At 64.6% G+C, this 114,640-nt stretch carries 107 protein-coding genes, 1 tRNA gene and 6 pseudogenes (2 of these 114 cut by a window edge); 52 read left to right on the top strand and 62 right to left on the bottom strand.

Translation table 11 applies throughout. From position 1 onward, the window contains the following. From MKK62_RS06790 to MKK62_RS06760, 7 genes are all read right to left on the bottom strand, one after another. Window positions 1–833, bottom strand: the 5' portion of a protein-coding gene (locus MKK62_RS06790) for an AMP-binding protein (protein WP_240261786.1). The gene continues 769 nt to the left of window position 1, outside the view; 833 of the gene's 1,602 nt are visible here — the first part of the coding sequence; its start codon is at window positions 831–833; the stop codon falls past the left edge of the window. 32 nt (window positions 834–865) lie between these two features. Beyond that, window positions 866–1,291, bottom strand: coding sequence for a Zn-ribbon domain-containing OB-fold protein (locus tag MKK62_RS06785; RefSeq protein ID WP_240261787.1), 426 nt, complete (start codon window positions 1,289–1,291; stop codon window positions 866–868). Continuing rightward, window positions 1,288–2,454, bottom strand: a complete 1,167-nt coding sequence (locus MKK62_RS06780) for a thiolase family protein (RefSeq protein ID WP_240261788.1) — start codon at window positions 2,452–2,454, stop codon at window positions 1,288–1,290. Before MKK62_RS06780 ends, MKK62_RS06785 begins: the two co-directional genes overlap by 4 nt. 560 nt (window positions 2,455–3,014) lie before the next feature. Continuing rightward, a complete protein-coding gene (locus MKK62_RS06775; protein ID WP_240261789.1) occupies window positions 3,015–3,452 on the bottom strand; it encodes a MaoC/PaaZ C-terminal domain-containing protein in 438 nt (145 codons plus the stop codon). Continuing rightward, complete coding sequence (locus tag MKK62_RS06770) at window positions 3,449–3,955, bottom strand: FAS1-like dehydratase domain-containing protein (RefSeq protein ID WP_240263788.1); 507 nt, start codon at window positions 3,953–3,955, stop codon at window positions 3,449–3,451. Before MKK62_RS06770 ends, MKK62_RS06775 begins: the two co-directional genes overlap by 4 nt. A gap of 452 nt (window positions 3,956–4,407) precedes the next feature. Further along, complete coding sequence (locus tag MKK62_RS06765; protein WP_240261790.1) at window positions 4,408–5,571, bottom strand: thiolase family protein; 1,164 nt, start codon at window positions 5,569–5,571, stop codon at window positions 4,408–4,410. Continuing rightward, window positions 5,562–6,359 (bottom strand): FadR/GntR family transcriptional regulator, encoded by a 798-nt coding sequence (locus tag MKK62_RS06760; RefSeq protein ID WP_240261791.1) that lies wholly within the window; start codon window positions 6,357–6,359, stop codon window positions 5,562–5,564. The genes MKK62_RS06765 and MKK62_RS06760 overlap by 10 nt, the downstream gene beginning before the upstream one ends. Before the next feature lie 19 nt (window positions 6,360–6,378). Here MKK62_RS06760 and MKK62_RS06755 point away from each other — a divergent pair, with 19 nt between their 5' ends. Further along, window positions 6,379–7,545, top strand: coding sequence for an acyl-CoA dehydrogenase family protein (locus MKK62_RS06755; RefSeq protein ID WP_240261792.1), 1,167 nt, complete (start codon window positions 6,379–6,381; stop codon window positions 7,543–7,545). A gap of 68 nt (window positions 7,546–7,613) precedes the next feature. Here MKK62_RS06755 and MKK62_RS06750 read toward each other — a convergent pair whose 3' ends face one another. From MKK62_RS06750 to MKK62_RS06735, 4 genes are all read right to left on the bottom strand, one after another. Then, a complete protein-coding gene (locus MKK62_RS06750; RefSeq protein ID WP_240261793.1) occupies window positions 7,614–9,170 on the bottom strand; it encodes an acyl-CoA synthetase in 1,557 nt (518 codons plus the stop codon). Window positions 9,171–9,305: 135 nt separating this feature from the next. Next, complete coding sequence (locus MKK62_RS06745; RefSeq protein WP_240261794.1) at window positions 9,306–10,460, bottom strand: acyl-CoA dehydrogenase family protein; 1,155 nt, start codon at window positions 10,458–10,460, stop codon at window positions 9,306–9,308. A 58-nt stretch (window positions 10,461–10,518) separates the two neighbouring features. Further along, a complete protein-coding gene (locus MKK62_RS06740) occupies window positions 10,519–12,537 on the bottom strand; it encodes an acetyl/propionyl/methylcrotonyl-CoA carboxylase subunit alpha (protein WP_240261795.1) in 2,019 nt (672 codons plus the stop codon). A gap of 5 nt (window positions 12,538–12,542) precedes the next feature. After that, window positions 12,543–14,144: an acyl-CoA carboxylase subunit beta gene (locus MKK62_RS06735; RefSeq protein ID WP_240263789.1), complete on the bottom strand. Its 1,602-nt coding sequence runs from the start codon at window positions 14,142–14,144 to the stop codon at window positions 12,543–12,545. Between the two features lie 134 nt (window positions 14,145–14,278). Here MKK62_RS06735 and MKK62_RS06730 point away from each other — a divergent pair, with 134 nt between their 5' ends. Next, complete coding sequence (locus MKK62_RS06730; protein ID WP_434085031.1) at window positions 14,279–15,463, top strand: acyl-CoA dehydrogenase family protein; 1,185 nt, start codon at window positions 14,279–14,281, stop codon at window positions 15,461–15,463. A gap of 229 nt (window positions 15,464–15,692) precedes the next feature. Here MKK62_RS06730 and MKK62_RS06725 read toward each other — a convergent pair whose 3' ends face one another. The 4 genes from MKK62_RS06725 to MKK62_RS06710 all read right to left on the bottom strand — a co-directional run bounded on the left by MKK62_RS06725 (window position 15,693) and on the right by MKK62_RS06710 (window position 18,639). Then, window positions 15,693–16,472, bottom strand: a complete 780-nt coding sequence (locus MKK62_RS06725; RefSeq protein WP_240261796.1) for an enoyl-CoA hydratase/isomerase family protein — start codon at window positions 16,470–16,472, stop codon at window positions 15,693–15,695. Between the two features lie 618 nt (window positions 16,473–17,090). Next, window positions 17,091–17,594 carry a MaoC family dehydratase gene (locus MKK62_RS06720; protein ID WP_240261797.1) on the bottom strand — a complete coding sequence of 168 codons (504 nt, stop codon included), beginning with the start codon at window positions 17,592–17,594 and terminating at the stop codon, window positions 17,091–17,093. A gap of 163 nt (window positions 17,595–17,757) precedes the next feature. Further along, complete coding sequence (locus tag MKK62_RS06715; protein WP_240261798.1) at window positions 17,758–18,159, bottom strand: MaoC/PaaZ C-terminal domain-containing protein; 402 nt, start codon at window positions 18,157–18,159, stop codon at window positions 17,758–17,760. Between the two features lie 21 nt (window positions 18,160–18,180). Then, window positions 18,181–18,639: a MaoC family dehydratase N-terminal domain-containing protein gene (locus tag MKK62_RS06710; protein WP_240261799.1), complete on the bottom strand. Its 459-nt coding sequence runs from the start codon at window positions 18,637–18,639 to the stop codon at window positions 18,181–18,183. Window positions 18,640–19,022: 383 nt separating this feature from the next. Here MKK62_RS06710 and MKK62_RS06705 point away from each other — a divergent pair, with 383 nt between their 5' ends. From MKK62_RS06705 to MKK62_RS06685, 5 genes are all read left to right on the top strand, one after another. Further along, window positions 19,023–20,516, top strand: coding sequence for an acetyl-CoA acetyltransferase (locus MKK62_RS06705; protein ID WP_240261800.1), 1,494 nt, complete (start codon window positions 19,023–19,025; stop codon window positions 20,514–20,516). Then, window positions 20,513–21,610, top strand: a complete 1,098-nt coding sequence (locus MKK62_RS06700) for a zinc-dependent alcohol dehydrogenase (protein ID WP_240261801.1) — start codon at window positions 20,513–20,515, stop codon at window positions 21,608–21,610. Before MKK62_RS06705 ends, MKK62_RS06700 begins: the two co-directional genes overlap by 4 nt. Before the next feature lie 25 nt (window positions 21,611–21,635). After that, a complete protein-coding gene (locus MKK62_RS06695) occupies window positions 21,636–22,211 on the top strand; it encodes a carboxymuconolactone decarboxylase family protein (RefSeq protein WP_434085030.1) in 576 nt (191 codons plus the stop codon). Window positions 22,212–22,768: 557 nt separating this feature from the next. Continuing rightward, window positions 22,769–23,668 (top strand): alpha/beta hydrolase, encoded by a 900-nt coding sequence (locus MKK62_RS06690; RefSeq protein ID WP_240261802.1) that lies wholly within the window; start codon window positions 22,769–22,771, stop codon window positions 23,666–23,668. Between the two features lie 64 nt (window positions 23,669–23,732). Continuing rightward, window positions 23,733–25,322, top strand: a complete 1,590-nt coding sequence (locus MKK62_RS06685; protein WP_240261803.1) for a flavin-containing monooxygenase — start codon at window positions 23,733–23,735, stop codon at window positions 25,320–25,322. Between the two features lie 66 nt (window positions 25,323–25,388). Here MKK62_RS06685 and MKK62_RS06680 read toward each other — a convergent pair whose 3' ends face one another. The 5 genes from MKK62_RS06680 to MKK62_RS06660 all read right to left on the bottom strand — a co-directional run bounded on the left by MKK62_RS06680 (window position 25,389) and on the right by MKK62_RS06660 (window position 30,864). Then, window positions 25,389–26,219: an SDR family NAD(P)-dependent oxidoreductase gene (locus MKK62_RS06680; protein ID WP_240261804.1), complete on the bottom strand. Its 831-nt coding sequence runs from the start codon at window positions 26,217–26,219 to the stop codon at window positions 25,389–25,391. Between the two features lie 56 nt (window positions 26,220–26,275). Then, the gene (locus MKK62_RS06675; protein ID WP_434085075.1) at window positions 26,276–27,943 is read right to left on the bottom strand and encodes an acyclic terpene utilization AtuA family protein; all 1,668 of its coding nucleotides are present in this window, start codon (window positions 27,941–27,943) and stop codon (window positions 26,276–26,278) included. A gap of 65 nt (window positions 27,944–28,008) precedes the next feature. After that, the gene (locus MKK62_RS06670) at window positions 28,009–28,821 is read right to left on the bottom strand and encodes a TIGR03084 family metal-binding protein (protein ID WP_240261806.1); all 813 of its coding nucleotides are present in this window, start codon (window positions 28,819–28,821) and stop codon (window positions 28,009–28,011) included. Between the two features lie 2 nt (window positions 28,822–28,823). Beyond that, complete coding sequence (locus MKK62_RS06665; RefSeq protein ID WP_240261807.1) at window positions 28,824–29,591, bottom strand: enoyl-CoA hydratase/isomerase family protein; 768 nt, start codon at window positions 29,589–29,591, stop codon at window positions 28,824–28,826. A 565-nt stretch (window positions 29,592–30,156) separates the two neighbouring features. Continuing rightward, window positions 30,157–30,864, bottom strand: coding sequence for a TetR/AcrR family transcriptional regulator (locus tag MKK62_RS06660; RefSeq protein ID WP_240261808.1), 708 nt, complete (start codon window positions 30,862–30,864; stop codon window positions 30,157–30,159). Between the two features lie 146 nt (window positions 30,865–31,010). Here MKK62_RS06660 and MKK62_RS06655 point away from each other — a divergent pair, with 146 nt between their 5' ends. After that, window positions 31,011–32,156 carry an acyl-CoA dehydrogenase family protein gene (locus MKK62_RS06655; RefSeq protein ID WP_240261809.1) on the top strand — a complete coding sequence of 382 codons (1,146 nt, stop codon included), beginning with the start codon at window positions 31,011–31,013 and terminating at the stop codon, window positions 32,154–32,156. 123 nt (window positions 32,157–32,279) lie between these two features. Here the strand turns inward: MKK62_RS06655 and MKK62_RS06650 are convergent, their stop codons facing one another. Together MKK62_RS06650 and MKK62_RS06645 are read right to left on the bottom strand one after the other, a co-directional pair. Next, complete coding sequence (locus MKK62_RS06650) at window positions 32,280–32,405, bottom strand: hypothetical protein (RefSeq protein WP_260060472.1); 126 nt, start codon at window positions 32,403–32,405, stop codon at window positions 32,280–32,282. A gap of 288 nt (window positions 32,406–32,693) precedes the next feature. Then, entirely contained in the window at window positions 32,694–33,356 is a 663-nt protein-coding gene (locus MKK62_RS06645) for a TetR/AcrR family transcriptional regulator (RefSeq protein WP_240261810.1), read from the bottom strand. Between the two features lie 235 nt (window positions 33,357–33,591). Here MKK62_RS06645 and MKK62_RS06640 point away from each other — a divergent pair, with 235 nt between their 5' ends. After that, a complete protein-coding gene (locus tag MKK62_RS06640) occupies window positions 33,592–34,389 on the top strand; it encodes an enoyl-CoA hydratase-related protein (RefSeq protein WP_240261811.1) in 798 nt (265 codons plus the stop codon). Window positions 34,390–34,400: 11 nt separating this feature from the next. After that, entirely contained in the window at window positions 34,401–35,135 is a 735-nt protein-coding gene (locus MKK62_RS06635; RefSeq protein WP_240261812.1) for an SDR family NAD(P)-dependent oxidoreductase, read from the top strand. Between the two features lie 334 nt (window positions 35,136–35,469). On the opposite strand, the gene MKK62_RS06630 is transcribed toward MKK62_RS06635, so the two are convergent. The 7 genes and pseudogenes from MKK62_RS06630 to MKK62_RS06600 all read right to left on the bottom strand — a co-directional run bounded on the left by MKK62_RS06630 (window position 35,470) and on the right by MKK62_RS06600 (window position 43,043). Further along, the gene (locus tag MKK62_RS06630) at window positions 35,470–36,978 is read right to left on the bottom strand and encodes a carboxylesterase/lipase family protein (RefSeq protein ID WP_240261813.1); all 1,509 of its coding nucleotides are present in this window, start codon (window positions 36,976–36,978) and stop codon (window positions 35,470–35,472) included. Between the two features lie 526 nt (window positions 36,979–37,504). Next, window positions 37,505–38,911: pseudogene (locus MKK62_RS06625) on the bottom strand (aldehyde dehydrogenase family protein). A 158-nt stretch (window positions 38,912–39,069) separates the two neighbouring features. Then, window positions 39,070–40,257 (bottom strand): pre-mycofactocin synthase MftD, encoded by a 1,188-nt coding sequence (mftD, locus tag MKK62_RS06620; protein WP_240261814.1) that lies wholly within the window; start codon window positions 40,255–40,257, stop codon window positions 39,070–39,072. A gap of 2 nt (window positions 40,258–40,259) precedes the next feature. After that, window positions 40,260–41,474, bottom strand: a complete 1,215-nt coding sequence (mftC, locus tag MKK62_RS06615) for a mycofactocin radical SAM maturase (protein WP_240261815.1) — start codon at window positions 41,472–41,474, stop codon at window positions 40,260–40,262. Then, on the bottom strand, window positions 41,471–41,773 hold the full coding sequence (gene mftB, locus MKK62_RS06610) for a mycofactocin biosynthesis chaperone MftB (RefSeq protein WP_240261816.1): 303 nt from the start codon (window positions 41,771–41,773) through the stop codon (window positions 41,471–41,473). The genes mftC and mftB overlap by 4 nt, the downstream gene beginning before the upstream one ends. Beyond that, window positions 41,758–41,847, bottom strand: a complete 90-nt coding sequence (mftA, locus tag MKK62_RS06605; RefSeq protein WP_240261817.1) for a mycofactocin precursor MftA — start codon at window positions 41,845–41,847, stop codon at window positions 41,758–41,760. Before mftA ends, mftB begins: the two co-directional genes overlap by 16 nt. 182 nt (window positions 41,848–42,029) lie before the next feature. Next, window positions 42,030–43,043 carry a helix-turn-helix domain-containing protein gene (locus tag MKK62_RS06600; protein ID WP_240263792.1) on the bottom strand — a complete coding sequence of 338 codons (1,014 nt, stop codon included), beginning with the start codon at window positions 43,041–43,043 and terminating at the stop codon, window positions 42,030–42,032. Window positions 43,044–43,170: 127 nt separating this feature from the next. Between MKK62_RS06600 and MKK62_RS06595 the strand changes: the two genes are divergently transcribed. From MKK62_RS06595 to MKK62_RS06570, 6 genes are all read left to right on the top strand, one after another. Beyond that, window positions 43,171–43,491, top strand: coding sequence for a 2Fe-2S iron-sulfur cluster-binding protein (locus tag MKK62_RS06595; protein WP_240261818.1), 321 nt, complete (start codon window positions 43,171–43,173; stop codon window positions 43,489–43,491). A 21-nt stretch (window positions 43,492–43,512) separates the two neighbouring features. Then, window positions 43,513–44,904: a cytochrome P450 gene (locus MKK62_RS06590; RefSeq protein ID WP_240261819.1), complete on the top strand. Its 1,392-nt coding sequence runs from the start codon at window positions 43,513–43,515 to the stop codon at window positions 44,902–44,904. Next, the gene (locus MKK62_RS06585) at window positions 44,901–46,109 is read left to right on the top strand and encodes an NAD(P)/FAD-dependent oxidoreductase (protein ID WP_240261820.1); all 1,209 of its coding nucleotides are present in this window, start codon (window positions 44,901–44,903) and stop codon (window positions 46,107–46,109) included. The genes MKK62_RS06590 and MKK62_RS06585 overlap by 4 nt, the downstream gene beginning before the upstream one ends. A 695-nt stretch (window positions 46,110–46,804) precedes the next feature. Further along, on the top strand, window positions 46,805–47,215 hold the full coding sequence (locus MKK62_RS06580) for an SCP2 sterol-binding domain-containing protein (RefSeq protein WP_240263793.1): 411 nt from the start codon (window positions 46,805–46,807) through the stop codon (window positions 47,213–47,215). A 36-nt stretch (window positions 47,216–47,251) separates the two neighbouring features. Beyond that, a complete protein-coding gene (locus MKK62_RS06575; RefSeq protein WP_240261821.1) occupies window positions 47,252–48,880 on the top strand; it encodes a long-chain fatty acid--CoA ligase in 1,629 nt (542 codons plus the stop codon). A gap of 43 nt (window positions 48,881–48,923) precedes the next feature. Beyond that, on the top strand, window positions 48,924–50,030 hold the full coding sequence (locus tag MKK62_RS06570) for an NDMA-dependent alcohol dehydrogenase (protein ID WP_240261822.1): 1,107 nt from the start codon (window positions 48,924–48,926) through the stop codon (window positions 50,028–50,030). A 538-nt stretch (window positions 50,031–50,568) separates the two neighbouring features. On the opposite strand, the gene MKK62_RS06565 is transcribed toward MKK62_RS06570, so the two are convergent. The 3 genes and pseudogenes from MKK62_RS06565 to sigI all read right to left on the bottom strand — a co-directional run bounded on the left by MKK62_RS06565 (window position 50,569) and on the right by sigI (window position 52,657). After that, window positions 50,569–51,240: an NAD(P)-dependent oxidoreductase gene (locus MKK62_RS06565; protein WP_240261823.1), complete on the bottom strand. Its 672-nt coding sequence runs from the start codon at window positions 51,238–51,240 to the stop codon at window positions 50,569–50,571. 60 nt (window positions 51,241–51,300) lie between these two features. Continuing rightward, on the bottom strand, window positions 51,301–51,420 hold the full coding sequence (locus MKK62_RS26510; RefSeq protein ID WP_350355748.1) for a YdeI/OmpD-associated family protein: 120 nt from the start codon (window positions 51,418–51,420) through the stop codon (window positions 51,301–51,303). A 335-nt stretch (window positions 51,421–51,755) separates the two neighbouring features. Next, window positions 51,756–52,657 (bottom strand): annotated as a pseudogene (gene sigI, locus MKK62_RS06560) (RNA polymerase sigma factor SigI). A gap of 83 nt (window positions 52,658–52,740) precedes the next feature. Between sigI and MKK62_RS06555 the strand changes: the two are divergent. Together MKK62_RS06555 and MKK62_RS06550 are read left to right on the top strand one after the other, a co-directional pair. After that, window positions 52,741–53,605: pseudogene (locus MKK62_RS06555) on the top strand (NmrA family NAD(P)-binding protein). After that, window positions 53,605–53,772, top strand: coding sequence for a hypothetical protein (locus tag MKK62_RS06550; RefSeq protein ID WP_240261824.1), 168 nt, complete (start codon window positions 53,605–53,607; stop codon window positions 53,770–53,772). The pseudogene MKK62_RS06555 and the gene MKK62_RS06550 overlap by 1 nt, the downstream one beginning before the upstream one ends. Window positions 53,773–53,817: 45 nt before the next feature. Here the strand turns inward: MKK62_RS06550 and MKK62_RS06545 are convergent. The 3 genes and pseudogenes from MKK62_RS06545 to MKK62_RS06535 form a co-directional block, all read right to left on the bottom strand. After that, window positions 53,818–54,979, bottom strand: a pseudogene (locus MKK62_RS06545) (IS3 family transposase). Between the two features lie 136 nt (window positions 54,980–55,115). Further along, window positions 55,116–56,384, bottom strand: coding sequence for a PucR family transcriptional regulator (locus MKK62_RS06540; RefSeq protein WP_240261825.1), 1,269 nt, complete (start codon window positions 56,382–56,384; stop codon window positions 55,116–55,118). 189 nt (window positions 56,385–56,573) lie between these two features. Then, entirely contained in the window at window positions 56,574–57,602 is a 1,029-nt protein-coding gene (locus tag MKK62_RS06535) for a TIGR03617 family F420-dependent LLM class oxidoreductase (RefSeq protein WP_240263794.1), read from the bottom strand. Window positions 57,603–58,215: 613 nt separating this feature from the next. Here MKK62_RS06535 and MKK62_RS06530 point away from each other — a divergent pair. Continuing rightward, the gene (locus tag MKK62_RS06530) at window positions 58,216–58,596 is read left to right on the top strand and encodes a hypothetical protein (protein WP_240261826.1); all 381 of its coding nucleotides are present in this window, start codon (window positions 58,216–58,218) and stop codon (window positions 58,594–58,596) included. Between the two features lie 31 nt (window positions 58,597–58,627). On the opposite strand, the gene MKK62_RS06525 is transcribed toward MKK62_RS06530, so the two are convergent. From MKK62_RS06525 to MKK62_RS06510, 4 genes are all read right to left on the bottom strand, one after another. Next, on the bottom strand, window positions 58,628–59,131 hold the full coding sequence (locus MKK62_RS06525) for a hypothetical protein (RefSeq protein WP_240261827.1): 504 nt from the start codon (window positions 59,129–59,131) through the stop codon (window positions 58,628–58,630). Beyond that, window positions 59,122–59,448, bottom strand: coding sequence for a hypothetical protein (locus tag MKK62_RS06520; RefSeq protein ID WP_240261828.1), 327 nt, complete (start codon window positions 59,446–59,448; stop codon window positions 59,122–59,124). The genes MKK62_RS06525 and MKK62_RS06520 overlap by 10 nt, the downstream gene beginning before the upstream one ends. Window positions 59,449–59,477: 29 nt before the next feature. Beyond that, window positions 59,478–60,302 carry an EspK C-terminal domain-containing protein gene (locus MKK62_RS06515; RefSeq protein WP_240261829.1) on the bottom strand — a complete coding sequence of 275 codons (825 nt, stop codon included), beginning with the start codon at window positions 60,300–60,302 and terminating at the stop codon, window positions 59,478–59,480. 2,705 nt (window positions 60,303–63,007) lie between these two features. Continuing rightward, window positions 63,008–63,223, bottom strand: coding sequence for a LuxR family transcriptional regulator (locus tag MKK62_RS06510; RefSeq protein ID WP_240261830.1), 216 nt, complete (start codon window positions 63,221–63,223; stop codon window positions 63,008–63,010). Between the two features lie 169 nt (window positions 63,224–63,392). Between MKK62_RS06510 and MKK62_RS06505 the strand changes: the two genes are divergently transcribed. Then, on the top strand, window positions 63,393–63,866 hold the full coding sequence (locus MKK62_RS06505; RefSeq protein ID WP_240261831.1) for a hypothetical protein: 474 nt from the start codon (window positions 63,393–63,395) through the stop codon (window positions 63,864–63,866). A gap of 417 nt (window positions 63,867–64,283) precedes the next feature. Here the strand turns inward: MKK62_RS06505 and MKK62_RS06500 are convergent, their stop codons facing one another. Beyond that, window positions 64,284–65,852: an AICE element replication initiation protein gene (locus MKK62_RS06500; protein ID WP_240261832.1), complete on the bottom strand. Its 1,569-nt coding sequence runs from the start codon at window positions 65,850–65,852 to the stop codon at window positions 64,284–64,286. Between the two features lie 159 nt (window positions 65,853–66,011). After that, on the bottom strand, window positions 66,012–66,233 hold the full coding sequence (locus tag MKK62_RS06495; protein ID WP_240261833.1) for a helix-turn-helix transcriptional regulator: 222 nt from the start codon (window positions 66,231–66,233) through the stop codon (window positions 66,012–66,014). Between the two features lie 90 nt (window positions 66,234–66,323). On the opposite strand from MKK62_RS06495, the gene MKK62_RS06490 reads away from it, so the two are divergent. Both MKK62_RS06490 and MKK62_RS06485 read left to right on the top strand, forming a co-directional pair. Then, window positions 66,324–66,968 (top strand): helix-turn-helix domain-containing protein, encoded by a 645-nt coding sequence (locus MKK62_RS06490; protein WP_240261834.1) that lies wholly within the window; start codon window positions 66,324–66,326, stop codon window positions 66,966–66,968. Beyond that, window positions 66,955–68,136 (top strand): tyrosine-type recombinase/integrase, encoded by a 1,182-nt coding sequence (locus MKK62_RS06485; protein WP_240261835.1) that lies wholly within the window; start codon window positions 66,955–66,957, stop codon window positions 68,134–68,136. The genes MKK62_RS06490 and MKK62_RS06485 overlap by 14 nt, the downstream gene beginning before the upstream one ends. 41 nt (window positions 68,137–68,177) lie before the next feature. Here MKK62_RS06485 and MKK62_RS06480 read toward each other — a convergent pair. Further along, window positions 68,178–68,251 (bottom strand) — tRNA-Pro (locus MKK62_RS06480). A 166-nt stretch (window positions 68,252–68,417) separates the two neighbouring features. On the opposite strand from MKK62_RS06480, the gene MKK62_RS06475 reads away from it, so the two are divergent. Continuing rightward, on the top strand, window positions 68,418–68,585 hold the full coding sequence (locus MKK62_RS06475; protein WP_240261836.1) for a hypothetical protein: 168 nt from the start codon (window positions 68,418–68,420) through the stop codon (window positions 68,583–68,585). Window positions 68,586–68,589: 4 nt separating this feature from the next. Here the strand turns inward: MKK62_RS06475 and MKK62_RS06470 are convergent, their stop codons facing one another. Further along, window positions 68,590–69,546: a metallophosphoesterase gene (locus MKK62_RS06470; RefSeq protein WP_240261837.1), complete on the bottom strand. Its 957-nt coding sequence runs from the start codon at window positions 69,544–69,546 to the stop codon at window positions 68,590–68,592. A gap of 57 nt (window positions 69,547–69,603) precedes the next feature. Beyond that, window positions 69,604–72,015, bottom strand: coding sequence for a transglycosylase/D,D-transpeptidase PonA2 (gene ponA2 / locus MKK62_RS06465; RefSeq protein WP_240261838.1), 2,412 nt, complete (start codon window positions 72,013–72,015; stop codon window positions 69,604–69,606). A gap of 313 nt (window positions 72,016–72,328) precedes the next feature. Between ponA2 and MKK62_RS06460 the strand changes: the two genes are divergently transcribed. Beyond that, complete coding sequence (locus tag MKK62_RS06460) at window positions 72,329–72,685, top strand: WhiB family transcriptional regulator (RefSeq protein ID WP_434085029.1); 357 nt, start codon at window positions 72,329–72,331, stop codon at window positions 72,683–72,685. On the opposite strand, the gene bagB is transcribed toward MKK62_RS06460, so the two are convergent. Both bagB and bagA read right to left on the bottom strand, forming a co-directional pair. Further along, window positions 72,682–73,812: an ATPase BagB gene (bagB, locus tag MKK62_RS06455; RefSeq protein ID WP_240261839.1), complete on the bottom strand. Its 1,131-nt coding sequence runs from the start codon at window positions 73,810–73,812 to the stop codon at window positions 72,682–72,684. The two genes, MKK62_RS06460 and bagB, sit on opposite strands and share 4 nt — an antisense overlap. Further along, on the bottom strand, window positions 73,809–74,828 hold the full coding sequence (bagA, locus tag MKK62_RS06450; protein WP_240261840.1) for an ATPase BagA: 1,020 nt from the start codon (window positions 74,826–74,828) through the stop codon (window positions 73,809–73,811). Before bagA ends, bagB begins: the two co-directional genes overlap by 4 nt. A 164-nt stretch (window positions 74,829–74,992) precedes the next feature. Here bagA and sp36 point away from each other — a divergent pair, with 164 nt between their 5' ends. Genes sp36 through MKK62_RS06435 form a run of 3 tightly spaced genes read left to right on the top strand, consistent with a single transcriptional unit; the run spans window position 74,993 to window position 76,394 of the window. Further along, complete coding sequence (gene sp36, locus MKK62_RS06445) at window positions 74,993–75,154, top strand: Sp36 family protein (protein WP_156751501.1); 162 nt, start codon at window positions 74,993–74,995, stop codon at window positions 75,152–75,154. Beyond that, window positions 75,151–75,606, top strand: a complete 456-nt coding sequence (locus tag MKK62_RS06440; RefSeq protein WP_240261841.1) for a RidA family protein — start codon at window positions 75,151–75,153, stop codon at window positions 75,604–75,606. Before sp36 ends, MKK62_RS06440 begins: the two co-directional genes overlap by 4 nt. 5 nt (window positions 75,607–75,611) lie before the next feature. Then, the gene (locus MKK62_RS06435; RefSeq protein ID WP_240261842.1) at window positions 75,612–76,394 is read left to right on the top strand and encodes an MBL fold metallo-hydrolase; all 783 of its coding nucleotides are present in this window, start codon (window positions 75,612–75,614) and stop codon (window positions 76,392–76,394) included. An 85-nt stretch (window positions 76,395–76,479) separates the two neighbouring features. Here MKK62_RS06435 and crp read toward each other — a convergent pair whose 3' ends face one another. Then, a complete protein-coding gene (crp, locus tag MKK62_RS06430) occupies window positions 76,480–77,154 on the bottom strand; it encodes a cAMP-activated global transcriptional regulator CRP (protein WP_023368605.1) in 675 nt (224 codons plus the stop codon). A gap of 92 nt (window positions 77,155–77,246) precedes the next feature. Next, a complete protein-coding gene (locus MKK62_RS06425) occupies window positions 77,247–77,588 on the bottom strand; it encodes a hypothetical protein (protein WP_240261843.1) in 342 nt (113 codons plus the stop codon). Between the two features lie 225 nt (window positions 77,589–77,813). Here MKK62_RS06425 and nth point away from each other — a divergent pair, with 225 nt between their 5' ends. From nth to marP, 4 genes are read left to right on the top strand one after another with little or no spacing between them, the layout of a single operon-like run. Further along, entirely contained in the window at window positions 77,814–78,494 is a 681-nt protein-coding gene (nth, locus tag MKK62_RS06420) for an endonuclease III (protein ID WP_240263796.1), read from the top strand. A gap of 38 nt (window positions 78,495–78,532) precedes the next feature. Further along, the gene (locus MKK62_RS06415) at window positions 78,533–79,162 is read left to right on the top strand and encodes a TlpA family protein disulfide reductase (protein ID WP_240263797.1); all 630 of its coding nucleotides are present in this window, start codon (window positions 78,533–78,535) and stop codon (window positions 79,160–79,162) included. Beyond that, window positions 79,159–79,998: an NUDIX hydrolase gene (locus MKK62_RS06410; RefSeq protein ID WP_240261844.1), complete on the top strand. Its 840-nt coding sequence runs from the start codon at window positions 79,159–79,161 to the stop codon at window positions 79,996–79,998. Before MKK62_RS06415 ends, MKK62_RS06410 begins: the two co-directional genes overlap by 4 nt. 28 nt (window positions 79,999–80,026) lie before the next feature. Further along, entirely contained in the window at window positions 80,027–81,217 is a 1,191-nt protein-coding gene (gene marP / locus MKK62_RS06405; protein WP_240261845.1) for an acid resistance serine protease MarP, read from the top strand. Here marP and MKK62_RS06400 read toward each other — a convergent pair. Continuing rightward, a complete protein-coding gene (locus tag MKK62_RS06400; RefSeq protein WP_240261846.1) occupies window positions 81,210–82,169 on the bottom strand; it encodes an alpha/beta fold hydrolase in 960 nt (319 codons plus the stop codon). The two genes, marP and MKK62_RS06400, sit on opposite strands and share 8 nt — an antisense overlap. Next, a complete protein-coding gene (locus MKK62_RS06395; protein ID WP_240261847.1) occupies window positions 82,170–82,697 on the bottom strand; it encodes a phage holin family protein in 528 nt (175 codons plus the stop codon). A gap of 265 nt (window positions 82,698–82,962) precedes the next feature. On the opposite strand from MKK62_RS06395, the pseudogene MKK62_RS06390 reads away from it, so the two are divergent. After that, window positions 82,963–83,583, top strand: a pseudogene (locus MKK62_RS06390) (chymotrypsin family serine protease); the annotation flags it as partial. Window positions 83,584–83,602: 19 nt separating this feature from the next. Here MKK62_RS06390 and acs read toward each other — a convergent pair. After that, on the bottom strand, window positions 83,603–85,558 hold the full coding sequence (gene acs, locus MKK62_RS06385; protein ID WP_240261848.1) for an acetate--CoA ligase: 1,956 nt from the start codon (window positions 85,556–85,558) through the stop codon (window positions 83,603–83,605). A 77-nt stretch (window positions 85,559–85,635) separates the two neighbouring features. Continuing rightward, window positions 85,636–86,358, bottom strand: a complete 723-nt coding sequence (locus MKK62_RS06380; RefSeq protein ID WP_240261849.1) for an LppU/SCO3897 family protein — start codon at window positions 86,356–86,358, stop codon at window positions 85,636–85,638. Between the two features lie 58 nt (window positions 86,359–86,416). Between MKK62_RS06380 and MKK62_RS06375 the strand changes: the two genes are divergently transcribed. The 5 genes from MKK62_RS06375 to MKK62_RS06355 all read left to right on the top strand — a co-directional run bounded on the left by MKK62_RS06375 (window position 86,417) and on the right by MKK62_RS06355 (window position 92,252). Next, complete coding sequence (locus tag MKK62_RS06375; protein WP_240261850.1) at window positions 86,417–88,000, top strand: peptide ABC transporter substrate-binding protein; 1,584 nt, start codon at window positions 86,417–86,419, stop codon at window positions 87,998–88,000. A 1-nt stretch (window position 88,001) separates the two neighbouring features. Continuing rightward, on the top strand, window positions 88,002–88,928 hold the full coding sequence (locus MKK62_RS06370; protein ID WP_240261851.1) for an ABC transporter permease: 927 nt from the start codon (window positions 88,002–88,004) through the stop codon (window positions 88,926–88,928). Continuing rightward, window positions 88,921–89,778 (top strand): ABC transporter permease, encoded by an 858-nt coding sequence (locus MKK62_RS06365; RefSeq protein ID WP_240261852.1) that lies wholly within the window; start codon window positions 88,921–88,923, stop codon window positions 89,776–89,778. The genes MKK62_RS06370 and MKK62_RS06365 overlap by 8 nt, the downstream gene beginning before the upstream one ends. Continuing rightward, window positions 89,775–91,364 carry a dipeptide ABC transporter ATP-binding protein gene (locus MKK62_RS06360; RefSeq protein WP_434085028.1) on the top strand — a complete coding sequence of 530 codons (1,590 nt, stop codon included), beginning with the start codon at window positions 89,775–89,777 and terminating at the stop codon, window positions 91,362–91,364. Before MKK62_RS06365 ends, MKK62_RS06360 begins: the two co-directional genes overlap by 4 nt. 114 nt (window positions 91,365–91,478) lie before the next feature. Further along, window positions 91,479–92,252 (top strand): oxidoreductase, encoded by a 774-nt coding sequence (locus MKK62_RS06355; RefSeq protein WP_240261853.1) that lies wholly within the window; start codon window positions 91,479–91,481, stop codon window positions 92,250–92,252. 406 nt (window positions 92,253–92,658) lie between these two features. Here the strand turns inward: MKK62_RS06355 and MKK62_RS06350 are convergent, their stop codons facing one another. Next, on the bottom strand, window positions 92,659–93,507 hold the full coding sequence (locus MKK62_RS06350; protein WP_240261854.1) for an HAD-IB family hydrolase: 849 nt from the start codon (window positions 93,505–93,507) through the stop codon (window positions 92,659–92,661). A 381-nt stretch (window positions 93,508–93,888) separates the two neighbouring features. On the opposite strand from MKK62_RS06350, the gene ssd reads away from it, so the two are divergent. Both ssd and MKK62_RS06340 read left to right on the top strand, forming a co-directional pair. Further along, the gene (gene ssd, locus MKK62_RS06345; protein ID WP_286670890.1) at window positions 93,889–94,968 is read left to right on the top strand and encodes a septum site-determining protein Ssd; all 1,080 of its coding nucleotides are present in this window, start codon (window positions 93,889–93,891) and stop codon (window positions 94,966–94,968) included. After that, window positions 94,965–95,564: pseudogene (locus tag MKK62_RS06340) on the top strand (ATPase, T2SS/T4P/T4SS family); the annotation flags it as partial. The gene ssd and the pseudogene MKK62_RS06340, both read left to right, overlap by 4 nt. Window positions 95,565–95,588: 24 nt before the next feature. On the opposite strand, the gene MKK62_RS06335 reads toward MKK62_RS06340, so the two are convergent. The 3 genes from MKK62_RS06335 to MKK62_RS06325 form a co-directional block, all read right to left on the bottom strand. After that, window positions 95,589–95,801, bottom strand: a complete 213-nt coding sequence (locus MKK62_RS06335) for a hypothetical protein (RefSeq protein WP_240261855.1) — start codon at window positions 95,799–95,801, stop codon at window positions 95,589–95,591. A gap of 93 nt (window positions 95,802–95,894) precedes the next feature. Next, entirely contained in the window at window positions 95,895–96,515 is a 621-nt protein-coding gene (locus MKK62_RS06330; protein ID WP_240261856.1) for a BlaI/MecI/CopY family transcriptional regulator, read from the bottom strand. Between the two features lie 391 nt (window positions 96,516–96,906). Continuing rightward, window positions 96,907–99,414 carry an Eco57I restriction-modification methylase domain-containing protein gene (locus tag MKK62_RS06325; protein WP_260060471.1) on the bottom strand — a complete coding sequence of 836 codons (2,508 nt, stop codon included), beginning with the start codon at window positions 99,412–99,414 and terminating at the stop codon, window positions 96,907–96,909. Between the two features lie 213 nt (window positions 99,415–99,627). Here MKK62_RS06325 and MKK62_RS06320 point away from each other — a divergent pair, with 213 nt between their 5' ends. Then, window positions 99,628–99,987 carry a hypothetical protein gene (locus tag MKK62_RS06320; RefSeq protein WP_240261858.1) on the top strand — a complete coding sequence of 120 codons (360 nt, stop codon included), beginning with the start codon at window positions 99,628–99,630 and terminating at the stop codon, window positions 99,985–99,987. Window positions 99,988–100,256: 269 nt separating this feature from the next. On the opposite strand, the gene MKK62_RS06315 is transcribed toward MKK62_RS06320, so the two are convergent. Then, window positions 100,257–100,448, bottom strand: coding sequence for a hypothetical protein (locus tag MKK62_RS06315; RefSeq protein ID WP_240261859.1), 192 nt, complete (start codon window positions 100,446–100,448; stop codon window positions 100,257–100,259). Window positions 100,449–100,495: 47 nt separating this feature from the next. Here MKK62_RS06315 and MKK62_RS06310 point away from each other — a divergent pair, with 47 nt between their 5' ends. The 4 genes from MKK62_RS06310 to MKK62_RS06295 all read left to right on the top strand — a co-directional run bounded on the left by MKK62_RS06310 (window position 100,496) and on the right by MKK62_RS06295 (window position 102,721). Beyond that, entirely contained in the window at window positions 100,496–100,792 is a 297-nt protein-coding gene (locus MKK62_RS06310; protein WP_240261860.1) for a hypothetical protein, read from the top strand. Next, window positions 100,789–101,592 carry a hypothetical protein gene (locus MKK62_RS06305; protein ID WP_240261861.1) on the top strand — a complete coding sequence of 268 codons (804 nt, stop codon included), beginning with the start codon at window positions 100,789–100,791 and terminating at the stop codon, window positions 101,590–101,592. Before MKK62_RS06310 ends, MKK62_RS06305 begins: the two co-directional genes overlap by 4 nt. After that, window positions 101,592–101,861 carry a hypothetical protein gene (locus tag MKK62_RS06300; RefSeq protein WP_240261862.1) on the top strand — a complete coding sequence of 90 codons (270 nt, stop codon included), beginning with the start codon at window positions 101,592–101,594 and terminating at the stop codon, window positions 101,859–101,861. The genes MKK62_RS06305 and MKK62_RS06300 overlap by 1 nt, the downstream gene beginning before the upstream one ends. A 605-nt stretch (window positions 101,862–102,466) precedes the next feature. Beyond that, entirely contained in the window at window positions 102,467–102,721 is a 255-nt protein-coding gene (locus MKK62_RS06295) for a hypothetical protein (protein ID WP_260060470.1), read from the top strand. Between the two features lie 20 nt (window positions 102,722–102,741). Here the strand turns inward: MKK62_RS06295 and MKK62_RS06290 are convergent, their stop codons facing one another. Then, a complete protein-coding gene (locus tag MKK62_RS06290; RefSeq protein ID WP_240261863.1) occupies window positions 102,742–103,302 on the bottom strand; it encodes a hypothetical protein in 561 nt (186 codons plus the stop codon). A gap of 268 nt (window positions 103,303–103,570) precedes the next feature. Here MKK62_RS06290 and istA point away from each other — a divergent pair, with 268 nt between their 5' ends. Then, the gene (gene istA / locus MKK62_RS06285) at window positions 103,571–105,088 is read left to right on the top strand and encodes an IS21 family transposase (protein WP_240258325.1); all 1,518 of its coding nucleotides are present in this window, start codon (window positions 103,571–103,573) and stop codon (window positions 105,086–105,088) included. A gap of 47 nt (window positions 105,089–105,135) precedes the next feature. Further along, window positions 105,136–105,861, top strand: a complete 726-nt coding sequence (locus tag MKK62_RS06280; protein WP_240263800.1) for an ATP-binding protein — start codon at window positions 105,136–105,138, stop codon at window positions 105,859–105,861. Between the two features lie 1,033 nt (window positions 105,862–106,894). On the opposite strand, the gene rplW is transcribed toward MKK62_RS06280, so the two are convergent. Both rplW and MKK62_RS06270 read right to left on the bottom strand, forming a co-directional pair. Next, window positions 106,895–107,194, bottom strand: coding sequence for a 50S ribosomal protein L23 (gene rplW, locus MKK62_RS06275; RefSeq protein ID WP_240263801.1), 300 nt, complete (start codon window positions 107,192–107,194; stop codon window positions 106,895–106,897). Between the two features lie 181 nt (window positions 107,195–107,375). Next, window positions 107,376–108,038, bottom strand: a complete 663-nt coding sequence (locus MKK62_RS06270; protein ID WP_240261864.1) for a hypothetical protein — start codon at window positions 108,036–108,038, stop codon at window positions 107,376–107,378. 234 nt (window positions 108,039–108,272) lie between these two features. Here MKK62_RS06270 and MKK62_RS06265 point away from each other — a divergent pair, with 234 nt between their 5' ends. From MKK62_RS06265 to MKK62_RS06255, 3 genes are read left to right on the top strand one after another with little or no spacing between them, the layout of a single operon-like run. Continuing rightward, a complete protein-coding gene (locus MKK62_RS06265) occupies window positions 108,273–108,428 on the top strand; it encodes a DUF4244 domain-containing protein (protein ID WP_240261865.1) in 156 nt (51 codons plus the stop codon). A gap of 50 nt (window positions 108,429–108,478) precedes the next feature. Beyond that, the gene (locus tag MKK62_RS06260; RefSeq protein WP_240263802.1) at window positions 108,479–108,751 is read left to right on the top strand and encodes a TadE family type IV pilus minor pilin; all 273 of its coding nucleotides are present in this window, start codon (window positions 108,479–108,481) and stop codon (window positions 108,749–108,751) included. Between the two features lie 16 nt (window positions 108,752–108,767). Further along, window positions 108,768–109,076, top strand: coding sequence for an Rv3654c family TadE-like protein (locus MKK62_RS06255; protein WP_240263803.1), 309 nt, complete (start codon window positions 108,768–108,770; stop codon window positions 109,074–109,076). Here MKK62_RS06255 and MKK62_RS06250 read toward each other — a convergent pair. Both MKK62_RS06250 and MKK62_RS06245 read right to left on the bottom strand, forming a co-directional pair. After that, complete coding sequence (locus MKK62_RS06250) at window positions 109,073–110,095, bottom strand: PAS domain-containing protein (RefSeq protein ID WP_240261866.1); 1,023 nt, start codon at window positions 110,093–110,095, stop codon at window positions 109,073–109,075. The two genes, MKK62_RS06255 and MKK62_RS06250, sit on opposite strands and share 4 nt — an antisense overlap. A gap of 282 nt (window positions 110,096–110,377) precedes the next feature. Beyond that, window positions 110,378–112,720: a DEAD/DEAH box helicase gene (locus MKK62_RS06245; protein WP_240261867.1), complete on the bottom strand. Its 2,343-nt coding sequence runs from the start codon at window positions 112,718–112,720 to the stop codon at window positions 110,378–110,380. A gap of 332 nt (window positions 112,721–113,052) precedes the next feature. Between MKK62_RS06245 and MKK62_RS06240 the strand changes: the two genes are divergently transcribed. The 3 genes from MKK62_RS06240 to topA form a co-directional block, all read left to right on the top strand. After that, window positions 113,053–113,256 carry a cold-shock protein gene (locus tag MKK62_RS06240; RefSeq protein WP_003925183.1) on the top strand — a complete coding sequence of 68 codons (204 nt, stop codon included), beginning with the start codon at window positions 113,053–113,055 and terminating at the stop codon, window positions 113,254–113,256. A 155-nt stretch (window positions 113,257–113,411) separates the two neighbouring features. Then, complete coding sequence (locus MKK62_RS06235; protein ID WP_240261868.1) at window positions 113,412–113,990, top strand: hypothetical protein; 579 nt, start codon at window positions 113,412–113,414, stop codon at window positions 113,988–113,990. Window positions 113,991–114,163: 173 nt separating this feature from the next. Continuing rightward, window positions 114,164–114,640: the 5' end (the start) of a type I DNA topoisomerase gene (gene topA, locus MKK62_RS06230; protein ID WP_240261869.1), read on the top strand. 2,328 nt of this gene lie beyond the right edge of the window; 477 of the gene's 2,805 nt are visible here — the first part of the coding sequence; it begins with the start codon at window positions 114,164–114,166; the stop codon falls past the right edge of the window.

Below are 114,640 nucleotides of genomic sequence, written 5' to 3'. Positions count from 1 at the left end.
GGCAGTCCGAAGATTTGAGTGATCCGCTCGGTCTCGATCGTGGCCAGCAGGACAGCCGGATCAAATGCCCGCATCAGCACGATCGTGCCACCCATGTAGAGCAGTCCGGTCGTGAAGCCATTGAGTTGTGCGGTGTGAAACAGCGGCATCATCGCCACCGAGCGCTCATCGCCGTTGATCCCGAGCATCAGCGGCGCGTTGAGCGACTCGATGTAGACAGCGACGTGACTGCTCACCACGCCCTTCGGGGCCGACGTCGTGCCGCTGGTATAGAGATAGCTGATCGCGTCGCGATCGCCCACCAGGCACTCTGGCTCGGTGGTGGTCGCGCCGACGACGAATGCAGCGAGGTCCTGCCACCGACCCATCGCGGCCGGTTGCCATGATGCGCTCGTGCCGGGTGCCACGATCACGTCGGTCACCGTGTCGCTGCCTAGCCGCCCCAGGGCTGCGGCGACGAGCTCCGCGAACTGGCTCTCCACCACCACGCCGCGGGCCCGTGAGTGCTCGAGGACGTAACTCGCCTCTGCAGGGCCCCACGCCAGATTGATCGGGACGCAGATGACGCCCGTCTTGGCACAGGCGAAGTATGTGGTCAAGAACTCGATGCTGTTGCCACTGGCCAGCGCGAGGACGTCACCACGCTCGTAACCAGCCGCGAGAAGCGCGTGGGACAGTCGGTTGACCTCGTCGTTCAACCCGCGGTAGGTCATGCGCCGTGCACCGTCGATCACGGCTTCGTGGTGGGGTCGGCGCCACGCGGACCGGGTCAGCATATCCCCGACATTGACCCGATTGGCGATGTTGGCGGCGAGGTCATGGTCCGTCGTCACCGTACTCCTCTCGCAGAGTGTCTTCCGGGTACTTAGGCGGGGATGAAACGAACCATCCCAATATCGCCGATGCGCTCGAACGCCGCGCGCACGGCCATTCCCGCTACTACCGTGGCCGGGTCGCAACCCTCGACAGTGGAGAGCATCTGCGGGCCCTCGGCGAGGCGGACCACGACGACCGCGTATGGCGCCGACCGAGGGAGCTCGTTCCACGGGGGGCGGCTGACAACCGCGGCGGCGAGGACCGTCGCGCTGCCAGAAAGGTCGGTCCACTCCAGCTCGGCCGAGTGGCAGCCGGGACAGAACGGGCGAGGATAGTGGAACAGCAGTCCGCACGCGATGCACTGGCGCACGGCGAGCCGACCCTGGGCGGCGGCTTCGTAATGGCCTCGGTTGAGCTCGTCGATGCGGGGGAGTACCTCGGGGTCGGCTAGTCCGTCTAAGTAGGTGGTGGTCATGATCCCTCCAGGATGACGGTGACGTGACTGCAAAGCATTGATCCGTAGGCGTGGACGACGGCGAGGTCGGTGCGGTCGACCTGGATGCCAGCGGCGCGGCCGGTCATCTGTTGATATGCCTCGAGTATCCCGCAGATGCCCGAGGCAGTTCCGGAGTGACCGAAGCGTAGGAGCCCGCCATTGGTGTTCACCGGTAGTCGACCGCCGGGGCGGGTGGCGCCGTCTCGGTAGAGGTCGACGGCCTTACCACGCTCGGCGAGGCCGAGTTCCTCGAGCAGCATCAGCGGGTTCGAGCTGAACGCATCGTAGAGCTGCGCAAGCTGGATGTCGGCGGGTGTGACCCCTGCCTGCGTGAAGGCGGCTGCACCGGAGCGGACCGCGCCCGTTCGCGACAGATCTGGCATCGAGGTGAGGAACCCGTGGGTATGCCCTTCCCCGATTCCTACCACGTTGACTGGTCGATGCGGCAGGCTCCCCGCCTTTTCCGGCGAGACGACGACCATGGCTCCGCCACCCTCGCAGGGAATGGAGCAGTCGAGGTAACCGAACGGGCCGGCGATGTGCCGTGCGTCCAGCACCTGCTCCAGGGTGAAGCTTCCGGCGTCGGCGCCGATTGCGGTGGGATGCGCCAGCGCCCATTCCTGCTGGGCCACCACGGCCTCCGCGAGCACCTCGCGACCTTGACCGACCCCGTCAAGCCATGCTTGCGCGATCAGCCCGTACAGGGTGGGGATCGAGGGCGCGTAGGGTAGCTCGTAGTCCGGATGGCAGGTCATCGTCATCAATCGTCTGCCGACGTCGCGGATCGGCGGAAACACCCCGGCCGAGACACACAGGACCGCCGAGCATTGACCGGACTGGATCGCCCGAGTAGCGACGCCGAGCATGGCGAGGTGACTTCCGCCGCCCAATTGGACACCGAGTTGCAACCCCAGTTGATGAAACCCGAGCGAATCCTGGATCTCCTCGGACAGGAAGGTGTGCTCGATCGACTCGCCCATCATCGAGCCCACGCAGATTAAGCCGTCAATGTCGGAGGCCTGCATCGCTGCATCGCGTAGCGCGGCAACGGCGGACTCGAGGTGCAGGTCCAAGAAGGGGCGGTCGAGACGGCCGGGGGTGACCTCCGCGAATCCGGCAAGCGTGGCGAGTGGTGCTGGCATGTGATGAGACGTTAGCAGCCACTAACATTCGCGGCTAGCGAGAGGAACTCAACGCGAATGCCGGGTGCCGCGCGCCTGCCGCGTATTGCTAAGCGAAAGAGATCAGACCTTTTCACTAGCCGCCACGCAGCGTCGCAGGACGAAGACCAGTCATGGCCGCATCATTACGTTTTGCGGATTTGCGGGCGCATCGGCAGTGTGACCACACACTCGCCAGATCCGCCGGAGAGGCAATGGTTTGACGGCGGTGATGCTGAACTCGCCGAGAGATCTGGCGTCGGGTCAGTCTAGCTCGGGGCGGTCAGTGGATGCGAAGGACACGCGAGCGCCCGGAGCGCCACCGAGTTTGTGGTTATGCCTAAACGGCGATTCTCGAGTTGATGACGCGTTCCGGCCTCGCCACGCAGCGCAGCATCCGGAGACCGCTGGCATCGAGGGTGTCCGAAGGACTTGAGCCGCCGTCGGGGTTGATTGGCAGGCGCCCGTCAAGACCGAGGAATTCGTCCATGACGTTCTTCCGACCCTCTCCGCGCTCATCACGTGTGAGCCCATAGGCACTTCTATCCTTGCACGAGCTGCAGCGTCGCCTCGCTGGGCACGCACGGCCCTTCCTCGCTGGAGACCATCAGCTCGAGGTCGACCAGGCTGGCGCCGTCCACCTCGCGCTTGCCGATGACGCGCCCGGTGAGGGTGGCGATCTGGCCAGGGTAGATCGACTTGATCATCGAGATCTTGCGTCGGCGCAGCAGCGCGTCGGGACCGGCCCAGTCGCACAGGCCGCGATCGATGAAGCCGTGGAAGAACAGTGTCGACAAGTAGATCGTCTGCTGGCCCTGGCTTTTCGCGTACTCGGGGTCGTGGTGGCCGGGAAACCAGTCCCACGTGGACGCCGCGTTCATGCAGATCCGTTTGTAGGTAATGGGGATCGAGACAGGGGTGATCTCATCGCCGACTTCAACGTCGTCGAAACGCAGTCCGGTTGGTCTGTCGTTGCTCACGGCTGCTCCTCGACCCGATCCCCGTCGTCGCCGGTGATGTCGTACCGGAACAGCACGTTGGTGTTGCGCGCGATCACCTCGCCGTGCTGGTCGCCGAAGGTGGTCAGCGAGGTGATGAAGACACCAATGCCGAGTCGGGTCGTCTTCTCCGGCGAGATCGAGACAATCTCCTCGACGATGGATACGTGGTCACCGATCCGAGGCCGACGTTCCAGCTCGGTGGTGGTAGAGGCGTTGATGATGTGGTGCCCGGGCAGGGGCACGTTGAATGCGAACAGCGAGTCGTCGCGGTGTAGGTGCTCGGGAGTCCACTGAGGATTGAAGCCGAGGGTCATCAGCAAACCCGGTGGGCACTCGTCGCCCTCCCAGTATCGCGGATTCGCATCTTCCACGAGCGAACAGTAATAGAGCACCAAAGACCGGTCGATCGGAAACCAGGCTTGTCTGGGCTCCGAGGTTCGACCGACCCAGGCCCGGCCCTCTTCGAGGGTTCCGAAAGCCATTCCGAGACCCGTGAGATCGGTGGTGGCAGTACTCAAGATCACCCTTTCCTTCGGTGTTGTGGTCCGGCTATGAACCGAACCCCATACTCCCGATGCCCAGCATCTCGCCGGATCGGAAGGACTGTTCGAGCCCGACCCGGCGGGCCATCTGCGGTCTGCCTGGAATTCACCGCCGCAATTGTGAAACGTTCAGGCGGGTAGGCCATTTGGACGTTCAAGACCACGCGGATCGTACCCCACGATGTGCGAATGAAGGGCGGGCTCGCGCGCTGATTTCGGCGAGACGTCGGCGACTTGACAAGCCGGAACGCGGTACGGCTTTGGCTCGGGAACCGCGGAGCTCTCGCCAAGGTGGCATGGGCCTGGTTCAACGGTCGTGGCGGCACTGGCGGACCGATTGGACGCCGCCGTGCTGGGGCGTCGCGCGAAGGCCCGCGGGTGAGTTCCATCGCCTAATCGGGGGCGGAAAGGATCGTGACGACGCATGCTGCAGGCCCGTCGCCCAAGGAACCGCCTGCGTTCTCGGCGAGGCCGATCCGCGCTCCCTGCACCTGGCGCGCGCCGCATCGGCCGCGCAGCTGATCAGCGAGTTCCACGACCTGAGCCGCTCCGGTGGCGCCGATCGGGTGGCCGCGCGCCAGCAGTCCACCGGAGACGTTCACAGGAGTTCTGCCGCCAATGCACGTAGCGCCGTCGCGGGCGAGTTTCGCACCCTCGCCCGCTGGGGCGATGCCTATCTCCTCGGCTATGACGAGCTCGGCGGGTGATGCGGCGTCGTGCACCTCGAACAAGTCGATGCCGTCCGGACCGACTCCAGCTTGCTCGAAGGCGACCCGGGCGGTGCGGCCAACCACGTCGCCGTCGTCGCCGACCCGTGCCGCCCCGACCGCCGAGGCCAGCACTCTCACGGACTCCCGGTCACTACGACGGGCTAGGTCGGTTCGCGTCAACACGCAGGCGGCTGCACCGTCACCGATCGAGGAGCACATCGGCCGCGTCAGCGGGTCGACGATCGTGCGCGCGGCTAAGATTTCGTCGGCGGTGAGCGCAGTGCGGTTCTGCGCGATCGGGTTGAGGCTGCCGTTGTGAAGGCTCTTGGCGGCTACCAGTGCCAGATCGCGGACTGACGCCCCGGTCCGTTCGAGGTAGGCGCGCGCCTCGGCCGCGTAAATCTCCATGAATACGGGGCGGGAGCCGTCCTGCTCCCCGACCAACTCGACGTCGACGGCAGTGGCGAGCGCCCGCGCCGCGCGAGTGCGGTCGGTGCTGGTCATCTTTTCCGCCCCGATGACCAGGACATGGTCGTATGCACCCGAGGAGACGGCCATGGCCCCGAGATGAAACGCGCTGGAACTGGACGCGCAAGCATTTTCGACTGACAGCATCGGTCTGCCTGCTACGCGCGATCCGCCCAGTGCGGTGTGAGCCCGGATCATCTCCTGCCCGGTGAGGACGCCGGCAGCGGCGTTGCCGAAGACGACCAGGCCGATAGCCTCGGGGTCGACCCCGGCATCGGCTAGAGCCGCGTCGGCGGCCTCGGCGGCCAGTTCGCGCAGCCGGGAACTGACGAACATGCCGAACCGGGTGATACCGGTGCCGATGATCGCTACGTCCACGTCGTAACGTCCCTTCTTTCCTGGAGATCGGGTAATTCGTCCACGTCGGGCCACAGCACCCGCTGATCGAGGGGTCGCGCCGCGCCCGAGCGCAGCCGGTCGGTCGTGGCGGTGAGCACGGTGGTTGCGTATTCGGACGCGCTGGCGGCGTCGCCCGAGCCGATCGCGGCCAGGAGGGAGCCGCGCGCCTCATCGGATCCATCCCCCTGTCCCGGTTCCGTCTGGTCGAGCGCGGCGCCCATCCAGGCCAGCGCGGTGAGGACCAGCTCGAGTACGTCATTGCCGGTGGCGGTCGCGAGGAGTCGGTGAAACTCCAGGCGCTCGCGCTGTCGGCGCGCGGGTTCCGTTGACGCGGTGAGACGGGCATGGCAAGCGTGCAGCATGGCGAAGTCTGTCGCGTCCCTGCGTTGCGCGGCCATCCGGGCCGCAATGGGCTCTAGCACCGCGCGCGCCTCGAGCAGGCCGCGCAAGGTCGTGCCGCGGAACTGCAATGCGATGGCCAACGCGCTGCCGACCACGCGTGGCCCAGGCCGCGCGATTCGGGCCCCGCCACCCGGTCCCGTGCGGACGTCGATGGCGCCGAGATAGGACAGCACGCGCAGCGTTTCTCGTAGCGATCCGCGCGAAACGTCGAAGTAGCGCATCAGGGTCGGCTCCGAGGCCAGGCGATCACCGGGGACGAGCCGCCGCGCGACGGCCTCGCGCATCATTCGGCGAGCCGTCACACGGGGTATGGAACTCCCCGACGTGGCCGCGGTCTGATTCTCGACGCTCGACAGACCTGCCATGGTCTCGTAGCCTAGTTCGATGCAATCTGGTACACCAGATAATTCGTTCGTCTTTTCCCCTGAGCACGCAGAATTCGAGGCCGCGGTCGCGGCGTTGGGGCGCCGGGAGTTCTACGACGGCTATCTCGCGCGAGCGACCTCGGAGGAAATGTGCTGGGACGAGCTCAGGGCACTGGGTCGCCATGGGCTGCTCGGGATGACCCTCCCCTCCGCCCACGGGGGACAGGACGCCGATGCCATTTCGGTCGGCATCGCCTGCGAGCAGATTGCCCGTTCCGACTTCAACCTTGCCTACCTGATCTTTGGCTCCGTGCTTCTCGACGGTCTGCTCGCAGGCCTACCTGTACATGTGAGCGAGCCCGTAGTGCACGCGGTGGCGGCTGGCGAGCAGGTGGTGTGCCTCGCTCTGACCGAGCCTCGAGGTGGCTCTGATGCGGCGGGGACTTCGGTCCGCGCCCGGCCCGTGGACGGCGGTTTTCGGTTGTCGGGGGAGAAGACCTCGGTAACCCTTGGCGCTCATTCGAGCCATGCAATCGTCGTCGCCACCGTCGACCCGGCGCTGCGCTCCCGTGGCACGCGGCGATTGCTCGTTCCGCTCGACGACCCGACGATCAGCCGGCAGCGATTTGCCGACCCCGGCTTCCGGCCGCTGAGCCGCGTCGGACTCAGTTTTGACGATACGTTCGTTCCGGCCGACCACGAAATCACCGACGGCGGCAGCGGCTTATCCGCTCAGCTTGCCGACTTCGACCTCACGCGTGCGTTGCTGGGCCTCATGGTCCTCGGAGCCGCCCACCGCGCGATGTCCTCCACCATCGAGTGGGTGCGTCAGCGGGAGGCGTTCGGCGCACCGATCGCCAGCTATCAGGGCGTCTCGTTCACACTCGCCGAGTGGGACACCCAGCTCGAGGCGGCGCGCTGGCTGTGCTACCGAACGCTCGGCTTGCGGGCGGCTGGGCGGCCGCACACCCGGGAGGCGGCGATGTGCAAGTGGTGGGCACCGCGCATCGCTGTCCAAGCGATCAACGACTGCATCATTCTCCATGGGCATGTCGGGTGGTCCACCGAGATGCCGTTACAGCAGCTGTTGCTCGACGTCAGCGGACTACAGATCGGCGACGGGACTCCACAGATTCAGAAGCTGGTCATCGCCCGCCATCTCATCGGCCGCGAGCACGTGGGCTAACCACGCAGTACGGACCACCGCTCGCCGGGTCCGCATTGAACCGCGGTGATCTGCAATCTCGCTGAACGTCAGCGCGCGACGACGCCGCCCTGGACGCCGGTGAAGCGCCTTCTCAGCTCGGTCTTGAGGAGCTTGCCGGTGGCGTTGCGGGGCAGCTCGTTCGTGAGGTGCACCTCGCGCGGACATTTGAAGTGCGCCAACCGGTCGCGACACCAGGCAATCAATTCGTCGGCGGTGGGTTCCCTCTCGGCGGCTGGGTCTGCCACCACCACGGCTACGACGCGCTCGCCCCACTTCGCGTCCGGACCACCCACTATCGCGGCGTCCAGCACGCCGGGGCAACGGAAGAGCACCTGCTCCACTTCGATGGGGTAGACGTTCTCCCCGCCCGAGATGATCATGTCCTTCTTGCGATCGACCAGCGTGATGTAGCCGTCGGCGTCGATTCGACCGAGGTCGCCGGTGTGGAACCAGCCGCCCCGGAAGGCCTCCGCGGTGGCCGACGGCATCATCCAGTACCCCGCGAACACGTTGGGCCCGCGCACCAGGAGTTCGCCGACGGTGTCGACCGGTACGTCCCGGTCGTCGTCGTCCACGATTCGGGCGTCGACGTGCATGGCGACTCGGCCGATCGAGCCGGCTCGCGTGGTGACGCTGGCGGCGTCCAGGAGCGAGACCATGGGTGCGGTTTCGGTCATTCCGAATCCCTCGGTGAAGCTGACGCCGCGCTGCTGCATGAAGTCGATGACGGTCAGGGGCACCGGCGAGCCGCCGCCCATCGCAGAACGCAAAGCCGAGAGATCGTAGGAGTCGAAATCGGGAACCTGGGTCAGGGCCGACCACATCGCCGGCACCATGAACTGGATGGTGGCCCGACTCTCGGCCATTGCGTTGAGTGTGCGCACCGGGTCGAATGACGGGAGGATCACACTCGTACCACCGACATAGAGCAATGGCAGCGTGTGCACGCCCAGTCCGCCGATGTGGAACATCGGGGCAACGGCCACGGTGACGTCGCTCCCGTGCAGGCCCGTGTCGGCGCCCATCACGTTGATGGCATTCCACTGCAGGTTGTCGTGAGTGAGGATGGCGCCCTTGGGACGGCCGGTGGTGCCCGAGGTGTACATGACGAACGCGGGGTCGCGGCCGCCAACGTCACCGTCGAGAGTTTCCGGGCCTCCGCTGGCGAGCAGGTCGGGGTAGGCAATCTCGCCGGTCGCCGCGGCGCCGCCGACTCGGACGGTGTGGCGAACCCGAACTCCCGGCGCGGCCAGCGCATCGATCGCCGGTGCAGCGAGCGGTTCGTGGAAGACGAGAATGTCGGCGCCCGAGTCGGCGAGAATGTAGCCGATTTCTGGACCAGCGAGGCGAACGTTGATCGGGACCATGATCGCGCCGATCTTCGCGCTGCCCAGGAGAATCTCCACGAACTCGACCGAATTCATCAGGAGCGCGGCCACCCGGTCTCCCTTGCGGATGCCGAGCCGCAGCAGGCTCGAAGCCACCTGATTCGTGCGGCGTTCGAGGTCCGAGAAGGTGAAGCGCCTGTCACCTTGGACAAATGCCGTGCGCTGCCCGTTCAGGAAGGCCCGTTTGGCGACCCACTGGCCGATACCGCGATCCATCGATTACTCCTCCGCTGCCGCATCAGCGGCTCGTTGTATCGGGAGTTACTCGGTGAGGGCCGGACCTCCGACGGACACCCAGTCCCTGCCAAGTCCGCACCGGACGCCGACGCGGGTGCCGCGGACGAAGGATATTCAGTAGGACCGTGGCAGTTTCAAGCTGTGCTGCGCCACGTAGTTGAGGATCATTTCTCGGCTGATTGGTGCGGTGCGCATCAGACGAGCAGGGCCCCATAGGGTGGCCAGCCCGTACTCGGTAGCCATCCCGTTGCCACCGTGGGTCTGAATTGCCTGATCAAGTGCCAAGATGCCGGCCTCGGCTGCAGCGTACTTGGCCATGTTCGATGCCTCGCCAGATCCTGAGTCGCCCGCGTCGTGCAGCGACGCCGCCCGTTGGGTCATCAGGCGGGCCAGTTCCAGCTGGATCTTGGCGTGCGCGAGGGGATGTGACACGCCTTGGTGTGATCCGATCGCGACGTCCCAAACCTTGCGCTCGCGCGCGTAGGTGCATGCCTTATCCAGCGCATAACGGCCGATGCCGTTGCCCAGGGCCGCCCCCATGATGCGTTCGGGGTTTAGACCCATGAATACCTGACGCAGTCCGTCGTTCTCGGTGCCAATCAGGTTCTCAGCGGGCACCCGTACGTCATCGAAGAACAAAGTGAATTGCTTTTCCGGCGTCACGGCTTGCACCGGAATGATGGTCTTGGTCAGCCCGGGCGCATCTGTCGGGACGACGAAGAGGCTCAGCCGTCCGCGGCCGCGGTCGTCGGTCTCGGTCCGGCCGACGACCAGGATGGCCTCTGCCTCGTCGACGCCGGAGATATAGTACTTGGTACCGTTGAGTACCCACTCTTCGCCGACGCGCTTGGCGTGGGTGGAGATGTTGTGCGAGTTGGAGCCGGCATCCGGCTCGGTGATCGCAAACGACATGATGATCTCGCCGCTGGCGATCCCCGGCAGCCAGCGGGCCTTGAGTTCGTCGCTGCCGAAAGCCTGGATGATCGTGCCGCAGATGGTGGGTGAGACCACTGTCATAAGCAGCGGACAGCCTGCTGCGGCGAGTTCCTCACCAACGATTTGCATGTCGTAAATGCCGCCGCCTCCGCCGCCGTACTCCTCGGTGATGTTCACCCCGAGAAATCCTTGCTTGCCGACGGCCTGCCAGAGTTCGGTGCTCTTCTCGCCACCGAGAGACTTGGCCACGTAGTACTCATGCCCGTAGTCCTTGGCGATCTCGGACACGGCCTTGCGGAGAGCCTGCCGTTCCTCGGTCTCGTGCAGTTCCATTTCGCTCCTCACTTCACAGGCACCCGCTGCCGCGACCGGCGACGGGTGGTGTTCATCCTCAGGTTTCCTCTGCGGCAGAGTCGGCAGCGCCGACCACGGCGAGCGGGTCGCCGGTGGAAACCTGTTGACCCACCTCCACCGACAACTCCTCGACGACTCCGTCGAGCGGGCTGGCGATGGTGTGCTCCATCTTCATCGCCTCCAGCACGACCAGGGCCTGCCCTGCAGTAACGGTGTCACCTGCGGAAACAGGCAGGCGAATGACTGACCCCGGCATGGGCGCAATCAGCGACCCTGCCGGCTTGAGTGTGCTCGGGTCAAGGAACCGCGGAACCGCGGTGAACGTCGTGGACCCGGCAGGACTGTCGACGTAAGCGATGTCGCCGTCGAGGACGACGTCGTAGCCACGTCGCAGTCCACCGATCTCCAAGACCACCCGTTCGGGGTTCTGCGCGAGCACGGTGACGTCGTCTACGCGCTTGCCATCGACTTCCACCTCGACGCCGTCCCGCAGCAGCGCATAGCTCACGCACCGCTCGCGTCCATCGGCGGTCGCCCATCCGGTGGCCTGCAGTTGGGACGGGTTGTTACGCCACCCCGCGGGCAGCGTTGGCTGGACGGGGGCCGCGACGCGGCGGGCTGCGACCTGAGCAAACGTGGCCGCGACGGCGTGCAAGCCCTCCCCGTCACCATCGATGAGGGCCGCTCCGAGTTCGGCGACATCGTGGCGATCGAGGAATCCTGTATCGGTGCCGCACCCAGCGAATTGGCTGTGTCGCAAAACGCGGACCAGCAGATCTCGGTTGGTGGTGAGTCCGTGGATCCGAGCATCGGCGAGCGCGGCGGATAGCGTGCCGAGCGCTTCGGCACGAGTGGGGGCCCAGGCGATCACCTTCGCCAGCATTGCGTCGTAGTGGTGGCTTACCACCGAGCCGTCTCGCACCCCGGAGTCCACGCGAACCCCGGCATAGCTAGGAATCTGCATGGTGCGCAGTGTCCCGGTCTGAGGCAGATAATCCGCCGTGGGGTCTTCGGCGTACAGCCTGGCCTCGACTGCGTGGCCGGTGATCTGCGGATCTCTCACCTCGGCGGACAGCGGCCGACCCATCGCCACCAGCAACTGCAGGCGCACGAGGTCGAGACCGGTGATGAGTTCAGTGACCGGGTGCTCCACCTGCAATCGAGTGTTCATTTCCAGAAAGGCGAACGTGCCGTCATCATCGCCGCCATTCGCGTCGAGGACGAACTCGACGGTTCCGGCGCCGACGTAGCTGACAGCCCGAGCCGCAGCGACTGCCGCGGCGGACATCCGTTCGCGCAGCTCTTCGCCGACCACGGGGGAGGGTGCTTCTTCGATGACCTTCTGGTGGCGCCGCTGCACCGAGCATTCCCGCTCGAATAGGGAGACCACGGTGCCGTGTATGTCAGCCATCACCTGGATCTCGACGTGGCGAGGGCGCTGCACGTACCTCTCGAGGAACACCGTGCCGTCGGCGAATGCCGACTTTGCTTCGCGGGACGCCGAGGCAACGGCCTCGTCGAGTTCATCGGCCGATGCGACGACGCGCATCCCGCGCCCGCCACCACCCGCGCTCGCCTTGACCAACAGCGGATAGCCGATGTGGGCCCCCAGCTTCCGTAGCTCGTCGTCGGCCAAGTCGGTCGCATCGCCGCCCGGCAGGACCGGCACGCCGGCGGCGGACATCATCGCCTTGGCCGTCAGCTTCGAACCCATGGCGTCGATGGCATCCGGCGGCGGGCCGACGAACACGAGTCCTGCGGTGGCACAGGCCCGTGCGAATCCCGCGTTCTCCGAGAGGAATCCATAACCGGGGTGAACGGCATCAGCGCCGGTTAGATGAGCCGCGGCGATTATCCGGTCACCGTTCAGGTAGGTCTCCGCGGGCGAGGAGCCCGGTAGCCGAACGGCCTCGTCCGCGTCGTCGACGTGCCACGCGTCGGCGTCCGCGTCGGAGTACACGGCGACGGTGGCGATGCCGAGGTCACGGCAGGTGCGAAATACGCGCCGGGCGATCTCTCCCCGGTTGGCGACGAGCAGCTTCGTGATTGCGGGCATCGCCATCACATCCGGAACACGCCGTAGCCATGCTGGCCACGGATCTCGTCGTTGTGCACCACGGATAGACAGAAACCGAGAACGGTGCGGGTGTCGCGGGGATCGATGATCCCGTCGTCGTAGAGCCTGCCGCTGTTGGCCAGTGCCAACGACTCCTGTTCGATCTGGCTCTCGACAGCTGCGCGCATCTGGGTGTCGGCTTCCTCGTCGAATGGGAGTCCACGGTCGGCGGCCGACTCGCGGGCGACAATCGACAGCACACCGGCAAGTTGAGCCGGTCCCATGACGGCGGAACGCGAGTTGGGCCAGGCGAAGAGGAAGCGGGGCGAGTAGGACCGTCCGCACATCCCGTAGTTGCCTGCGCCGTAGGACGCGCCCATCACGATCGTCAAGTGTGGGACCGTGCTGTTCGAGACGGCGTTGATCATCTTGGCGCCGTCTTTGATGATGCCGCCTTGTTCGTATTCCGCGCCCACCATGTAACCGGTGGTGTTTTGCAGAAACACCAGCGGTGTGTCGATCTGGTTGGCCAACTGGATGAACTGGGCAGCTTTCTCTGCCTCCTCGCTGAAGAGGATGCCCCGAGCGTTGGCCAGAATCCCCACCGGGTATCCGTGAATCGAGGCCCAGCCTGTGACTAGAGAGGTTCCGTAGAGCGGCTTGAACTCGTCGAACGCCGATCCGTCCACGATGCGGGCGAGGACATCGCGCGGATCAAAGGGGACCTTAGGGTCGACCGAGGCGATCCCGAGGAGCTGGTCGGGATCCCGTAGCGGTGGGGTCGGCGGGTGAGTTGGGCCTGAGCCACGCTTGCGCCAGTTCAGCCTTGCCATGATGCGCCGCCCAATCCGGATGGCGTCCTGCTCGTCTTCGGCTAGGTAGTCGGCCAACCCGGAGGTACGAGCGTGCATGTCCGCACCGCCGAGTGACTCGTCGTCGGACACTTCGCCGGTGGCCATCTTCACGAGCGGCGGACCACCGAGGAAGACCTTGGACCTAGCGCGGACCATCACCACGTAATCACACATGCCGGGGATGTACGCGCCGCCTGCCGTCGAGTTGCCGAATACCAGCGCGAGCGTCGGCAGCCCGAGCGCGCTGTGCTGGGTGAGATCGTGGAACAACTGGCCACCTGGCACGAAGATCTCGGCCTGAGTGGGCAGGTCCGCCCCGCCCGACTCGACGATGCTGATAATAGGAAGGCGGTTCTCGCGGGCCACCGCCATGCCCCGGAACACCTTGCGGAAGGTGTAGGGGTTCGAGGCCCCGCCTCGTACCGTCGGGTCGTGGGCGATGATCATCGATTCGACGCCCTCGACGATGCCGATGCCGACCACGACACTGCCGCCGACGGGAAACTTCGTGCCCCACGCCGCAAACGGGCACATTTCCAGAAACGCGGTGTCAGGGTCAATCAGCAGTTCGACACGCTCGCGAGCCAGCATCTTGCCGCGCTTGCGGTGTCGCGCAACGTATTTCTCCCCGCCACCACCATTGGCTAGTGCGAGTTGCGCAGCGATCGCATCGAGCTGTGCCGTGAGTCCCTCGCGATTCTCGAGGTAATCCGGCGCGCGGGTGTCGACTCGATCGGGCAAGACGTCAATCAACTTTCCTCCAGATGACATCGACGTCGATCTCCTAACCGGCTACGTTAGCGGTTAGTAACATCCGATGACAATGGGGTCGGCGCGAAGTACGGAGCGCTACCTCCCCGGATGCTCAACGTCAGGAGCGCGCCCAGATGACCATGATTAAGCCGCAAGACCGCGAAGCGAGTTACGCCGCAGTGGATCCGTGGACGACGCCGGAGCGCATCTCGTTGCGTGACCTGGCCACGTCGTTCACCCGAAAGGAAATCATCCCCCATCTTGAAGCGTGGGAGGAGGCCGGTGAGTTGCCCCGCGATCTGCACCGCAGCGCAGCCGCCGTGGGCTTGTTGGGCATCGGTTTCGCGGAAGACGTCGGCGGCTCCGGCGGCGACCTGCGTGACCTGGTGTTACTCACCGAAGCCGTGCTGGAGGCCGGCGCCTCGTCAGGTGTCTTAGCCAGCCTGCTTACGCACAACATCGCCCTTCCACACATGGCTGCACACGGCGATCCCGAGCAGATCCGCAAGTTCGTGGCGCCGACACTCGCCGGTGAGAAGATCGGCAGCCTCGGCATCACCGAGCCCGATACGGGTTCCGACGTCGCCGGCATTCGGACCACCGCACGGCTCGATGGCGACGAGTACGTGGTCAACGGCGCGAAACTATTCATCACCTCGGCAGTTCGGGCCGATTTCGTCACCACCGCCGTGCGCACGGGCGGCCCAGGGGCGCCTGGCATCTCGTTGTTGGTAGTGGAGCGCGGTACCGAGGGCTTTGCAGTCTCACGCACCCTCAGGAAGATGGGCTGGCTGTGCTCCGACACCGCCGAGCTCGGTTTCTCGGACGTCCGGGTGCCGGTAGCCAACCTGGTAGGTCCGGAAGGCAGCGGCTTTCTGCAGATCATGCAGCAGTTCCAGGTAGAGCGTGCGTTTATCGCCGTACAGTGCTACGCGACCGCCCAGCGCTGCCTCGACCTGACGCTGGAGTGGGTCAAGCAGCGCGAGACCTTCGGCCGTCCGCTCTCGACCCGTCAGGTTGTGCGGCACAAGATCGTCGACATGGCCACCGCCGTAGATGTGGCGCGCACCTACACCCGAGCCGCTGTTGATCGCATCATCGCGGGTGACACTGACGTTCGAATGGTCTCGATGGCAAAGAACCAGGCCGTGGAGGCCTGCGCCCTTGCCGTCGATACAGCTGTGCAGCTCTATGGAGGCATGGGCTATCTGCGCGAGACCGAGGTCGAACGCCACTACCGCGACTCGCGAATCCTGGGTATCGGCGGCGGCACCACCGAAATCATGAAGGAGATCATCGCGAAGCGGATCGGCCTCTGAGCCAACCGCGGCAAGCTCCGATCCGGACTGATCGGACCTCCGACGGACGAACCTCCAATCGGTGAGCAAACGGCAAGCCCGTTCTGCCGAAGTCCTCTGCCGTCGAGTAGGTGAAGGCGGTTGAGTAGGCGAGGGTGATGTTCCGACCCAACCCTGGGCCGTTCGTTGCGGGAACCTGGCCCGATTCCGAGACGTTTCGGTCGCTTGTCTATGTGTCGACCACGTCACGTCAGCTTGTGTCGAAGGTCGGGGAGCGGCGTTCGGTGAAGGCGCGGAAGCCCTCGCGTCCGTCGGCAGTGGCGAAGAGGTCCGCAACCGCGTCGCGTTCGCATTGAATTCCCTCTGCCGTCGATAGTTGGGCCGTCTGCAGCAGGAGAGACTTCGTTACCGACGCGACTCGTGCTGCGCCAGTAGCCAATTGCGCAGCGATGCCACCTGCCGTCTCGAGCAGAGTGTCGGCGCGGGAGAGCCGGTTCACCAGTCCGAGGGCGTGGGCCCGCTCGCCGTCGATGAAGTTGCCCAGCATTAGCATCTCGGCGGCTACGCCGACGGGGATGAGTCGCGGCAGTCGTTGCGTGCCACCCGCTCCTGGGAGCACGCCGAGTTTGGCCTCGGGAAGTCCGAGGGTGGCGTCGGGTGTCGCGACCCTCAGGTCGCATGCCATCGCCAGTTCGAGGCCGCCGCCCAGCGTGCTGCCGTGGATTGCGGCGATCACGGGTAGTGGGCTGGCGACGAGGACGTCGAGTGCATCGGTGAAACCACGGAGGAAGGCCGTGAAATCGTTACGGCCGCTGAAGGTTTGAATCTCAGCGATGTCGGCGCCCGCACAGAATGCCCTGCCGGAGCCGTGCACGATCACTGCACGCACCGAGGTTTGTGACTCCAGCGTGCGTATCGCGGCGGCGAGATCGGTGTAGGTCTGCGTGCCGATGGCATTGAGCCGGTCGGCGCCGTCGAGTTTGAGCCAGGCCACTGCGCCGTCAATGCGGGTGGCGATCCTGGTGGACATGGGTCAGTCAACCTTTGCGGTCTAACACGACATGCAGTACGGCGTCGTCGGTGGGTTCGAAGCGCAGGCTCGGAAAGTCGTCGTAGTTCGTCATAAATTCACCTCTGCATCGTCAAGGACGGCTGCTCATTCGGTGGGTGGGGCAGCGGGCCTCCGACTAAGCTTGCGAAGTTTAGATCGCGTGCTGGCATCGTAACGGATGCGCACCGGCGCCCGGGTCGGATCACGGTGGGGCGTCTAAATGCGCGGAGTGGGTTCGTTGTTTCTTTCTCCGCATGCCGAGACCCTGTCGGACCACGCGTCGCCGGCGCTGCTGCGCCCCGTGGACAGGCGCAGGAGTTGGCTTGCTCACGGTTAGCCGGCCACCCTGGATCATATTGGAAACCATCAAGATTCACGCAGTACCCGAAGATACACCGACCATCGTCTAGCGCCGAGTTCGGATACTTGTCCCGCGGTTGTGGTTTGGGCGGTCGGAGATCTCGGCCACGGCCGACGTACTCCATTGTGCGGGCGTCGATGCCACCTTGCGACGCCGGGACGTCGGGCCTCGCGAACGCCGGGCGACCCTGGTCCCGAGTTGACGGAGACACCAAAGATGCTCCGGTGGAGACGATTTCAGTTGTCGCCCTCGACGAAGTCCGCGCCGCGAATGAGCCGAACCGGGGTGTACACCAGAACCTCGTCGTCGCGCTGGTTGCGGACGCTGACGGTCGCGGTGACGACGCCGCGACCAGGTTTGCTCGACGGGCGCGACTCCGTGACGGTGCAGAGGGCGAGGACGGTGTCGCCGACGTACACAGGCCGCTTGACCGACAGTTCCATGTGCATGAACGCCAGGCCCGTGCCGTTGAGCAAGTTGGTCTGCACGATCAAACCCTCTGCAATGCAGTAGATCAGAGCGCCGGGGACCAGCCTGCCTCGGTATCCGCCGGCGGCGGCGTGTGACGCGTCGTAGAACAACGGTTCGTTGAAACCGCCGAGGTTGGTGAACGTCGTGAGGTCGGACTCGGTGACGGTGCGCTTCGCGGTCTTGAAAACAAAACCTGCCGTCATTTCTTCCCATGTCCGGCCGCGAACCAGTGGTTCGACTTCGGCGCTGGATGGGTGGGCTGAGGTCATGAGAGGCCTTTCGTCGAGTCGCTGACGCCCTTGATGGGGAGACTATTCGGTGGTGCCCGTCTACATCGCCCTGGCTCTGCGGGAGGCCGATGTGCCCCGGGTCCAGCGGTGTCGTCATACTCGGTTTCAGGCCGCGGCTTGAGACTCTGATGACACATTCGAGTCAATCAATAACCACGACCGCATCGCCGACGAGGGTGACCGATCCGTCGTCCAATGCCGTCTTTACTTCGAGTGTCGCGTTGCCCCCATCTACCGATGTCACGCGGCCGGTGCAGGTGATGATGCCGCATACCGGGGTGACCGCAGCGAACCGCACGCGGAACGAGCGGATCCGCTCCTGAGGCACCCAGTTTGTCAACAAACGACCCAGGTAGGCCATCGACAACATGCCGTGCGCGAAAACATCTTCGAGCCCCGCAGACTTGGCCACGTCGATGTCGATGTGTATCGGGTTGTGGTCGCCGGACGCGCCGGCGAACAGAGCCAGCGTAGTGCGTGAGATCGGAGGCAAAACCAGTGGCGGTAGCTCGGTGCCGACCGTGATCGTGTCTGTGGTGGTCATCTCATTTTCTCCATTCGAGGGTCATTTCGAGCCTGGCAGGTTGCGCATGACGACGACGTTGGTCATCTCAGCGACCGCGGTTCCGTCGTCTTTGGATATTTCGGTGACTTTGACGATGAACTCCAAAGCGCCGCCCTTCTTGGTGTATACGTCGGCGATACGCGTTTTAGCGACTAGTGTGTCTCCGGCATGCGCCACGGAGTGGTACGTGAACGCTTGTTCTCCGTGGAGGACGCTACGCAGATCCACCCCGAGTTCGGCAAGAAATGCGAACGGATCCGGCTGTTCAAGTTCGATCGCGAAGAGAAACGTCGGCGGAACCGGGAGATCAGGGTGCCCAGCGGCCTTGGCGGCTTCACGGTCTAGGTAAACCGGGTCGGTTTGCCCGGTGGCTTCGGCGAAAAGTTGCAGCCTGCCAGCCTCAATCGTCATGACAAGCTCGGGCATGGTCTTTCCGATCAAGCCGGTGTCTATCGGCATGTCAGCTCACTTTCTGATAGATGTTCACGACCACGGGCCGCCGAGACAGATATTCGAAGAAAGGATGAGATCGAGGTGCTCACGCTAGGATTCCCTGATAGTTGGCGGGGAGTGCCGAAGGTTATTCGGCATTAACACTGTAGCTGTCGACTGCTGGCGGTTCACTACCTGCTCGAGGATGTGGTTGTGCACCCCGAGCCCACCTGGTATCCGCGTTGACTGGGACGAACGCGTTCGAGCTTTGGCGCCACGATCGGGACTGTCCCGGCGATCCATTCGTCCGGACACGAAGTGAATGGGCAGTTGTCTTCCGCGATCACTCTGTGACACTGTCGAAGATGTGTCACAAGTGGAGACGTTGACCTTGGAAGTGACGTAACCTCGTGACCTTTTCGCCACGCACTCCCGTTGTCGTCGGAGTCGGCGAGTTGACACGTCGCGGCAAAAGTGTCGCCGATCCCATCGATTTGGCTTCAGAGGCCGCTCGCCGAGCACTGCAAGATGCCGGCGCCGAGATCGGACGGCGGATCGATACCGTGGCGACGCCCGGCATTCTGCTCATTCCGCGCGACAACCCCGCGTCGAGAATTGCAGAAACCACCGGGCTTACTCCGCAACATCGCATCAGCTGTCCGGTCGGCGGAAACACGCCCCAGTATCTGGTCGAGAGACTGGGCAATCGTATTTGGCGCGGTGACAGCGACGCCGTATTGATAGTCGGGGCAGAGAGCGGCGCGTCAGCTCGCAGGATCACCTCGAGTGACGCGCCGCTGGATCCGACGGCCGTTGCGCGACGCGACGAATCGTTGGGTGACGCACGCCCGGGACTCAGCGAATCGGAGATGCGCGCCGGGTTGTACTGGCCCCACCAGGTGTATCCCATCTTCGAGTCGGCGATGGCGGCACGGGCGGGCAGAACCTTCGACGAACAACGCCGCTGGTTGGGCGGTTTGATGGCTCCGTTCACACTCGAGGCGTCACGACATCCAGAAAAGTCTTGGTTTCCCCGCTCCTATAGCGCCGATGAGCTCAGTGCGGTCTCACCGGCTAACCGAATGGTGTGCGAGCCGTATCCCAAGCTGCTCAACAGCATCATCGCCGTCGACATGGCGGCCGCCTTCGTCCTCGTGGCGGCCGAAGTCGCGGAAGAACTTCGGGTGCCGCGTGATCGATGGGTCTTTCCATGGTCGGCGGCCACTTGCAATGACGTGTACTACCCACTCCAGCGTCCGGATCTGGGCCGTTCAGCGGGAATCAAGGCCGCGGGCGACGCGGCGCTCGATGCCAGCAGACTCTCCATCGACGACGTCACATGGTTCGATTTCTACTCGTGCTTTCCTTCCGCGGTCGAGGCGGCGATCGACGCCTTCGATCTCGATACGGCGGACGCCCGCGGATTCACGGTGACGGGCGGATTGCCGTATCACGGGGGACCCGGCAACAACTACGTCAGCCATTCGATCGCGGAAATGGTACGACGCTGCCGAAGTGAGCCGGATGCGGTCGGGCTCGTGTCCGGGGTTGGCTGGTACATCACCAAGCACTCGTTGGGTCTGTGGTCGGCCACGCCGCCGCCAAACGGATGGCAGACACCTGACATGGTCCAGGCACAGTCCACAATCGACGCCACGTCGCTTGCGGTCGCTTCGCTCGCAGACGCTACTGGAAGGGCGACGATAGACGGGTACACGGTGGTGCACGACCGCGACCACGGACCGTCCTGGGTGCCGGTGTTCGCACGCTTGACCGACGGCCGCCGCGTCGCGGCGCGCAACGACGAGGCAGAGGTGGCAATCGCTATGTCAAAGGAAATGATGGTCGGGCACCCGGTCACCGTTCGCGGCGGGGACGAACACGTCGAGTTCGAACTGTCGTGAACGCCGACGCGCTCGTCTTGATCAAGCCGCGCACCCTCGAGCGGCGCAACCTCGCGGTGCCCCGCGTCGATGACGAGTCCGGGCTCCTTCGGATTGAGGCATGCGGGCTCTGCGGAACCGACCACGAACAGTTCGACGGACACCTGCCTGCCGATTTTGCCTTCATCCCCGGACACGAAGTGGTCGGCGTCATCGAGGAAGTTGGCGATGCTGCTCAAGCGCGTTGGGGCGTGTCTCCGGGTCAGCGACTCGCGGTCGAGGTATTCCGATCATGCAGAGAGTGCGACGAGTGCCGCCACGGCGAGTATCGCAGGTGCGTGCGCAACGGGCTCGCCACGATGTTTGGCTTCGTCGACGTAGAAATCGCGCCTGGGCTGTGGGGCGGTTATGCAACCCACCTCCACTTACCGTTCGATTCCATGCTCTTGCCCATCCCGGACGGACTCGATCCGATCCTCGCGACCTTGTTCAACCCACTTGGCGCAGGGATTAAGTGGGCAGTCACGTTGCCTGAGACGCAGCCGGGCGACGTCGTGGTCGTCCTCGGGCCAGGAATTCGCGGGATCTGCGCGGCCGTGGCAGCAAAGGAGGCCGGTGCGAAGTTCGTCGCGATGACCGGACTAGGTCCTCGCGACCGGCCTCGTTTGGCCGCAGCACGCAACTTCGGCGTGGACTTGACCATCGACGTCACCCAGGATGACCCCGTGCAGGCGCTGCAACGGGCCACCGGCAGGCTAGCTGACGTGGTCGTCGACGTTACGGCGAAGGCACCAGGCGCCTTTGCGGACGCCGTCGCACTTGCGCAGCCCGGCGGACGCGTGGTGGTTGCCGGCACCCGTGGCGGCGGGGGTGCACCGGGATTCGAGCCGGACCTCCTCGTCTTCAAAGAGTTGCGCGTCTTTGGCTCCCTGGGGGTCGACTACCCCGCCTACCGGAGCGCCATCGAATTACTGGTGTCGGGGCGCTGGCCATTTGCCGAGTTGTCTAGAGAAGTCACGGGATTCGCGGGCTTGCCGCGGTTGCTCGACGCCCTCGCCGGAGCCGATCCGGAGCACTCTCCCGCCTTGCACAATGTCTTTGCGCCCACTGTCTGACCGCGTCCAACCGAGAGGATCCATTGTGAGTAAGGGAAATCGGGTTGAAATGCTCAGTCCGGCGGACGCGCGCCAGCGCGCCGCCGAATGCGGAATTCCGGAGGGCATGGCCGAATTGTCGGTTTTCCGTATCGCTCTCCATCAACCCGGTGTGGCGGTCGCCTTGAACGGAATGCTGGAGGCATTGCTATGGAAGGGCGTGCTGGATGCGCGGTTGCGCGAGCTGATCATCATGCGGATCGGCTGGGTCACTGGCTCGGTCTATGAATGGACACAACACTGGAGGGTTGCCCGGTTGCTCGACGTGCCCGAGCATGACCTGCTCGGGGTGCGGGACTGGCGAAACACCAACCACTTCGGCGAAGTTGAGCGGGCGGTACTGGCGGCGACCGACGAGACCTTGCGCGACGGCACGATCTCGGATGAGACATGGACCGCCTGTCAACGAGCATTGCGCGGGAACGAAGCTATGCTCGTCGAACTCGTCGCCGCGATCGGAAATTGGCGGCTGTTCTCCGCCCTGCTGCGGTCCTTGAACGTTCCGCTCGAAGATGGCATCGACGCGTGGCCCCCCGAAGGTGCTCGACCTCCCACTGGCTAGACCACGTCGATGGGTGCGGGGTTCAGATCATGGTCGTCGCGTCGGGCGGTCAGCGTGTTTGCCAGCATTGGGCCGAATTGGACTTGTCCATACGAGCAAGTGGCACTTCGATTTAGGGGGTAGAGATGACAGAACAACGGCCCGTGAAAGTCGCAATCATCGGTGCAGGCGTGTCGGGATTGTGCATGGCGATCAAGCTGCAGGACGCTGGTGTCGATCCGTATACCATTTTCGGGAAGGCTGTGAGTTGCTGCTAAAACCCAGCGCGCTACCGAGTTCCACGCCCCGGAGCAGGCCGCGCCACCGGAAGGTTCACCCCAGTGCATGGCCACCTACCTCTATGGGACGTACCGATTACCTGTGTCGAAGCTCGACGTCGTCGGTCGACGTGAACACCTGCAGAGCAGGGCGGCAGTCGCCTTGCTGTCTGCCGGAGCCGGATAGAGCCCGCCGAACTGTCTCAAATCGAAACAGCCGTCGGTGGCGCGCCGCTGACACACTGTGACGGGTCGTCACGTCACGGCTCCGACCAACTAGCCTGCGAAAGGCCATTGCTTGTGACCGTCTCTCCAGAAGCCGGCTTTCTCGAGGCCCTCTACAGGGGCTGGTCCAGCCGCATGGCCGCCAACCCAGAGATGCCCATCGAGTTGTTGCGCAACATGCTCGATGAATGGCACCAACCGGCCCTGGAGGCCGAAGGCGTGACCTATCGATCGGACCTCATCGGCGGCGTGGAGGGCATCTGGGCTCTTCCGCTCGGCGCGGACACGTCAAGGGTGATCTCGTACACCCACGGTGGGGGCTTCGTCGTCGGATCCGCGGCCAGCCACCGCAAGCTCGCCGCACATCTCGCCAAGGCACTTGGTGTGACGGCGTTCGTCATCGACTACCGTCGAGCACCCGAGCATCCGTTCCCCGCGCAGATCGAGGACGCCACCGCGGTGTACCGCGCGCTGCTGGCTCGAGACTTCGCGCCCGGCGACATCATTACGGCCGGCGACTCCGCCGGCGGCAACCTGGCCGTTGCCACCACGCTCAACCTCCGCCTGGACGGCTCTCCGCTGCCCGGGGCGGTGATAGCCATCTCGCCATGGCTTGACATGGAACTCACCGGCGAGAGCTTGATCACCAACGCGGCCACCGACGGCCTGGTGAGCCGGCAGACTCTCGAGGGAATGTCGGCGATGTTCCTTGGCGAGACGGGCAGGCCCGATGACCCACTGGCCAACCCGCTCTATGCCGATTACACGGGTTTCCCGCGCCTGTACATCAGTGCCAGCGCCGGGGAAACGCTGCTGAATGACGCGACCCGGCTCGCCGACCGGGCATCGGCGGCGGGCGCCGACGTGACGCTTTCGGTCGTCGACGGCATGCAGCACGTGTTTCCGTGCCTCGCCGGGCGCGCCGCGGAGGCCGACGCGGAGATCGCCAGGATTCGTAGCTGGTACCTCCGCTGAGGATCCCCTCGACGGAAGTCGAACAGGCGAACTCGGGCACGGAGAGAACAAGGGAACAACTGACATGAGCACTCGCCACGATGCGATCGTCATCGGCGCGGGCTTCGGCGGGATGTACGCCCTGAAGAAGCTGCGCGACGAGCACGGCTTGGACGTGCGTCTGTTCGACAAGGCCGGTGGCGTCGGTGGCACCTGGTACTGGAATCGTTACCCGGGTGCACTCTCGGATACCGAGTCGTTCGTCTACTGCTACTCCTGCGACGAAAACTTGCTGAAGGAGTGGGACTTCGGCACCCGTTACCTGGCCCAGCCACAGGTACTCAGCTACCTCGAACACGTGGCCGACCGTTGGAGCCTACGTCCCGACATTCAGCTCGACACAGGCGTGATAGCGGCGCACTTCCATGAGAACGACAACCGCTGGCATGTCGAGACCGACGCTGGCGAACTGCACACGGCGAAGTACCTCATCACCGCGGTGGGATTGCTGTCGGCGACGAACGTCCCCGATCTCGAGGGCATTGACACCTTCCAAGGGGTGCACGCGCATACCGGCCGGTGGCCGGCCGACCTCGAATTGGCTGGCAAACGGGTGGGGGTGATCGGAAACGGGTCCACCGGAGTCCAAGTCATCACAGCGATCGCTCCTGAGGTCGACCACCTGACCGCCTTCCAGCGCTCCGCCCAGTTCACCGTGCCCGTGGGCAACGGGCCGGTCGCTCGCGAATACGTCGCGGGCGTCAAGGAGAACTACCAGGCCATCTGGGAGCAGGTGCGCGGTTCATCCGTCGCTTTTGGCTTCGAGGAGAGCACCACTGCCTACGAGTCCGTGTCTCCGAACGAGGCGCGGGCGACCTTCGAGCGAGCGTGGCAGACGGGCGGGGGGTTCCGCTTCATGTTCGAGACCTTCGCCGACATCGCCACCAACGAGATCGCGAACAAGGCCGCACAGGACTTCATCAAGGGCAAGATCGCCGAGATCGTCGAGGATCCCGAGACGGCCCGCAAGCTGATGCCGCGGGATCTCTACGCCAAACGGCCGCTGTGCGATGGCGGGTATTACGCAACCTTCAACCGTGACAACGTCCACCTCGTGGACCTCAAGGAAAACCCAATCGCTGCTGTCACGCCCCTCGGCGTACGGACCGTTGACGGAGTGGAACACGAGCTCGACGTACTGATCTTCGCCACCGGATTCGATGCCGTCGACGGCAACTACAAGCGTTTCGACCTCCGCGGCCGAAATGGCGTCACGATGTCGGACAATTGGAAGAACGGCCCGTCCAGCTATCTCGGAATGGCGGTGGCGAACTTTCCGAACATGTTCATGGTGCTCGGGCCCAACGGTCCCTTCACCAACCTGCCACCGTCAATCGAGACACAGGTGCAGTGGTCGACCGATTTGATCGACCACATGGAACAGACCGGTCTCGCCGTCGTGGAACCGTCTATCGAAGCCGAGCATGACTGGACCGCTACGTGCCGTGAGATCGCCGACGCGACGCTGTTTCCAAAGGCTCAGTCGTGGATCTTCGGCGCTAACATTCCAGGCAAGGAGAACACGGTTTACTTCTACCTTGGGGGCTTGGGCGCCTATCGCGCCGCACTCGCGGAGTGCAAGGACGCCGGCTACCAGGGCTTTCGGTTCAGCTGAGGGCGCCGCAGACTACGGACCAAGCTAGAGTCCCGCCCGCTGGGCGGCGCGCCGTTGGTGCCGAGCTCAGGCGTTGAATCCGCCGCCACAGACCACGACCTGCCCGCTGACGTAGTCCGACTCGGGAATGCACAGGAGATAGACCGCCCCGGCTGCGTCGGCCGGGGTACCCGCCCTGCCCAAGGGGATGCCGTGCTCCATCGATTGCAGGAGCTCTGGATTGACCCCGACCGCCAGCTGTCTGCCCTGGATGTCAATCTTGCCGTCGCCGCCGGCGGGGACCTCGGTCAATCGGGTCCGGATCAAGCCGAAGGCGACCGCGTTGACGGTGACGTTGTAGCGGCCCCACTCTTTGGACAACGCCTTAGTCAGGCCGATGACCCCGGCTTTGCTGGAGGAATAGTTGACCTGGCCCGCGTTACCACCGGTACCCGCGATCGACGAGATGTTGACGACCTTCCGACACGGTACGACGATGCCAGCAGCCCTCTCCTTCTTCGTCGCGGCGCTGATGATCGGTTGCGCCGCACGCAGTATCCGGAACGGCGCTTTGAGGTGCACGTCGAGGATTGCATCCCACTGGTCGTCGCTCATCTTCTGAATGACAAAGTCCCAGGTGTAGCCAGCGTTGTTGACGATGATGTCAAGACCGCCAAACGCGTCGACCGCGGTGCCGACGAAACGCTCGGCAAAGCCTTCCTCGGTCACGCTTCCGGCACACGCGACCGCGGCGCCTCCCGCGGCCTCAACTGCGGCCACGGTCTCCTTCGCCGGATCCGGGTCGAGGTCGTTCACAACGACCTTGGCACCGTCGCTCGCGAGCTTCTCGGCGATGGCGCGCCCAATCCCTCGACCGGAGCCCGACACTAGCGCGACCTTGCCGTCCAGCTTGCCCATTTTCGTTCCGCCCTTTGATCTGGGTGCAGCGCCCGGCAGCCCCTGTGTGGGGCTGGTCAGCTCATGCTGACCAGGGACTGCGGGATGTCGACTATGCGGGAGCGCACGTACTCTCCGAGACCCTTCGCCTGGGCATCCAGACGGGTCGAGGACGCTACGCCTTGGCCCAGCAGGTCATGACTGACGACGTTGAGTGCTCGTAGGTTGGGCAACTCGAACCGCTCGATGCGTAGCTGCGCCGCTTCTGGGCCTAGCAGCACGCGCAGCCGGTCGACGCTCAGATACTCGCGGGCCCAGGCGTATCCGGCGTCGGCACGGGCCCACAGACCGACGTTGGCGTTGCCGCCCTTGTCGCCCGAGCGCGCACCGAGCACTGAACCCAGTGGAGCGCGGCACGTCGGCCCGGCTGGCGATGCGATGGCCGCTCGATCAGCGACCTCCGGGGCCGGCACGGGACCGGTCGGCGGGTCTGCAATTCGTAGACGCTCACCATCCGGCATCACCACGACTTGCGTCACGCTCGACCGTAGGACGGCCGCAGGCCGGTACACGCCGAAGACTGACTCCGACTTGGGGGGTGTGGTGGTGTGGAAGCCGGCGTATCCGGCCAGAGCGATCTCCATGATTCCGTTTGAGAACGCTCGGCCGACCTTGCGCGGGTCGGAGTCCTTGACCGTGATCCGCAGGTGCGCGCAGGCTTGGTCGTTGGTGGGGGCGTCCATGGTGTCGAATCGCAGTAACCGGACGTCGACCTCGGCGTAGGAGTCCCGGCCGCCGAGGACGTCGAACAGCTGCTGCTGCGCAAACTCGGACTTTGCCTCCAGATCAAGGCCGGTGAGCACCATCGTCATTGTGTTCCGGTAGCCCCCGACGTCGTTGAGCGCCACCTTCAGAGTTTCCGGCGGTGGGCTGCCGACGGTGCCGGCGATCGCCACTCGATGCTCGGCTTGTTGGGTCAGACTGACGGTGTCGAAGTGCGTGACCACATCCGGTCCCAGATAGGCGGGCTCGGCGATCTCGTAGAGCAGCTGGGCGGTGACCGTGCCTACCGACACCAGCCCGCCGGTATCGACATGTTTGGTGATTACCGATGAGCCATCGGCCGCGACTTCCGCGATCGGGAATCCCGGGTAGCGGCGGTCGGTGATCTCGTCGAGGAAGGCGTAGTTGCCGCCCGTGGCCTGTGGGCCGCATTCGATGACGTGGCCAGCCACGACCGCACCAGCCAGCCGGTCCCAGTCGGTGTGGCCCCATCCGTGCCACCAGGCGGCCGGCCCCACGACGAGTGACGCGTCCGTCACGCGTCCGGTGACGACCACGTCGGCGCCGGCGCCCAACGCTTCGGCGATACCCCACCCGCCGAGGTATGCGTTGGCCGAGACCGGCGCTACCTCACCGACCGGAGGGGTGATCGCGGTGAGGTTGGCGCGCAGGTCGTCGCCCTCGATATGGGCCACGCGAACCGAGATGCCGAGCCGTTCTGCGAGCTCGCGAAGCTTGAGGGCTAGCCCGGCCGGGTTCAGCCCACCGGCATTGGCCACGATCTTGATACCGCGGTCGCAGCAGGTGCCCAAAACCTGTTCCATCTGGGTCAAGAAGGTGCGAGCAAAGCCGCCCGCCGGATCCTTCGACTGGGCCTTCGCAAGAATGAGCATCGTCAACTCGGCAAGGTAGTCACCGCAGAGCACGTCGATGCCCTCGGCTCCTACGCATCCTTCGACCATCTCCCTTGCCGCGGCGATCCGGTCACCGTAGAAACCGGAGCAATTTCCGATCCGCACCGGTTCCCTCACGCCGCGCCTCCGTCGAACTGTCCTGCGGAACGCCCCGCACCGGGCGGTCCCGCGAAGGCCTGCGCGATGGAGAGCCACTCGTCGGCGATCGGACCAATGGCTTCCAGTGCGGTGTCGTCGCGATGCCGTCGCTGGGTCACGAGTAGGCAAAAATCGTTCGCGGCGCCGGAAACCTTGTTGGGCACGTCGTCTGGGCCCCATGTCCAGAGCGTGCCCCCCGGTGCGGTGAGTTCGACGCGGACGGGCTCCGTCGGCACCTCTAGACCGTTGGCCATGTAGCTGAAGGCCCTCGCCCCCACGCCGATGTGTGCGACATGGCGCAACCTGCCCGATGGTTCGCGTGTCGCTCCGAGGGCATCGGCGACGTCCTGGCCATGCGCCCAGGTCTCCATGATCCGCGCGGTGAGTGAGGAAGCCGCGCTCATGGGTAGGCCGAACCACGGCACCCGCATCGAGGGGTCTATTTTCGCAAAGGCAGCGACGAGTGCGTGGCGAGCACCATCGAACCAGGACAGCAACTCCACCGCCGGCATCGGCCGGTATCGCTCGGCGATGGTGTCCGGAGAGACCCGGCCGTCGGCAAGCGTGGACAGCACCTTAGCCGTGAACCCCTCGGGGTCGGTGGCTGAGCGAACGGCGACCTCGTCAAAGAACGCGAGATGGCTGATTTGATCCCGGACCGCCCAGCCTCTGGCCGGGGTGGGGGCATCCCACCCGGTCGGGCCGTCGGGCAGGTCGGCGATCAGTGCCATCAGGTCTGCGGTCTCCGCTTCGATGTCGGCGATGACGGACTCCATTGCCACGGCCATTGCTAGCGTCCCGTCCAAACTGGTGTCCGCTTCTCGCGAAAGGCGGTGGGACCCTCCTGCGCGTCGGCGCTGTAGTAGACCGGCTCCCATATCCGGTCGGCGAGGTCGTAGGCATCGGCAAGGTGGTGCTGCGCCGAGAGGTACACCGTCTTCTTCGCCGCAAGCACGGACAGCGGTGCGTTGGAGGCGATTCGCACGGCAATCGCCTGGGTTCGTGCCCGTAGCTCCGCCGCGGGTACGACTTCGTTCACCATGCCCACCTCGCGGGCGCGCTCGGCAGAGATCGGGTCGCCGGTCATCAGGATCTGCAGCGCGAGCCGAGGCGGCAGCAACCACGAGAGAGGCGCTGCCCACGGCGCGCCACGACCTACCTTGACCTCGCTGACGGCGAAGGTGGCGTGCTCCGCCGCGACGACGAGGTCGCATTGCTGGGCGAGCAGGAACCCGCCCGCGAAGGCGACGCCGTTGACCGCCGCGATAGTCGGCTTGATGACGTCGATGTTGCGCCCGAACTGCGGGGCGAAGTCCGGCGGCGGGACAGTGAGCGACGTCTCCGACATTTCCTTGAGATCGCCGCCTGCGCAGAAGGCCTTGTCGCCCGCTCCCGTTAACACCAGGACCTTGGCCGAGTCGTCGGCGTTGAAGTGGTGGACCGCGTCGAAAAGTCCCTGCCGGACGGCCGCATTGAGCGCGTTCCGTGCCTCGGGCCGGTTGATCGTCAGCCAGGCCACTCCGTCCACGAGCTCGTACCTGATCGCTTCGTCGCTCATCAGTAGTCTCCGTCCGCGCTTGACCCAGACCCCCGATGTGAGGGACGGTTCACTCGCCGTACGTTACCGGCGCAGGGCGGTGATGGCCAGATGGCGGACGATCCAAGGACGTCGTTCCCGCATCTTCGCCGCAACCGTCTTGATGCTGACGGATGCAGACGTCCTTTCCCTTGTTGCAGAGGATGGAATTGGGCGGACAATGGTGGAGTGCGGCCGGGATCGACCCAAATTCGCCGCCGCCTCGCTTCGACGGTGGCGCCCAGGCGCTTTGCCCTGACGTAGTGAGCACGAAAATGGTCAACGATCGAGTTGCCAACCGGGGCGCATCGCTGCTGTTCGCCGGGCAGAGTCCGATAGACGCCGCGGACGTAGCGCGCGAAGGGTTCGAGTTATTGAACAGCCGGCAGGTTTTCCGGATCGTTCCGCGATGGCGCGGAGTAGTCGTCCGCGCTAGTGGCGCCGCACCCTCACTTGCATTGGAAGCTAGCGCGCTGTTGCGTGTCGTCGGTGGGCGGCGCGCCAAAGCAGACATCGTTGACGCCTTGTCGACGATGTCTGCGATCGTTCAACGGGGCGCACCTTGATTTGCGCGTGGTGTGGGCTTGGGCCCATTCAGCGGTGCTTCCGGATCGAGTGTGGTTCCGAGTTCCCGTAACCGGTCGTCGATGATCAACCACGTCTGCCGGGTCAACCGAATGACTAGGTCGTCGCGAGTGGACTCTCGGTGGTCCAGCCACCACAGCACCGATGCGTCGATGAGGCCCACAATGGCGGCGACGTTGCGGTCGGCGGCGCCGGCGTCGTCTCCGTAGCGTGGAAAGTAACGCGCGCCCGCCTTTGCGAGTTCGGATGCGAAAGCGCTAACGCCGGGCGCCGTCTTCTCGTTGCTGCGCCGATAGTGTCGGTTGACCAGAAACCGATACAGGTTGGGATGATCGTCGGCCCACATGACGTGCTGGCTGACAGGTGCGCGAATCACGTCCAGCGGTGATCCCGTGACGTCCAGACTGACGCGAATCTTGGCGGTGAGCTCGCGGTGGACATGGCGTGCAACGGCGAGATCGAGTTCTTCCTTACTCGCGAAGTGGCGGTAGAAGTGCGTGCGGCCCAAACCGGCTTTGCCAGCGATTTGGCCCGTGAGGGCGTGGGGGCCGTTCTCCTCGATGGCGGCGAGCGCCGCTTCGATGATCCGGCCGCGACGCAGATCGCGACCCGGCAACCTGCTGGTCGCGCGGCGTGCCGCGGTGGTGTCTACCCAATGCCTTCCCTCCACGAGACTCACCGTAGCGCCCCGCGTGTCTAGATGTTCTGGGTACGAGTTGTACCCGGCGGCCGGACCGTGGTACACCTTGTACCCAAGGCGTGAACGCGAAACCCAACCGGGATCGGTGCGCAAGCAAACACAATGAGGACGTTCGAATGGCCGCCAAACGCTCTAGCTGGATGGACGACGATCTCGATGCACTGCGGAACACGGCGCGCGCGTTCTGCGAGAAGGAGGTTGCGCCGCACATTGACCGCTTCATCGAGCAGCACCATGTCGATCGAGAGTTGTGGACTCGCGCGGGCGAGTTGGGACTGCTGTGCATGTCGATCCCGGAGCAGTACGGCGGTGGCGGCGGAACGTTCGCTCACGAGGCGGTCTTGATCGAGGAACAGGCCCGGGTCGGCGACACCGCTTGGGGCGCCCCGCTGCACAGCGGCATCGTGGCCCATTATCTTCTCGACTACGGCACCGATGAGCAGAAGGAACGCTTGCTTCCTCGGCTGGCTAGTGGCGAAATGGTGGGGGCCATCGCAATGACGGAGCCAGGAACGGGTTCCGACCTGCAGTCGGTCACAACCAAGGCTGTGCGTGTCGGCGACGAGTACATCGTGAACGGATCCAAGACGTTCATCACCAACGGCGCTCAGGCCGACCTGATCATCGTGGTGGCCAAGACCGATCCGAACGCCGGAGCGAACGGAATCTCATTGATGTTGGTCGAAGGCGACCGTCCGGGGTTTCGGCGGGGTCGGGTGTTGGACAAGGTCGGGCAGCGTGGTCAGGACACCTCCGAGCTGTACTTCGAGGACGTACACATCCCCGTTGCGAACCTCCTCGGCACGACCGAAGGCCAGGGCTTCATTCAGTTGATGCAGCAACTGCCCCAGGAGCGACTGATCCTCGCGCTGGGCGCAGTGACGCAAGTGGAAACTGCGCTCGAGTTCACCGTGGAATACACGAAGGATCGGCAAGCGTTCGGCAAGCCAGTCTTCGCTTTCCAAAACACCAAGTTCAAACTTGCCGAGGTCGCTACCGACGCCCACATCGGCCGTGTGTTCATCGACGACTGCGTCGCCCGTCACCTGCGTGGCGAACTCGACATCCCGACAGTCGCGATGGCGAAGTGGTGGACTACCGAGCGCGCCATGATTGCCCTCGACAACTGCCTGCAGCTCCACGGAGGATACGGTTACATCAACGAATATCCGATTGCCAGGATGTGGGCAGATGCACGCGTGCAGAAGATCTACGGCGGGACGAACGAGATCATGAAGGATATCATTGCCCGCTCACTCTGAGCAGAGATCAAGTGCATTTCGCATAATGGCGACCGCTGGAGGTTCGGACCGAAGGTCTGCGGTGTCTTCGACGATCGCCCGAGTGGATTCCGCCACCAACACGGTGCCGAGCCGCGACCGCCGTCACCCCCGCTGGTGGGCTTGACGCGGCGGCTTCGCTCGTTGCGCGAATGCCTCCGAGTTCTCGGCAAACTCGATCTCGTTCTCCTCAGGAACGAGCAACATGTTGAGCACGGAAACGCGCATCATCTCGGTAGCCTGCCCGAGCCTCTCCGTGCGAGCCCGCAGGACGTCGACGATCTAACCCGGGTTGACAGCCATCCCAATGAAGACCCTTTGCGCGCGATCGCGCCTGCGTCGGCCTGCAGCAAAACCGCTGTGTCGAAACCGACGACCGGATCTACTCGACCGTGAAGCTCTGGGCGAGAAGCCAAACGATGAGGTCCACCCGCTCGTCCGTCCCGGGTGTTGCCCTTGAGACCGTCGAGCAGACCCCGTTCCGCGAATTCGTTAATCGTTGGCACGCCAAAGACGCGTCTACCGGCGCGGCGAGCCACGGTGGGGACCGGACAGCTCGGCGGCCGGGGCATCCAATTCACGGTTCGATGCGGGAACGCCGAGCACGGCGTGACCCATTGACGCAATTAGCTCCGAGGTCAGCTCGGGAGCGAGGCCAGTGCCGCGATAGTGCAGGATCGACTGGATGGCGCCAATCGCGCCGTGAACCAGCGCGCGAATCTCTATTTCGTCAATGTCAGGGCGTAATTCATCAACGAGGTGAACCCACTCTTCAAGGTAGAGCCGTTGCTTTCGGCGCAGCCTGCTCTGCTGCTGATCGGGCAGATTGTGTACTTCCCGGTAGTACACGATGGCCAACTCCCGCTGGTCCATCACTAACGCGACTTGGTCGGCTACCAGCCCGGTTAGCGCTTCCACCTCGTCGCGCGACTGCTCGACGATCATCGTTGCACGCTGCAGCAGGCTGTCCACGACACGTTCGAACAAGGCTGCGAGCAAGCCGCCCTTGCTGTCGAAGTGGCGGTATATGGCCGGCCCGACTACACCGGAAGCAACCCCGATATCGGCCATCGAAACGGCATGGTAGCCGCGCTCGGCAATCAATTCTGCTGCCGAGGTGAGAATGCGCTCACGGCGCTCGCCACCGACCCGATTTTGTCTGGCGACGACCGGTTTAGTCATCGCTACCACTTCCGCCTTCGACGGAGGTGCTCTGAACCCAACAGGACACTATTGAACGTTAACATCTCCCCACCAGCTGAGGAGGGCATGCAAGCGGGCTTGGATACGAAAACCCCGGGCTCCGGACGCATTGGCGGCGTGTTGACGGCGATCGTCGATCGCCCTACGTTCAGCACATGTGAATTTACATTCACGAGGAACAGCTTACCGGCGAGATTGCTGAAGAGGAGAGGCAATGACTGAGCAGTACGACGATATCCGTTACGAGGTCGAAGGACACGCGGCGATCGTGACGATCGACCGCCCCCACCGCTACAACGCATTCCGCGGCAAGACCGTCGAGGAACTCATCAAGGCATTTCGTCGCGCCTGGGCGGACAATGCCGTGCAAGCGATCGTCCTCACTGGGGCGGGGGAGAAAGCCTTTTGCACTGGCGGCGACGTCAAGCAACGCGCCGAGACCGGCGACTACGGGCCGACCGAGAGTGGCATGTTCGAGATTGGCAACCTGCACAAGCTCATTCGTGACGTACCGAAACCCGTCATCGCCGCGGTCAATGGACTCGCCATCGGTGGGGGCCACGTGCTGCACGTGCTTTGCGACCTAACCATTGCCGCAGACAACGCCAAGTTCGGCCAGGCCGGACCACGTGTAGGTTCCTTCGATGCCGGCTTCGGGTCAGCCTTCCTGGCACGGGTCGTCGGCGAGAAGCGCGCCCGAGAGATGTGGTATCTATGCCGCCAAGTCGACGCGGACACCGCCGAACGGTGGGGCCTGGTGAACTGGGTGGTCCCTGCAGGCAAAGTGTTGGATGAGGCCAGGGCGGTGGCTGCGGAGATCGCCGAAAAGAGTCCGACCGCCATTCGATTCCTCAAGCAATCGTTCAACGCCGACACCGATCACCAGGCGGGCCTCAGCAACCTGGCCATGTCCGCGCTCGATCTGTATTCGCACACGCCCGAAGGTTTGGAGGGTGCGACAGCTTTCACCGAGAAGCGTCGTCCTGACTTCGCCAAGTACGTCAAGGCATGAGGGCGTCAGACATGACAGACAACATCGTCGTCGTCACCGGAGCCGGATCCGGGATTGGCAAGGCCGTGGCGCTGGCGTTTGCGCGGCAAGGCGACAAGGTGGTCGCAGCCGACCTCGATCTGGACGCCGCAAACCGCACGGCCGAATGCCTCCCCGAATCGATATCCGCGATGTTGGTAGACATCGCGGACCGCAAGATGGTCGATCAGCTTCGCCTGCAGGTGCATTCCGCCGTGGGTGTCCCGAACGTCCTGGTGAATGCTGCCGGATGGGATCGAACCGAGGGATTCCTCAACGCCAGCACGGAATTTGCTGAACGGGTGGTGGGCATCAACTACCTCGGCCCCGTGCACATGTGTAGCGCATTTCTGCCGGGGATGATCGAGGCGGGAAACGGTGGCCGGGTGGTCAACGTCGCCAGTGACGCTGGGCGGGTAGGTAGTTCCGGGGAAAGCATCTATGCCGGTGCCAAGGGCGGCGTCATCGCGCTGACCAAGTCTCTTGCTCGCGAGATGGCCAGGCATGGGATCAACGTTAACTGCGTGTGCCCGGGTCCTACCGACACTCCGTTGTTTCATGCTCAGGCCGAGAGGCTGCAAGAAGCCTTGATCAAGGCGATACCGTTCCGGCGGCTGGCGCGCCCGGAGGAGGTGGCTGCGCCGATTGTCTTCTTTGCCTCGGAGGCTGCGTCGTTCATCACCGGTCAGGTCATCAGTGTAAGCGGCGGCCTGACTATGGCGGGCTGAACGAGCCCGCGTCAGCTGGCGGCGATGGTCAACGTACAAGGTTTCCTGGCTTTCCATCTTGATAGCGCCGGCGGACGACCAGCTTTGGCAAGGGCATACCGTTGGCGCTGGGTACAACTCGGAGGACTTGCAGTTTCAGCATTTCGTCCGTGACTTCGTTCGGGACAGGATCACCCCGAACCACGAAAGCTGCGAGCTGGGGTTTACCTGGACCTGTCGATGTACGGCGGCCCGGGCGTAATCGACTATAGCTATCTGGGCACCGTCGTCGAAGACACCTGAGCGAGCCTGAGGCGGCTAGCGTAAGGCCTCGGGTTACCCTGGGCGCTACCCGTCAGCGGGCAAGGGCGTTGAACCCTTCCCAGGCCTGGCGGCGGGTGGCGTGGGGATCGTTCTCCACGCGTGAGGTCTGGTCGAAGACCATTACCGCGCGGGAGTCGTGGGTGTAAGACGGCCAGCCCTTTCCTGGGACTCCGTGGCCGGCGAACGCAACCCATCGGCCTTGCATGTCGTCGCTCACGCGCACGGCCGACCGGTGGTCGGATCCGGCGCTGAGAAGCCGTCCGAAATGCGTGCGGTAGACGTCGAATACGGCAAGAAGCTCCGTCGCATGGGTTGCACCCAGGCCTGACCACTGCAATGTCCGGGGGGCGTAGTCGTAGCGATACAGGTAGGTAGGGGCGTATCGACCGTGGGATTCGGCGATCTGCCACAGTGCCGAGCCGAAAGCGAAGTCGCCTCCTAGTTGGATACAGGCTGCCGGGGCCGGATACTCGGGATAGGCGGACGTAATACGTTGGCGGTCAGTGGGTTCGGCCCCCGCTAGTAGATGCTCGATCTTCGCTTGGTCCGTTGGAAGAAGTTTGAGAAACCGGGTGAATAAACGGCCCTCGTCCGCATTCGTGCCTACGATGAGTGGCAGGCGGTGCGCCTTACCGTCCAACATGGCTTGAATGGGATCGAGCGGGAGATAGTCGGTTCCCGAGGTGGATCCCACAGGGTAACCGCCCGCCAAGTCCGCAGCACTCACGGCGATCAAGCGATCGAATGCCTTCACCAGCTCGGCTGGACGTGCCTTCAACAATAGGCGCGCGGCGTCCTTCTTGGAGGCGCCGAAAGTGGATGCGAACTTGACGGCAAACTCCGTTGCCAACTCCTTCGAACGGAACAGTCCGCCCGCTGGGCTTTGTGAAATAGCCTGTGCAAAAAGGCCTTTGGCCGCTGGCACAGCCATCAATGTGGCGACAGCGTGCGCTCCTGCGCTCTCCCCGAATATCGTCACGTTATCGGGATCGCCGCCAAATGCCGCGATGTTCTCGCTCACCCATGTGAGCGCTGATACCAGGTCGCGCAGGTACAGGTTGTCGTCGATGCGGATGTCGTCGGTAGACAGTGACGACAGGTCGACAGCACCCAATGCGCCCAGGCGGTAATTCGCCGATAAGTACACGCAACCTCTGCGGGCGAGGGACGCTCCGTCATAGATCGGCGTTGCGGAACTGCCCAGGAAGTAAGCGCCGCCGTGAATGAAGAACATCACTGGCAAAGGCCGGTCGAAGTCACCCTCAGGTGCAACGACATTGACGGTAAGGCAATCCTCGCTCGTAGGCTGGAATCTGCCCGGGCCGAGGATCGTATATCGGCGCGGCTGTGGAGCGCAGTAGCGGAATCGGTAACAGGGTCGTATTCCGGCCCATGGTTCGACACGCTGGGGGGCTTTGAACCGCAATGCGCCGACCGGCGGCTTCGCATAGGGGATGGAGCGCCAACGGGTGACTCCGTCGCGCGTGAAACCTTCGATGGCGCCCGAGGCAATGTTCGTGCTGACCGTCCTGGCTGCCATTTCTCGACAATAGCGAACAGGTATTCACTTCGGTGTGGAAGTGATTCGAGGAGGAGGCTCCTCGGGTTGCGTTCAGCCGAGTGCCTAGGGTCATCGCGTGATTCACCGGGGGCGGTTCAAGTCACTTGAGCAAAGGAGGAACACGCGCGATGACCGCTGCCCACACAAGCGGCCCACCCTCCGCTGGCTGAACTCACCACGCAACTGTGCATCGACGTGGGTGCCGGGGACCGGGACAGTGTGATCATTGCGGTGCTTACGTCGTACGTGCGCGGAGCGGCGATGGCAACAGACTTGAAGTGACATCGGATCGCCGGCTATCGACGGGCGTATCTCGCACCGCTCCCGCATAACGTGACGAAGCGAATCACGCTGGCGGACAGTCCTATGGCGAGCTTCCGCGGGCGGTTGCGGGATGACGGCGCCACCTCGAAAGCGAAGAGCGTCGGGCTGGCCCTAGCCGGCTTCGCGCTTGGCCATCTGTGATCACTCGACGGTTGCGTGGGGCGGTGGGTGGCTCGCTTAATCAGAAGAGCTTGCGCGCCAGCTTCCACGCCCTATCCGTGTACGGCGGGTAGATGATGGCGGTCAGATCGGGTCGGGTGGGCTTGGTCAGCACCGACTTGCGGTGGCTGAACTCCTCGAACCCGAATCTGCCGTGGTACGCACCCATCCCTGAGGGGCCAACGCCGCCGAATGGCAGCTTTGTAGTGGTGAACTGGAACAGCAGATGATTCACCAGCATTCCGCCTGCCGACACTTCCTTGATCACGCGCTCGCGGACAGCCTTGCCTTTGGTGAATAGGTAGGCCGCCAGCGGTTTGGGCCGGGAGTTCACGAATTCGATTGCCTGGTCCAGAGATTGGACGGTGACGATCGGCAGGATCGGTCCGAAGATCTGATCGATCATCAGTGGCTCGTCCACTGCAGGGTCCACGACGACGGTGGGCTCGATCTCGACGGCAGCAGCGTTCGAGCCCCCGCCGACGGCAACCGTTCCCTTGGTGGCCGCCAGTGCCGCGGTCAGCCTGTCGAAGTGGCGTTCGTTGACGATGCGCTTACCGGTACTACCCGCCTCGAAGCTGACGACGGCTTCGCCGATCCTGCGGACCAGTTCGTCGCGAATGGAGGCATCGGCCAGCACGTAGTCGGGCGCGATGCAAATTTGACCGGAGTTGATCAGCTTGGTCCAGGCGATACGTTTGGCGGCTACGGCAATGTCGGCGTCCGCTGCGACGATGACGGGGCTCTTGCCGCCCTATTCGAGCGTGACCGGCGTGAGGTGTGTCGCTGCCCCTTCGTAGACCTTGCGCCCGATCTCGGTGCCGCCTGTGAAGCACAGTTTGTCGAAGCCTTGCGCGATGAGTTCCTGGCTCACCGTGGCGTCCCCTTCGACGACGGTGATGGCGGTCGGGTCGAGGTATCGCGGCACCAGATCGGCCATGAGCGCCGACGACGCTGGCGACACCTCGGACGGTTTGAGGACGACGGTGTTTCCCGCGGCGATAGCGCCCACCGCGGGGCCCAACGTCAGCGCGAAGGGGAAGTTCCACGCACCGATGACGAGCACCGTGCCGAACGGCTCGTACTCAATCCAGGCGCGGCCGGGCAACTGCGCCATCTCCAATAGTCGATGCTTGCGCTTGGTCCACTTCGCGACGTTCTTCGCGGCATCCGCGGCTTCACCTGCAGGGCTGGCGATGTCGGCCAACCACGCCTCGAACGGCTTCCGACCAAGATCCTGGTCCAGTGCTGCCGCGATGGCGGGTTCGTTGTCGACGATGAGCCGGTGCAACCCCTCCAGCTGGCGTTTCCGCCATGCCACGTCGCGGGTGCGGCCGGTGGCAAACGTCTTGCGGAGCCTGGCGACGATCGTCGGAATGTCCGCGGCGTCGACGGACGGGGTGGGTGGGGAAGTCGCTTCTGCGGTCATGGGGGTCCTTCCTGACCCGGTGGATATCACGATGTTAACCAGCAGTCCGGTTCGTGGCCACAGATTCGCCGAGCTCAGTGGCTGCGGCTACCCGACCTCTGGCCAGACAGTGAACCGTCCGTAACCGGTCAACCGATCGAACGCACTGAGGTGCCGTGTCATGACACTGGCGGCACTCCCAACGCTCGAGTGAAGCCGTCAGGAATCAAGATGTCGTCCGGCGCGAGATCACGGGTCGACGCCTTGCCGAGGCCCATCAACGCCGAGTCGATTCCGCTGCGCAGGATGTCGAGGACGTTCTCGACGCCCGACTGTCCCTCGGCCGCCAGCCCCCACAGGTAAGCGCGGCCGATCATGACAGCACGGGCGCCAAGTGCGATCGCCTTGACGACGTCGCTGCCTCGGCGGATGCCGCCGTCCAACAAGACCTCGACGTCGCTTCCGACGGCGTCGGCGATCGCGGGGAGCGCGCGGATGGCCGCTGGTGTCCCGTCCAGGTTGTTGCCGCCGTGGTTGGACACGGAGATTGCCGAAACGCCAATGTCTACAGCACGTTTGGCGTCATCGACGCGGATGATGCCCTTCATCATGAACGGCCCACCCCAGAGTTCGCGCAGCCATGCCATGTCCTCCCACGTGGGAGGCGAAGTGCCCATCCATTCGCCGTAGACGCCGAAGAATGGTGGACCGAGCTCACCCTTGGGGCCCTGGTTGGGAACCCGCAGGTTGGGCGGGCTGACGGTCTTGCCAAAGCTCCAGAGCCAGCGCGGTTTCGTCAGCACCTCGGGAGCCATCCTGAGCATGGTCTTGAGATCCATCTGTTCAGGGATCTTGGGGCTGCCCCAGTCACGACCGTGGGAGAAGCTCCAGTCGGTCGTCACGATCAGCCCCACGGCCCCTGCATCCTTGGCGCGCTGCACGCGTTGGGCGATCGCGTCGCGGCCACCGAGCCAGTACACCTGGAAGAACAGTTTGTCGTTGGCGGCGATGACGTCTTCGATCGGCTTGCTAGCGAACGATGACAGGCCCATCGCCGTACCGCGGGCGGCGGCCGCCCTGGCCACCGCAACCTCCCCGTCGGGGTGGACGGCTTGTACGCCGGTGGGCGATATGAGCACCGGCAGCGCGATGTCCTGCCCCATAACCGTCGTCGCTAAATCGCGCTTCTCCAGCGCTCCGATGACATGCGGTGCGAAGCCGAGCTCACTGAATGACTCGACGTTGTCGGTGACGGTCACGCCCTTCTCGCTCGCCGAGATCAGCGAGGAGTAGACGGACTTCGGCAGCCGCTTCTTCGCCCTCTGCTGGGCGATGGTGACTGTTTCGAACCACGCGTCGCGAGCCACGATCAAACAGGACTTTCGTTGCAGTAGCGAACAGGCGTTGTTGCCGGGGTGAGTACGGTGGGTGGACGCAGCGACAGAGTCAGTGCCACCGGGGCTACCTGCTTGCGGGGAGCGCTGCGCGAGTGATCCCCGCAGGGGCGGGGTTTTTCCCGTACTGCGGCCAGTGCGCTCTCGCCGTGGCCGATGACACACTCCGGGTCGGGTCCGTCAAGTGGCAGACCGGTGAAGAACTTGGCGGCCATGCAACCGCCTCGGCAGGCATCGAAGTGACCGCAGCCATCGCAAGCCCCAGCCGATTGTGGCTCGCGCAGCTCGCGGAACAGCGGCGCATACTTCCACACCGCGTCGAACCCGCCGTCGGACAACACATTTCCAGCCAGGAATCGGTCGTGGATGGCAAACGGGCAGGCGTAGACGTCACCGATGGGGTCAATGAGACAAACCACTCGCCCGGCGCCGCACAGGTTCAGTCCGGCCAGCGCGCCAGGAGCACCCAGGCCCGACAGGTGGAAGAAACTATCGCCGGTGAGAACGCCCTCGCCATGAGCGACCAGCCAATCGTAGAGCTGCACCTGCTGCTCGGAGGTGGGGTGCAACTCGTCCCACACGTCGGCGCCGCGACCCGACGGGCGCAGACGGGTGATGCGCAGCGTCGCCCCGTACGTGTCGGCGAGTACCTTGAAGTCGTCGAGCTGACCGACGTTGTGACGGGTGACGACGACGGAGATCTTGGCATCCTGGAAGCCCTCGGCAGCCAGGTTGTCCAAGGCCTTGATCGCCATCGCGAACGAGCCCTTACCGCGCACGGCGTCGTTGACCTCGGCGGTCGCACCGTCCAAGGAAATCTGCACGTCGACGTAGTCGCTGGCGGCGAGCTTGGCTGCGATCTTTCGGTCGATCCGCACGCCGTTGGTCGAGAACTTCACGCCCACATGATGTTCCGTGGCGTAGTCGACCAGCTCCCAGAAGTCGGGACGCACCGTCGGCTCGCCGCCGCCGATGTTGACGTAGAACACTTGCATGCGTTCGAGCTCGTCGATGATGTCCTTGCACTGCTGAGTGGAAAGCTCGCGAGGATCGCGCTTGCCGGAGGCTGACAGACAATGCACGCATGCCAGGTTGCACGCGTAGGTGAGCTCCCAAGTAAGGCATATTGGTGCGTCGAGCCCCTTTTCGAACTGCTCGGTCAGACGGGGAACCGGTGCGACCGTTGTCATGCATCACCTTCAGGGACGAGAATATTGGAGTCGATGAGCACACCAAGGGCGTGTAAGTACGGCGCTTCCTGAGTGGCATCTATTGCAGCTGCCCGGCAGGCGGACCGAAGGTCGGGATACTCACCCAGAGATTGGACGATTGCGACGATGGTGCGGTTCTTGAGGAACGACAGCTTTCGTGTCCCGAAGTGGTAGAGCAGCGCTCCAAACGGTTCGGGTCGAACGGCGACCTGCGGATGTAGCCGCCAGGCTCCGACGAGATCCTGTGCGGGCGACGGCACTGTCAGTAGACCCCGCACATCCCGTCGATCGACACCGCCTCGACAAGGGTCTCGGTGACTAGCTCGGTCTCGGGCTGCGGGTCGTCGTCCATCCGAAACTCCTTAGTGTGATCAAGGTCTCCACTGTCGTCGTCAGAGCGACACTATGGCAGCGGGTGGTGAAACGGAAGAGTGATTCAAAATTGGGTTCAAAAGTGCCCGGAGGGCCTTACGTTTACTCGACGGTCCGACCGAGCGACCGCGATTTGGGTGCCTAGGGAGTCGCTGGAATTGCTCAGCGGCGCGCTAGTCGAAACTGCCTGGGGGAGAGGCCGGTCCATCGTTTGAAGGCGTGCGAGAAGTTGGTCGGATCGCCGTATCCGAGCTCCGTGGCTATTTGACTCGCCGACATCGATCGTGTGAGCAGTAGCAACACGGCGTTCTCACGCAGGCATGACTCGCGCAACTCGCGAAATGTGGTCCCCTCTTCGGCGAGGCGCCGCTTGAGCGTGCTCGTCGACACGGAGAGCTCGTCGGAGACCGACTGGCTACTGCGCCGGCTCGGATCCTCTTCTAGAAGCTGTCTCACCTTGGCGGAATACGACGTGGTCCCGCTGCGCTGGTCGAGATCTCGCGTGAGCTCGGAGACGGCGAGGCGGTAGGCGACGGGATCCGAAAACCGGCACACCTCGCTGAGAGTGTCCGCGGGAACGTGGAGGTAGGACATTGGAGCGTCGAACAATAGGCGTCCGGCTAGCCACAGGTTGTCCTCGTGCTCGGTCATGACGACGGGCGCCGGCCAACCGATGTGAAGCGTGATGGTCCGCGCGTCGTCGACGAGCATGTCCAGCAGCCGTAGCAACACCGACCCGCAGTAGGTGACGGCCAAGCAGTCTAGCGCCGAATCGCTCGTGTGGCCGGTGAACCCTACGGTGAGGCCTCGGTCACTTGCACAAAAGTGTGGACTGACGGCGGTAGTAATCAAAGGTAGAAATTCGAGCAGTTTCATGATTTCGGCCACCGATCCTGCGCTGACCAGTGGAAAGCTCAACGGGCCGAAGGACGTCAACTGCGCCTGGCCGGCGAACGCGACACCGAGCAGAGTTGCCTGGTTTACGTCGAGGCCGGGGTAGACCTCTCGAAACCACCGCAGTGGAGCCTGGACGCCATGCTTGACCAACGTCGAGACGTCTACTTCTTCACGCGTCATAACGCGGCGAAGGCGCTCCACGGCGGGCAAGTCGAGGGCATTGCTCTTAAGCAGTTGCACAAACGCGACTGGAGGTACACCCGCATCATCGACGCGCAATTGCCTCCGACCTTCCTGAGCCGAATTCACAAGTTTTTGACTCGAAATTGCATAGCCTCTAAGCGTTTTCCCGATCATAGTTGTAGTGACGTGGAACACTCTGCGGACAACGTATCAGGAGTTAACTATGGCAGTCGTCACGTTTGTCTCGCACGACGGCGATAAGCACGAGGCACCTCTCGAAGAGGGCCAGTCACTGATGCAGGTCGCCACGAATAATGCAATACCCGGCATCGATGGCGACTGCGGCGGTGAGGCCGCGTGTGGCACCTGCCACGTAGTCGTCGATCCGCAGTGGTCGGAACAAGTGGGTCTGTCCGGCCCAGCTGAAGAGGAAATGCTGGCAATGAGTCCTGAGCGTCAGCCGACCTCTCGGTTGTCCTGCCAGATGCCGGTTTCCGAGGAGTGGGACGGCTTGATCGTCCGGACGCCCGAATTCCAGATGTGATCAGAGAGTGAAGGTCAACCCATGAGTATCTCCCGAGCAATCGCCGACAAGGTGCAGTCGACCGTCCCAATCGACCGGCAAATCCAATCCGCTCATATGTACGATAAGGCTCGGCGTTGGGTGACCCGGACCAACGGTCAGAAGATCTTCACCGAGGCCCCCATACCGCCGGTGGAGGACGTTAATCTGCTCGACATCGACATGAGCAATCCATTCCTCTACCGCCAGGGACGCTGGCAGTCGTATTTCGAGCGTTTGCGCAACGAAGCTCCGATTCACTTTCAGCCCACCAGTCCGTTCGGTCCGTTCTGGTCCGTGACTCGGCATGCCGACATCGTGGCGGTCGACAAGAACCACGGGTTGTTCTCCGCCGAGCCGTTCATCATTATCGGGAGGCCGCCTCGCTTCTTGGATCTGGCGATGTTCATCGCGATGGATCCGCCGGAACATGACAGGCAGCGGGCGGCCGTCCAAGGGGTGGTCGCGCCGAAGAATCTGCGTGAGATGGAGGGACTGATCCGCTCGCGCGTACAGGAGGTGCTGGACAGCCTGCCGGTGAATGAGCCGTTCGACTGGGTGCACACCGTCTCGGTCGAATTGACTGCTCGGATGCTTGCGACGCTGTTGGACTTCCCCTACGAGCAGCGCCGAAAGCTCGTCTACTGGTCGGATACCGCAACGTCGATGGAGCAAGCAAACGGCGGGCCCTCGGACAATGACGAGGTGTTTGAGGGTGTGCGCGACATGGCGCGGGGCCTGACTGCGCTCTGGCACGACAAGGCCGCTCGGACGGCGGCCGGGGAGGAACCTGGCTTCGACTTGATCACCATGCTGCAGAGCAACGAGAGCACGAAGGATCTGCTCAGTCGGCGGCCGTTGGAGTTCCTGGGCAACCTGGTATTGCTGATCGTCGGTGGTAACGACACGACACGGAACTCGATGAGCGGTGGCGTGCTCGCCCTGAACCAGTTCCCCGACCAGTTCGAGAAGTTGAAGTCGAATCCCGACCTAATTCCCAACATGGTCTCGGAGGTCATCCGGTGGCAAACCCCACTGGCCTACATGCGTCGGATCGCCAAGGCCGACACAGTCTTGAACGGGCAATTCATCCGCAAGGGCGACAAGCTGGTGATGTGGTACGCCTCGGGGAACCGCGACGAACGGGTCTTCGATCGGCCCGATGATCTGATCATCGACCGGGCCAACGCTCGCAACCACATCTCCTTCGGCTTCGGTGTGCACCGTTGCATGGGCAACCGCCTGGCCGAGTTGCAGTTGCGGATTCTGTGGGAAGAGCTGCTGACCCGCTTCGATGACATTCAGGTCGTCGGTGAACCCGAATATGTGCAATCCAACTTCGTGAGGGGCATCAGCAAGATGATGGTCCGCCTCACGCCGAAATCCGACACGTGACGCCGGAGCGGGCGGTCATCGTTGGGGCTAGCCATGCCGGGGCTCAGCTTGTGGCGAGCCTGCGACAGGAGGGGTGGACCGGCGAAATCATTCTCATCGGCAACGAGTCGGCCCTGCCCTACCAACGCCCCCCGCTGTCGAAGGCTTACTTGGCGGACAAGTGCGCGCCCGGTGATCTAGCGATCCGCAAGGCCGACTTCTACGCCAAGCAGAGCATCGAATTGGTCGACGCGACGGTGGAAGCGATCGACCGCTCAGCTGGTCGTGTGGCACTGAGCATCGGAGACTCACTGCGCTACGACAAGCTCGCGCTGTGCACTGGCGCCCGCCCTCGCCGGCTCTCAACCCCGGGGGCCGATCTGGACGGGGTGTACTACTTGCGGACCGCCGCAGACGTCGACCTCATCCGCGAGGCCACCAGCCCTGGGCGCCGAGCCGTAATCGTCGGAGGCGGCTACATCGGTCTCGAGACTGCGGCTTCACTGCGTGCCCTGGGTCTGGAGGTCACCGTGCTCGAGGCGGCGGAGCGGGTTCTCGAACGGGTCACCGCCCCAGACGTATCGGCGTTCTTCGACCGGATCCACCGGGAGGAGAAAGTCGACATTCGGACGGGTGCGATGGTCGAGGGGTTCTCCGGGGACGGCAGCGTGCGCGAAGTAATCCTCGCCGGCGGGGAGACGATTCAAGCGGACCTCGTCATCGTCGGCATCGGTGTGGAGCCGAACGTCGAACTCGCTGGCGCCGCCGGTCTCGCTGTCGACAACGGTGTCGTGATCGACGACCAGACTCAGACAACCGACCCTGACATCATGGCCGCCGGAGATTGCGCCAGCCACAACATGGCCCGCTACGGCCGTCGTATCCGCCTGGAGTCGGTGGCGAGTGCTTGCGAGCAGGCCAAGGTCGCCGCCGCAACCTTATGCGGGAAGTCGAAGAAGATCGCGGCGCTTCCCTGGTTCTGGTCGGATCAGTACGACCTCAAACTCCAGATCGCGGGCCTCAACACCGGATACGACGAAGTCGTGCTCAGCGGCGATCCGTCGAGAGATCGCGATTTCACCTGCTTCTATCTCCGCGCCGGAGAGCTCGTTGCCGCTGACTGTGTCAACCGCCCCCGTGACTTTATGTTCAGCAAGCGCGCGATCACGCAGCAGATCCCTATCGACCGAGCCGAGCTCGTGCTCGCCGGCTCCGCCAAGGTATGACGGAGCCGTCAGGCGTCCCGGTGCAGCGGATGATCACGTTTGCTGTCAAGGCGACCTTGCGGGCGAAGGAGGTCGAGCAAGAACGGATCTTGTTGGTTGTGAATGGTGCTCTTCATCCAATGGTGGGTAAAGGATGGAATCAAGCGTCGTCGCCACTCTGGGAACAGGACTCGTGAAGCGACACCTTGAGTTGGTAGGCGGTGCAGTTGCGCTTACTGTTACCAGCCTGCGCTTTCATGTTCCAGCCAGCGGGACACCGTTCTCGGGTGACTTTGATGGCGCTTCTGCGTCAGCGTGGGCGAGGGCTTGATGGCGGGCATGTCATAGTGCTAGCGATCACGGAAACCGCGTCACTGGCGGCTGGAATGGTTCGCCATGTCTCGGCCGCACTGAGCGAGCAGCTTAAGGCTGGGTGCGTCGAGGATCAGGACGGCGAAGACCTTTCGGTGTATTTGTCACCCGGAATGGGTCGCCGAGCGATTACCCCTTTACCTGGCTATTCCCACGCGATCTGGGGTCGGCGACGATCCGAGTCGCAATGGGAATGGCTAATGGCGTCAGACCCTCGGTCGGGGGGACGAGCATCGAGAGTCGAAAGTGACTACCCATTCACAAACCGCGCGGTGAATGTCACAATTAGGGCCTGATCAGCCGTTCGGAATTTCTTGGTAGCTACTACAAGGTGGAGGTCGATGATGGCGGTTTTCAAGGACGACGACGAGGTTTACGCCTTCATGGGCGGGATCTTTCGGCTGGGCTTACAGAAGGAGGGGTTGGGCGACAAGCTGGCGGGTTCTGGCGTGGTGTTGCGGGTGCATTACACCGACCCGGATGCGGTGGTGACGGTGGACATGCCCAACCGAGTGGTTGAGACAGGGGCCGACAGCGCTGCCGTGCCCAACGTGGAGCTGTTCATGTCGGCCGATACCGGGAACAAATTCTGGTTGGGGAAGGTGAACCTGACGATGGCGATGGCGAAGGGGACGGTGCGGGCGAAGGGGCCGGTGCCGAAGTTGATCAAGTTGATTCCCCAAGCAAAGAGTCTGTTTCCCGAGTACCGGTCGATGCTGCAGACTCAGGATCGGCAGGACCTCATCGATGCGTGACCGTCGCCTGAGCATCGGCCCTGGGACGGGGGTGCGATGAAGAGCACGATGCAGGACGTCGCATTGACGGTCGCTGGGATCGTGTCTCATGCCGTGGTGATTAACGGTGATCGTGATGTGCTGACCGCGCAAGGGGCCGGTCGGATCTCCCGCGTGTCATACCGCGAGGTGGGGGAACGGGCGGCGCGATTGGCGAATGCGTTGCGAGTGCTCGGTGTTCGAGGTGACGAGCGGGTCGCGACGTTGCAGTGGAGCAATCAGGAGCATCTAGATTGCTATGCGGCGGTGCCGTCCATGGGCGCAGTATTGCACACGTTGAATTTGAGGTTGCCGGCTGAGCAACTGACTTGGATCGCCAACCATGCTAGTGATCGGGTGATCATTGCCGATGACACGGTGCTTCCGTTGTTGGCGACGGCATTGCCGTCGATGTCGTCTGTGCGCACAGTGTTGGTGACTGGGTCGGGGGATCTTTCTGCGGTCGAGGGGTGCGGCAAGGACGTCCTTCGGTACGACGAGGTGGTGGCGGGCCAGCCGAGCACGTTCGATTGGCCGATTGTCGAGGAGACGTCGGCTGCGGCCATGTGCTACACCAGCGGTACCACGGGACACCCGAAAGGCGTTGTCTACAGTCATCGTTCGACATGGTTGCACTCGCAGGCGGCGTGCACGGCGAATGCGTTGGGCATCGGCCATGACGACACGGTGTTGGCGATCGTGCCGATGTTCCACGCCAATGCGTGGGGGTTGCCCTACGCGGCGATGATGGCAGGTGCGGAGCTACTGCTGCCGGATCGTTTTCTTCAGGCTGCGCCGCTGGTGGAAATGATCGAGGCCGCACGGCCAACGATGGCTGGGGCGGTGCCGACAATTTGGACCGACGTTCTGCATTATCTGCGTGACAATCCTGGTCACGACATCAGTTCCTTGAAGATGGTGGCGTGCGGTGGTTCGGCGGTCCCGCGATCGCTGATGACTGCCTACGACGAGTTGGGTGTCCGGATCGTGCAGGCGTGGGGGATGACGGAGACCTCCCCGCTGGCCGCAGTCGCTCTATCGCGGAGTTCAGATTCCCCGGAGAAGACCCTTCATCTACGGGGAACTCAGGGCAGGGTGGTGGCGGGCGTGCAGACCCGCATCGTCGATGATGCCGGTGTCGAGCAGCCCTGGGATGGGACCTCGGTGGGGGAGATTCAGGTTCGGGGGCCGTGGATCACGGGGTCGTATTTCGAGCACGACGGCCCGGCGGTGTCGCCGGACGGGTGGTTGCAAACCGGGGACGTCGGGGCGATCAGCGCCGAAGGTTTTATTACCTTGACCGATCGCTCCAAGGACGTGATCAAGTCCGGGGGGGAATGGATTTCCTCGGTGGAGTTGGAGAACGAGTTGGCCGCTCACGATGCGGTTCGGCTCGCCTCGGTGATCGGGGTGCCCGACGACAAGTGGCAGGAACGGCCGCTGGCGGTGGTGGTCTTGCATGCCGACTGCACCGTGACCGCAGCGGAGTTGTCGGAATTCCTGCGACCGCGGGTGGCCAGGTGGTGGTTGCCGGAACGGTGGGCGTTCGTCGCCGACATCCCGTTGACTTCTACTGGCAAATTCGACAAGAAGAGGCTGCGACGCCAGCACGCCGACGGTGATCTCGCCGTCCAGATGTTGACGTGAATCGTCAGACCACGATCATGACATCAACCTGGAGGATACGTACATGAAGACACGCGCTGCTGTGCTGTGGGGTTTGGGTGAGAAGTGGGAGGTCGAGGAGGTCGAGTTGGATCCTCCCGGCCCCGATGAGGTGTTGGTTCGCTTGACCGCGAGTGGTTTGTGCCATTCCGATGAGCACCTCGTGACCGGTGACCTGCCATTCCCGCTTCCGGTCGTGGGTGGTCACGAAGGGGCGGGGACGATAGTTGAGCTGGGTGCTGGAGTCGATGACCTCGCCGAGGGGGATTCGGTCATCCTGACGTTCCTGCCGTCGTGTGGGCACTGTTCCTATTGCGCGCGGGGGATGGGCAATCTGTGCGACTTGGGCGCGGCGCTGATGATGGGACCGCAGATAGATGGAACCTACCGTTTCCATGCCCGGGGCGAGGACATCGGTCAGATGTGCCTGTTGGGAACGTTCTCCGAGTACTCCGTTGTGCCGAAGGCATCGGTGGTCAAGATCGATCAGGGCACACCGTTGGACAAGGCGGCGTTGATCGGTTGTGGCGTCACGACGGGCTACGGTTCTGCAGTGCGCACCGGTGAGGTGCGTGCCGGGGACACCGTCGTCGTGGTCGGCGCCGGTGGTATCGGAATGAATGCAATTCAAGGTGCCCGAATCGCTGGCGCGTTGACCATCGTTGCGGTCGACCCGGTTGAGCTCAAGCGTGATAAAGCCGGCAGCTTCGGCGCTACGCACGCGGTTGCCACTATTGACGAGGCCTGGGCCTTGGTCAGTGACCTCACCCGCGGCAAGCTCGCCGACGTCTGCGTGTTGACCACCGACGTCGCCGAGGGGTCCTACATTGCTGAGGCGCTGTCGCTAGTGGGTAAGCGTGGCCGGGTGGTCGTGACGGCGATCGGCCATCCCGAGGAGGCCTCGATGTCGGGTTCGCTGCTGGAACTGACGCTCTATGAAAAGCAGATCCGCGGTGCGCTGTACGGTTCGTCGAATGCCGCCCACGACGTCCCGCGGTTGGTCGAACTCTACAACGCTGGATCCCTCAAGCTCGATGAACTTATTACACGGGAGTACACCTTAGATCAGATCAACGAGGGTTACGACGATATGCGATCGGGTCGCAACATTCGAGGACTCATCCGGTACTGAACCAGCACCACCATGAGCAAATCGCCACGCGACACAGCGGCAACGCGTCACCGCGCATTGGTTTGCGGTGCCGCCATTGCTTCCCGACGCTGTTTTGTGTCTGAGCAATCGGCTTTCGATGCGGTCGGCGGTCCATCGTCGCGCTGGGTGGGACGGACCGCCGCTAATCGAATCGCGGCAGTCATCGCGAGGTCAGTCCTGCGCTCGATTGGTCTTTCGCCGATCTCGCGGCTGATGGGTGGTGTTCAGAGAACTCGATTCGGTGGGCTCGGCGAGCTTTGACGGACGTGTGAAAAGTTGTCGTCTGCCTGAACAGCTTTCATCCTTGACCCGAATCTGCGCAAGGTCCGTCGACCGACGACCCAGACGCGGGATGGGCTCTTGTGACCGAAGAGGTCGACAGGGGCCGACCGAAAATGGTCGGGGCGGGCATTGGCGAACTTCACGATTTGATCGCCTGTCACAACGGTGATTCTGACAATTCCAGTCGTGTGCTGGGAGGCGAGTCAGCGCGACGTGGTTTCAGGGCACCGTCATGTCAGTATGCGATGCCGATGCTGTGCGCAAATGTATTCGTGTCGTTGACGCTGTCGAGCATGTAATGGGCGAGATCGGTGCGGCCAATGCTGCGGCCGCCGCGCACGTTCTGGTCGACGGCCGTGCGGTACTGGCCGGTGGGGCGCTTGTTGGTGAGCCGTGCCGGACGCATAATCGTCCAGTCGCGGTCGCTGGCGCGTACCGCGTCTTCCATCAAGGCCGAGTCGGCATAGACAGCCGCGAACACGCGTTTGACGATCGGCATCATGACCGAGCGGGTGAGCAGGTCGTCGCCGGGATCGTGGCGTGGCGGCGCCGGTCGCCCCGGGGAGGGCGTCGTCGCCACCGGTGCCGCGCTGACGCCGATGTAGCGGCGGACGCCGGTGTCGCGCATGGCCGCCAGCACCGTGGTAGCGGCGGCCTCCAAAATGCCGTGGTCCGCGGCACCTCGGGCGCCGAGAGCCGACAGGACGGCGTCAACACCGGCAAGCGCGGACTCAACAGAGCTTGCGGTCGCCTTCGACAGGTCGATTTCGGCAACGGGGCACGCCCAGTTGCCGGGAAGGCTGCTCTTGTCGCGGGCGACGACGAGGACTTCGTCACCGCGCCCGGTTGCGGTGGTGACAAGGTGCTGCCCGACGCCGCCGGTGGCGCCGAGGATGACGAGTTTCATACCTGCTCGCTTTCTAAATCGGTGTTAATGCGCAGACGTTTCCGCACGCAACGGCATCGGTCAGCCGCTGAGTGTGTCGATCACGGCGGCGATGCGCCGTGCGCGTGTTTCGGGTTTCTTCGCGTCCTCGACGGAACGGACGAATTCCCTTTGCGACGGCTGTAGGCAAGCGAACCCCACTTCGCTGTCGCGTTCGCCGAGCCGTCGAGGGCGGTGCGGAGATCGTCGGGCACCTCCACCGTGCGCGGCGCATCGGCTGCGACGAGTTCACCTCGATCGCGTCGCCGCTGTTGATGCCGGCCTGCTTTCCATGTGCGGAGCTGAATGGGACCAGGTACGTGTCGCCCATCGAGGCGACTGTCGACTGATACTGGTAGCCGTTGACGGTGACCGCGACGGCTTGTCATTTCCTACCTCCGAGGATGGCCAAGATGTAGGGCGGCACGTGGATGCCGGTGTTGTTGCCAGTCTGCTCAGGCGTAGTCGAAAACGTCACGTCAGCCACCGAGAACTCCTCAGTCTTCGGATATTCCGCCCACCGGGGTTGTCGACGATCGTGGGACACGGGCGGTCGGGTCGGCGGTAGCCTCGATCGTCTGGATGCGCCGTCGCGGATCGTCACGACTATGACGGCGAAGAGTCGTCGGTCAGCAAACGCCAGTAGACGAGGGTGTAGGCCGGGGGTGCTAACTAGGGTTGCATTAGATCCCAGGTGGAGCATGAGGTTGGCGGCGACATCGTGGGGGCCATGGTTGATCTGTTGGGGTAGTGGCGGGTCGGCGACGACCGTCCCGACCCCCCAGACGGCGGGGTCCAAGACGGCGGCCAGGGCCTGTAAGTTGCCCCCGGCACAGGCGGTGATGAAGCGTTCGATGACGTCGCGGCGCGCCGAATCGCTGTCGGTCGCGTCGTCCAAGTTAGCGTGGGTTAGGTGCGTCCGGGCTCGGCGGGCCAATTGCCGACAGCCGGCCGGTGTGCGCCCGGTCATCTCGCCGATCGTGTCGAAGGGGACACCGAACACGTCGTGAAGGATGAACGCGACGCGTTCGCCGGGGCTTAGCCGGTTGAGGACCTCGGTGAGCGCTCGGCCCACGGCGTCGTCGAGGGTCAGCCGGTCGGCGGGGTCGAGGCTCGGCTGGCCGTACAAGAGGGCCCCACGGTCGAAATCGGCGTCAGTGCAAGAGGATTCACGCCGAGTGCGTGCCGACCCCAGGAAATCCAGACACAGTCGTCCGGTGACCACCGTCAGCCAACCGCGCTCATCACGGATGCCGTCGCGGGTCGCGCCCAGGAGCCGTACGAACGCCTCCTGCACGAGGTCCTCGGCGTTGCCGACGTCACCGACGATCTGATAGGCGACGTTGACGAGGTAGGGCCGGTGAGCCCGCCATGCCTCGTTGATCGACTCGTTCTCCATAGCTGTTAGGACGATATGGACGGCCAAAAAGTGACACGCGGGGCCCTGTCACTTTCATCAGCCGGTGTTTCGTCTTAATAAGCATGACAATTCTCATCACCGAGCAACAGGCAACGTCGGTCGTCCCCTCATCGATCACCTTGTGGATGCCGACGCCGAGGTCACTGCGGTGACCCGAGATCCCGCCGCCGCCAGCCTGCCTGCCGCCGTCCTTATAGTCACCTCACCAACAGACGGATTGCGCCATGCCACGGCAGTGTTCGTGAATTCGCGCGCTCTCGGCGAGAGCATGGCGCCGTTCGTGGATAGGTCGGGCGTGCAGCGCATCGTCGCGCTGTCGGCGGTTAACGCCGACGATCCCGGCGAGCTACAACCTTCCCGTTTACGGGGGATCGCAATTGGGAAGCCGACGTGCTCGCGTCCGGCTCAGGGCTCGCATGGGTGAGTCTGCGCCAAGTGTTTTCGCATCGAACTTTTTCGGCATGTGGTCGCCCCAAACTCAAGGCGGCAGCGTCGTTTTCGGCCCGCACGCCGACGCCTCGCTGGCCCCGATCGTCGACGCCGATGTCGCTGCGGTGGCGGCTCGCGCATTTCTCGACGCAACCTCCTCGGACAGCGTGTCGCGATGACGGGTCCCCAGTCTTTCACCAACGCAGAACTGATCGATGTGCTCGGCCAGGCGCTCGGCCGCGATCTGCGTTACCAAGGAGTTCCACGTCGATGTTCGCAGAACGGTTCATTGAGATGGGATTTCCCGCAGGGTTCGCCGAGGCCTATATTGCGATGCTGGCCACCACACGCAGCGGACCTGCCAGGGTCACCCACGATGTCGAGAAGGTACTGGGCCGTCCCGCAGCTTCGTTCGCCGACGGGGTCAGCGTTCATAGCGACATTTTGGTTTGCGCAGATGAATATGAGCCGGCCCGGCGCGGGCACGAAAGGCACTGATGTCGAACGCAGCCTATGCCGGCGAAATGGGCGATGCTAACGAGCGCCTGTCGCAACTCGGATACGAGCGTGGCAAGGTAGCGGACCTTGCTAATCACTACCCGATGGTCGCCGAAGCCTTCGACGTGCTCGGCTTCGGCGATCACGTGGGTCTGCTGCTCGAATAGGTGACAGTTTGACCTGCCCTACCTGTTGGGTTGCAGTGGCGGTGGCTAACTGACGGCGGTGAGGGTGTCGTTAGCCAAGGATAGTTCGTATTCGATGGGGGTCAATCGTCCGAGAGCGATTTGTCGCCGGTGGCGGTGGTAGGTGCGTTCGATCCAGGTGACGATCGCGATGCGGAGCTGTTCGCGGGTGTCGTAGCGGCGGCGGTTCAAGACGTTCTTTTGCAGCAGGCTGGAGAAGCTCTCCATGGCGGCGTCGTCGCCGGCAGCGCCGACTCGGCCCATGGATCCGACCATGTCGTGGCGGCCCAGTGCGTGGACGAATCGCCGAGTTCGAAATTGGCTGCCTCTGTCGGTGTGGAGGATGCAGCCGGCGACCTCGCCGCGGCGGGCGACCGCGCTGGCCAAAGCGTGGGTGTCCAGTCGTGACTTTATCCGCGAGTCGATCGAATACCCCACGATCCGGTTGGAGAATACGTCTTTGATCGCGCAGAGATAGAGCTTGCCTTCGCCGGTGCGATGCTCGGTGATGTCGGCCAGCCACAGCCGATTTGGTGCCTCGGTCGTGAAACGGCGCCCGACCAGATCATCGTGAACGAGCGGACCGGGCCGACCGTTCTTGCCGCGCTTCTTTCCGAACGCACTCCACCAGCCGTTACCCGAGCAGATCCGCCACGCAGTGCGCTCGGCCATCGGATGCCCGGCGTCGCGGGCCTCCTTGACCAGGAAGCAGTAGCCGAACTCCGGATCGTCGGCGTGGGCGTCGAACCATGCGTTGGCCCGATGTGCAGCAACGTATTTGGCGTCGGTGACCGGATCGGTCAGCGGCAGTAGGGCCGGCGGGCGAGCTTGAGGACCCAGCACGTCACCGCGACGGGAATCCCGTTGGCGGCGAGCTCTTTCACGAGCGGGTAAATCCTTTTCCCAGCAGATTCGATTGCGACAAATACGCCGCGGCACGGCGCAGCACCTCGTTCTCCTACTCCAGCAGCTTGATCCGTCGGCGAGCCTCCCGCAGTTCTGACGACTCGCTCGTCGTCGTGCCCGGCTTGGCCCCGTCATCGACGTCGGCGTGGCGCATCCAGTTCGACAGCGTGACCGGATGCACCCCGAAATCGGCGGCGATCTGCTCGAGTGTCACCCCGTTCTCACGACTACGGGCGACCCGCACGACATCGTCGCGGAACTCCTGGGAATACGGCCGTGCCATAGTGACATCCTCTCAGCCCACCCAATCCGGGCAAGCGAGCTCGGTGTCACCTGATCGTGCAGCAGACCCAACGGTGATGTCACGAAGGTCAACATGCATCCGCGCCGCCGCGCCAAGTTGCCGGCTCGCTACGGCGTCACAGTGGGCGCAGCACTGTAGCGCCGAACCATCCGCAGACCAGCAAGGCCACCTCGACATCGAGACGATCGTCATCGATTGGGCGACCGCGCCGCTCGACAGCACGTGCGACGCGGTACTTCACTGAATTGTGATGCAGGTGAAGCTCGTCAGCGGCCGCCTTGAAACTGGCGCCGCAGCGCAAGAACACCCGCAACGTCTCCCGCAGGCGCTCGTCATTGTCGGAGTGACAAGCCAGCGGCCCGAGGACCTTGGCCACCCACGCGCTGGCGGCATCGATGTTGCCGCCGAGCAGGGCGGCCATCGACAACCCCGGGTCGCTGGCCGCAACAAACCGCGGCACGGCATGACCCACCGTGAGCGCCACCGCCCGAGCATCTTGGGCTTGCAGATGAGAAAGCCTGAAGCCTTCAACCCCGTGTACGGGATCACCGACGGCCACCCACGGCGCCTGCTCGAACATCCGCGCAAATGCGCGGGCCCGTTGCACGCACGACCCAGCGATGTCCGCGTCCAGGGGAATCCAGGCCCAGCCCATCAGCCGGTCAACCGGAATGAACAAGGGACTCTCGTGGGCGCCGACCGCGACCGCCAACTGTTGTATGAACTTCTCCATAGCCACCAGCTCCTGGCCGTCTGCGGGCTGGACGTACCACGCGGTCACCGCGAGATGAATTCTGCTCAGCGGATACCGGATCGCCTCCGTCAGCACGTCCACGTCGACGTCGGCTCCGTCGAGCACTTCGCGAACCCGCACCGCGCGCAAACTGTTCTGGTTTTCCAGCCAACGATCTCGTTCGTCCTGATAGGCGGCCACCACCTGTTCGGAAATGGAGTCGATGTAGCCAAAAGACATGTCGGCGACCTGACCGAACACATCAAACGCCAGCTGCGCCTCAAGGCCAGCACATCGCACCTGGGCCAGCACGACATCGAGCACCGCCTTATGGCCGAGCCGGTAGCCGCGCATGACGGCGTTGACCGATACCCCGCGCTGCGCCATTCGCCGCCCGTGCTCCAGTGCCGCCGTCGGCGGCTCGACGTGCCCCAGCGCAATGCCGTGCCGAATCGCGGAGAACACAGCCTCGATATTGGTCTCGATGGTGTCGCGCAGCAACGCCATCACTTGAGCGTCACCATCCAAATCTGGGACCTGCTCCAGCAGCATCTGCTGAACACCGCCGACCAGATCGCCGAGCCCATCACCCAAGTGCGTAATGATCGCTGCAGCGGCCGCCGCCGCGTCGTCGTGACTGCCCTGAGTCATGCGACACAACCCTAGCTCGGTGACCCGACGGCGCGGCTCAAATCCCGCAACCACCCCACCATTCGAACCAAAGAGGGCTCTGCGCGGCGACAACTCTTCCACGCTTTCCGCGACGGCTTTACGCATCGCGCTGCGCGACGGCATGACGACGCCACACCTGCGCCCGACCGCCCCGTGGCGAATAACGTGTCAACTAGCGGCGGATCGGGCGGCGACTTGGCGGGCGACCTCCCCGTACCGTTCAAGGCGCTCTGGGTCGCCACCCGCGTTGTAGAAGACAAGGCGAGTCGCCGTTCCGCCGTACTTGTCAATGAGCTTGTCGGCCAACGTGTCCCACGTCGCCTCGGTGGCGAACGTCGCGACATGCTCATCGCTGACTTGGGCCGCCATCCCGCTGAAATCGCCGGCCTTCTGCTTTTCACGAATACGGGCGGTCGTGCCCTCAAAACCGGCCTCGTCCCAGATGAACGCATAGTTCGGGGTGCTGCCGTAAAAGCTCATACTCACCCGGACGAGCTCGCGTTCATTAGCGCGCTCTTCATCGCTATCCCCGACAATCGTCATCACCGGAACAATGATCGCGACGTCCGCAGGCGGGCGCCCCGCTTTTCGCGCACCCTCGGTCACATTCGGCGCAACGTGGCGCGCAAGATACCCAGGCTCACCAATCGGATGGACATGAACGCCGTCGGCCACCTCACCCGCCATCCGCAACATCCACGGATTCACCGCAGCGATGTCGACCTTAGGATCAGGCGGACCAATCGGTCCCGGACTCCATTGCGGCGTAATGAAATTCAGGCTATAAAACTCGCCGCGATGATCCAGCGTCCCAGAACGAAATGCCGAAAAGCACGCCTTCACCGCCAGCACGTAATCCCTCAGCCGCGGACCCGGCCGCTCGAAATCAACGCCGTAGCGCCGGACCACATGCGTGCGCACCTGCGTACCCAAACCCAACCGGAACTGCCCACCCGAGGCCTCCTGCAGCTCCCACGCGGCGGCCGCCGTCACAAAGGGACTCCGAGGAAACGCGACCGCGACACCGGTCGACAACTGCAATCCCGGAGCCGCCTGGGAGGCCACCGCTGCGTTGAGGTATGCCGTGCGCCCGGTCTCGGTGAACAACAGCCCCGAAAACCCGGCAGCCTGCGTTCGCGCTGCCAGGTCACCAACCTGACCCAGCGGCCGGGGAATCGCCATCGCATCAACATGAATCATCGCGCGCCCGCCTCCCAAAACGGACCCTACACCTCAACAGACGTGACCAAGCCGTGCGCGGCGCCATCATGAGAGCGAGCGCGGGTTACGTTGCACGTGCAACAATCTCCGGCATCGTCCACCAGGCGAGCATTTCAAAGTCGATATGGTGCAACCGCTTGAGCCGCACGGCGACACCGCCTGTGAGTCGTTCACTGAATCGTTGAGTGGGTAAAGCCAACGCGTAGCCGTCGGGCCGTAAAGCCAATTGTTTATGAACGGCGAAGGTTGCCCATGATGCCGCCACGAATCACTCTGTCTTACACTGCGAGTAGCCGATGCGGATCATTCTTGGGAATCCGTTCTAACGTCCAGCGAAAGAGCTGATGCCTTCGTGGCTGACTTACCGTGCCTCGGCGGTCCAGCCTCACGCGCCGTGCCGCCGATGCAATCAACCGTCACAGTGACAGAGTTGCAATGGGCAACATCTCCTCTCCTTCGAGGCACCCCGACTGGCGATAAAGCTGAGGAAGTCAACAGCTAGTTCGAAAGCGTCGCGGAACCACTATCAAGGTGTGGATCCAGCGCCACCGCTCAGATCGATGCCAAACTCGGTCGGTACCGTCGGCCAGTGACCGACGACCTCTACTGGTTCAACCTTCTGCCCGAGACAGTAAAGATCGCGCTGCTTGTAGACCCGGGCGGCCGGCTTCCGCCGCACCTGGTAACGCGGTTGCCCCGCATATTTCGCGCGTTCTACGGCACCGACGATCCGGCCACGGGCGGTTGGGCATTGCGGCCGGACTTGTCGCAAGCGTTGCGAAACGGAACGGAGGCGCGAGGCGGGGATCCTTTGGTGCGGTGGACGCCATTGCCGGCAGCTATTCAGAGGCGGCAACCGCCCGTATTCCCCACGGTCAATGAGGTTTCAGAACCTCACTTGCTGCGCGATTTCGCGGTGAGCGAGCAGCACAATGTTGGATGGTGCGTGCGCGGGAGCCCAGCGACCTAACCGGACAAGAAGGCCCTACGACCCGCACCCTTCAGCTATTCGAACGCCAAAGCCGGTCCGCCTGTACTTGCGCATTCTCAGCCCAGGACAGCGTCCCGCCAATGTCCATTGGGTCGAGGGCCCACTTCCGGCAGGCGTGAAACGCTGACTCGATCAGGGTGCGAGTGGCATGGGGGCCGTTATCCGATGGCGAGATCGACTTGCGGGTGGCGCCGAAGGATAGGAACGCGCGGTTGACCCGGGAGGTCCACGGGTGCGCCACGGTACAAGGCAGCGCGGCCACCTCAAAGATCTCAGTAGCAGTCAAGTAGGCCTGTTCGAGGCGCCGGTGAACCTTGCTTGGATACGGTTCATCGCCTACGAACCCATTGTAGGCAAGGCGGGTGCGGGCCATCAGCCACGGATCAGCGGCCGCCACGTGCTCGAACACGCCGCCGCTGGCGCCGCCAGCCCACACGATCGCGGCCGCTGCTGCGGAGATGGTGTGCTCCGCAGCTTCTACTAGCTGCTCCAGAGTCGGGGCGCCTACCGCCACTGCCTCGGTCCCTGCTCCCCGAGGTCCCGCAGCTCATCCGCGTTCGCCTCGTCCTGCGATTCCAGCCGTGCTACGCCAACCTGAGTCGTCGATTCCACATCCTCGCCGACCGGGGCCGCTGCGGCTGAAAAACCCTGCTCCAGAAGGCCAATGCCCGCTGCTACCGCTGCACCAGCCACGTCGGACGCGGCGACGCCTTTAGACAAGCCGGGTGTTCCGCCCACCGTAGGCGCCGCCGCTTCATCCAGAATCTTCGCTGAAGCATCCGCCGAAGCCAACAGCTCGGGCGGGCAAATCTTGATCGACTCCGCGGGCATACCCGACGCCTTTCATCTCGTTCCAATTCTTATGTCTGCGCACTGACTAATGACTGAGGAGAATCGAGTATTTGTCTTGCCAAATAAGCGATCTCGGGGTATCTCATAGCTGGCCCGTCCGCGTCATTGCCGAGGTCCCATAGCAGTAGAAGCTCAACCAGTCGTGCTAGACCGTGGAAGGCCAGGACATGCGGCGATGCTGGATCATCGTCGAGAACCAGGCCCGGCCGGAGCCCAGCAGAGGAGCCCGTCATCTGGAGGCCGGCGTTGCGTAGCTCCGCCCACTGTTCAGAGGACACCCGATACGGTCTGCTGATCAGGCCGAGCACGTCGCGGATCGCGAACGGCACCAAGAGGTCCGGGAGCGCGCCTGCTCGACTCAGCGCTGCGTGCGCTGCTTCCTTGGTTGTTCGGAGGGCTTCTGATTGATCGGGCCTTCGCCCTTCACGCCCGGTCATTCGTGCATACAGTCGCGGATCAATGGTCTCAAGCCGATGCTGATGATCGCCGTCGAGAATCATCACCGGTGCGTCGGCGGGGATCTTCGACGCGCTATTTGGGCAATCTTCAGCGTGCGGAACACCGGCTGAGAGCGCCGGAACCGCTGAACCGCCATTCGCAGTCGAGACAGCGAGCGACCACAGGTCGGCGCCGTCGCCCGCCCATCGCGCAAAGGCGAGCATCGTGTCAGCTGGGTTCGCCCAGCTGAACCAACGTGCGCGAAATTCCGGAGGTAACCCAGGATCCGCGAACAACATCCGTGCATCACGCGGCACAAACACGCCCCGCGGAATGCACCCAGCGCCTTCGTTATTGACGATCACGGCGCGAATACCGAAGCGGGTGCGGAACATACCCACGCACCAATCGAGGAAGATTCCGTGTACCCGTGAGGCGTGCATAAGCTGGTAGACCAGGCCAGAAGCACTCTCTAGCAATGGATCTGGCTCAGCCGACCGAATGGCTTCAGTCGCAGCGCCGGTCCCCGCCCCCACACCCGCTCCGACAACGCCCGGCGGGAATGCAACAGGTGCTGCAGGCGAACCGCCTCGATCAGTACTCATGGAGACGGTCGGAGCAGAGCCCGACGCCGGGGTTACTGCGCCCCCGCCGAGCGGAGGCCCAGCGCCGGGTGATGCTGAACGAACGTCGGAACCGAACGGCGGTAACGGGCCGATTGACATCGAACCGACAGCCGCACCGGCACCAGCACCGACGGGCGGGGCCGTCGCCGTAGCCGCGAACTGCGTCCCGGCCGCCGACGACGTCGAAGGAGCAATCGCCGAAACAGCAACCGTAGGGGCCGCACTCGTCGCCGGCGGAGTCGAATTGATCGGCGGAACCAGCGGCGGTGGAGGCGCACCACCTAAACCCGCGCCGAACCCTTGCGAGAAACCCGACGACGCGCCCGGAACTGCCTGCGGAGGAGCCATGCCAGCACCCCCGGGCGATAGGCCTGCCGCTGGCGAAAGGCCCGAGGGGACACCTCCTAAACCCGTCGATGCTGACGTATCCGGCATCTTCAACCCAGATAAGCCGCTACTGCTAGGGCTGAATGGAGAGCTGCTGCCGCCGCCTCCTCCACCGGAGGACGTCGGCAGCGATGGTCCGAACCCCTGGTCGGGCAACAGGTCTCGACCACGCTTGTCCCGGGGGGCCGGTGAACCCTTGGGGCCAGTCGCGCTGTCACTGAGGTTCCCGTCGGTGTTGATGCCGGTGCCATTGCCATCGTGATCCGCCTTAAGCCCATCGCCACGGTGACTTTTGATGCCCTCGCCGTCCTGAAGCGCCGGATTGTCGGGTATCGGACCGATGCCTGGCTTCGCTTGCGGCATACCGCCAGGGCCTGGCCGGCCCCCGAGTCCCCCGCCGCCGTCGACCTGGCTCGGATCTAGGTCGAGCCCGCTAGCTTCGCCCGGACCGGCACCGAGACCGATCTGCTCACCGTGCCTGGTAATCGCGGCAGCCGCTTCGGCGTCTTTCTGCTTAGCTATCGCCGCGGCGGCGCTCACCGCAGTCTCGATGGCCTGCCACATCGCTAGCTGGTTCGCGAATGTCTTTGCCGACTGCCGGATTTCGTCAATCTTCTGGTGAGCATCATGGTCGATCTTGTCTAGATCCTCACGCACCCCGTAGTACACCCTCGAGATTTCCCCGATAGCCCGTGAGATCGCGAAACGCTTGTCGGCCTCCAAAGATTTTTTGGCTGACTCCGTGAGGAGCCGCTCGACATACCCATCAATCGCTTTCCCCGACTGATCCCCAGCCACTCTTTTGGCTTCGTCTTTCAGGTGATCGCTCGCGTGCGCTAGCTGAGAGCCCTTCGCGTACTGGGCATCTGCGGCACTTTGCCAGTCACCAGGGTCGGTTTGAGGCCACGCTGCGCCCACGATCAAGCGAGAAAACTCGCGCGCCGGCATGCCCGCCAGCGCTACCCGGGCTACCACTTCACTCCCAGTCCGGCGCATGTCGAGAGTGGACCACCGTATGCAGCCAGGCTGTCGGCCCAGATCTCGTCGTCATAACTCTCTGCTGGCCCTGGGCGCGCGTTGCGGACGTATAGGATTCGATCGTCGATAAATCGCTGCAACGTCCTCTGCAGAAACGGATCGGCATTCTCATGATTGCCAAGCACCTTTTGGATTCGTTCTGCCCAATCCTCCGTATCGGAGCGGTATTTCGATAGAGCCTCGTCCCTCTTCGGAGTTCCCGGATCGCCAGTCGCCCGCCACGTATTCGAGACACGATCGTCTTCAGCCATCAACGGCGCGATATCCGAGCACAACTCGCGATCCGCGGCTTCGATGTGTTCCGGAGCGGATGTCTTAGCTGCAGACGAGGCCGGTGCTGGTGATACTGCCAGCGCGTCAGCGCCTCGACGCGTAAGGCCAGCGACTGATGTCACGAGCGCCGCCGCTGCCACTATCAACGCGGCAGCCGCAACCCACGAGAAGATGGCGCGCTTCCGAGGCGCCGCTGGCCATTCTTGAGGAAAGTGGGAGAGCCTCGGGTCCATTCGTCCAGATTAAACGGCGAAACAGACCGATTCCCCGCTGTTTTTTTGGGGATCGGATGTCCATGCTAAACAGCTAACGCGGATAGATTCCTTTACCACCTGCGAGCGCGACCACCGCAAAGAATGCCGACTATCGCCCGCGCGGCGGTGAATTTTGAATCGCTCTGCGACAAGCGATTTCGCTCATCTGTTGGACCGCTAACACTAACGCGCAGTATGCGGTCGGCGGTCCGACACGCAGTGTTCCCGCGATCTCTCCAACCGCCGCACGCAAGGCTTTCATCGCCCGCCGGTATGCGCGTGAGCGCGAGCCGCCGCGAGGTCGACCATGTCGGTTTCGCAATTGATCTCAATCGCTCACCGAAGCCGCACCCCTTCCCTCGGCCGACATGGTGTTCAACGGTGTGGGGGCTACCCTCAAGGCCACGCCGCTGCGCGGTCGGGCGATGCCCGAGCCTTGACCGCAGCCCCCACACCGCACAACCCCGGCCATTACGAGGGAAGGAACACAACCGCGCGCAGCACACCTGTTGCCTGCGCCCCTCAGCGGCCTTTTCGTTCTTCGTATTTCAAGAAGCCATCTACGGCCTGCTTCGTCACGCCCAATTGTTCGGCAATCCATGTCGGCCCGCGTCCGGCTGACACCAATCGGCGAGCAGCACTCCGACGTCGCTCCCGAGCGTCGGCGCTCTGCTGGTTGAGCCGCTGCAAGTCGGTGTGCGCGCGGATCAACTCGGCCAGGGCCTGGTCCTCGTCCATATCGACACCTCGACATCTCGCACCGCATTTGGTCAAGGCCATCTTGACACCCCCGCGGCATGGCCATAGTGTCAAGACTGTCTTGACGAGGCTTTACGTCGAACGAGAGGCCATCACTAATGCGTGCTACCCAGCTCAACAATGTTGCAATCGAATCCTTTTCGACAGCATGACCGACAACGCCTACACCTCTGATATGCCCCACTTGCTGACGCTCTGCGAGCGAATGCTTGACCATATCGAGGACCGCGCCGACGCTCTGAAGTTCGGGACGAGGTGCGTCAATACCTCAGCGATCACCCAGGCTGGGTCCGTCAAGCCTAGCTCTTCGTGGCCGCGCTTCCAGACTAATCAAAATGAACGCATAGCACCCTCGATGTTGAGATTCGTCGTCGCTGAAAATATCTTTCGTGCAGCGGAATATGCGCGGCGCAGAAATCGCGCCGTCGCGAAAATCCTTCGAAGGAAACGCGCCGTTGCCGCCAACGGCAGCGCCGACTTGCTCGCTGCATGGACGCCAGCGCGGGAAACGATGAACCTTCTCGACCGGTTCCTGGACGACGAAACTAATGCTGAGTCGCTGGAGGCCTTACGCCGTCACCTCGAACGGAACTCGCACTGCGCCGGCGGAACTCGCCGCTAAGTCGTTCCCGGACTCGCATATTGCTACGGCCGATGTTCAGGCAGCGGCCGCACCTGGGTCCTTTAAACTGCCACGGCTGCTCCGCGGGCGCAACGTCCCGACGAGATATGTGAGGCAGTGCATTTCGATTGCAGAAGGCACGACGGCGACGGGTAGTGACTGGCGCCGACCCTCGGGTGAGTTCTAGCGGTGGTGGATCCCGGGATACTGCTTAAACGGGTGGCGACCCGCATGAACAACCGCTACCGTCGCGACATGGAGAGCTTAGGGCTACACGAACTTCGCAGGTGGCGCCAATGGCCCGATTTCGCAGAGCTTTTCAACGGCGCTGATGACCCAGGGTGGGTAACCGACCGCGACACACTCGCGCCAGACTCGCGCGACCGTTGGCACTTTCAATGAGACTTCGTCCCGGGCCTACCCGGCCAACGTCGAAGAGTCGAGCTTGATCGCGTCGTCCTGATCACGGAGTCGCGAGGGTTGCGAGGGTGGTTTACGCGCGACATCTTCGTTGACGGGGGGACTTATCGTCCAAAGTAGGACGTTGCGGTGATTGTGGCCGCCGTCGTCCTCGACGCCCCAGCCGAGGTTTCGGAGTGCGGTCGCATTCCGCTTCAGCAGTGTGGTCACGTCGCGTCCGTTCCTCGGCCATCCAGCGGGTCGTCTGCCAGCCTCGGGGTGCGGCGCGACGATGGAAAGAAGCTCTGCGCCAGTCCTGTTCACAAGAGGTTCTGTGCAGACGTCTCTTAGCGAGTCGATGAACGGATCGGCTTGAAGGCTGTCTTCGCTCAGTTGATTTGCGCGCGTCATGTAGCGGGCGAGGCCGTTGGTGCCGAGATGTGAGTCGACGCAGGCGAGCACGCGGGCGAAGTCTGCCATACGCGGCGTGAAATCCAGGCGCGCGGTTGCTACCTGAGTGTGAACTGCCGCGGCGAGATCGAGCAGCCCGCTCAATATTCGCGGTCGAGCATCAGCCCATTCTTGTCGGATTTGCGACTCAGTTCGCCTGGAGCGGAGATCAATTCGCTTTAGGTCGACAACGGCGAGACGCTCGGCGAGGTCAGGCCGCACTGCTCCAACGTCGATACCGTTGAGGATGACGCACCTGCGGAAGCTAACTATCGACAGCCCAGCGTCGGTGTACAGAGCGCGTTTGACGCTGCCATCCCCAGTTACCGCACGGCACAATGAATCTGACAACCAGCTGGGGATGCCAGATAGGTTGTCGAGGGCAACTACCCATGAGCCGGCAGCTGCCGTAACCCATGACTCGGCATCTCTTGGCGCTTGTCGGAGCGGAACGGGGGAGGGGTCGATCAGGTCGACGATCATCCGCGTTGTGGTGCTTTTGGCGCTGCCTTGTTCCGCAAAAAGCGCGAGGATGGGATGTGGACTGTCGCTTTGCAGCAGGGCGGCGACTAGCACGGCCAAGAGGACCGGGCGGTCGCCCTCGGCCACATTGACGAACTGCCACAGCATATCCAGACTCGGATCATTGGCTGGAATGTCCAACGCGCCAGTGAGTTTCGTCCTCAGAAATCTGACCGGCGCCGACGTAACAATCGACCAAGTGCCGTCAGCTATCCGGATGACCTTTCCGTCGAGTCGCCCCGAGTCGATGAAGACGGCGTCGTGAGTGTTCGCGACTCGAAGATGTAATCGCTCCGGCTGCTTCTGTGCGGCCAACCCTTCGAGAATGGCGACAGCGTCGGTAAGAGCCTGGCCGCTAGCTGCGGTGCCAGTTTCAGAGAAGTACCGAGCAGCAACGTCGGCCCGGAGGCCGGCGCGCCCTCCGCGCAACAGCATGGCGATATGCGGCTGGGCTTTGCTTGCGCCAAAGGTTTCATCGTCGTCGGTGCAGCCCAGCTCATAGCGAGACCGGGTCATCTCGACCAGCCGAACCGCAGCCGATTTCTTCTGCTGCACTGAAGAATCGAGTCCCGGAGGTGTGCTCGGCGCCTCGGCCGGTTGGTCGGGGGCCGTCATCGCTCGACGCCAATCGCGAAGGCCGCGGCCTGGAGCAGGCGATACGTTTTCGTGCGGGAAGCGAGCCGCGCGTAGGTTATCGTCAACGTGAACAATCCTTTGCAGATGGGGCGGTTCGAATCAGGGACCCTGGATAGCCGCCAGGGTCCCTTTTTGGTCTCATGCGGCGCCGTTGCCGCCTCGGCGGGTGGCCTCCTCCTGCTCCGCGATCCACCGCTCGATCTCGCTGCGCCGATAGACAACCCGCCGGCCTAGCGTGAAGCTGGCAGGTCCACCCCCGGCGTGACGCCAATATCTGAGCGTCGTCACCGGCACGCCCGTGATTTTCGAGACCGTCGCGGTCGCCAGGAATTCGTCATCGATCACTCGATCTGGTTGCATCTCATGCTCCTTTTGCACTGTCATGCCGTTTCAGCACCTACTCCAAGTCTCCCGTACTCCTGATGCTGTTTCTGCACTAATATGTGATTCGTGCATCAAGACGATCCTGACTCGGGGGACTTCGGCGCGAGCTTTGGTCGAAATCTTCGGGCCGCACGAGAGCAGCGAGGTTGGAGTCAGCGCCAGCTAGCAGAAGCGTTAGCCACACGCGGGGTGAAGCTGGACCCATCAGCCGTGACCCGCATCGAAAGAGGAACCCGAGAGGTCAAGCTGCGCGAGGCCGCCACAATGGCTAGCTGCCTCAACGTCGACATGAACAAGCTCATAGTCCCGCAGATTCACGACCCACTTGCGCAGGCGCTTCAGCTCCGGACCCAGGCGGGCTCCTGCCTTCGTGCCGCTTGGGTCGGGTTCGCGCAGCTCGGAATGTTGGTCCAGTCGCTGACAGAACTTCTCGATACGAGTCAAACCACCAGGGACAGACTCTCGTTGTTGCGTGGGCGTGCAGAAGGTCTCGAGATGGGAGAGGTCGTCGGTTTCGAACTGCTCGCACTCCTCCAGGAACTGCAGCAGTGGGTCGAAGATTCTGAAATCCCGGTCGACGAGCGAGTAGCGGGCGAATTGCAGCGGACAGCAATCGCCGCCATCGAAACGCTATTCACGGCTAAAGGCCCGGAAGAACGTTTCCGGTCAGTCAGATTCCCGATGAAGTGGATCGGCCATGCAACGACGTAACCGCCGCGCCGGCGTCGAGGATCGATGGCGTCGCGCCGACGGAAAACCGACCGCGCGCGCAGGCAAAGGTCGCCGTTGGCTCGCCCGCTTTGTCGACGATCAAGGGCGCGAACATTCCAAATCGTACGACCTAAAGGTTGAAGCAAAACGCTGGCTGGATGAGATCACTGCCAGCCACGTCACTGGCACGTATGTCACCCCGAAAGCTGGTCGTATCACCGTCGCTGAGCTTCATAGGGAGTGGGGTGATACGCAAAGCCACCTTAAAGCAACAACTGCCTCAACCCGTGGGTACACATGGCCGGCGCACGTTGAGTTGCGTTGGGGCCCAGTACCAGTCGCCGACATCCAGCCGACAGCGGTGAAAACCTGGGTGCAGGATCTCGTCAACTCGGGCGCGGGTCCCGCGACAATCGAGAATTCGATGGGCATCCTTCGTCAAGTGCTGGAGATGGCGGTCGAAGACCGGCGGATCGCCCGAAACCCTTGCGCTGGAGTCAAACTGCCGCGGCGCTTGCATCGACCCAGGGGCTATTTGACCCACCAGCAGGTTGAGCTCTTAGCCCTAGCGACTGGGTGCAGCGCGACAGTAGTGCGATTCCTCGCCTACACCGGGCTGCGCTGGGGAGAGATGGCCGCTCTACACGCTCGAGATACCGACATGTCTCGCCAGCGTGTGCACGTCCGCGAAGCTGTTGCAGAAGTGCGCGGTGAGTTGGTGTGGTCCACACCGAAAAGTCATGAGCGGCGCACGGTGCCGTTCCCCACGTTCCTGAACGAGGAACTAAATATCCTCCTAGCCGATAAGGGTCGCGACGACCTGGTCTTCACTGCACCGGAGGGCGGAGTGCTCAGGGTGTCACTTTGGCGGCCACGCGTCTTCAACAAGGCCTTGAAGCACGTCGTGTCAGAAGTGGCCGAGTTTCCCTCGGTTACTCCACGCGACCTTCGGCACACCGCGGCCTCTCTAGCGATCAGCGCGGGCGCGAACGTAAAAGCGGTCCAGACGATGCTCGGCCACGCATCAGCGGTTTTGACGCTTGATACCTATGCTGACTTATTCCCCGACGACTTGGAACGGGTTGCGACCGCCCTTGACGTGGCCCGGGCGAAGTCGCTCGAAGCTACTGCGGACCAGCTGCGAACTGGGGAGAATCGAAGACCCTGATCCAGACGCGGGATCAGGGTCTTCATCTGCTCAAACAGGAGTCGGGGTGGCGGGATTCGAACCCACGACCTCTTCGTCCCGAACGAAGCGCGCTACCAAGCTGCGCCACACCCCGATTAAAGCCACGACAGCGTATCGCACCGACCCGGCAGCCTCCTAAAGCGCATCGCGGCGGAATGAGCGTCGAGCGATCTGCACCACATCACGGCGTGGAATAAGTCCGAACCGGGCACCGCTAAATAGACTGATCTCGCACGATGTGCAACGGAAGCAGGTAAATCATGACGGTCTTAGGCGCCGTGGTGTTCGGCGGACTTCTTGTGCTCGGGGTGCTGTGGCTGTTGGTGACTGCGCCCGACAGCGAAACCGATCCCGGGTGGGATAACCAGCTGTGGGCCGATCACGGTGACGACGCCGCCCGCGGTGGAATGCTGACCGGCGCGCGGTGACGGCTCAGCCCACCGAATAGGTCGGCTGAGACCGTCCTAAGTCGTGCTCGGAGTCGCGGCCCCCGGTGGGCGCCGCGATCAGTGTGAGCAGGGTCGCTTCGGGGCGGCAGCAGAACCGCACCGGCGCATACGGCGACGTGCCGATTCCGGCGGACACGTGCAATTGCATCTCGGCGCCCCACCGCGACGGACCTTTGGCGCGAGACCGATCCAGACCCGAGTTGGTCACCAGGGCCCCGTAAAACGGCAGGCACAGTTGTCCGCCGTGCGTGTGTCCGGCCATCACCAGCTGATAGCCGTCGGCGGCGAACCGGTCCAGCACCCGCGGTTCCGGCGAGTGGGTCAGCCCCAGCCGGAGGTTGGCGGCCGGGCTGGACGGGCCCGCGATGGCGTCATAGCGGTCGCGGGCGATGTGCGGGTCGTCGACGCCGGCCGCGGCGACGAGCAGGCCCGCCACCTCGAACTCGCGGCGGGTGTGTGTCATATCGAGCCAACCGCGTTCGGTGAACGCTGCCCGCAGGTCCTGCCAGGGCAACGGTTGTCCATGGACGCGATGACCAGGGTTGGTCAGGTAGTTCATCGGGTTCTTCGGCCGTGGGCCGAAGTAGTCGTTGCTGCCGAACACGAAGACGCCCGGCACCGACAGCAGATCCCCCAGGCTCTGGACGACGGCTGGCACCGCCCGCGGGTGCGCCAGATTGTCACCGGTGTTGACGACGAGGTCGGGCTCCAGGCCGGCCAGCTCCCGCAGCCACGCTTGCTTGCGGCGCTGGCCGGGACGCATGTGCAGGTCGCTGATGTGTAGCACCCGCAGCGGCGAGGAACCCGGGTCGAGCACCGGGATGGTCAACTCGCGCAATACGAACGCGTTGCGCTCGATCAGCGAGGCGTAGCCGAGTCCGGCGGCGGCCGACCCCAGCGCGACGGCGCCGACATTCCTGAAAGCGAGAGCCGATGACATGCGAGCCAGCGTACTGCGGGTAGCTGAATGTTGGCGGCGCACACACCAGCGGCGCCGCTAGGGAGGCGGCGGGGCCAGGATCGGAATTGTGATGGGCGGCAGGCCCGGAATCTCGATCACCTGCGATCCCACCGGCGCGGGCGGTGCCCCGTCGGGCGGCGGGGGCGGTGGCGGTGGGATGCCGTTGCTGGTCTGGATGGTGACGACCGCGCCCGGGATTGTCTGCCCGTTGGGTGTGGTGCCGACGACCTCGCCGTACTTGGCGCTGCTGTTCACCGAGACCGGTTGCTCGGCGACCTGGAAACCGGATTCCTTCAGCCGCTGCCGCGCGGCGTCCAGGTCGAGTCCGGCCACGCTCGGTACCCGGGATCCCGGTCCGCCTTCGACGTACTCGGGATCGGTGGGCGGCAACTTGACGTCACCGAACATGGTGGCGATCGGCTTCATTGCGGTGAACCAGGTGCGTGCCGGCTCGTTACCACCGTAGAGATTGCCGTCTCCGCAGCGTCGCAATGGCGACGAGCACAAGTCCGACGGCGAGGTCGAGTCGTCGTAGATGTAGTTGGCGGCGGCGTACTGATTGGTGAAGCCGACGAAGCCGGACGACCGGTGCGCCTCGGTGGTGCCGGTCTTTCCGGACACCGGCAGGTTCCAGCCCGCCGCCCCGGCCGATCCGGCCGCGGTGCCACCACCGACGGCATCCTTGCTCATGGCGTTGGCCAGCGTGTTGGCCAGGCCTTCGGGCACCACCTGGTCACACGCCTCGGTGGTGACGGACACCTGGTTGCCGTTGCGGTCGATCAGCTTGTCGATCGGGTTCGGCGGGCACCACGTACCGCCGGAGGCCAGCGTCGCCGCGACATTGGACAGCTCCAGCGCGTTGAGTTCGAACGGGCCGAGCGTGAACGAGCCGATGTTCTGCCGCTTGATGAAGTCGGCCAGGCTTTCGTTGCTCTCCGGGTCGTAGTTGCGCGCGGTGCCCGGCTCGGCGTAGGAGCGCAGACCGAGCTTGACCGCCATGTCGACCGCGCGCGGCACCCCGACCAGCTGGATCAGCCGGGCGAACGCGGTGTTGGGCGAGGTCGCCAGCGCGTCGGTGACACTCATCGACCCGCGGTAGTTGCCGGCGTTGACCACACACCAGGTTTCCTTCGGGCAACCCTTCGCGCCGCCGTTGCCCATGCCCTTGGTCTGGAACCGGCCCGGCACTTCGAGCTGGGTGTTGATGCCCATGCCCATCTGCATCGCCGCGGCGGTGGTGAAGATCTTGAAGATGGACCCCGCGCCGTCGCCGACGAGGGAGAACGGCTGCGGGCGCATCGTCTCACCGGCCTCGGTGTTCAGCCCGTAGGTCCGGTTGCTGGCCATCGCCACGACCTTGTGCGAGTTCTTGCCCGGCCGGATGACGCTCATCACGCTGGCGATGCCCTCCAGCTTTGGGCTGGCGAACTGGTCGATGGCGTGTTTGACCGGTTCCTGCACATCGGGGTCGAGGTTGGTGCGGATCAGGTACCCGCCGCGAGCGAGCTGTTCCTTGCTGATGCCGGCACGCGACAGGTAGGCCTGCACGTAGTCGCAGAAGAAGGCACGATCCCCGGCCGCGATACAGCCTCGCGGTAATTCGTTGGGCTGCGGCAGGATTCCCAGCGGCTCGGCCTTGGCGGCGCGGATTGCGTCAGCCTCATTCGGGACATTTTGAATCATGGTGTCCAGCACCAAGTTTCGCCGTGCTAGCGCGCCATCCGGATTGGTGTAAGGGTTGAGTGCGCTGGTCGACTGGACCATGCCGGCCAGCAACGCTGCCTGCTGCCAGTTCAGCTCCGAGGCGTTGATGCCGAAATACGTCTGCGCGGCGTCCTGGACGCCAAATGCGTTGTTGCCGAACGACACCAGGTTCAGGTAGCGGGTCAGAATCTCCGGCTTGGAAAACGTCTTGTCCAGGGTGAGCGCCATCCGGATCTCACGCAGCTTGCGCGCCGGAGTGGTCTCGATGGCGGCGCGCTTTTCGGCATCGCTTTGAGCAATCACCAGCAGTTGGTAGTTCTTGACGTACTGCTGCTCGAGCGTGGAGCCACCCCGGGTGTCGGCATCGCCGGAGGCGTAGCCGGCCAGACCGGTCAGCGTGCCCTTCCAGTCGACACCGTTGTGCTCGGCGAACCGCTTGTCCTCGATGGAGACGATGGCGAGCTTCATGGTGTTGGCGATCTTGTCGCTGGGCACCTCGAACCGGCGCTGCGAGTACAGCCATGCAATGGTGTTGCCCTTGGCGTCGACCATCGTCGTCACCGCGGGCACCTGGCCCTCCAGGAGTTGCGCCGATGCGTTGCCGACGACCTCGGACGCGCGGTTCGACATCAGGCCGATTCCACCGGCTAGCGGGAACAGCAGCGCAGCGACGATGACGCTGGCGAGTAGGCAACACCCGGCGAGCTTGGCGATGGTGACCGCAGTCGCGGGCCGCTCCGACATGGCTACTACACTAGCGGCGCCGCGAGCGAGGTTTCCGCGAGCGTCCGGTGAACTGGAATTCCCCCGGCGCCGCGCCTCAGGTAGTTTTCAGCCGCAGCTCAGGACGCTATCACGCGGTTTCTCAGCGGCCTCCGGGCACCCGTTCATGATCGGACTGCACGGTCGTCCCAAAAAAGCGTCTCCAGAATGTTGCGTAATTGGTACCTGACCACGTAGCTTATCCACACAATGAGATACAGGTAACACCGAGCGCGGCAGTGTGGCATAGATCGCATTAGGGGTTACCGGTGGCAAGAGCGAAGGGGAATCGCTGGTGTCAGCTATAAGGACCGCGCCGCGTAAGACAAACGCGGTAGCACCGACAACCGCCGTTCTGTACGGGGCGGAGGCGGAGTCGAGAATCACTTGGGTTTCCAAGGCGCTATGCCGGGCCGCTGATCCTGACGAGCTCTTTGTGCGGGGGGCTGCACAACGCAAGGCCGCTGTCATCTGCCGGCACTGCCCGGTGATGCTGGAATGCGGTGCTGACGCGTTGGACAACCGCGTGGAGTTCGGAGTCTGGGGCGGAATGACCGAACGTCAGCGTCGCGCGCTGCTCAAGCAGCACCCCGAAGTGGTGTCCTGGGCCGAGTTCTTCAACACCCAGCGCAAACACCGCAGCGTCGGCTAGACCGAGGGCGAGCTCGCCGTCATCTGATCAGCGATGGCGCGCAGCGCATCCAGGTCCGAGACGTCGAACGGTAGCGACGGGACCCCCACGATTGAGACGTGGGGGTTCGCGCCGGTAAAGCGGGACAGCAGACGGATTTCCCGCTTGGACGTCGCCGCACGATCGGCGTGGATCTGCAGTACGGCCTTGGTCAACGCGTTGGCGCCGTCGCTTTCGATGGTCTCGGCGCCGTCGATGGCCCGCTCGACCGGCAGCGCGCACAGCATCGGATGGGTCCGGTTGAGGATCAGCCCGGCCAGCGGCATCTTCTCCTCCGACAGCCGATCTACGAAGAACGAGGCCTCGCGCAGCGCGTCCGGCGCCGCGGCCGACACCACGACGAACTGCGTGCCGCGTCTCTTCAGCAACGAGTACGTCCGATCCGCCTTCTCGCGAAAGCCGCCGAAGGTGGCGTCCAAAGATTGGACGAAACTGGCCGCGTCCGAAAGCATCTGCGAACCCAGAACCGTCGACAGCGCCTTCATCGCAAGGCCAACCGCGCCGGTCACCAGCCGGCCGATGCCGCGGCCCGGTCCCAGCAACAGCTTCCACAACCGGCTGTCCATGAAGCTGCCCAGCCGTTTGGGTGCGTCGAGAAAATCCAGCGCGTTGCGCGAAGGCGGGGTGTCGACCACGACCAGATCCCAGCGGTCCTCGGCCAGCAGCTGGCCGAGCTTTTCCATCGCCATGTACTCCTGCGTGCCGGCCAGCGACGTGGCGACCGTTTGGTAGAACTGGTTGTCCAGAATCGCCTGCGCGCGATCAGGCCCGGAGTACTGCACCACCATCTCGTCGAAGGTGCGCCGCATGTCGAGCATCATCGCGTAGAGCTGACCGGGCACCTCGGCATCGAGTGGCACCCGCTGCGGGGTGTTCCCGAGGTCGCTGATGCCCAGCGCTTGGGCCAGTCGCTTGGCCGGGTCGATTGTCAGCACCACGACCGTGCGCCCGTATTCAGCCGCGCGTAACGCCATGGCCGCCGCGGTGGTGGTCTTGCCGACCCCGCCCGCGCCGCAGCACACCACGACGCGGTTGGAGGTGTCGGACAGAATGCCGGCGATATCCAGTAACGGAGGTGTAGTGCTCATCGAACTCCCTGCTGCGCAAGCGATTCCGACAGCTCGTACAAGCTGCCGAGGTCAACGCCGTCGGCGATGGTCGGCAGCTCGAGACGGGGCACTTCGAGCTCGTCGAGCTGCTCCGCAGTCGACGCCCGCGCGATGATCCGGGTGGCGTGCTGAATGGTCTCGGTCAACAAGCCGGCGAAGTCGTCGTCACTGAGCTTGATGCCGGCGGCCGCCAAACCTGCCCGCACCGACTCGGCGTCGACGTCACCGGCGGCGGCCTTGGCGAGATCGTCGGGCCGCAAATAGGTCGGGATGTTGCGGTTGACGATGACGGACCCGATCGGCAGGTTCAGCCCCTGGAGTTCGTCGATCGCCTCCTTCGTCTCCTGCATCGGCAGCGCTTCCAGCAGCGTGACGAGGTGGATCGCGGTCTGGTCGGAGTGCAGGATTTTCACCACGCCTTCGGCTTGGGAGTACACCGGGCCACCCTTGGCGAGGTCGGAGACCGCGCGAGTGACGTCCAGGAAGCGCGCGATCCGACCAGTGGGCGGCGCGTCGACGACGATCGCGTCGTAGACCGGGGTCTTGTCCTTCTGGACGCGGATCACGGCTTCCTTGATTTTGCCGGTGAGCAGCACGTCCCGCAGGCCCGGGGCGATCGTCGTCGCGAACTCGATCGCGCCGATCCGCCGCATCGCCTTCCCGGCGAGGCCCAGGTTGTAGAACATGTCGAGGTATTCCAGGAATGCGGCCTCGATGTCGATCGCCAGCGCGTTCACTTGGCCGCCTTGCTCGGCGCTCGCGATCTTGAGCTCTTTGTATGGCAGCGGCGGCACGTCGAAGAGCTGCGCAATGCCTTGCCGCCCTTCGACTTCGACGAGCAACACCTTGCGTCCGCCAGCGGCCAGCGTGAGCGCCAGCGCCGCGGCGACGGTCGATTTGCCGGTGCCGCCCTTGCCGGTCACGAAGTGCAGACGGGCCTTTGACAATCGCGATGGCCAGCCGACTTTGCTGGCGCCGCTAGGTGTGGTCCCCACCCCTGCATGCTAACCATCGTTGGCCCGACTCCTCCTCACGCCGCCTTGCGGCGTGCATCGTCGTCGGGCGCCATCGTTTACCCGACTCCTCCTCACGCCGCCTTGCGGCGTGCATCGTCGTCGGGTGCCGGCTCACCGAAATCCGCTGCCGATAAGCTCGCGACATGAGCCAACCCACCACCTGGGAATACGCAACCGTCCCGCTGTTGACCCACGCCACCAAGCAGATCCTCGACCAGTGGGGAGCCGACGGCTGGGAGCTGGTGTCCGTGCTGCCCGGCCCCACCGGCGAGCAACACGTCGCATACCTGAAACGCCCCAAGTGACCGCGACGACCCGGCTCGAGGAGCTCGGCGTCGAGTTGCCGGTCGTCGTGCAGCCGTTGGGGTCGTACGTGCCGGCGGTGCAAACCGGCAACGTCGTCTACACCTCCGGCCAACTGCCGATGCAGGGCGGCAAGCTGGTCCACGCTGGCAAGGTAGGCATTGATGTCACGCCCGAGCAGGGCAAGGAACTGGCCCGTCTCTGTGCGCTCAACGCGTTGGCGGCGATCGATTCGCTGGTCGGGATCGACTCGGTGGTCAAGGTCGTCAAGGTGGTCGGATTCGTCGCGTCCGCAGCAGGATTCAACGGTCAGCCAGGCGTCGTCAACGGCGCGTCAGATCTGCTGGCCGAGGTCTTCGGCGAGGCTGGCGTACACGCCCGCTCGGCGGTCGGCGTCGCCGAACTGCCGCTGGACGCCCCGGTCGAGGTCGAGCTGGTGGTCGAGGTCGGGTAGCTGCCATGCCTGAGGCTCTGCAGCACCCCGCCTACGGACAACTGCGTCCGGTCACCGCTACCGCGTCGGTGCTGCTGGCCAACAATCCGGGCAAGATGACGCTGGACGGCACGAATACCTGGGTGCTGCGGGCGCCCGGCAGCGACGAGGTCGTCGTCGTCGATCCCGGACCCGACGACGACGAACACATCGCGGCCGTCGCCGCTGCCGGCCGCATCGCGCTGGTGTTGATCAGCCACCGGCACGGTGACCACACCGACGCCATCGACAAGCTGGTCGACCGGACCGGGGCACCCGTGCGCTCGGCGGGCAGCGGATTCCTGCGCGGGTTGTCGCGCGAGCTCGTCGATGGCGAGGTGATCGATGCCGCGGGACTGCGAATCACGGTGTGGGCCACGCCTGGTCATACCGCAGACTCGCTGTCCTTCGTCCTCGACGACGCGGTGCTGACCGCGGACACCGTGCTGGGCCGCGGCACGACCGTCATCGACAACGAGGACGGCAGCCTGGCCGATTACCTGGATTCGCTGCAGCGGCTACGCGGTCTGGGCGGGCGAACGGTACTGCCCGGCCACGGCCCCGACCTGCCCGACATAGCAGCCGTTGCCGAGGGCTACCTCGCACACCGCGAACAGCGGCTCGACCAGATCCGGTCGGCGCTGCGCGAACTCGGCGACGAGGCGACCACACGGCAGGTCGTCGAGCACGTCTACGTCGACGTCGACGAGGAGCTGTGGGACGTCGCGGAGTGGTCGGTGGAGGCTCAGTTGGACTACTTGCGGCGCTAGCGAACGCCGCGAGACGGAAGCCAGGGTCGTGCCCGGGCGCCAAACCGCAGCCATGGCTTCTGTTTGGCGGCAAGGGGGCGTAGCGCTAGCGGGCGCGCCTGGCCAATCGTTCGGAGTCTGAGATCAGCACGCTCTTGCCCTCCAAGCGGATCCAGCCGCGGTGGGCGAAGTCGGCCAGCGCCTTGTTCACCGTCTCGCGAGAGGCGCCGACGAGCTGGGCGATCTCTTCCTGCGTCAGGTCGTGGGTGACCCGCATCGCGCCGCCCTCCTGGGTGCCGAATCGCTGCGCCAACTGCAGCAGCTGCTTGGCCACGCGCCCGGGGACGTCGGTGAAGATCAGGTCGGCGAGGTTGTTGTTCGTGCGACGCAACCGGCGAGCCAACACCCTCAGCAACTGCTCGGCGATCTCGGGTCGGTCGGCGATCCAGGCGCGCAGCGCGTCGCGGTCCATCGACACCGCGCGTACCTCGGTAATGGTGGTCGCGCTGGAGGTACGGGGACCGGGGTCGAAGATCGACAGCTCGCCGAACATGTCGGACGGGCCCATGATCGTCAGCAGGTTCTCCCGCCCGTCCGGCGAACGCCGGCCGATCTTCACCTTCCCGGAGATGATGATGTAGAGCCGGTCGCCGGGCTCACCCTCGGCGAAAACCGTGTGTCCGCGTGGGAAGTCGACGGGTTGCAGCTGCTTGGTCAGCGCGGCGACGGCGCTCGGTTCCACCCCCTGGAAGATTCCGGCGCGCGCCAGGATCTCGTCCACGTTTCCCCTTCGGCTATTGAAGAAAAATGTTCAGTCGGCACGGCTGTGCATGCCGAGTCTAAAAGGTTGGCCTTTGGCTAGACGTGCCAACGCTACACACGATTGGCATGCCGAGGCGGTGCAAATTGCCGATTCGACTGCGAATGCTGATGCCGTTGGCGGGCTATAGCCGGTTGGTCAGCCGCCGACGCGACGGCTGCCAGTAGTAAAGGATCGGTGGGCGGCTCATCACGGCTGGGCAAATAAGGCGCCTCGCCGGCGGCCCGGGCCATCCGGCGGTGCAAACAGTCCAGCGCCTCGGGCATTCCTTCCCGGGCCAATGTGCGCACATCTGCCGGCTCGGCCTGCTTGAGAAATTCGGCGACATCAGTTGCGGTAACTGTGTCTTTCTCCAAGCCCGCTTCAAGCCGTTCAAGCCCGAAAGTTGCCAGCATTAGCAACCCCGGGGTGAATGCAACTAGCAACCAGGACACAAGCAGCAAGTAAACACGGCTAAGGTCTCAGCGGGATCACAAATCAGTACTGTCGTTGGGGTGACAATGGGCAAGCCAGCCAAGGCCGCCGCCAAGGTCGTCAAAAGTCCGGCGGGGCCCTCCGCGGCCGTTGCCCGGCGCTTCGCATCGGAGACTCGAACCGGCCTGGTACGTAGGGCGCGGCGGATGAATCGCAAACTGGCAGAAGCGTTTCCGGACGCGCACTGTGAACTGGACTTCACCACACCCCTGGAGTTGGCGGTGGCGACGATCCTGTCCGCGCAGAGCACCGACAAGCGGGTGAACCTGACCACCCCGGCGCTGTTCCTCCGTTACCGAACCGCGCTGGACTATGCCCAAGCCGACCGGGAAGAACTCGAAACTCTCATTCGGCCGACCGGTTTTTTTCACAATAAAGCGACGTCGTTGATTGGCCTCGGTCAAGCGTTGATGGAGCGCTTCGACGGCGAACTGCCCAATACCATGGAAGAGCTCGTGACCCTGCCGGGCGTCGGCCGCAAGACCGCGAACGTCATCCTCGGCAACGCGTTCGACGTTCCTGGAATTACCGTCGACACCCATTTCGGCCGATTGGTGCGCCGCTGGGGGTGGACCACCGAGGAAGATCCGGTCAAGGTCGAACATGCGATCGGCGGGCTGATCGAACGCAAGGAGTGGACGCTGCTCAGCCACCGCGTGATCTTCCACGGCCGCCGGGTGTGCCATGCCCGCAAGCCGGCCTGCGGTGTCTGCGTGCTGGCCAAGGACTGCCCGTCCTACGGGACCGGGCCCACCGAGCCGGAGATCGCCGCCGCGCTGGTCACGGGTCCGGAGGCCGAGCACCTCCTTGCGATGGCCGGGCTTTAAGACCTCTCGTGCCGACCACCCGAAGCGCCCGCTGGACCATGGCGGTCCTGGTCCTGGTCGCGGCGTTGGTCGTGGCTCTGGCGATGGCGCTGCGCCACACGTCGCAGCCGTCCGCCGCTCCAGCGACGGTTTCCGCCCGCGAGCACCGCGACGCCGACACCGCGGCGGCGCTTGCGGGGCCTCGGCAGCGGGCGGACCTGGCCCCGTGCCCACGTCCCGCCGGACAGCCTGGCTCGGTCGCGCTGCAGGCAGTGACGGTCGACTGCGCGGCGGACGGTTCGACAGTCCACGTCGGGCCGGCGCTGGCCGGCCACCCCGTGGTGCTCAACCTCTGGGCCTATTGGTGTGGACCGTGCGCCGCCGAACTTCCCGCGATGGCGGAGTATCAGCGTCGAATCGGCCCCGATGTGAGCGTGGTGACCGTGCACCAGGACGAGAACGAGACCGCGGCCCTGATCCGGCTGGCCGAACTCGGCGTCCACCTTCCGACGCTGCAGGATGGCGCCCGCCGAGTGGCGGCGGCGCTGCAGGTGCCGAACGTCATGCCCGCGACGGTCGTGTTGGACTCGGACGGTAGCGTTGCCAAAACGCTGCCCCGCGCTTTCGCGACCGCGGACGAGATTGCCGACGCGGTCGGGCGGCTGGATGCGCGAAGGGGGCGCCCGTGACCGGAGGCGGCAGTTCCCAGCGCCTTGACCGCGCCGGCGGGACCGATCTGTTGACACCCGAACTCGGGCCGCCCTGGCTGCGACCGCTGGTCGACAATGTCGCCGAGATCCCCGATGCCTTCAAGCGGCGGCTGCCCGCCGACGTGCTGGCCATGGTGACCGCTTCGAAGGCGCTGTCCGGCACCAAGGGACGTGACGCTGCAGTGCTGGTGCTCTTCTCCGGCCCGGCGGCGGCAGAGCCAGACGGCGCCGCACCCCATGCGCTGCCCGACGATGCCGATCTACTGCTGACCGTGCGGGCCGCGTCGCTGCGCCACCACGCCGGCCAGGCCGCCTTCCCGGGCGGCGCCGCCGACCCGGACGACGACGGACCGGTGGCTACCGCGCTGCGCGAGGCGCGCGAAGAGACCGGCATCGACACCGCCCGACTGCATCCCCTGGTCACGATGGAGCGAACGTTCATCGCTCCGTCAGGTTTTCACGTCGTCCCGGTGCTGGCGTATTCGCCGGACCCGGGGCCGGTGGCGGTGGTGGATCAGGCCGAAACCGCAATCGTGGCCCGGGTTCCCGTCCGTGCCTTCATCAATCCCGCCAACCGGCTGATGGTGTACCGCCGCACCCTCAGCCGCCGCTTCGCCGGGCCCGCGTTCCTGCTCAACGAAATGCTGGTCTGGGGTTTCACCGGTCAGGTGATTTCCGCGATGCTGGACGTTGCCGGCTGGGCTGAGCCCTGGGACGCCGGCGACATTCGCGAGCTCGACGAGGCGATGGCGCGCGTCGGCGACCCGATCGTGCGCCGCAATAGCGGCGCATATGAGGAGGAGCGACGCAAATGACTCTGGTCGGCGACGAGAAAGATGCTGGATGAGCCCCTCACAGTGGTTGGACATCGCGGTGCTGGCGGTCGCGTTCATCGCGGCGGTCTCGGGGTGGCGTTCGGGTGCGCTCGGGTCGGTGCTGTCGTTCGTGGGCGTGTTGCTCGGGGCGATCGCCGGTGTCCTGTTGGCCCCGCACCTGGTTGCGCACGTCGCCGCGCCTCGGGCTAAGTTGTTCGCCGCGCTGTTTCTGATCCTGGCGCTGGTGGTCGTGGGCGAGGTCGCCGGTGTGGTGCTGGGCCGCGCGGTGCGCGGCGCGATCCACAGCACCTCGGTCCGGTTCCTCGACTCGTTGGTCGGCGTGGCGGTTCAGCTGGTGGTGGTGCTGGTGGCGGCGTGGTTGCTGGCGACCCCGTTGACGTCGTCCGCGGGACAGCCGAGTCTCGCTGCGGCAGTGCGTGGTTCACGGGTGCTCGGCGAAGTCAACGACTACGCGCCGGAGTGGCTCAAGACCGTGCCCAAGCGGCTGTCGGCCCTGCTGGACACCTCGGGCCTGCCGCAGGTGCTCGAGCCGTTCAGTCGGACACCGGTGGTGGCGGTGGCGGCTCCCGATTCGGCGCTGGCCAAAAACCCCGTGGTCGCGAGCACCGAGCCGAGCGTGGTGAAGATCCGTGCGATCGCGCCGAGCTGCTCGAAAGTGTTGGAGGGCAGTGGTTTTGTGCTCTCACCTGACCGCGTGATGACCAATGCGCACGTCGTCGCCGGATCGAACAACGTCACGGTCGAGGCGAGCGGCAACCCGTACGACGCGACCGTGGTGTCCTACGACCCGACCGTCGACATCGCCATTCTTTCGGTACCGCACCTGCCGGCTGGGCCGCTGTCCTTCGCCAGCGCCCCGGTGACCTCGGGCACCGAAGGCATCGTGATGGGTTACCCGGGTGGCGGCGGATTCATGGCGACGCCGGCCAGGGTTCGGGAGCTGATCGAGCTGAATGGACCTGACATTTACCGCAAGGCGACCATCAACCGCGAGGTTTACACCGTCAGAGCCAATGTGGAACAAGGCAATTCGGGTGGGCCGTTGATCAACCTCGACGGGCAGGTGATCGGTGTCGTATTCGGTGCGGCGGTCGACGACAACGACACCGGTTTCGTGCTGACGGCCAAAGAAGTGGCGGCACAGCTGTCGCACATTGGCGACACCGCGGCGGTGCCCACCGGTGAGTGCGTCAGTTGAGCGGCGAGCGGTAAACCCGGTCGAGAAACCTCGACAGGTGACCGTTGACCTCGTCCGGCTTCTCCTCGTGACTGAAATGGCCTGCGCCCGCTACTGATACGTATCGGCCGTGGGGAGCGTAGCGCTGCGTTCGCTCCACCGGATCGGCCAGCACGTAAGGATCCTCGTCGCCGTGGACATGCAGCATCGGGATGCCGAACGGGCGGCTCATCAGCCGCATGAAGCGCCGGCCTTCTTCGCGCAATTGACTGCGCACCGCCCAGCGTTGGTATTCCAGTGCACAGTGTGCCGCGTACCGGATCTGGACGGCCTGCCGCAGGTGACCGATTGTCTTGGAAAAGTCTTCTGACGCAAGCCATTCCGCGCCTGCCCGACTGCGGACCAACTGTTCGAGCGCACTGCCGTGGTGACGGGTCAGGACGCGCTCAGGCCACATCGGCACCTGGTAGCGCAAAAGCGACGGCAGCAGTGCCCGGCCCTGGTCTCGACGGGTCAGCGCCGATCGGCGCAGCGCGGCCGGGTGCGGCGAGCTGATCACCGCGATGGCGCGCACTTGTCGCGAATGCAACACCGAGGTGGCCCAGCACACCAGCCCGCCATCGGCATGGCCGACCAGCGTCGCCGACGAGTGCCCCAGCGCGCGGATCAGTCCCGCGGTGTCACCGGCCAGGGTCCAGCCGTCATAGCCGCGCGGCGGCTTGTCGCTGCCGCCGTAGCCTCGTAGGTCTACCGCAACCACCCGGGCCCCGCTGAGGCCGCGCAACTGATGACGCCACGACCACCAGAACGAGCCGAAGCCGTGCAGCATGATCACCAGGGGCAGCGACGTCGGCGGAACGTCCAGATCGACCGGAACCGCTTCGACGACGTGGAACCGAATCCCGTTGGCGTGCACGTCCATATGACGCCACGGACCGTCGATCCGGGTGACCGACGGATCTGGTGGGGCCATCTACCAACCCGAGGGATCGGCGGGCGTACCGCCCTGGTTCAGCGCCGGCGCCGCGGGCTTGTCATGGCCCGGTGTGAACGCCGACCGGGCTTCCTTCACCGATTCGATCGTCTGCTGCGGGCCGCGGATGCGTCGCACGTTGAGGAATCCGAGTAACGCCAACACGCCGGTCGTCACCACCATGATCCCGAACACGATCAGATACGCCGCCCAGCGCCACAGCCAGTTGTCCAGCAGCTCGGCCAAGAAGAAGAAAAAGAAGAACGTCGAGTAGAACAGCACCACGAGCGCGGCAATGAAGAAGACGCTGCCGGTGAGGCCCTTCTTGACGTCGCGGGTGATTTCGGCGCGAGCCAGTTCGACCTCGGCGCGCACCAGCGTCGACATCTGCGCGGTAGCCTCTTTGACCAGCTCGCCGATCGACGGCTCGGCGGACAGAGCGTGCGGATCGGTCAGCGGAATGGTGGTCAGCGTGCCGGGAACGCCGTCAGCGCGCTGGTTGCCGTTCTTTCGATCTGACTTGCTCACAGACGGTCCTTCCGGGATGGCTCTGTCGGTCAGGGGACGCGCGGTCGGTCGCAATTCATCGTGCCACGCGGGCCCGATGCCAGACGAGGCAAGGCAGTTTGCGGATCGGCCTCGCAGGGCATTGAGAGAGCTAGAATGGCGCGACGTTCATTGAGCGTGCCCATTTTGCCGACGGGAGAAAACCGCCTTGCAGATGATGTGCCGTCGGCTGCTCGTGGGTGTGACGGCCGTGGCCGTGGCAGGCGCAATCGGCCTGCCAGGAGCCGCGTGCGCCGACGACCGCATTCCGCTCGGCGGGGGAGCCGGCATCCTCGTCAACGGCGACACCCTGTGCACGCTGACCACCATCGGCACCGATCCCAAGGGCGACCTGATCGGATTCACCTCGGCCCACTGCGGTGGCCCGGGCGCGGTGGTCGCTGCCGAGGCCGCAAAGAACCGCGGCAACGTGGGCACGATGGTGTCGGGCAACGACGCGCTCGACTACGCGGTCATTCAGTTCGATAAGGCGAAGGTGTTGCCGCAGGCCAACTTCGGCGGCTTCGCGATCAACGGCATCGGGCCCGACCCGGGGTCCGGCCAGATCGCTTGCAAGCAGGGCCGCACCACTGGCAACTCGTGCGGCGTCACCTGGGGTCCGGGCCAGGATCCCGGCACGATCCTCATGCAGGTCTGCGGGCAGCCTGGCGACTCGGGTGCCCCGGTGACCGTCAACGACCAACTGGTCGGCATGATCCATGGCGCCTTCAGCGACAACCTGCCGGTCTGCGTCATCAAGTACATACCGCTGCATACGCCGGCGGTGGTGCAGTCGATCAATGCCGACTTAGCCGACCTCGCTGCCAAGAACCGTCCTGGCGCCGGCTTCGTCCCGATCCCGGCGTAGTCACCGAGCCCGGTCTAGTTCACTGAGCAGCGCGGATCGCGTCGAACACACCCGGGTCCAGCAGCGTCGAGGTGTCGCCGAGATCGCGCTTCTCGGCGATGTCGCGCAGCAGGCGCCGCATGATCTTGCCGCTGCGGGTCTTCGGCAGCTCGGGCACCACGTGCAGTTCGCGCGGCCGGGCGATCGGTGAGATCGTCCGGGCCACCTCTGCGCGCAGCTCGTTGATGATCTCCGGGCCAGTCGTCTCGGCATGGTCGGCTTGCAGCACGACGAACGCGCAGATGGCCTGACCGGTGGTGTCGTCGGTCGCACCGACCACCGCGGCTTCGACCACGGCGGCGTGGCCGACCAAGGCCGACTCCACCTCTGCGGTGGAGATGCGGTGGCCCGACACATTCATCACGTCGTCGATGCGGCCCAGGATCCAAATGGCTCCGTCGACGTCGTAGCGGGCGCCGTCGCCGGCGAAGTACCAGCCCTGCTCGGGAAACTTCGACCAATAAGTCTCACGGAAGCGCTCGTCGTCACCCCAGATGCCGCGCAGCATGGACGGCCACGGCTGATCGAGCACGAGGTAGCCGCTGGTGTGCTCGCCCTCGTCGGAGGAGGGCGGCTCGAGCTGTTTGCCGTTGTCGTCGACGATCTTTGCCGAGATGCCCGGCAGCGGACGCATCGCCGAACCAGGTTTGGCCGCGGCGACCCCGGGCAGCGGGGAAATCATTGCGGCACCGGTCTCGGTCTGCCACCAGGTGTCCACGATAGGAACGCTGTCGCGGCCGATCACTCGTCGATACCAGCGCCACGCTTCGGGGTTGATCGGCTCGCCGACCGTGCCGAGCAGCCGCAGGCTGGACAGGTCATGCGAGTCGGGAATCTCGCGGCCCCACTTCATGAACGTCCGGATCATTGTCGGAGCGGTGTAATAGATTGTGACGCCGTACTTTTCGATGATCTGGAAATGCCGGTGCTGGTCGGGTGTATCGGGTGTGCCCTCGTAGATGATCTGCGTGACACCGTTGGACAGCGGACCGTACACGCCGTAGGTGTGGCCGGTCACCCAGCCGATGTCGGCGGTGCACCAGAACACATCGGATTCGGGCTTGATGTCGAAGATGTAGTAGTGCGTGTAGGACGCCTGCGTGAGGTATCCGCCGCTGGTGTGGACGATGCCCTTGGGCTTACCTGTGGTGCCCGAGGTGTACAGCAGGAACAGCGGGTGTTCGGCGTCGAACGCTTCGGGCTGGTGCTCCGGTGACGCCGAGTCGACGACATCGTGCCACCACACGTCGCGCCCGTCGGTCCACGGGATGTCGGCGCCGGTCCGCTTGACCACCAACACGTGCTCGACGGAGTCGGCGCCCGCCACCGCATGGTCGGCGGCTTCTTTCAGCGGGGCGGGCTTGCCGCGGCGGAATTGACCGTCAGCCGTGATCACGACCTTGGCCTTGGCGTCGTCGATGCGGGCGCCGAGGGCGGTAGCGGTGAACCCGGCGAACACCACGCTGTGCAGCACGCCGAGTCGTGCGCAGGCCAGGATCGCGACGATCGCTTCGGGGATCATCGGCAAGTAGATCGCGACACGGTCGCCAGCGACCAGGCCGAGACCGGTCAGCGCGTTGGCGGCCTTGCTCACCTCGGCGAGCAGATCGCGGTAGGTCAGGGTGCGATCGTCGCCGATCCGCTCGCCCTCCCAGTGGATGGCGACCCGGTCGCCGTTGCCGGCCTCGACGTGGCGGTCCACGCAGTTGTAGGTGACGTTCAGTTGGCCGCCTGTGAACCATTTGGCAAACGGCCGCGCCGACCAGTCCAGCACCTCCGAGAACGGGGTGGCCCACGTCAGCCGGTTGGCCTGCTCGGCCCAGAACGCCAGCCGGTCCTGTTCGGCGCGTTCGTACAGGTCATCGTGGGCATTTGCCTGCGCGACAAACTCTTTCGAGGGTGGATACGACGGTGCCTGCGTCTGCGTCTCGGTCACCCGCACGAGCCTAGCCCGGTGATGACGCGGTCGCGTAGCCGTTTCGGAACTGGGTTCGACGGCTGAGCTGACTGCAGCTATCTATGGAGCTGTTGTAGGCAATACAGCCGCGCGGGCTTCAGATAGAAGACCGCTTTGGTCGCTTCGGGGCACAGCGAGCGGTCGTAGTCACCTTCGATCCTCTTGACCACCTCTACGACCGGGAGCAATCCATCGCATGCGGATTCGACGAACACCGGGTTCTCCGACGTGCCTTCGACCGAGTAACACCGTCCCTGCTTGAGGTTCAGCATGAAACACAGCGTCGTCGATTTGTCGAAAAGTACCGCGTACTGCGAATCCTTGAGCTTGCCGTCCGGGCACGCCGCGGACCCGCCGCCTGTCGATGCCACCTCCAGCGTCGAATCCGGCGAGTCACAGCTCTGAGGGTTAGGTGACATGTTCTTCGTGCTGAGACTGGACTGCGAGACGCACTGGCCGACCTTCAGTGACGGCGGCGTATCCCGACGCTGCGGAGTCAAGTCCGCCGTTGCGCGACTTGCGATTTGGGCCAGCCCGCCGGCCAGCACGATCAGTCCTACTACGATCATCGCGGTGCTCGATCGGCTCGGCTGCGCTACCGGGTGATGCTCTGGCGGCTCGGGCGATGACGGGCCGTCCGGAGGCAGCTGCCGGACACGTGAACGCCGCCGGATCCCGGCGATCAGCAGGATCGCGCCCGCGACGGGGATTAGCGACATCGCCGCCAACTCGCCGAGGAAGTAAGCGAGGCTTGTCTCGGCAAGCTCGGTGACAATCACGCGAGGAAGTGTATTGCTGAACGAAGGGAGCCGCGTGCATCGTTTTCGCATTCTTGCGGTGACCGCCGTGCTCGCCGCCGCGTCGCTGATCGGCTGTGGCGTCGCCGGTGTCCGCACTGACGTGGTGATCGTCAACGCGGGCGAACCGCAGAACCCGCTCATCCCGACCAACACCAACGACACCAACGGCGGCCGGATCGTCGACCGGCTGTTCGCCGGGCTGATGTCGTACGACGCCAAGGGCCAACCGGCGCTGGAGGTCGCGAGCGCAATCGACACCGTCGACGATGTCAACTACCGGATCGTGCTGAAACCGGGCTGGACATTCACTGACGGGTCACCGGTCAGCGCGCACTCCTTCGTCGACGCCTGGAACTACGGCGCCCTGGCGACGAACGCTCAGCTGCAGCAGAGTTTCTTCTCGCCGATTGTCGGTTTCGACGAGGTGGCCGCGCCGAAGCCGACTGCCCGCACGATGTCGGGGCTGCGTGTGGTCGGTGATCGCGAATTCACCGTGCGGCTCAAAGCGCCGACGATCGATTTCAAGCTGCGACTTGGCTTTTCGCCGTTCTACCCGCTGCCCGCCGCGGCATTCGCAGACATGACAGCGTTCGGTCAGCATCCGGTCGGCGACGGCCCGTACCGACTCGGTGACCAGCCGGGTAACCCGGCCTGGCAGCACAACGTCAAACTCGACCTGGTCACCAACCCGGGCTACCACGGCAACCGGACGCCGCACAACAAGGGGCTGAGGTTCGTGTTCTACGCCAATCTCGATACCGCCTACGCCGACCTGTTGTCGAGCAATCTCGATGTGCTGGACACCATTCCGCCCAGCGTGCTGACCGTCTACCGCCGCGATCTCGGCGACCGTGCGGTGACTGCCCCCGCGGCGGTCAACCTGACGCTGGACACCCCGCTGCGGCTCCCGCACTTCTCTGGTGAGGAGGGCCGGCTGCGCCGGCTCGCGCTGTCCGCGGCGATCAACCGCGAACAGGTGTGCCGCACGATTTTTTCCGGCGCCCGCACGCCCGCCCGTGACTTCACCGCCAGCTCGCTGCCCGGATACGATCCCGACATCGACGGCAACGACGCGCTGAGTTTCGACCCCGGTCGCGCGCGGGCACTGTGGTCGCAGGCCGACGCGATCTCGAAATGGTCTGGACGCTACGCAATCTCCTACAACGCCGACGGGTCTCATCAGGAGTGGGTGGACGCGGTGGCCAACAGCATCAAGAACACGCTGGGCATCGACGCCGTCGGCGCGCCGCAGCCCACCTTCGCCGGCTTTCGGACCCAGATCACCAGCCGCACGATCGGCACCGCGTTCCGTGCCGGATGGCAGGGCGACTTTCCGTCGATGCTGGAATTCCTCGAGCCGTTGTACGTCACCAATGCGGGCGCCAACGACGTGGGCTACTCCAATCCACGGTTCGACGCGTCGATCGCGGCGGCCGAGGCGGCCCCCAGCCTGGTGCAATCGTTCGTGATCGCCAATGACGCCCAGCGAATCCTGTTGCAGGACATGCCCGTCGTGCCGCTCTGGTATACCGTCGCGGTGGCTGGCCGGTCGACTGCCGTCAGCCACGTCGCATTGACCTGGAACGGACTGCCCGATTACGAACGCATCGTGAAGGCCTGACGTGGGCTGGTACGTCGTCCGCCGCGTCGCGGCAATGCTCCCCGTCTTCCTCGGAGCGACCCTGCTGATCTACGGCATGGTCTTCCTGTTGCCCGGCGACCCGATCGCGGCACTGGGCGGCGATCGCCCACTGACCCCGGCGGTGGCCGCGCAACTACGCGCGCAGTACCACCTCGACGACCCGTTCTGGCTGCAGTACCTGCATTACCTCGGCGGCGTACTGCACGGTGACCTCGGCCGCGCCTACTCCGGGCTGCCGGTCACTACCGTTGTAGCGCAGGCATTTCCGGTGACCTTCAAACTGGCGTTGGTCGCGCTGGCGGTGGAGTCGCTGTTCGGTGTCGGGTTCGGGGTGATCGCCGGGCTACGCAAGGGCGGGGTCTTCGACGCCGGGGTGCTAATCGTCAGCCTGGTCATCATCGCCGTGCCGATCTTCGTGTTGGGCTTCCTGGCGCAATTCGTGCTCGGCGTTCGGCTGGGACTCGCCGCCGTGACGGTGGGTGACCAACCGACGTTCGGCCGGCTGTTGCTTCCCGGAATCGTGCTCGGCGCAGTCTCTTTCGCCTACGTGGTGCGGCTGACTCGGTCCGCGGTGGCCGACAACGCGCACGCAGACTTCGTGCGCACCGCGACCGCCAAGGGATTGTCGCGGCCGCGCGTGGTCACCGTGCACATCCTGCGCAATTCCCTGATTCCGGTAGTGACTTTTCTCGGCGCCGACCTCGGTGCCCTGATGGGCGGCGCGATCGTCACCGAAGGCATCTTTAACATCCATGGCGTCGGCGGTGTCCTCTACCAGGCCGTCACCCGTCAGGAAGCGCCTACCGTGGTGTCGATCGTGACGGTGCTGGTAGTGGTCTACCTCGTCACCAATCTGGCGGTCGACCTGCTCTATGCCGCGCTGGACCCCAGGATCCGTTATGGCTGAATCGTTGTCGAGCGACGTCTGGCGAGCGCTGCGGCGACGCCCACAGTTCGTGCTCAGCGCGGCGCTGATCGCACTCGTCGTTGTGGTCGCGGTGTTCCCGTCGTTGTTCACCGCGGCCGATCCGGGCTATGCCAATCCGGACCAGAGCCTGCTCGCTCCGTCGGCGGCGCATTGGTTCGGCACCGACCTGCAGGGCCACGACATCTACGCCCGGACCATCTACGGGGCGCGCGCCTCGATCACCGTCGGGCTGGGTGCCACCCTGGTCGTGTTCGTCGTCGGGGGCGCGCTCGGCGCGCTGGCCGGGTTCTACGGCGGCTGGGTGGACGGCCTGGTGTCGCGCGTTGCCGACGTATTCTTCGGCATCCCGTTGCTGCTCGCCGCGATCGTGCTGATGCAGGTGATGCACCACCGGACAGTGTGGACGGTGATCGCGATCCTGGCGCTGTTCGGGTGGCCGCAGATCGCCCGCATCACTCGCGGGTCGGTGCTCGCGGTCCGCGGTAGCGACTACGTGCTTGCGGCGAAAGCGCTGGGCCTGAACAGGTTTCGAATCCTGCTGCGGCACGTGCTGCCCAATGCGATCGGCCCGGTGATCGCCGTGTCGACGATCGCGCTCGGGTTGTTCATCGTCACCGAGGCCACGTTGTCCTACCTCGGGGTCGGGTTGCCCCCGTCAGTGGTGTCCTGGGGCGGCGACATCAACGTCGATCAAATCCGGCTGCGCGCGGGCTCGCCGATCCTGTTCTATCCCGCTGGCGCGCTGGCGATCACCGTTCTGGCGTTCATGATCATGGGTGACGTGTTGCGCGACGCGCTCGATCCTGCTTCGCGGGCCTGGCGGTTATGAGCAGTCCGCTGTTGAGCGTGTCGGGACTCGAGGTGCGTTTCGGTGACGACGCGGCGGTGCGCGGGGTCGATCTGGCGGTGCACCCGGGCCAAACCGTGGCGGTCGTCGGTGAGTCGGGGTCGGGGAAGTCCACCACCGCCGCGGCGATCCTCGGGTTGCTTCCGCCGGGCGGACGAGTCACGGCTGGCCGGATCGAGTTCGGCGGCGTCGACTTGACCGCGGCCACCCAGCGGCAGTTGCGTGCCGTGCGGGGCAGCGGGATCGGCTACGTGCCCCAGGATCCGATGGCCAACCTGAACCCGGTCTGGCGGGTCGGCTTCCAGGTGCGAGAAGCGTTGCGCGCCAACAATAGCGATCGCGACGCCGTCGAGCTGTTGGCCGAAGCGGGCCTGACCGATCCCGTGCTGCGCGCCCGCCAGTATCCCCACCAGATGTCCGGGGGAATGTGCCAGCGAGTCCTGATCGCGATCGGACTGGCCGGCCGGCCGCGGCTGCTGATCGCCGACGAGCCGACGTCGGCGCTGGACGTCACCGTGCAACGCCGGGTGCTCGATCACCTCCAGCACCTCGCCGCCGACCTCGGCACGGCGGTGCTGTTGATCACCCACGACCTCGCCCTGGCCGCTGAGCGGGCCGAGCGGCTGATCGTGATGCACCAGGGCCGCGTCGTGGAAGCCGGTGCAGCGCAGTCTATTCTGCGCCAGCCGCAGCAGCCGTACACGCAACGGCTAGTGGCGGCCGCGCCGTCGCTGCGCGATGCCCCGGCCGCGCGAGCGGTTCCGCCCGACGCTCCGGACGTGATCGTCGCGTCCGGGCTTTCCAAGATCTATCGGTCGTCACACGGTGTGCCGTGGCGCAGGCCGGAAGTGCGTGCCGTCGACGATGTGTCGTTCGGGCTCAGGCGTGGCACCACGCTGGCGATTGCGGGCGAATCCGGGTCCGGCAAATCCACCCTGGCCCGAATGGTGCTGGGCCTGCTGCCGCCGAGCTCGGGCACCGTGGTTTTCGACGGTCGCAACATCGAGAAGATGAGCAGACGGGAATCGCTGGCATTTCGCCGCAGGATCCAGCCGGTGTTCCAAAACCCTTACGCGAGCCTCGATCCGATGTATTCGGTCGCCCGAATCATCGAGGAGCCGTTGCGGATTCATCGGATCGGGGACCGGCGCAGGCGTCAGCAGACAGTCCGCGAGTTGGCCGATCACGTCGCCTTGCCGGCGTCGCTGCTGGGCCGCCGACCGCGCGAGCTATCCGGCGGTCAACGGCAGCGGGTGGCTATCGCGCGGGCCCTGGCGCTGAAACCCGAGGTGGTGGTCTGTGACGAGGCGGTCTCCGCGCTCGACGTCGTCGTGCAGGCGCAGATCCTGGATCTGCTGACCCAGCTTCAGGCGGAGCTCGGGCTGACGTACTTGTTCATCAGCCATGACCTGGCGGTGATCCGGCAGATCGCCGACGAGGTGATGGTGATGCGCTCGGGCCGGGTGGTCGAGCACGCCAGCACCGAGAGCGTCTTCACCCGTCCGCAGCACGAGTACACCCAGCAACTGCTGGCCGCGATCCCGCGCGCCGGGGCTGGCCTATCCTGAGCGGCGCAATGACATGCGCCGGCGACGATGCAGAGCCCGGCGATGAGGAGGAACGGCGCCGATGATGCGCGCCGGCGACGATGCGGAGCCCGGCGATGAGGAGGAGCGGCGCGAATGAGTACTGATCCGCTGGCTCCGCTGATGGAGCTGCCCGGCGTCGCCGCGGCCTGCGAACAGGCCCGTGAAGCGCTCGGTCGCGCCCACCGTCACCGCGCTAATCTGCGGCGATGGCCGATAACCGCCGCCGAGGCCGCGCTGCGCTCGGCCCGCGCCTCCGCGGTGCTGGATGGCGGAGGCCACAAGCTCGACGACCAGCTCGACGTCTCCGCCACCCATGACCCGGTATTCGCCGGAGCGCTGCGGGTCGCGCAAGCACTCGAAGGCGGTGAGACGAATCTGGTCGGGGTCTGGCAGCGCGCCCCGCTGCAGGCGCTGGCCCGGTTGCACATGCTGGCCGCGGCGGATCGCGTCGACGAGAACGGACTGGGCCGGCCACGGGCCGATCCCGACGTCGGACCCCGCCTGGAGCTGCTCGCGCACCTCGTCTCCGGCGGCTCCAAGGCGCCGGCGCCGGTGATCGCGGCGGTCGCCCATGGCGAGCTGTTGACCTTGGCGCCGTTCGGCACCGCGGACGGTGTGGTCGCACGGGCGGTGTCCCGGTTGGTCACCATCGCCACCGGGCTCGACCCGCACGGGCTGGGAGTGCCGGAGGTCGGGTGGATGCGCCGCGCGGGCGATTACCGCGACGCGGCGACCGGGTTCGCCTCGGGAACGCCGGCAGGTATGGCGTCCTGGTTGGTGCTGTCCTGCCGCGCGCTGCGGACCGGAGCGCAAGAGGCGCTGACGATTGCTGAAACGCTCACCGAGCAGGGCGGCAACGGTCACTGAAAACTGATAAAGCGGGCGGCGTACCGATGGATTTCGGCTCGCCGCCCGCTAGCACGGATCTCGGTTACCATGCGTGCACCTGTGGGCTGCGTGGGTTGGCCTCGGCGTTCTTGCGACGCTTCCGGTTAACGCCCCACCCAAAGGGCGTCGATGCCATCCGCTCTTCGCAATTACGCAGGCCCGCAACACTTCTGCCATTATCGCGGCTATGACTCCGCGTGGGTGCCGAGAACCGTGCTCGGTTGCCTCGTCCGGGAGATCGGCCCTTCTCTTCTGGATCGACCTTGGCCGTTCGGGCTTCCGTGAGTCCTTTGTACTCCGTGACCCCGGTCACATCAAGAGTCAATTGCAATGAAAACGCTGAAACGATGCCGAGCCGTGATGTCGGAAGTTTGCTGGCGCGCCGCTAGAGCGACAACCGGCGCAGCAGCGAGTAGGTCAGCGCGCCCGCCGCCAGGGCGCTGATGCCCACCGCCGCAGTGGTGGCGACCGCGGCTCCCGACGGCGCCGGAATGCGGTCGCGCAACGACACCGGCCGGGAGAATTCGAGTACAGGCCAGTTGCGGGAGCCTGCCTCGCGACGCAGCGCGCGGTCGGGATTGACCACGCTCGGATGTCCGACCACCTCGAGCATCGGCATGTCGGTGATCGAATCGGAGTAGGCGTAGCAATGCTCCAGCGGATAGCCCTCCCGGGCCGCGAGTTCCCGAATGGCCTGCACCTTGCCCTCGCCGTAGCAGTAGAACCCGATGTCTCCGGTGTACTTGCCGTCTTCGACCACCATTCGGGTGGCCATCGCGTGGGTCGCCCCCAACGCTCGCGCGATCGGAGCCACCAGCTCTTCACCGGACGCCGAAACCACCACCACGTCACGGCCGCACAGCTTGTGGCTGGCGATCAGGTCGGCGGCCTCGGCGAACACGAGGGGCGTGACGATGTCGTGCAGCGTCTCGTTGACGATCGATTTGACCTGCTCGACGTCCCAGCCGGTGCACATGTTCGTCAGGTGGATCCGCATCCGGTCCATCTGGTCGTGGTCGGCGCCCGACAGCAGGAACAAGAACTGGGCGTAGCTCGACTTGAGGACCGCCCGGCGGTTGATCAGTCCTTGCGCGAAGAACGGTTTGCTGAACGCCAAAGTGCTCGATTTGGCGATGATCGTCTTGTCCAGATCGAAGAAAGCCGCCGTGCGCGGGGTGGGACCGGAGGGTGTCGACGATGTTTGCTGGTCAGCGGCCGAGGCGGGGACGGTCACACAGCCAGCATAGGGCCGAAAGTCCCTTAATCGCGACGCCGTCTGTAAAACTGCGGGTCAAAGACGGTCGAGTAACACGTGGTACCAGCGAGACGTTTGGTTCAGCTACTTAAGGGTCATACATAACTTTCGAACGCAACCCTTGCGCCGCGTGACACTCTCGTGTGTATAGTAAGTGTCACTCGGCTTTGCCGAGGGTGTATCAGCCCGACCCCCCGGGGCTGATACACGACGACCCTCGCCTCCTCCCCCCCTGGCGGGGGTCGTCCCTTTTCTCGGGTAAATCTCTCATCGGTTCTTTCGCTTTACGCGTCCTGACGTTGTCCACAGCTTCCTTCGCCGCGACTGGCGACTCAGCGTCATCGGCGGCACGGTGGGCCGATGCCGACTGACCGTGCGCGTGGGATTTTGGCGGTGCTCGCCGACCCCGTTCTGCGCGAAGAGGTCGACCGGGTGGCGGCGGCCGTCGGAGTGCGGGTGGTGCACGCCGTGACCTCGTCGGCGGTCAGTAGAAAAGCGTGGTCGGCAGCCTCGGCGGTCGTGCTCGACGAGGCCGGAGCCGTCGGCTGCGCGCTGACGGGATTGGTGCGCCGCGACCACGTGGTCGTCGCAACTAACGGCGAGACGCCACCGGCAATGTGGGCCGCGGCCATCGAGGTGGGCGCCCGGCACGTGCTCACATTGCCTGCGCAAGCGCATGATCTGGTCCGCGAGCTCGCCGAGGCGGCGGAATCGTTCCGCGACGACGGGACCCGCGGTGCGGTGCTGGCCGTGATCGGTGGCTGCGGCGGCGCGGGCGCGTCGGTGTTCGCGGTTGCGCTCGCGCGGGCGGCGGTCGAGCCGATGCTGGTGGACCTCGATCCCTGGGCCGGCGGCATCGACCTGCTGATCGGCGCCGAGACCACACCCGGCGTGCGTTGGCCTGACCTGGCTTTAGAGGGTGGACGGCTGAACTGGGCGGCCGTGCGAGACGCGGTGCCGCGGCACCGCGGGACGAGCCTGCTCTCGGGGACCCGTCGGGGTCACGACATCAGCGCCCGGGCGGTGCACGCCGTTCTCGACGCGGGTCGTCGCGGCGGGGCGACCGTGGTGTGCGACCTCGCCCGCCGAATGACCGAAGCTGTCGAAATCGCTGTGGAGACAGCCGATCTCGTGGTGCTAGTCAGTCCCTGCGACGTACGGGCATGCGCGGCGACCGCGACCATCGCACCAGCGCTCGCGGCCATCAACCCGAGCCTGGGCCTGGTGGTGCGGGGTCCGTCGCCCGGTGGACTGAGCGCCGAGGAGGTGGCGACGATCGCCGCGGTCCCGCTACTGGCATCGATGCGGCCGCACCCCCGGCTGGCCGAGCAGGTCGAGCACGGGGGATTGCACATCGGGCGGCGCTCGGGGCTAGCTGCCGCAGCTCGCCAGGTCCTGGCCGTACTGCCGAAGCATCGGGCCGACGGGCGCGCGGCGTGAGCGGCTCGTTGATCGACCGCGTTCGCGAGCGGCTGGCGGCCGAGTCGACGCCACTGCGTCCGGGCGTGGTGGCCGACGCGATCAGGGCGGAGTCCGGCGGTGTCCTGGGCGACACCGAACTGCTGAGCAATCTGCGGATACTGCAGACGGAGCTGACCGGCGCCGGAATCCTGGAGCCGCTGCTGCGTGCCCCGGGTGCGACCGATGTTCTGGTCACCGCGCCGGACGCGGTATGGATCGACGACGGAAAAGGTCTGCGGCGCAGTGATATTCGCTTTGCTGACGAAGCCTCGGTGCGCCGCTTGGCGCAGCGGCTGGCGCTCGCGGCGGGGCGGCGGCTCGACGATGCGCAGCCGTGGGTCGACGGCCAGCTTTCGGGGCTCGGGAGCTTCGCCGTGCGGTTGCACGCGATCCTGCCGCCGGTCGCGGCGGGCGGTACCTGCCTGTCGCTGCGGGTGCTGCGGCCGGTGACTCGGGACCTCGCCGCTCTGGCCGCGGCCGGTGCGATCCCGCCGGCGGCCGCCGCGTTGATCGACGACGTCATCGCCGCCCGGCTGGCGTTCCTGGTGTCCGGCGGGACTGGCGCGGGCAAAACCGCACCCAACCGGTAGCACCCAGAACTACTCGCGATCGATGCGACCTCCGGTCTGGCGCAAGGCGTCCAGGAGCATCGCGACCAACGTCACTGCAAGCTCCGCAGCGGGAGCAGCGTTGGGCCACACAAAGGCTGTGATGACAGCAGCGATCCCAGTAATCAGAATGATCGATAGCCTCGGCAATATCGCAGGTGCTTCGCGCCCTTGCTGGCCATCATTGTCATCGGGTGGTTTCATTGAAGAGTTCTTCCTTCACGATCTACGCGGGTCGGGATTTGGGAGTTCAGGCGACCCCCGGCTGCAACGGGGGTCGCCTTCTGTCTTCGGGCGTTACCTCAGGGGCATCAAGGCTTCCTCTGAGTCGGGCGCTTCTTCGTCGTCCGATTCCTCGTCGAGAGTCGACGAGAGATCCACCTGGACAACGTTCGGCGCGGTGTCCCAGGTTGCGTAGACCCCGCGGCGAACGAGGACGATCACCTCATCCTTGGCCAAGCGGGAGAGAAGACTGCGGATGCTCGACTCGGCCCAGTCGTGTTGCTCTGCAAGATCCTTAGCGATGTGCTGAGTCGTCATCGGCTCGCCGGCCTGAGTTAGATAGTTCAGGATTGCCAACCGCATTGATCCACCTTCGTACAGGTCGGCCACGCGGTTGTACTGGTAAGCCTTCCGCTTGTAGTCGTCGACAGTTCGCAGGCCGTCTGGATCGCGCACCTCGATACCTCTAGTGCCTCGTTGAGCGACGCGCGTCTGATTCGCGCTCGGGTCTGTAGACGACGATGTATCCCCACGTTCTGTCAACTGCGTCGACTTCGCCTCAACTGCCACAACGCCAGAATCGCTTCTGAGTAGCACATCAATCTGGTGAATGTCCTCGTCGAGGCTGGCGCGTTGAGCCAAGAGCTCCCGCCGCGCTTGCAGCAGATGCCGCTCTAAAACGGGGTTGATACCCATTGCTGCCTCCGTCCGTGGATTGCCTCAAACTTGCTGCCATCATATAGCCGAATGCCGCAAAGTTGAGGATTGCGGCGCATCAACGCGCCGAACGTTGAGTCACGCGGGCAGACTTGACGGCGGGAGGCCTCAACTGGCGCTATGTAGCAGCAGCAGCAGCCCGCTCTACGCTCGGATGATGCGGGACCGCGAGACGATCGACTCCGAATTCAGGCTGGTCGCAGCTGTGCGCCGAACGTGTGCGGAGTCGGCGGCGCTATACCGACAACAGTCGTGCTGGACGCACTGCTCGACGATCGCAACGCCGGCAGCAGCGTTGCGTCTTGCTGAGCGCCAACCGCGCCAACCGCGGAAGCTCGACGGCGCTTCTCTAGGAGCCGTCGACTAGGGCCTAGGTGGCGTCCTCCACGCCAGTTGAGTCCTCGTCGCCTTCGCCCGAAGGAGTCACCGCAGCGGCGGTTGCATCAATCTCGGCAGGGGTTGGGAGCCACGGACCAACTGCGGCGTCGAGAGCACTGGAAACGCCATCAGCGATCAAGGCCTGTCGAATCAGTTTGCGCGCCGCTTGGAAGCCCGTTCCCGCGGGGATTTCGAGCGCGGCTGCGACCTCTTCCGCGTGTCGACCGAGCTCGACGATCTGTTCGTGAAGCGGGTCAGTTCCGTTGTACTGAGGGATTGGGAGCAGCCACACGTACTTGTCGAAGTGCCTCGTCCCGAACAACCCTTTCGATTGGTACTGGGCGACAGCGGCCGTGACCGCAGAGGTGTTGAGAACCGCCGTCAGGTACACGGCTTCGGGCTCGTTGCGCGCCGGTACAACATAAAGCGAGTGGTCGACTATGTGATCGGGGTTGTCAGTCCGGACCGCTGCCAGCGTGTTACCCGATTTGGAATAGAGAACTCGATGCTTGGCGCCACCAAGCTGTCTGGTCAACTTGCCCATGTGATCAGCTTGTTGGGTTAGTGACACAGCCTTGGCGCGATTCTGTCCCGTTTTATGGTCGTCCCATTCGGTGTTCACGGCATTCCACCACTGGGCCAGGCCGGGGTTCTTATCGATGTCGGACTGCCTGAGCAGGCTTCCGCTGGCGACGGGGACAACCGTCTCGAACGGGTCGAGCAGGCGGAATGGTGCGATGGACTCGCCGAGAAGCGCCGTGTGAATGAACTGTTTCTCAACCGAGCCGTGCACGTCTGGCCGATCTTTCCAGGGCGCCTTCTCCTGGGTGGAGCGACGCGAGACGATCGGTTGCTTGCTGGCCGCGTGCCCGAGCTTTCCGCCGCCAGCCACACGCTCGACCAGGAACAGGTACCTCGGAACAAGATTCGCGCCCTGCCGGGTGACCGCCGCATAGGGAGAGGCAGCGGTGTCATCGACGCTGCGGCCGACGTTCGGCTCGGTGGTGTAGGTGAGCTGCGGCTCGGTGGCCGCCCATGTCGCGGAGCTGCGGCCGGCGAAAGCCTTCTTTGTGCGTGGGCTGCCGTGCGGGGGTTCGGTGGCGGAGTCGATACCAACCCCGTCGTAGGCGTGGTGCACTCCGAAGGCGACGCCCGCAGGCACCGGAAACGGTTGAGGCCGCACTTTCTCAAGGTCCCACCACTCGTTTATCTCGCCGCGTACGTACGTGCCCCAATTACCAGCGCGGAAGCCTTCGTACTGCTGCCGATCGAGCACCGCCAGCGGCGTGACGAGCCCGAAGGTCCCGCCGTCCTTCAAATACAGCTCGCAGGCACGAACGGCAAAAAGTGCGACCAGATCCTGGTGCGTGGCCAGCGATTTTCCATGCCAGAGGTTGCGCTGCGTGCAGAAGGATTGAAACTTCGACTGCATCGCCTCCGTCATATGTCTGTACGACACCCACGGCGGGTTTCCGATCAGCACATCGACCTTTCGGCCGGGAAGGGAGAACCACAGGGGTCGGACCTGGTTACGGACGAAGAAGCTCCAAATGTGGTCGCGCCCCTCGGCGTGGAGATCGCACAGCAGCTTAAAGGTCTCGGTGAGGATCTTGCCGTCATCAGAACTCGGACTGATGGAGAAAGACGAGAGAATCGATGCCGCGGACGGTCTCTTCGACTTGCCGGTGACGGTCTGCGCAAGGTCCGTCAATGCGGTGGTGAGGCGATCGAAGGTGCCGGGGTCATCGATGCTAGAAAGCGGGAACACCAACGTCTGCTCGATGTCGATCAGCGTCGGTTCGGCGGCCGAGTTCGCGAGGTCGTGTGCGTCGACCGGGATCTTGATTGTGTCGGCGGCGACGGAAGCGTCCGATGCCCACTGAACCGCGTCGCCGAGGAAGATCGGCACGGTAATGGTTCCGCGAGGACCCGTCAGGCGCGACCCTAACGCCATTAGGTAGGTGGTACGGGCGAGGGCGACGGACACAGGGTGGATGTCGAGACCGAATACGTGGGACTGCGCGCCATCGATCGCCGCGGTCGGATCGAGTCCAGCGGCGTCTGCGGCGGCGAGATACCGACGCACGGCGTGAAATACGAACGTCCCACTGCCGCAGGCGGCGTCGAGCGCCCGTGTACCGAGAACGTTGTCGCCCATAGCGCGTTCAATGACGGCTTCGGCAAGCCAGTCAGGGGTGTAATACTCGCCGAGTGTCTTGCGCGTGGCGGCGTTGACGACCGACTCGTAGAGGTGTTTCAGAACGTCATGCTGGGCTTTGTCCCAGTCGAAAACCGCGACGCGGCGGATCAGCTGACGAATGAACTTCTGCCCGTCTGGATGCGCCAGGAGCCAGTCGAAGAACCCGGCCTCGACGGCGTTGTGGATGTCATGCTCGGTGAACTTCTCGCCTGCGAGCATCGCGGCCGGGTCAGCCATCAACTCTTCTTCGGTGAAGCCCATCAGAGCGTGCGCGATCACCGTGGCCTCGACCACCAACATCGTGTGATCGATGAAGAGGCGGCTCTGTTTCGAGTCGAATCCGGTTCCCAAGGCACTACGTAGCAGCCGTGCCCACAGGGCGCGTTTGAGTTGAACCGTGGGGTCATCGGCCAGGGCGTCATAGAGGCTGGCCAAGTAGGCGTGATCTTGCGCATATGCGGGTGAGTCCACGCCGAGCCGTTCCTCTATCGTTCGCGGAGATGGCGTAAGACCGTGGTCGGTGGCCAAGACGGCACTGAGCCAGGCGACAAGGCGGTCCGTGTCGCCGACCGTGCTGATCAGCAACTCCGACTGCACCGTCAGCTGATTGGTGGCGGGGTCAACTTCGTAGAGCACCCAGGTCCGGCCGTCGGTCAGGATGCCGTTGTAACGGCCGCCGGTCAGCTCGATACGGTTGTCGATGTAGCCGCGCAGTTGTGGCTCTGCCTCTTGGCGGACGGCTGCCGTGAGGTCTTTCTTGACCTCGACGACGGTGGCGCCGGTGAGGATGTCGATCCGCCGCCGGGTGCCGTCCTCTGTCTGCACTTCCAACTTCGGTACTTGCTGATCGTCAAGGCCGAAGTTCGGCTGTAGGAGGAGTTCCTTGATGTCCGATTGGACGTCAGCTTCGGTGCGCTTGGGGTCGTTCGACAGCAGACGAACCAGAACAGCTTCGGTCGCATCGGGCATAGAGGCAATCTACGGTCACGCGCCGACGCTGCCGTTCGCATCTCCCGCGACGCGCGGCGCAACGGGGGGGTCACCCGCCCTGGGTGCCTATGTGTCGCGTAGCGGGCAGGTGTCGGTGACGTCGCGCGTCGCGTTGTCCGCGCTGCGTAAGTCCCCGCATGGACGGCGACGACCTAGAGGTCATCCCTGCCGAGTAGCTCCAGCTCCCAGCGCACCAGCTCAAGTGATGCTCGCACCGCAGACTCGTCGGGATCGAACCCCTCGGCTCGAATCGCTTCGCGTTCTTCGTCGTCCACGCTGTCTTCGACGTCGGGGGACCGCTCTCGGTTCCCGTGATCGCTAAAAGGTGAATCACTCGATGGCATCGGAGGTAGTAAATTGAGACGAACTCCGCCTGACGGGAGGTACAAGGATGGACGGACGCTTTGCAGTCGAGCTGCCCGAGGTCTTCGCGGGTGGTGCTCAGTGGGCGGCACACGCAGCTACGTTCGCCGATGTGTTCCCGCCCGAGGTCGCGGGCGCTTGGCCCTCGGCCGTCGCTGTGGGTGCAATCCATGGTGTCGTGACATCAAGCCACGCCCAATTCGGGGCGAGGCTCGCCGAGACGGCAGGCGCGACGCAGCTCGCAGGTATCAGCTACTCGGTGATGGATGCGGAGCAGAACGCCCAGGCGTTGGCCGGAGTCATCGGGGATGCGGTGCAATCGTGATGCCGCTGTCGCAGGTGTTGGCGTACAACACCGACCACTTGATTGAGGCCTCGGCGCACTGGGAGGCGCTGGCCGACCAGCGAGAGGAAGTGTTCGGCGCTGTACACAACGAGGCGCGCACGCTGCCCTGGGAAGGTCTGGGAGCGGATGCGTTGCACGCGCGTACGGGTGCTGACTACAGCACAGCTTTGGAAAGCGCGGGGAACCTGCGTCAGGCCGCGTCGATCGCGCGGGACGGTGCGAGCACCTTGACGCAGATGCACTCCCGGGCGCTCTACACGCTGGAGGATGCCCAGGCCGATGGGTTTACCCCGACTGAGGCCTTGCAGTTCGTAGACACCCGTCCCTCAGCGAATCTGGCAGTCGCGGCCCAGCGCCAGGCTCAGGCTCAGGCGTACTCGGGTCAGCTACAGTCCCAAGTCACCGATCTCGTCGCTCACGACACCAAGGTCGGCACCGACATGACCAACGCCACCGGTGGCGAGGGAAAGATCATGTTCACCGACTACACGACCGGAGACGGCAAGAAAATCCCGTCGCCGCCTCCGCCGCCGCCGTCTGTTATTGACATGAGCCAAGGCGCCGCCCCTGATGGCCGGCACCCGTGCGATACCGGCGAGATCCTCCAGCACGTAGGCGAGGGCATCGGCGGGCCGCTTCTGACTGTCGGATCTGTAGCCGGAGGTATTGCGGGTGCACCTCTGGGGCCAGGCGAGTGGGCTATGGCTATCGGAGGCGTCCTGACGGGCGGGGCAACTACTATCGCCGGATTCGAAGGGCTAGAGCATTGCGAACCCTGATGCACACGAGCCCGCTGACCTTCGTGATCGTGGGCCTCGTCCTCGGTATCGGTGTGGTTGCCTACGGTCGGCGTAGCGACACCGCGCAGCGACGATCTCGTGTCCTGCTAGCTGGCGGTCTCGTGGTACTTGCGATCCTGCTCGCGATCGACTTCGTAACCAAACCGGGGGAACGCTGGGTATCCGGTGTCGGCCTAGTCGGCGCGCTTATCGCAGCCGGTGGATACCTATATCAGCGGGTCCAAGGTTCCAAGACACGCTCGGGCTAGTCGACCTGGCCGTTTTCGTTCGACGGCCCTGTCACGGCGTAAATTCACCGTACGTGGACGAGTGCACCCATGCTAGCGAGACCGTCGTTGGTCCCGGTGCGTCCACCGACGACACTGCAGTAGTGCAGGGGGTTCCTTGGCCGAAAGCCGACCTTGCCTGGTCGGATAGTCAGTTATATGACGATGAGAATCCAAGTGCTACAGCACGTTCGCTGACGCGATGGGGCATTGCGCTCGCCGTCATGCTCGTACCCGGTCTCACTGCAGCTTGGTTCGGCGTCACTCTTTACCGCAATAAGCAAACCCCGGTCACTCAGCCGGCGAAGTTGCCTGATGCCTCGACGACTGCCGCTCCGCGACCGAAGATCCCGTAGATGCGCTGCTCTATACCCTTGGGTAGCAATAGCAGTCGGGAACAAAGTGCTGCCAGGGGAAAGCGAGCGTTCGGGTACGGATTCGGCCTGACAGAAGAAGCGGCAACACAAAATCACATGCTGCTCAAGGGTTCCCAGGTACTCCGAGCCACGCTCGGCGTCGGGAGCGGGACCATCAACGGGCAGCCGGCATGACGGCATCCGACCACCAGCCGCTGCCTCCGAGGGCAGGTGCTTCGATCTGCCCGACCGGGCAACCGCACCAGCGACGACGGCGTGGAAGCCGGGTCCGAGGCCGAAAGTACTCCAGCCGACCACCGTATAAGCGCGAAGGTTGCGATCGACCACGCCAAGGCGGCTACGGGCCTCGCCGCAGAGCTGTGGTCCACAGCGGTTGCAGCCTCGGACGCCTGGCCCGAGTACCGCCTAATACCCGATCAGGTGCAGGGATTAGGGTTGGCGGTCGGTATCACCGACGAACAGTGAGAGGCAACTAAACGCGGCGATTAGCTGTTCGATTTGTCCGTTCCCTCCAGCTCTTGCAGAGTGATCTGCGAGTCACCGAGCGCGGTCAACGCCCTCGTGACATCAAGCGTGAGCAGTTCCTCAATCTGCTGCGAACCGATGGGAATGTTGCCGTCGATAACGTTGCGTACCAGAGCATCGCGAAGTTCCTTACGGGCCAGGACAATGTTCCGCGCGTCGTCGGCAACAGCATCATTGAGTCGTCGGCGAGATGGCCAGTCGCGGACGGTCCGCAAGACTACAACTGCCGTCAACATCGCCGCACCTAGGACGATCTCGATCGGATTCGAATATCGGATGCTCTCGACCGTTGTCAACGTCTCCTGCACCACGTTCGTCTCCGCAAGATACCTCGCAGTTGCGGCGTCCAATATGGCCTGCGGCAGTCCGCCGAACTTCCAAGGGAATTGGTAGTCCTCGTATGCGGGGCCTTCGACCCAAGCGCTGGGCCTGCGAAGGATCGCTAGTTCCGCTTGCACCCGAGCCGCCTGGTATTGGAGCGCACCGCCGAACTGACAAGCGGTGTCGAGGTTGTCAATCACCTGACGAACTACTTCGATCGGCGCACCAGCGCCGAGGTCGACTGTGACCGCCTGTCGGCGGACATGAAAAACTGCCCACTGGCGGACATGAAAGTGCCCGTTCGCGGCCAATAAGAACTGCCCACCGGCGGATACGAAAGTGCCCGCAGGCGGCCATGAATCTGCCCAGACCTACTTGATGTCGTTCGGCGCGTCTGCGCTGGGGCGGCCTCTCCTGCGGTTTCGATGTCGATGCCTAGTCGACCCGACAACCCCAGGAGAGACCTACTTGAAGTCTGACGGAGAACTCATGGAAATACTCAATGCCTACGACCTGACCGGGTCCTACCGCGCCGCGGCCGAGCTGTGTGGGTGCTCGCACCACACCGTGAAGAAAGCGGTCGAGGATCGCAACGCTGGGCTGCCCCCGGCCACGCGGCGGGCCCGGATGATCGATGATTGGCGCGACCTGCTGGAAACCTGGGTCGCTGATTCGAAGGGCAAGATCCGCGGCGACAAAGCCCACGACAAGCTGGTGGCGTTGGGCTACACCGGCACCGACCGCACCACCCGCCGTTCGTTGGCGGAGATCAAAGCGCAATGGCGCCTTGGCAATACACGCGTGCACCGGCCCTGGATCACCGAGCCAGGACTGTGGCTACAGTACGACTTCGCCGACGGCCCCCTTGTCGCCGGCCGCAAGATCGTGCTGCTCGTGGCGTGGCTGGCGTGGAGCCGCTACCGCGTCGTGGTGGCTTTGCGGGACCGCACCGCACCCAGTGTCTTCGCCGGCCTGGACCGCATCTTTCGCATCGTCGGTGGTGCTCCGACCTACCTGCTCACCGACAACGAGAAGACCGTCACCACTGGACACATCGCCGGAGTTCCGGTCCGCAACCGGGCCGCGGTCACCTTCGGCCGCTACTACGGCCTTTCGGTGCTGACGTGTGAACCCGCCGACCCAGCCACCAAGGGTGGGGTGGAGAACGCGGTGAAGCTCGCCAAAGCCGACATCGTGCCTACTGAGACCAACCTCCTGCCGCAGTACGACTCGTTCGCCGACGTCGAAGCCGCATGCGCCGGTTTCACCACCGAGATCAACGCCCGCGTGCACCGGATCACGGGACGCCGGCCGGCCGAGATGCTCATTCAGGAACGCCCGGCCCTGCACGCGGTTCCTGACCTGCCCCACACCGCCGCGTTGGGGGTGACCCGCCGGGTTCCCGACAACACCCCGATGGTCACCTTCGACCACTGCCAATACTCGCTGCCCGCAACTCTTCTGGGCCAGACAGTGTGGATCCGTGACCACGACGGCACCGATGAGGTGGTGATCTGCGCTCTTGATGGCGGCGGCCCGGTGGAGGTGGCGCGGCATCGCCGCGCCGCCCCCGGTAGTCCCGCCATCAACGATGACCACTTCCCTGAGCATCGGGACAAGGTGCCCGGTGATTACCGGGTGCGGGCCCGCACTGTCAGTGAGCAGACCTTCCTGGCGCTGGGGCCGGGTGCGGCGGTGTGGCTCAAAGAAGCCGCCGCCGTCGGCACCGAACGGATCCTGCAGAAGATGGCCCACGCGGTGGAACTGTCGGCGTTAACCGGCCGCGCCGATGTCGACTGGGCGCTCGGGCATGCTGGCGTGCACGGTCGCTTCGCCACCGGTGACCTTGATTCCATCCTCGCCAGCAAGGGCATGGACACCACTCGCCGCGGCGCCGACGAAGACACCTCCCTGGCGCAAGGAACCAGTGGGTGGAACTTATTCGGCCGCAACGTTATCGACGCTGACGAGGCAGGCATCGCGTGACTACCACCACGACCACCGCGTCGCTACCCGCCGACGTCGAAGCGCTGATGCGTGGGCTGCGGTTGCCGCACGCCCGCGCGATCGCCGCCGACGTGCTGGCCACTGCCCGAGCTCAACGCTGGGACCCCACCGAGGTGATCAAAGCGCTGCTGACCGAGGAGTCCGCCGGCCGGGCCCGGTCCATGCTGGCCGCCCGCCGCAAAGCCGCCGGCTTCCCGACCGGGAAGACATTCGACGTGTGGGACCCCAATGCGTCGTCGATCCCGTTACCGACCCAGCAGGCGCTACAGACCCTGGAGTGGGTGGGTCGTCGGGAGAACCTGGTGGTCTGCGGGCCCGCTGGCACCGGCAAGACGTTCTTCCTCGAAGCGTTGGGGCAGAAGGTCATCGAAGCCGGGATGCCGGTGGCGTGGTTCACCCTCGAGCAGATCGGGGTCCTGGTTCGGGCGCACCGCGCTGACGATTCGTTGGGCAAGGCCGTGGCCAAGATCGTGCGTGCCGAGCTCGTGGTGATTGACGACGTTGGACTGTTGCCCGTCGGTGCCGATGCCGCTGAAGGGCTCTACCGCATCGTCGAGGCCGCCTATGAACGGCGCTCGGTGGCGATCTCATCGAACCTGCACCCCAGTGGTTTCGATGAGCTGATGCCCAAGACGTTGGCGACTGCCACCGTGGACCGGCTGCTGCATCACGCGCACCTGTGCCAGACCAGCGGAGACTCCGTGCGGCTGGCCCAAGCCCTGCACGGGAAGGGAGTCAAACCCTTGAGCTGACAACGGCCTCAACCACCGGTGGCGGACACACCCTAATGGGCAGATTCGTGTCCGCCACTGGGCAGTTCTTATTGGCCACCTACGGGCAGTTCTCATGTCCGCCCACGGGCAGTTTCAGCTGTCCATTGACAACCGCCACCCGCTGTGCCATGCGGGCATCGTAGCCACGACTGCCGACCCGCCAGGGCGTAACGCCACGCGGCGGCTCCAGTTGCCCAGCCAGCCCCGCCGCGTCCGCCTGCGTGGCGCATGGGGGCCGGCACCCCCTCGGGGCGTGGGCCTGGCCTTACCTGGTCAGGTGTGTAGGCAGCCCTGCTCCTGACGGCAAGGGCAGGGCACCGGTGGGCCTACCCCCGCGCAGGGGTAGTGGGGGCGTGGGTGTGTTCGGTGCAGGGCACAGGCTCTCGCCCACCTCCTCGCCCTGGGCACAGGGGGTGGCTTGGGGGGTGACACCGGGCTAGGGGGCGGCCGCTCGCTCCCCGTACCCCAGGGGGAGCACCCCCTCCGGGGGCGTGTCCGATCGGTTGGTAATGCGTCTGCCCTCATGCGTGTGACGCATCGGCTCCGGTGATTTTCAACGACAAGCAAATCCGTCGCCAGACCGCAATCAGTGGATCTGGAAAAGAATCCGAGGCTCAAGGGACGCCACAACGGTCGCAGAAACCGAGCAAATACCCATCCCAAGGCCGGCCGCTACTGGCCTCAAAGCGGCGGGCCGGCGGGCCTGGGACCAGCTCAACGTCGAATGCGAATGTCGCTGCCGCCGCACGGTGGGTCCCATACAGAGCAGGCCCGAAATGGGGACTAACAACAAGTCCGCCGCCGCGATCAGCCCCGCCGGGCACCGCCGCCGGGGTCGACTTGTGGCGACCACGGAGCAGATAGAGGCCACCCTTGTCCAGCGGTTAGCCGCGAGGTGGAACCTGCTCCCTCCCAACGGGAATGACGATGCCGAATACCACCGCCTGAACGCGCTGTGGCGGCGCGAGACCGAGGTAGCCCTATGAAGCGAAAACTTGGCCTGAGGATGTAGTTATGTGCCCACGCTGAAGATGTCGATGGGTGCTTGTCCGGGAGCAAGCGTGACGATGGCGCGCTTAGTGCTCCTTCGTTGTCCGTAGCCGCGACGAGTGCGCTTACGTTTGCCGTAGCGGTTCGACGTGTTCACCGCAGCCACCTTGACCGAAAAGATGTTTTCGATCGCAATCTTGATCTGCGTCTTGTTCGAGTCAGGGCGCACGAGGAAGGTGTACACGTTGTCTTCGATCAAACTGTAGGACTTCTCCGAGATGACCGGCTCCAAGATGATGTCGCGTGGATCGACCACGTTGATTGCGGTCGGACCCTTGATTCCCGGTCCTCGACCGGGGGGTGTGCCGTACGGATCTTGGCCGGGCGGAGGGTCTTTCGGGTCTTTGGGCGACGGGAGCGGAGGCGGCGTCGGCCGCCTACGCCCCGGCTCCTTCGCCCTCGTCACCATTCCCCCACTGATTGAGTTGTCTTAGATCTGGACATTATTGAACAGGGCTCACCTGCGTCCAAACCAAGGCAATCCAGATTCCGAGTTGAATTGCACCCGCACCAATGGCTGAGAAGTAAATCCACCGAGCCCTTGTGAGAATCGGCGCGTTCTCCTTGACGTATCCGTCGTAATACCAAGCCAAGTCGTGAAGAAGATGGGCCTCGGTGTTGGTTGGGGAAACATCGCGGTGGATGCCGTCGAGAATGTCCCGGGCGCTCGATACGACCGTGAGCTCAGTTAACTTGGGATACAGCAGGATCAGGGTGAGAACGAGCGTCATCGCCATCGCCGCCGTGCCCGCAATGCACAGGGGCATGAACCAATGCCCGCGCGGGCTCGCCGTGGTCTCGGGTTTCAGGCTGGTACCGACGAGGAAAGCGGTCGCCGTTCCTACAAAGGCGAGGAACTGCACGAGCCGCTGCCGAATAGCTGACAGTTCGCTGGTCTGCTGCTCCAAGGTTCGTACGGACTCGTCGAACGCGACTTTGTAGAGCTTGGCGGACTCATCCGTAGCGGTCTGAGCCGCCCTGTTCTGCTGGGCCAGCATCGCGGCCTGTGCGCGTGTTACGCCCGCAGCTGGGCGACGAAGGCCGAAGAATCGGCCGATGGAACGGCGTTGTTCTGTGCTCGGATGAGGGACGATCCCTTGCGTCATCTGCGGCCTTGTTCTCGTGGGACGAATACTCTCGATCGTAGGTGCGCGACGTTGACGAGCTTCAAAAAACCGGCTTGATCAGGCATTACGTTCGCTCCGCCTCAAGAAAACATCCCCTTACTGTGCATGTTTGCCCGGCTGAGAGAGACAGTAACCAAATTGTGATGAAAACGCAGGATACGCGCTGGTAGGCCGCAATTCTTCTTTTTAAGAAAGCGGCCGCGATCGACCCGGTTGAAGGCGCGGTGCTACTGCTCCACAATCGAATACGCCATCGGGACCATCGCCGCCGCGGCCTTCGCGGCGATTCTCTACGCCGTCGTGACGGGCGACTCGATCGTCTCGGCCCTGACGAGCATCGTCACCCGGGCCCTCAACACCAAGACCTAGCTGGTGACGCCGGTGCGACCACTGTCGAGGCGGCGTTCGGCGTCGCGACACTGGTCACGGTGCTCGTGCTCTGCCTGGCCGGCATCACCGCGGTGTCGCTGGAAGTCCGCTGCATCGATGCCGCGCGCGAAGCGGCCCGGCTGGCGGCCCGCGGCGACGAGCGCTCGGCGGTCGCGGCCGCCCGCGCCGTCGCGCCCGCCGGTGCTGCGGTGCAAATCCGGCGCGACGGGGACTTCGTCGTCGCAACCGTGGCGGCGCGGCCGAATGTGCTTCGCGTGTTGCGTATTTCGGCGACCGGTGTGGCGGCGGTCGAGCCTCGGTGACGAGCGCGGGTCGGTGATGGTCGTCGCTGCGGCGATGGTCGTGGTGTTGCTGACCGTCACTGCGGGCAGCGCCTGGCTGGGTGCCGCGGTGGTGGCCCGGCACCGGGCTCAGGCCGCGGCCGATCTGGCCGCGCTGGCCGCCGCCGCGCGCATGCCGGCCGGGGTCGAGGCCGCGTGCGCGCGGGCCACCGCGGTGGCCCGGGCAATGCGTGTGAACAACAGCGGCTGTGTGGCCGACGACCTCGACGTCGTGGTCACGGTCGAGGTCAGCGTGACCGCGCGCTGGGGCAACGCGCGGGCCGCCGCCCGCGCCGGCCCGGTCTAACTCGGAAGTCCGGCCGCGGCGATCTCTGCCGGACTCGGCAGCCGCACCGACACCAGGCCGGCGTACGTCTCGTCGTCGAGTTCTATCCGGTTGACCGTCACATGGATCGGCACCCATCCGCCGTCGTTCGCCGGTAGCCGCAGCACCCCGCATGCGGCGCCGGTGGCGTCGAACTGCTCGCGCATGGCGGCTCGCTTGGCCTCGTCGTCGGGATGTATCCGCGGGCTGTCGGCGGCGATGCGCCGCCAGTCGTAGAAGGGACACGGAGCGTCGAGCCATTTCAGCAGCGTCCACGTGTGTGGTTCGAACAATGCCCGGTGCACTCCCGGCCGGGCTAGTCCGCGCAGGATCTGCTGGGCCAGCCGGTCCGATGGCCAGGATCGCTCAGCGGGTTCGGCGCGCCAGTTCATGCCCCGCGCGACCATGTGCTCGCGGCCGTCGGCGCCTTCCTCGAGCGCGTTGCGCACCACGAAACTCACGCGAATGGGGTTACCCTGCCAGTCCCGACCGTCCCAGGTGTCACACATGGTGTGACCCGGTTCGAACCGCACCGCCGCGGCCAGGGCCCGCCCCTCGTTGTGCTTGAGCTCACCCGACGGCCAACATTCGGCGAAGGCCCGTTCCTCGGGCTCCGCCATCTCGACGTTGCGGCCCATGTTGGTCAGCGACTCGGCGGTATCGGTGGCCACACCCAGTGTCATGTCCCATTTCAGCGGTCCCGGGATCGGTCGTTCGGGCGGGTCCTGGTCCGGCGGCCCGCTCCAGACGTGCACGCCGTGGACGCGGCCATCGGACATCAGCACCGGCTCGGTCCGGATCACTCGCGCCTTTTTGGGCGTGATGCTCACCAGACCTTTGCTGCTCTCCACCGACTCTGCGATCGCGGACTGGATAGCGGCGCGGCCCGCGGTGCCCTTCAAAAACCGCGTTACCGGGATGAGGTCCTGCCGGCGACGGCCCACGGCGACGACGGCAGGTTCCCTACCCAGCGTCTCCACCAGCAGCCAGTCGTCGGTCATAGGTCAGCAGTTTAGCGGCGAGACCTTCCATAACCCTTGCGTCACACCCGAATCCGCCCTGTGTTTCCCTGAGTCCAATCTGTGGGTCTTATTGACATGAGGGTCACAAACTTGCACAGGTCCTCGGATGGCGGGTATTTTTTGCATGCGCCAACAGCGGACGCTTTCGCGCTCTTCGCGTTCCGGCAGGCGCACCTTTCTTCAGAAGCGAGGAAAGCGTTTTCGGAGCAGCAGCTGCGAGAACGTCGCCATATGGACGTCGACCGTTCGAGGGGTCGGTCGTCATCCGTATGACATCTTTTCGCTCGTCAGCGCGCTGAGCACCAGACGCAGCACCCGCATCGCCCCGGCCTTGTCCAGCGGATCGTTTCCGTTGCCGCACTTCGGTGATTGCACGCACGACGGGCATCCGGCCGGGCACTCGCATGCCTCGATCGCCGCGAGAGTCGCATGTAGCCACGTCTTCGCCTGCCGGAAGCCCTGTTCGGCGAATCCGGCTCCGCCCGGAAAGCCGTCGTAGACGAATACGCTTGGCAGGCCGTCGGATTCGGGGCCGATCGCGGTGGACAATCCACCGATATCGCCACGGTCGCAGCTCGCCACCAGCGGCAGCAGGCCGATAGCGGCGTGTTCGGCGGCGTGCAGCGATCCCGGTATCTGTAGTGGCTCGATGCCGTTGTCATGCAGCGCCTCTGGCGTAATGGTATACATCACCGCGACCGTGTCGAGCTTGTGCGGTGGCATCGTCAGCTCGACGAAGTCGATCACCTCTCCGTTGAGCCGTCGGCGCAAATAGCCGACGATCTGATGAGTCACGCAGACCGGTACAAGTCCGAGAGTGACTGGGCCGAATGTGTGACGTTCGCCGGGGCCGGTCACCTCGATGTCGGTGAGTTCCCTTGCGAACGTGGCATATCCCGGGTCTTCGGCGTGCACGAACGCCATCCCGTCGTCGAGGTCCAACGAGTCGACTACGTAACTCTCGCCCTGGTGCAGGTAGACCGCCCCGGGATGCACCGATGCGGCGGCGCGACCGGCGTCGGCGGTGCCCAACAGTCGGCCGGTGTCGCTTTCGACGATCACCACCTGACCGCCCGTCGATCCCCGAATGTCCACCGCGGGATGAGGATCCACGCCTGGCGCGGGGTAGTACTTGCCGGCCCGCCGCCTCAGCAACCCGTCATCGACCAGAGCGCCGGCGACCTGCTCGGCGCCCAACACCCGCACCTCACCATCATCAAGGGGTAATTCGGTTGCCGCGCAAAGCAGTTGCGGGCCGAGAATGTAGGGATTGGACGGATCGATCACCACCCGCTCGATAGGCTTGTCCAACAGGGCGGCCGGGTTGTGCACCAGGTAGGTGTCCAGCGGGTCGTCGCGGGCGACGAGCACCACCAGCGCGCCTTGTCCGCGCCGCCCGGATCGCCCCGCCTGCTGCCAAAACGACGTCACCGTGCCCGGAAAGCCGGCCAGCACCACGGCATCCAATCCGGCGATGTCGATGCCGAGTTCGAGCGCGTTGGTGGTGGCCAGTCCGCGAAGCTGGCCGTCGAGCAGCGCGCGTTCCAGGGCGTTGCGGTCTTCGGGTAGGTAACCCGCCCGGTACGAGGCCACGGTCTCGGCCAGTTGCGGCGCAACGTCCTCCAGCCGCGCGCGTGTGGCCAGGGCGGTCAGCTCGGCGCCGCGACGCGACCGCACGAAGGTCAGCGTCCGTGCCCCTTCGGCGATCAGGTCGGCCATCACGCGCGCCGCCTCGCTGCCGGCGGACCGCCTTACCGGAGCGCCATTTTCACCCGTCAGGTCCGTGCGCAGCGCCGGCTCCCACAGCGCGACGGTCCGGGCGCCCTGCGGCGAGCCGTCTTCGGTGACTTCGGCGACCGGCTGGCCAATGAGTTCGGTTGCCGTCGCACCCGGAGCCGACGTCGTTGCGCTGGCGAAGATCACCGTCGGAAGCCGGGCGGGGTCGGCTGAGTAACGCGCGCACAGCCGCAGCAGCCGCCGCAGCACCATCGCCACGTTCGAACCGAAAACGCCTCGGTAGTAGTGACATTCGTCGACCACGACGAAGCGGAGGTTACGCAGGAACATCGCCCACCGGGCATGGTTGCGCAGCAGCGCAAGGTGGACCATGTCGGGGTTGGAGAACACCCACCGCGATCGCTCGCGCGCGAATCGGCGCACCTCGGTTGGGCTGTCGCCGTCGTAGGCGGTCGGCGCGACGTCGCCGAGTCGGGGGATGGCGGCGGTCAACGTGTGAGCGGCCCGTAGCTGGTCGTGGCCAAGCGCTTTCGTCGGGGATACGTACAGCGCGCGGGACCGCGGAGCAGTAGCCAAGACGTTGAGAATCGGAAGCTGGTAGGCCAGTGACTTCCCGGATGCCGTGCCAGTACTGATAACAACGTGATGGCCGTGGTGCGCCAGGTCGGCGGCCTGAACCTGGTGTGCCCACGGCAAACTGACACCGCGATCGGTGAACGCACGCAGCACGTCGGGCTCGACCCATGTCGGCCAAGGCCGTTGGCGACCGTGCCGTGCCGGCAGTTCGGCCACATGACGAAGCGGGTGTTCGTCCGCGTCGGTGCCGGCGATCGCGGCGGCGAGCAGCTCGCTGCCGAACGTCACCACGATTAAGTGCCTCCTGATCCGAACTGATCACCCAAAACCGCGACCGATTACCCCTTTGCGACCGGGGGTTTCGGCGCCGCCTTCCAATTGTTTACCTCGTGGTAGCTCAATTGCTCACCTGAGGCTGTTGCTGGGGCGACGAACATGGTTGACTGTTTGCGGTCGCAGCTTCTGTGTTCGTGTCACACTTTCGCAGGATCGACGTTGCGGCCGCGGTTCCTGCGTTGTAGGTCGGGTGAAGTTCCGGCGACTAAGCAAGGTCTAGCGGTCGGAACGGGCCCGGAGCATCGAGGTGATGCACCGCACCCGAGTAGTAAAGGAAAGATCGAGAAATGCCACAGGGAACTGTGAAGTGGTTCAACGCGGAAAAGGGATTCGGCTTCATCGCCCCCGAAGACGGTTCGGCCGACGTGTTCGTCCACTACACGGAGATCCAGGGAAGCGGCTTCCGCACCCTTGAGGAGAACCAGCGCGTCGAGTTCGAGGTCGGGCAGAGCCCCAAGGGCCCCCAGGCCACCGGCGTCCGCTCCATCTGAGCAGCCGTTAACGACAACCCCCCGCACGGTCCGGCACTACCGGATTCGCTCGGGGGGTTTTCGCTGCTCGCCCGACCCGTCAGCCGGGCGGTAATGGCTCGACTCGCCCCCTCGCCGCGCGCATCGTCGCTTGGTGGGCGCTTAATGTCGGTGTCGTGAGCCAGCTGTCGTTCTTCTCGGCTGAGTCGGTGCCCCCCGCGGTGTCCGACCTCACCGGGGTGCTCGCGGCGGCCGGCCAAATCGTGCCGGTCGGCGATGGTGCCAGGCTGTCGGTGGTCGTCGATCAGGCGTGGCGCGCGCGAGCGCTGGGTCAGATGATCGAGGAGGCCGGCCTGACCGCCGAGATCACCGAGACCGACGAAAACACCCCGCTGGTGCGCACCGACGTGGACGCCCGGCTGCGCCCGATGGCCGCCGAATGGACCCGCGGCGCGGTCAAGACCGTCCCGCCGTTGTGGTTGCCCGGGCCGCGTGAATTGCGTGCCTGGATCCTGGCCGCTGGTAGCCCGGAAGCCGACCGCTACGTACTCGGACTCGACCCGCACGCCCCGGACACCCATTCGCCGCTGGCGTCGGCCCTCATGCGCGTCGGGATTGCGCCGACGCTGATCGGCACCCGAGGGGCGCGGCCTGCGCTGCGAATCAGCGGTCGCCGTCGGCTATCGCGCCTGGTAGAGAACGTCGGGGAACCGCCCGAGGTCGCCGAGGCGTTGCCGTTTTGGCCGCGCGTCTAGCGGCAAGCGGTCGGCCTGCATACGGGGGGTCGGTTTGCGTCGGCCAATCTCGGGTGCCACATTGTCAGGTGTCTACCGGCCGAAAGGCACCGTAGATTGACGCTGGCAGACCGCGGATCGGCGATCCGCGGGGCCCGCAGGGGAGATAGAAGTAGTGAAAGCGAGCGTTAGTGGTGGCTGACAGCGGTGGGAATGGGGCCACCCGGCGACTTGTCATTGTCGAGTCGCCGACCAAAGCGCGCAAACTAGCCGGCTACCTGGGCTCTAACTACATCGTTGAGTCCTCCCGCGGGCACATCCGCGACCTGCCCCGGGCCGCCGCGGACGTGCCCGCGAAATACAAGTCGGAGCCGTGGGCCCGGCTCGGCGTCAACGTCGATCACGACTTCGAGCCCCTCTACATCATCAGCCCGGACAAGAAGAGCACGGTCACCGAGCTCAAAGGCCTGCTCAAGGATGTCGACGAGCTCTATCTGGCGACGGATGGTGACCGCGAGGGTGAAGCGATTGCCTGGCACTTGCTGGAGACCCTGAAGCCGCGGGTGCCGATCAAGCGGATGGTGTTCCACGAGATCACCGAGCAGGCGATCCTGGAAGCCGCCGCCAACCCGCGCGACCTGGACACCGACCTGGTGGACGCCCAGGAAACC

It is taken from the genome of Mycobacterium paraterrae (assembly GCF_022430545.2).
GTDB lineage: Bacteria > Actinomycetota > Actinomycetes > Mycobacteriales > Mycobacteriaceae > Mycobacterium > Mycobacterium paraterrae.
Note: the sequence above shows the minus strand (reverse complement) of the source record. Positions and strands in the feature narration are given on the sequence as shown.

Bases quoted from the DNA above. Each gene is read 5' to 3' on its own strand.
- MKK62_RS06785 (WP_240261787.1), bottom strand. From the start codon at position 1,291: ATGACCACCACCTACTTAGACGGACTAGCCGACCCCGAGGTACTCCCC.
- MKK62_RS06780 (WP_240261788.1), bottom strand. From the start codon at position 2,454: ATGCCAGCACCACTCGCCACGCTTGCCGGATTCGCGGAGGTCACCCCC.
- MKK62_RS06770 (WP_240263788.1), bottom strand. From the start codon at position 3,955: ATGGCTTTCGGAACCCTCGAAGAGGGCCGGGCCTGGGTCGGTCGAACC.
- MKK62_RS06760 (WP_240261791.1), bottom strand. From the start codon at position 6,359: ATGGCAGGTCTGTCGAGCGTCGAGAATCAGACCGCGGCCACGTCGGGG.
- MKK62_RS06755 (WP_240261792.1), top strand. From the start codon at position 6,379: ATGCAATCTGGTACACCAGATAATTCGTTCGTCTTTTCCCCTGAGCAC.
- MKK62_RS06750 (WP_240261793.1), bottom strand. From the start codon at position 9,170: ATGGATCGCGGTATCGGCCAGTGGGTCGCCAAACGGGCCTTCCTGAAC.
- MKK62_RS06745 (WP_240261794.1), bottom strand. From the start codon at position 10,460: ATGGAACTGCACGAGACCGAGGAACGGCAGGCTCTCCGCAAGGCCGTG.
- MKK62_RS06740 (WP_240261795.1), bottom strand. From the start codon at position 12,537: ATGCCCGCAATCACGAAGCTGCTCGTCGCCAACCGGGGAGAGATCGCC.
- MKK62_RS06730 (WP_434085031.1), top strand. From the start codon at position 14,279: ATGACCATGATTAAGCCGCAAGACCGCGAAGCGAGTTACGCCGCAGTG.
- MKK62_RS06725 (WP_240261796.1), bottom strand. From the start codon at position 16,472: ATGTCCACCAGGATCGCCACCCGCATTGACGGCGCAGTGGCCTGGCTC.
- MKK62_RS06720 (WP_240261797.1), bottom strand. From the start codon at position 17,594: ATGACCTCAGCCCACCCATCCAGCGCCGAAGTCGAACCACTGGTTCGC.
- MKK62_RS06715 (WP_240261798.1), bottom strand. From the start codon at position 18,159: ATGACCACCACAGACACGATCACGGTCGGCACCGAGCTACCGCCACTG.
- MKK62_RS06710 (WP_240261799.1), bottom strand. From the start codon at position 18,639: ATGCCGATAGACACCGGCTTGATCGGAAAGACCATGCCCGAGCTTGTC.
- MKK62_RS06685 (WP_240261803.1), top strand. From the start codon at position 23,733: ATGAGCACTCGCCACGATGCGATCGTCATCGGCGCGGGCTTCGGCGGG.
- MKK62_RS06680 (WP_240261804.1), bottom strand. From the start codon at position 26,219: ATGGGCAAGCTGGACGGCAAGGTCGCGCTAGTGTCGGGCTCCGGTCGA.
- MKK62_RS06675 (WP_434085075.1), bottom strand. From the start codon at position 27,943: ATGGTCGAAGGATGCGTAGGAGCCGAGGGCATCGACGTGCTCTGCGGT.
- MKK62_RS06670 (WP_240261806.1), bottom strand. From the start codon at position 28,821: ATGGCCGTGGCAATGGAGTCCGTCATCGCCGACATCGAAGCGGAGACC.
- MKK62_RS06665 (WP_240261807.1), bottom strand. From the start codon at position 29,591: ATGAGCGACGAAGCGATCAGGTACGAGCTCGTGGACGGAGTGGCCTGG.
- MKK62_RS06655 (WP_240261809.1), top strand. From the start codon at position 31,011: ATGGCCGCCAAACGCTCTAGCTGGATGGACGACGATCTCGATGCACTG.
- MKK62_RS06650 (WP_260060472.1), bottom strand. From the start codon at position 32,405: ATGATGCGCGTTTCCGTGCTCAACATGTTGCTCGTTCCTGAGGAGAAC.
- MKK62_RS06645 (WP_240261810.1), bottom strand. From the start codon at position 33,356: ATGACTAAACCGGTCGTCGCCAGACAAAATCGGGTCGGTGGCGAGCGC.
- MKK62_RS06640 (WP_240261811.1), top strand. From the start codon at position 33,592: ATGACTGAGCAGTACGACGATATCCGTTACGAGGTCGAAGGACACGCG.
- MKK62_RS06635 (WP_240261812.1), top strand. From the start codon at position 34,401: ATGACAGACAACATCGTCGTCGTCACCGGAGCCGGATCCGGGATTGGC.
- MKK62_RS06630 (WP_240261813.1), bottom strand. From the start codon at position 36,978: ATGGCAGCCAGGACGGTCAGCACGAACATTGCCTCGGGCGCCATCGAA.
- mftC (WP_240261815.1), bottom strand. From the start codon at position 41,474: ATGACAACGGTCGCACCGGTTCCCCGTCTGACCGAGCAGTTCGAAAAG.
- mftA (WP_240261817.1), bottom strand. From the start codon at position 41,847: ATGGACGACGACCCGCAGCCCGAGACCGAGCTAGTCACCGAGACCCTT.
- MKK62_RS06595 (WP_240261818.1), top strand. From the start codon at position 43,171: ATGGCAGTCGTCACGTTTGTCTCGCACGACGGCGATAAGCACGAGGCA.
- MKK62_RS06590 (WP_240261819.1), top strand. From the start codon at position 43,513: ATGAGTATCTCCCGAGCAATCGCCGACAAGGTGCAGTCGACCGTCCCA.
- MKK62_RS06580 (WP_240263793.1), top strand. From the start codon at position 46,805: ATGGCGGTTTTCAAGGACGACGACGAGGTTTACGCCTTCATGGGCGGG.
- MKK62_RS06575 (WP_240261821.1), top strand. From the start codon at position 47,252: ATGAAGAGCACGATGCAGGACGTCGCATTGACGGTCGCTGGGATCGTG.
- MKK62_RS06570 (WP_240261822.1), top strand. From the start codon at position 48,924: ATGAAGACACGCGCTGCTGTGCTGTGGGGTTTGGGTGAGAAGTGGGAG.
- MKK62_RS06565 (WP_240261823.1), bottom strand. From the start codon at position 51,240: ATGAAACTCGTCATCCTCGGCGCCACCGGCGGCGTCGGGCAGCACCTT.
- MKK62_RS06550 (WP_240261824.1), top strand. From the start codon at position 53,605: ATGTCGAACGCAGCCTATGCCGGCGAAATGGGCGATGCTAACGAGCGC.
- MKK62_RS06540 (WP_240261825.1), bottom strand. From the start codon at position 56,384: ATGACTCAGGGCAGTCACGACGACGCGGCGGCGGCCGCTGCAGCGATC.
- MKK62_RS06520 (WP_240261828.1), bottom strand. From the start codon at position 59,448: ATGCCCGCGGAGTCGATCAAGATTTGCCCGCCCGAGCTGTTGGCTTCG.
- MKK62_RS06515 (WP_240261829.1), bottom strand. From the start codon at position 60,302: ATGTTCCGCACCCGCTTCGGTATTCGCGCCGTGATCGTCAATAACGAA.
- MKK62_RS06510 (WP_240261830.1), bottom strand. From the start codon at position 63,223: ATGGACGAGGACCAGGCCCTGGCCGAGTTGATCCGCGCGCACACCGAC.
- MKK62_RS06505 (WP_240261831.1), top strand. From the start codon at position 63,393: ATGACCGACAACGCCTACACCTCTGATATGCCCCACTTGCTGACGCTC.
- MKK62_RS06500 (WP_240261832.1), bottom strand. From the start codon at position 65,852: ATGACGGCCCCCGACCAACCGGCCGAGGCGCCGAGCACACCTCCGGGA.
- MKK62_RS06495 (WP_240261833.1), bottom strand. From the start codon at position 66,233: ATGCAACCAGATCGAGTGATCGATGACGAATTCCTGGCGACCGCGACG.
- MKK62_RS06485 (WP_240261835.1), top strand. From the start codon at position 66,955: ATGCAACGACGTAACCGCCGCGCCGGCGTCGAGGATCGATGGCGTCGC.
- MKK62_RS06475 (WP_240261836.1), top strand. From the start codon at position 68,418: ATGACGGTCTTAGGCGCCGTGGTGTTCGGCGGACTTCTTGTGCTCGGG.
- MKK62_RS06470 (WP_240261837.1), bottom strand. From the start codon at position 69,546: ATGTCATCGGCTCTCGCTTTCAGGAATGTCGGCGCCGTCGCGCTGGGG.
- ponA2 (WP_240261838.1), bottom strand. From the start codon at position 72,015: ATGTCGGAGCGGCCCGCGACTGCGGTCACCATCGCCAAGCTCGCCGGG.
- bagB (WP_240261839.1), bottom strand. From the start codon at position 73,812: ATGAGCACTACACCTCCGTTACTGGATATCGCCGGCATTCTGTCCGAC.
- sp36 (WP_156751501.1), top strand. From the start codon at position 74,993: ATGAGCCAACCCACCACCTGGGAATACGCAACCGTCCCGCTGTTGACC.
- MKK62_RS06435 (WP_240261842.1), top strand. From the start codon at position 75,612: ATGCCTGAGGCTCTGCAGCACCCCGCCTACGGACAACTGCGTCCGGTC.
- MKK62_RS06425 (WP_240261843.1), bottom strand. From the start codon at position 77,588: ATGCTGGCAACTTTCGGGCTTGAACGGCTTGAAGCGGGCTTGGAGAAA.
- nth (WP_240263796.1), top strand. From the start codon at position 77,814: ATGAATCGCAAACTGGCAGAAGCGTTTCCGGACGCGCACTGTGAACTG.
- MKK62_RS06415 (WP_240263797.1), top strand. From the start codon at position 78,533: ATGGCGGTCCTGGTCCTGGTCGCGGCGTTGGTCGTGGCTCTGGCGATG.
- marP (WP_240261845.1), top strand. From the start codon at position 80,027: ATGAGCCCCTCACAGTGGTTGGACATCGCGGTGCTGGCGGTCGCGTTC.
- MKK62_RS06400 (WP_240261846.1), bottom strand. From the start codon at position 82,169: ATGGCCCCACCAGATCCGTCGGTCACCCGGATCGACGGTCCGTGGCGT.
- MKK62_RS06365 (WP_240261852.1), top strand. From the start codon at position 88,921: ATGGCTGAATCGTTGTCGAGCGACGTCTGGCGAGCGCTGCGGCGACGC.
- MKK62_RS06360 (WP_434085028.1), top strand. From the start codon at position 89,775: ATGAGCAGTCCGCTGTTGAGCGTGTCGGGACTCGAGGTGCGTTTCGGT.
- MKK62_RS06355 (WP_240261853.1), top strand. From the start codon at position 91,479: ATGAGTACTGATCCGCTGGCTCCGCTGATGGAGCTGCCCGGCGTCGCC.
- ssd (WP_286670890.1), top strand. From the start codon at position 93,889: ATGCCGACTGACCGTGCGCGTGGGATTTTGGCGGTGCTCGCCGACCCC.
- MKK62_RS06335 (WP_240261855.1), bottom strand. From the start codon at position 95,801: ATGAAACCACCCGATGACAATGATGGCCAGCAAGGGCGCGAAGCACCT.
- MKK62_RS06330 (WP_240261856.1), bottom strand. From the start codon at position 96,515: ATGGGTATCAACCCCGTTTTAGAGCGGCATCTGCTGCAAGCGCGGCGG.
- MKK62_RS06325 (WP_260060471.1), bottom strand. From the start codon at position 99,414: ATGTTGGTGGTCGAGGCCACGGTGATCGCGCACGCTCTGATGGGCTTC.
- MKK62_RS06315 (WP_240261859.1), bottom strand. From the start codon at position 100,448: ATGCCATCGAGTGATTCACCTTTTAGCGATCACGGGAACCGAGAGCGG.
- MKK62_RS06310 (WP_240261860.1), top strand. From the start codon at position 100,496: ATGGACGGACGCTTTGCAGTCGAGCTGCCCGAGGTCTTCGCGGGTGGT.
- MKK62_RS06300 (WP_240261862.1), top strand. From the start codon at position 101,592: ATGCACACGAGCCCGCTGACCTTCGTGATCGTGGGCCTCGTCCTCGGT.
- MKK62_RS06280 (WP_240263800.1), top strand. From the start codon at position 105,136: ATGCGTGGGCTGCGGTTGCCGCACGCCCGCGCGATCGCCGCCGACGTG.
- MKK62_RS06270 (WP_240261864.1), bottom strand. From the start codon at position 108,038: ATGACGCAAGGGATCGTCCCTCATCCGAGCACAGAACAACGCCGTTCC.
- MKK62_RS06255 (WP_240263803.1), top strand. From the start codon at position 108,768: ATGGTCGTCGCTGCGGCGATGGTCGTGGTGTTGCTGACCGTCACTGCG.
- MKK62_RS06250 (WP_240261866.1), bottom strand. From the start codon at position 110,095: ATGACCGACGACTGGCTGCTGGTGGAGACGCTGGGTAGGGAACCTGCC.
- MKK62_RS06240 (WP_003925183.1), top strand. From the start codon at position 113,053: ATGCCACAGGGAACTGTGAAGTGGTTCAACGCGGAAAAGGGATTCGGC.